Source organism: Bacillus sp. ISL-57 (assembly GCF_018613135.1).
Lineage (GTDB): Bacteria > Bacillota > Bacilli > Bacillales > DSM-1321 > Peribacillus > Peribacillus frigoritolerans.
This window is the reverse complement of record NZ_JAGGQV010000003.1, coordinates 1-83,185: the sequence shown is the minus strand read 5'-3', so window position 1 is coordinate 83,185 and position 83,185 is coordinate 1. Positions and strand designations below refer to the sequence as shown.

The window sequence follows — 83,185 nt, the reverse complement described above, 5'->3', positions numbered from 1 at the left end:
ACGACGACGAAATATGTAAACATAAGCTCTGGAACGCTCAATATGAGAAAAAGCGGGTCGGAAAGCGCAAGCATAGTCGCAAAGCTGTCAAAAGGAACGGAAGTGACGGTTTATTCGGAATCCAAAGGTTGGGCGAAAATCAAGGCAAATGGGCAGGATGGGTATGTCAGTACTGACTATCTCTCGACGACAAAGCCTGGAACGGACTCCAAACCATCCATACCTGAAAAAACGACAACCAAATATGTAAACGTCAGCTCGGGTTCACTGAATATGCGGAATAAGCCGTCGGATAGTGCTTCCGTCATCGTGAAATTGGCAAGGGGTGTAGAGGTAGAAGTCATCTCGGAATCAAATGGCTGGTCAAAAGTTAAAGCGTATGGCGGAGAAGGTTATGTCAGCACGAAATATCTATCAGCAACGAAGCCAGGTTCTGTACCGGGGCTGAATCCAGATGGAGAAGCAAACACATTAGTTAAATATGTAAATGTAAGTGATGGCTCGAGTCTGAATATGCGGTCTGCAGCATCGGCTTCCGCTTCAATTATAGCCAAGCTTGTAAATAATACGGCCGTAACGGTGTATTCAGAGTCTAATGGCTGGTCAAGGGTCACAGCCAATGGAAAAACCGGATATGTCAGTACGCAATATTTAACGGCCAAAGCACCGGAAGGTCCGGGAAGTTCGAATGGATCGATAATCAGGATCGATAAGGAATATAATCTTACGATGGAAAAGATGGTTGAAATTCAAATGGCCGTTAATGGTCAAACGGATAAAAAGTATAAAACCTACATACGTGAAGATGGAGTAACTTTGATCAATTCAACAAAAGGTACCGTTAATGGAACCGGATGGCGTATCAGGGGCGGAGCGGGTTCTAATTATTGGGCAGTCGGTCCTGTTAGCAATAATCAATCATTGACTATTAAATCAAAAGTAAAGGGCTCTGACGGATACTATTGGTATGAGGTGGACTATAACAAGACATGGGTAAATGCCAGCCCGGAAGATATAGAATATAATCTTAACCCAAATAATTTCGTGAATGATCCAGTCCATTCATTCCAGTTCGTCAAGCTTTCCCAAGTCACCAACATGAACGTTTCAGAAGTGAATAATAGAATCCTTTCTGGCAAAGGGATATTACAAGGCCAAGCAGCAACGTTCACTGCGGCAGGGGAAAAATACGGAGTCAATGAAATCTACCTGATTTCACATGCTTTGCTGGAGACCGGGAATGGCACTTCACCATTAGCGACTGGCGTAAAGGTGAACGGGAAAACGGTCTATAATATGTATGGAGTCGGGGCGTTTGACGGAACGGCGCTAAGCAGCGGCGCTCAATACGCCTATAATGCGGGCTGGTTCACACCGGAAGCGGCCATCATAGGCGGTGCTGAATTCATCGCCAAAGGATATATCTCTGCTGGACAGGACACGCTTTATAAAATGAGATGGAATCCTACAGCTGCAGAGAAATATGGATATGCATCACACCAGTATGCGACTGATATTGGCTGGGCAACAAAACAAGTGAAACAGATTTATAATTTATATAGTTTATTAGATTCGTATAAATTGACGATTGAGGTTCCTAAGTATAAATAAGGAAACAAAAAAACACATGAGTCCGGCTCATGTGTTTTTTTTTGGCTACTCAGTTTTATCCTTTTCCAGTATCCCCTTGACGACATCCTCGATCGTCACCACTCCCAACGCCTTTTCCAAGGCAAGTTCAGCAACGGAAAAGATGGGTTCTATTGTATCTTGTATATTTCTTCCAACAGTGCATGCTGGATTAGGATTTTCATGAATTCCAAATAATTCTTTATCGGAGACAACATTGACAGCGTGATAAACATCGAGCAAAGTGATATCCGACAATTCCTTGGCCAATGTCGCTCCGGCGATACCCGGCCGAACATTCACTAAACCTGCATTCTTCAGCATGCCAGTGATTTTTCTGATTAAAGCTGGGTTGGTGTTTACACTTTTTGCAATAAAATCGGAAGTGTTAACGCCTTCCTTGTTTATTTCTAAAAGAGATAATATATGGATTCCTACGGAAAAGCGGGTACTGATGGACATCTCTTTTTTCTCTCCTTTAAAATCTCTATTCCTTTATAGTATAAATTATTTAACATGTAATTCAAGTGGTTACAAGTTATAATGGCCTGCAAGAATAATATTTATCCAATAACCGTTTCCTTGTCAAGTCACGCCGTTGCCGCAAAGGCAAAAATAAAAGGTATGTGTAATTGACAAACAAGCATGGTGAAACTTATATTATAACGTGTAAATGAATTAGTTACAGGTGAAAGGTTACAGGAAAGGGGGAACTGAAATCGGCCGCCATGGCTGGATAAGGAATATGACACAATTACAAGTGATGGAGGTATATGATGGCTAATAAAAAAAAGGGTAATCAAAAACAATCTTCTGCATTCACGTTTTGGATCATCGGGTTAATCGCTGTAATCATTATTGGCTTTATATTTTTAGCAAATGGGAAAAAAGACGAAGATACAGCCGTTAATGAAATCGATTATAAATCACAACCTTATTTGGGAGAAAAAGCGGCTCCTGTCCAAATAGTGGAATTTGGGGACTATAAATGTCCAGTCTGTAAGACATTCGAGAAACAATTCTTTCCTTCTATACAAAGTGAATTGATTGATACAGGAAAAGCGCAATTTTATTTCATGAATTATTCGTTCATTAACGTCGATTCAACCAGATCCGCTAAATTCGCGGAAAGTGTTTATCAGGAATTAGGCAATAAGACCTTTTGGGAATTTCATGAGCTTTTGTTCGATAAGCAGCCAGCTGACCTGAAATATGAAAAGGAAGATGTCTTTACGGATAAATTCTTAGAAGAAACATTGAAAGAAATCGCAAATGACAAAGATGTGAAAAAAGTCGTTACCTCTTTTAAAGCCAAAAAGTCCGAGGACCAATGGAACAAGGATATGGAGTTGGCCGACGAATTGGGCGTTACTGGAACACCTTCCTTATTTGTCAATGGCAAGAAGTTTGAAGGAAATACAATCGATGATTTAGTGAAAATGGTTGATGATGCAGCGAAGGAGAAATAGTGATGAACAAGCCATTATTACTTTCTTGGATCCTGTCCATCATCGCCACTGCCGGAAGTCTCTACTTTAGTGAGATTCTCCATTATGTACCCTGCACCTTTTGTTGGTACCAAAGGATCCTGATGTACCCGCTCGTCATCTTATTGGGACGGGCCTTTTATGAACAGGACCTGAAAATCTATCGATACATCCTCCCATTATCGATTTTGGGCATGGCGGTGTCAGGATATCACTATAGTCTGCAAAAAATTCCAGCACTACAGCATTTCGAAATGTGCCAAAGCGGTGTCCCCTGCTCAGGTGAGTATATAAATTGGCTAGGATTCATCACGATTCCGTTTTTGTCCTTCATCGCCTTTACGCTCATCACAATCTGCATGGCACTGCTAATGAAAAAGAAAATCAGCATATAATGAAGCGCACCATTCTAAAAGGAATGGTGCGTTTTTATTTATCGACGAAACTGCGGGTATATCAGCGAAAATCGGATTATATCGACGAAAAACAGCAATATATTAGCGAAAACTGGATTATATCAAAGAAACTCCTGATATATCAACGAAATTTGGATTATATCGACGAAACTGCGGATATATCAGTGAAATCTGCAATATATCTCCGAAACACCTCTTGACAAAATGTTAACCTGTAACTTATATTATTACATGTAAGTAATTTGGTTACAATTAATATTTCAAAAACAATATATAGGAGGAATGTAAAATGAAAATTGGTATTATTGGTGCGAGCGGAAAAGCTGGAAGTCTGATTTTAAAGGAAGCATTGACTAGGGGACATGAAGTTACGGCCATTGTCAGGGATGAAGCTAGAGTCCAAATTCAAGGAGCTTCCGTATTGGAAAAAGACGTATTTGATATGAAAGCAGAAGATATTAAAGAATTCGATGTTGTAGTGAATGCATTTGGCGCTGCTCCGGGGAAAGAACATCTGCATGTAGACGCAGGAAAAATCTTGATTAAAGCAATGAAAGGCGCTCCACAAACGAAACTGATTGTTGTTGGCGGAGCTGGAAGCCTTTTTGTTGACGAAGCAAAAACGATCCGTGTCCTGGATACTCCTGAGTTTCCTAAAGAATACTTTGCAACAGCGTTTAATCAATCCAAGAACCTTGGAGATCTGCAAAACGCCACTGACATACAATGGACGTTCATCAGTCCTTCCGCCTTCTTTGATCCGCAAGGAAATAGAACAGGCGGATATAAACTAGGTAAAGACAATCTGCTTGTAAACTCAAAGGGCGAAAGCTATGTAAGTTATGCCGATTTTGCCCTTGCAGTACTTGATGAAATTGAAAATCCGCAGCATATCAACCAGCGCTTTACCGTTGTTGCCGAAGCTGAATAATTTAGTGGCGTCTCCCCTCTGGGGTGACGTCTTTTTTTACGAAAGAAACTTCTGAATCTGCGCAGGTTCGCCAAGGAAGCCGTTGATGTATTTTTCATCGCTAATGAGGATCAAAGAGCTGACGGTGGGAACCGATAGGGAAGAAGCCGAGCGGAAATTGAAGAAGGTGAGATGGTCAATAAATGATAAGTCTTTAGATCTATGAGCTGTAAGTAAGAGAAATAAGTCCTTTTCCTTAAAAATTGGGAAAGACCTTAAATATTTTGGTTGCGTTTACAAATGAAGGAATTTTTTTGTTAATATATTTACAAAAAACGAGTCTATGTTACTATGTAAAGGATGATTCAGAAAAATTTGGGGTATTTTGTTGATTTATCCTATTATGAAGGAGTTACAAAGAATGAAAAAAGTTAAAAAGGCCATTATACCTGCAGCGGGATTGGGAACCAGATTCTTGCCCGCAACGAAGGCTATGCCTAAAGAAATGCTGCCAATAGTCGATAAACCAACTATACAATATATTATAGAAGAAGCCGTGAAAGCCGGAATTGAAGATATAATCATTGTCACAGGAAAGAATAAACGAGCGATAGAGGATCATTTTGATAATGCGTACGAACTGGAGAATAACCTGATTGAAAAAGGGAAGTTCGATTTATTGGAGAAGGTGAGATACCCATCCAATTTGGCTAATATCCATTACATTAGGCAAAAAGAACCGAGAGGCCTCGGACATGCTGTTTGGTGTGCACGTAACTTTATTGGTGATGAGCCATTTGCCGTCCTTTTAGGCGATGATATCGTAGAAAGCGATGTGCCCTCCCTTCGTCAATTGATCAACGAATATGATGCGACAGGTTCGTCCATCATTGGTGTACAGCCGGTGAATGAGAGCGAAACACATAGATATGGCATCATCGACCCGCTTACGCAAGAGGGCAGGAGATACGAAGTGAACCGTTTCGTCGAAAAACCAAAACAAGGAACGGCCCCATCCAACTTAGCCATCATGGGAAGATACATACTGACTCCGGAAATATTCGATTTCCTGGCCAAGCAGGAAACGGGGGCTGGCGGTGAAATCCAGTTAACGGATGCCATTCAAAAACTGAATGAAATCCAAAGTGTCTTCGCTTACGATTTTGAAGGAAAACGCTATGATGTCGGAGTTGTCGATGGCTTTGTGAAAACGACAATTGAATTTGCCCTGCAACGTCCCGATTTAAGAGACGACATTTTAAAAGTAATGGAAAATATCCTCGAAATGCACAAGGCAGTGGATAAGTGATCTTTTAAATTAATAGAGTAATTAGTTTAGAAAAAATCTCCAACTATTGATCATTCATAGTTGTTATTTTTGGTTACTGAAATGCAAACATAATTTTGAATGGTGAATATAAATCCATAAAAGGGGATGCCTATTTAGTGAATAAGAAGGTAATAAAGTAAATAATGAATGTCAGCAATGATTTGAAGAGGATCATTATCCACCTTGGCCAGGTTCGCCCCCTTCCAAGTCGGGGCATATAAAAATATTTTCCTTAGCATCACTGATTTTCAAACCCAGGGTCCTTAAGTAATCCTTATACTCCCCCGGATTCGTATTCAGCGTCAAATCGATCCTCGGATATCCTTCTTCTATTATTTCACCTTTATACAATCCACTTAACTTATAGCTATGTGTAAATATGTTGGTAGTGTGGGCATTAGGGCTAAAAGTGAAATCTGCACTCAAGAAGTTCCTGACAACGTTTTGAGAGACCGAAGGGTTACCGGATATATCAAAGCCCATATTCTTAAGGGGCGTTCCATGCCAGGTATTGATGTAAATCTGATCGCTTTTAGGGATGAAGAAAGACTGGCATGTGGAATTATTGATTAAATACTCACTTGTCGCCAGCCACTTAAGTCAAATCGGTGAAAAATGTAACTTATTAATTAAGGTGCACCATTTTCTGTATACAATCGATTTGATAAACTGGTAAGCGTGTCTGAGGGAACAATGGAATTAAACCGAAAGAATCTATTGGAGTATGCAGACTTCGATAAATTTGATTATGTAATGAATTCCATCAACCCTGATAAAATCCTTCAAATCGAGTCAAATGAGCCCGAAGGTAGCGAAAATGATGAAAAGGCGATGATCACAGAAAACTTCAAAGCGAGGGCGATTTTAAGGGATGTCAAGGATAATCCTGTTTGGAATACCCTTCCGGGAATTTCGAATGCCGCTCAATTTCCATTGGAAGAACGATTTGAAGGTGCTGAAATCGTGATTTCGAGGAAAACCTATGCTGATCAAAAGACTTTTTATAAATTCAGTCATGACAATCAAATAATTGGCTGGATTAGTGAAGAAGCTGTGGAGCTGCTGCCAGACAGCATCATTTATGAAAAAGAAGTGGATAAAATAGCAAGGTTAGTAAGACCTCGATCGAACTATATTTGGTCCTTGCCGTATAAGGTTGAAGAAACGTACAAAGTTTCCGGCAGTCATGATTTTAAAGGGATCATTGTAAAAGTCGATAGGGAAGCAAAAACCCAGCATTCGATTTATAGCAGAATATCAGTAAAAGACAAGATCATAGGCTGGATAGATAAATTCTGCTTTATCCGTGCTTGAACATTGTACAATCAATGAAGACATGGGCTATAATGACAAGAAAATATATAATATCGAGAAACTATAAAAACAATAAAAAGTTCATCGATAAAATTGAGAATAGAACGCTGAAGGAAATAAACACTGGTAATCAGAAGTACGGTAAAATAACTAACCCGGAAGATCATACAATCTGGACGAAGGCATATCCGAACTACAAGGCTAAAAGAGTGAGCAAGGCAATCGATTTTGAAGGACAAATCGTCAGAATCATCAAGTATAATAGAACCAACAAAGGCGGCTATTACCTTTTCGAAATCGATAATAAGAAAATAGGCTGGTTAAATACGGGGGCATTCGAAATCATAGAAGAGCCAATCCTGTTAAAAGAACGGGAAGTGCGCGGCACTGCCGAAATTAACTTAGGCGATTATCATATATGGGATAAGCCTTATGGGCTGCAAGATGCCATGGTCTTGGAAAATGGGCCAACCTTTAATGGCCGGATCGTGGAATTTGATAAAGAAGCGGTCACTCAACTTGGTACGTATGCCCATATATCATTGGACGGGATATCTATTGGCTGGATCGATAAACAGGCGTTAATCGTACAAGAGGTCCATGGGTTGGAAGTGAATGATCAATTCGTTCCATATCCTGATAAAAGTGATTTTAACTTTGTCAATATGGGAAGGTTATCTCCTGAAAAAGGGCAAGATAACTTGATTCGTGCATTCGCAGGCTTTCATGAGAAAAACAAAAATAGCAAACTGTATATTTTAGGACAAGGACCTTTAAAGGAAGATTTGCAGGCAATCATTGATGAGCTGGACTTAAATCATTCCATTCATCTTTTGGGGCAGCTTGAAAATCCATTTTCGTTCATGGAAAAATGTGACTGCTTCGTTCTTTCCTCACATTATGAAGGCCAGCCTATGGTATTATTGGAGGCAATGACCTTAGGAATGAAAATCATGGCTACTGATATAGTGGCTAACCGGACCGTTTTGGAAAACGGTAAATATGGTTTACTTGTCGAAAATAGCATAGATGGACTGGAAAAGGGCTTATCTACCATGGTTAGTGAAGATAATCCTAAACTAGCGAAGTTTGATTACACCCAATATAATGGATTGGCCATGGAAACCTTCAATAAATGCTTATAAAACGAGGGAGGTTCTTATAATTGGACCTCCCACTAATGACATGTATGGGTTGCGAGATTTAATGATTCATTCAAGCTTAAAGTAAAAGGGGTAATACTATATGATTTTGGTCGTTGGCGGTGCAGGATATATTGGAAGTCATCTTGTAAAAGAGTTAGTGAAAACTGAAGAGGTTGTCATCCTGGATAATCTCTCAACTGGATTTCGTTCGCTGGTTGATTCAAACGCCACCTTGGTGGAAGGGAATTTAGGGGACGAAGCGGTCTTGAATGAAATTTTCCTTAAGTATCCGATTAAAGCGGTCATGCACTTTGCCGCTAATAGCTTGGTCGGGGAGTCTGTTCAAGATCCTTATAAATACTATGATAATAATGTAGGTGCAACCCTTACATTATTGAATACCATGCTCAAGCATGATGTTAAGAATTTCATTTTTTCATCAACGGCAGCTACGTACGGGATACCAAATGTGGATATGATTGATGAAGATCAGCCAACCAATCCGATTAACCCATATGGCCGCTCGAAATTGATGGTGGAACAGATCTTGGGGGACTTTGCAAAGGCATATGGACTTCATTATGTCGTCTTGCGTTACTTCAATGCGGCCGGAGCACATGCGTCAGCAGAAATCGGTGAAAGCCATGATCCGGAAACACACCTGATTCCAATCATTTTACAGCATTTATTAGGTCAACGTGAGAAGATTTCCGTGTTTGGTACGGACTATGACACAGAAGATGGCACATGCATTCGCGATTATATCCATGTAACGGATTTAGCCCAAGCACATATAATCGCGCTTCAAGCCCTATTATCCGGGAAGAAGGATACGGCCACCTACAACCTTGGGAATGGAAAAGGATTTTCGGTTAAGGATGTAATCGACACTTGCGAAAAAGTCACGGGAGTGAAACCGACCATAGAGTATGCAGACCGTCGCCCTGGAGATCCAGCCCGCCTGGTTGCTTCAGCCAATAAGATATATGAAGAACTCGGTTGGAAAGCATCGATAGATTTGGAAGAAATCATTGAAAGTGCGTGGAAATGGCATAAATCTCAAATGAATTAATGCTCCCATGATTTCAAACTGCAGGCAAACTCGAAGAAAACGGGTTTGCCTGCAGTTTTTTTATTAAAAAAACGTTCCAGTTGATTGGAACGTAATGTACGAGACTCCTGCGGAAAGCTCGTTCTGGAGTGGAAATCAACGATCAAGTTTACTCCCCCCAAAAAAAAATCCAGCTGTTTTCAGAAACCAGCTCCCTTTTCCGCCGACTGTCCGCAAAGCCCCAAGCGCCTGCTGTGACGGGTCGTGGCTAGCGAGTCATTTGGCAGTTTTCATTCTAAGCTTGAAGAGCTTTCCGGATTGATTTTTTCAGGGCTTTTACAAAATTTTGACGTGTTTCTTCGGGTATTTCCAACAGGGAAAGGTACGGATTTAAATCTTCCAGCTCTACTAATAAAAGTTCACCTTGCTCCTTCCGACAGGCATCTACTCGTTGGATGCCCCAATCAAGATTGTTCCAATCAATAAATCGTTTCGCAAAAACCAGGTCTGCTTCAGTAGGGACATATTCTTTTAATTCCCATCTTTTCTCTTTATCAGGCGCATAAAGGGCGTACTGAAATTCTTTATCGATAAAATAAAAAGAGACTTCATACTCAAAGTTGATAAATGGCTGTACCAATGTGTTCTTTGATTTTGCATCCATTTTATCTCCCAATTCTTCTTTCGCGGCAAATTCCAAACCGATGGAATCCGCGCCATCTTTCGGCTTCACTATATACGTTTCCACATTGGGAAGTTTATGTAAAGATTCAAGTGCATCGATGGTCGGAATGACAGGGAATTGGGCATTCGTCAGTTCAATTAAGTACTCCTTCCCGTTCATATCAGCCTTTCCAACAAATGAGTTGTATGTTTTCAAATGACCAGCAGCCACTCTATTACGGAATGCTAGATACTTATCTTTAAAATTGGCTACTGGACCGGCATTTCGAAAGACGATCAAGTCAAAATCCTTTTCAAACGTTTCAATGTCTTCAGGATGGCAAAGTACTAACTGAAAATCCTCCCTAAGCTTCGAGGTAAGGTACAAATCCTCCTCATAATAATTTCTTCCTTTTGCTTCATAGTATAAATCCGTTACGAATAATAGTGTCTGCATGACTCCTGCACCCGCTTTCCCGATATTTTCATTGTTTGGTTTACATACAAAAAATCCCGTCTCATTAAGAGACGAGATTTGAACTCGCGGTACCACTCTTGTTTAATGACAAACGCACATGAATGCGTTGTCCCATTTAACGGGGGGAACCGGTAAAGCTTACTGAAGCTTCGGCTTTACTTCTCGGGGATGATCTTCGGTCAGATTCTGGACACTGGCTTTCAGCAAAGCACCAGTTCTCTTTGGAACAGAATGATAACGTACTCCTTCCCTTCAAGGAATTTTACATTTGATGAATTTGAGTAATTGTATAATAGTCAGAAAATAAAATCAATGGTTGTTTCACTTACTATAGGACGAAAAAGGAATATGGATAGAGATATAGAATTACTATTCAAGAGAAGCACCATTCATTAATAGGAGATGTTAGATTTGAAAACGGTAAGGGTTTTTCATTACGATGCGTTCAGCAGTAAACCGAATAAAGGAAATCCGGCAGGTGTGGTTTTAGATGCAGATGGACTGACCGAAATGGAAATGCAGGAGATAGCGATGAAGGTGGGTTTCAATGAAACCTCTTTTCCGATGGAATCCGATATTGCCGATCTTAGAATCCGTTATTTTACACCAAGAAACGAAATGAATCTTTGCGGACATGCGACAATGGCTACCATCCATGCACTGAAGACCAGGGGATTATTGGATAAAGATGAGTTGATGATTGAAACAGGAGCGGGAATATTGCCAATCAACATCCATACGTCGGCGGGGCCTGATATATATATTACGATGAAGCAGGCCGCGCCGCAGTTTGAAGCGTTTAACGGAGATGAAGGTGGCTTAGCCAGTTCCCTCGGCCTTGATATAGAAGAACTGGAAAGTGAATTACCTATTGTTTATGGAAGTACAGGTTTATGGACTTTACTGGTTCCGGTAAAAGAAAGAAGTTCATTTAAAAGGATGAAGGCCAACAATAGCCTGTTTCCGCAATTATTAAAGGAAATGCCAAGAGCTTCCGTTCATCCCTTTTGCCTGGAGACGTACGATAGTGATGCCCATATGCATGCTCGGCATTTTTCCTCGCCCTATTCAGGTACGCTTGAAGACCCGGTTACAGGAACGGCATCAGGTGTGATGGGCGCTTATTATGCAAAATACATAAAGGGTGATCTTGAAGATGAGGTGCATCTGTTAATCGAACAGGGGCATGAAATCGGAAAGGATGGCAGAGTTCGCGTTACAGCTACCAAGAACGATGGCACATACGATATTGAAATCACCGGGAATGCTGTCTACGTTAAAGAATTTGAAGTGGAAGTCTAAAGGTTCATACTGTGAAAAAGTATATGGAAAAAACCCTGTGCTAAGACGTTACGTGTCTTGGCACAGGGTTCTTGTAAATCAGTAACACGTTCATGCAAATGATTGAGGTGGTTGCGACAATCGCTGTCCTTTAGATGAGGGTCACGCCGCTAAGATCAACCTTTGCTCCATGTAAAAAGTTGTAAGTGAGTTTATCCATTGAAGCTCCAGTAAAGTCAATTTTCTTTAAATCGGACATCCGAAATTGAACATTGATGAGGGTGGTATCGCGGAATGATGCCTTTCTCAATGAAGAGCCTTCGAAAATGGTTTGTTTGAAAGTTTCCCCATCGAATATAAGACCAGATAAATTACAGCTTTTAAAATGGGTTTTATTATAAATGCTGTTCTTGAAAGTTACGCCTTTTAAATTGGCATTTTTAAATAAGGTGCCAGTTAAATTGGCATTTTCGAAGATGCAATGATCTAAGTTACTGTTTTTAAATGTGCTGTTCGTCAGGTCGGAATGGCTGAAGTCAGAACGGCTTAAATCGCAGGAATTGAACTTCCCATCATGGACCGAAACCGAGCGGAAGTCGGAATCCAATAAGCGATGCCTGGAATAGTCCATGCTTATCGCCTGCTCAAGCACATTGTATTGTAGGTTGAGGGATTCCATGAGCTCTGATACCTCCCCAATCGAATCAACAGTCAGCTTAAATGCTTCCTGTTCACTGGCACCATTCCTTCTATGGTCATCGTATTTTTCCAGTAAGTTTTGCAGCAGTTCTTCTTCCAATTCCTTTGCTGTTTTTGCACTTTTGTACGGGGCAAAAATGCTATGAACATGTGCATTCAGTTTTTCAATCACATTTCATCTTCCCTTCTTAGAGAAGGCACTCAAGTATTCGCTTGGCCTGCTCCCAGTCATTTTTATTTTGGATATATGTGTTTTCCCCGATTGGGGTGATTTTGTAATATTTCCTTCTTCCGCCTTGTGTGGCGTCTCCCCAATAAGAGATGATGCATCCATCCTTTTCCAGCCGTTTTAGGCTGGAGTACATCGTCGCTTCCTTGATTTCATATTGCTCGTTGGAATTCGTATATATTAATTTGCTGATTTCATAACCATATTTATCGCCACTTTGCAGGAGTTTCAGAATCATCGTATCTACATGTCCGCGAAGCAAGTCAGAGGATAGTTGTCGTTGAACCAAATCCTCACCTCCTTTGGTATATCTTATAGCATATTACTATGACAGTCAAGGTAGTTTGGTTACTATGGATCATGCAGGTTTGGAGGGTTTATGATAAGAAACATGCCAATTTTCGCGAATCACTGCATCACATACTTTTTAATTGTACTAATTTGCCACATATAATATCCGCTTGGAAGGGATTTACCATGTTTCATGGAAGAAGTATATAAGGGGGTAAGGATGTTGAATAATTCGTGGAATAAAGTGATTTATAAATTTTGGTCGCCGGTTTATGACAAAATCTTCAACGCTCATCTCTTTTTAGATGCCAGGAAAAGAATGTTTGAAGAGCTGGATTTTCATGATCATGCAAAGGTCCTGTTTGTGGGCGTAGGTACGGGGGCCGATTTGGAGCTGATCAAAAACCTTGACCTTGAGATAACGGCAATAGACCTGTCGGCGGATATGCTAAAAAAAGCGATGGGGAAATTTGATGATGCATCGATCAGTTTCCTCGAGATGGATGCACAGCATATGGAATTCGCTAATGAATCGTTTGACTATGTAGTGGGAAGTTTGGTTCTTTCCGTCGTACCTGATGCCAATGAATGTCTTCGGGAAATGATCAGGGTTGTAAAAGGCGAGGGGAAAATAATACTATTCGATAAGTTTATCTCTAAAGATGAACGGCTTTCAGTTCCCAAAAGGCTGCTGAGGCCGATCATTCGAATTTTAGGAACGGATATTGGCTTGAGGTTTGAAGACCTGTTCAGTGGACATGGGGGTATTATGGAAATTAAAGAAGATCGACCGATCATGCTGAATGGAATGTATAGAAGGATAATCATCAGTAAACAGTTGTGAGGACATCAGGATACCACATAGAGCTGAGTGTTGTTTTTTGGAAGCTAAACCCTGTAAGGAGGCATGTAATATTTGACATGCATGTATAAACCCATGTCTTCCCTAACATGGTTAATGAGCTGATGCGGCTGTTACAGAGGCACCGGGCGAAATCAGTATAATTAAATGGTGGTATACAATGAAAGAGGTGATGGTTTTGTCGGAGACGATTACAACCTATGAAGATCTGTTGAACATGCTGGACTCATTATTGCGTGAACCAACTGGATTCTGGGATGGCTTTTATGAAGACCGCTCAAAAGGGGTTCCCTTTTTCGAAAATTTCCCTGATGAAAATTTGGTTTCATATTTTGATGGTGGGCTAATTGGGCCAGGAAAGGTTCTTGAGCTTGGATGCGGACCTGGCAGAAATGCCATTTACCTTGCTCAAAAGGGCTGTTCCGTTGATGCGGTGGACCTTTCGAAGGAAGCCCTTGAATGGGGAAAAGAACGGGCAGCAGACAAAAATGTCCAAGTGAACTTCATTCAAAGGAATATATTTGATTTGGATATTGCAAAAGGGCAATATGACTTCGTATATGATTCAGGTTGTTTTCACCATATTGCTCCACATCGAAGGATCAATTATTTGGAGATGGTGAAAAAGGCGTTAAGGCCTAAGGGGTTGTATTCGATCACTTGTTTTGTCGAAGGCGGCATATTGGGTGGTGCCGATATTTCAGATTGGGAAGTATATAGGCAAAGAAGCCTTAATGGCGGTTTAGGTTTTACTGAAGAAAAACTCAGAATGATCTTCAAGGCATTCGAAGTGGTGGAAATACGGAAAATGAGGAAAATGGAACAATCGGATGAAACTTTTGGGGTGCAAGGTTTATGGACGGCTTTATTTATGAAATGAGAAGGCGAAATGGTTTTAAACCGAAGGATTTGGGGTTAGGTCCTTTTTTGCGTGGAAGTTGTTAACAAAAATAATAAAATGGTAAACCATAACAACGCTATAAAGTTTTGGGAATGGGGATTTGACAGAATGATAGATGAAGGCTTTTGCTGATCTTTTTTTAAAAAACATGGTTTCAAAAACAGCTGGGAAGGTATATGGGAAGAGGGGGCCATCAGGAATCAGAGAGCCTAAGGTTTTAAGTATGGAAGAGGTTGTCTTCGATGCTTGCTTTGTTGATAAATTGGATTTATCGATTGCTTTTGATAAAAACTAAATAGGAGGAGTTTATGCACGTAAATAAAGAATTATATTCCTTTTTATTGGGTGTGGCAGCACAATTGACTGAGGATTGGTACGCATCATTGAATAAAAGTGATAGTTCGGGTGTATATTGCTCAAACGATCCCAAAGTGGTTAAAAAACTTAAGCAGCAAAATAATGAATTCCATTTACGTTTCTTTCAGGTCTTTGATACAGAGGAGAGGGAATTCTTTAAGCAGCTTGGTGATTGGATTGAAGAGATCGGTCAGGATGAGCATCATTTAAACACACCCATCTATTTTATATTGAGGGAGTTTTTCCGAACGCAAGAGCAATACCTGGATTATATTGACCGGTTTGTGAAATTGCATGGAGATCAATATACACAGGAGGAAATAAACTCCTGGTATCGGATAGTGGTGAAGGTGTTCAGTGAAGTGATGGAGAGGTTTACGGAAGCGAATCATAGGTATGCCAATAAAATCATGAAAGCCCAACAGGCAACGATTGATGAATTGAGCACACCCATCATTTCCCTTAAAGATAACACGGCATTGCTTCCCCTGATAGGCGATATTGACACGACGAGGGGCATGTCCTTGCTTGAAAACACCTTACAAAAGTGCGCTGAAAAAAATGTCACCAGACTTTTCATTGACCTATCTGGCGTTCATGCAATAGATAGCGGATCCGCACACCAGCTGTCTCAATTGATTGAATCCTTGCATTTGATCGGAATTCAAACAACCCTTTCAGGATTTCGGCCGGAAATAGCCATGACTGCCGTTAAGCTTCAACTGCCTTTTGATAAAGTGACGATAAAGTCCACTCTTGCCCAAGCGATCAGTACGATAAAATAATACATACATATCCAGGGCACGGGCATGTTCGTTATAAATTTCATCGAGAAGACCTCCATATGGTGGTCTTCTCGTATGTATTAGCATTCAAAATAGCAAAAGCCGGAACGACTATTCAATATTGGCAAAGATGGCCAGATCTTCTTTATTGCCAACCACTAAAAGCATATCTTTTTCATGGATATCCTGATCCGGTGACGGTGCTATGATGATTTCCCCATTACTCACGATGGCAATGACGCTGATATTATATTTTGCCCGTAAATCAAGCTCCCTGAGGCTTTTTCCCTTCATGCTCATGGGGAGGATGATTTCCTCGATATTGTATTCTTTAGAAAGCTCTATGTAGTTCAGCATGTTAGGGGAAAGGAGCTGGTTCGCGACCCGTTCCCCCATATCCCTCTCAGGATAGATGACCCAGTCGGCACCGACTTTTGTGAGCACCTGACCGTGATTTTTATTAAGTGCTTTGGCAATGACCTTTTTGATCCCAAGCTCTTTTAAAAGCAAGGTAGTCAAAATGCTCGATTGCATGTCATTTCCGATGGCTACGATGACACAATCGAAATTACGGATTCCGATTGCTTTCAATGTCTCTTCTTCGGTCGTATCCGCCATGACTGCATGGGTGACGTTCAGTTCCGCATTCTCGACTCTTTCCTCGTTCACATCAATACCCAAAACCTCTTGGCCTGCCGTATATAATCTATGGGCCACACTTGTTCCAAATCTGCCTAAACCTATCACGGCGTATTGTCGTTTTCCCATCTATTACACTCCTTCATTCATTATTAACCAATCATGATTTTCCCTTTTGGACGTCGGAACGGATCTGGCTTGCGCCTCATGGCGATAGCAAAGGCAAAAGTCAAAGGACCAACACGGCCTGCAAACATCGTGAAAATGATGAGCATCCGGCCGACCGGTGATAATTCCGGGGTCAAACCCATTGAAAGTCCCACGGTGGCGAAAGCTGAAGTGGCTTCGAACAAAATCATCAAAAAGTCAGTTCCGCTTTCAGTGATGGTCAGCAGAATGGAGATGATGGAAACCACGAATACACCAATGAATGTGACGGATAATGCCTTGAAAATCGTTTCACTCACGATGCGGTGGCGGAACAAGACCACATCACCTTTACCTTTGATCTGTGACCAAACCGTTCCGACAATCGTCGCAAATGTCGTCGTTTTAATCCCGCCGCCGGTCGATCCGGGTGATGCCCCAACGAACATCAAGAAAATGATGAGCAGTAATGCAGGCTGAGTTAAATCAGGGATATTCAGCGTGTTGGAGCCTGCCGTCCGTGGTGATACCGATTGAAATAAGGACGACAGCATTTTACCCATGAAAGATAAAGGCTGCAATGTCTTGGCATTGCCGGACTCGAATAAAAAGATTAAAATCGCGCCGGCAATCGTAAGGGTCAAGCTAGTCGTCAGAACGATCTTCGTATGTACGGACAAACGATTTGTATTCCGATATTCGTATAGTTCATTCATCACGATAAAGCCTATCCCGCCAAACGTGATGAGGAAGGCAACGGTAAGGGTTACGAATGGATCCGAAACATAAGGGGTCAAACTCCTGAATTCCCCCATTAAATCAAAGCCGGCATTATTGAAATTGGAGATGGAATGAAAAGCACCGTAATAGATCGCCTTGCCGGTTGGCATATCAAAAGAAAAGCGAATCGATAAGATAAGGGTACCCATGCCCTCAATAATGGCCGTAAAAATTAAAAGCCGTTTCACTAATCTGACTACACCCGCCATGGATAGATTATTTAACGACTCCTGCAGAACTAACCTGCCTTTTAAAGAAATCTTTTTGCCTATTAATAAAAAGAAAAACGTCGCAAATGTCATGAACCCTAAGCCGCCTACCTGAATCAGTGTTAAGATGACCAACTCACCAAAAGTGGTGAAGGTCGATCCCGTATCCACTACGACCAGCCCTGTTACACATGTAGCGGAAGTCGAGGTGAATAAAGCATCCAGAAAAGAAAGACCATGGCCATTTTCTGTGGAAACCGGCAGGGTCAATAAATAGGCCCCCAAAAGTATCAGGATGGCAAAGCCGAGTACAAGTATTTTTGGCGGATCCAATTTTGTCATTCTCAAATGATCATCCCTACTGTATGACTTTTAATCATCAATCTGCTTTTCGAATCTTTTTAAAAGCATAATAAAAAGACCTGCGAAAACATCGAATAGCTGTATTGCCACAAAAAGCGTGCAAAAAAGGCTCCCGAAATAGGCGGTCTTATGACCTCCTTCGCTTTAGCCGACGAAGTTAGCTGACGGGTAGGATGGCGAAAGAGCTGATCTCATCCCTTCTGCAAGGCAGAATTAACCCCAAATGATTGGGTCCTCCGTACTCATTTCCCATGAGTTTTGGCCGAATTGCATTAAATTGATAAGCGTATTCTACTCCCATCATTTAGCAGTTGTAAACCCCTAAATCGTAAAAAAATATTTCTTTAACAAAACTGAAAATTTACGTTTTATTTACATTTAGAAAACGTATTGACAAATATTAGTTAGCACATTATGATAGGTTCGATTAATCCAATTATGATAACCGGCATCGATGTACTTTATTCAATAATTTCAAGCAGAACAGGCTATTGCCAATCAAAATTTGTAATAGATATATTATGTTTCTTTTGTAAAAGATAAAGGAAAAAGCAGTACATTATTAGTTAAATTCAATACATTTTATTAAAAAGGCGGGCAATTATGGAGAAGACGTTCAATAGATATGTTATTAATGCTACAGGCAAGGGTGGCCAAACATATTTAACACAATGCCAGGATAAAGATGCACTAAGGAAATGGATAGCCGATCATGAGGATCAAATCATCATGAATGAATTAAGGATAACGGATAAGAAAAAGAATCCGTTTTTAAAATTGTTTTCCCCAAGGTAAATCAACTGATTCCAACATTCATAGCGGTATTCAATTATTGTAATTCCCTGTGTTCTATCCAGGAACGCTGAGCGAAAATCCATATCTTGTTTTGCTTTTAAACTCATTTATTTTGAATGAGTTTTTTTGTGTTATTTACATAATTCAACCATTAATGTTAAAATTTAGTAATGTTGAAGGTGGACGTAAAGAAGAGAAAAATAAAATGAAATGACCACTTTCCGAGAGCAGCCGAGGATAGTTGGGGATGTATGGTGGCATATTGGGGGCATCGCAAATTGGTCTCGTTCCTTGGGGACGGGGTTTTTTATTGTAAAGTCAAAGGGAGAAGCGATGACATTAAAAAATGCATTAGTATCCTGGAAATACCCTTCCATTCTTTTGTGCGGAATAGGTATCTCCAACTTTGGTTCCTGGGTGTATTTCATTGCCCTTAATTTAATCGATCTGGATATGACTGGTTCAGCCTTGGCGGTATCTGGACTTTATATCGTTAAACCGCTGGCTGCCATATTTACGAATGTGTGGGCAGGGAGCGTGATCGACCGGATAAATAAGCGGAACCTGATGGCGGCACTTGACCTATTTCGCACGGTATTCATAGTCTTGCTGCCATTCACTTCTTCTATTTGGGTCATGTATTTCCTTGTCTTCGTGATCAATATGGCAGGGGCCATGTTCGGAACGACATCTAGGTCCTATATAACAAAATTAATACCAATTGAACAGAGGAAACGATTTAATTCATTACGAAGCTTAATGGATTCTGGAGCTTTTTTGATTGGACCGGCGCTAGCGGGTATCCTTTTCTTGATCGGTACGCCCGTTTTAGCGATTTATATTAATGCGGCTGCCTTATTGTTATCCGGCATCATCACTCTATTCATGCCTAATCTTGAAAAGGGTCAGCGCCTTGAACAATCCAATCATTACCTGTCTTGGACCCTCATGAAAAAGGATTGGGGCATCGTCCTGGACTTCAGCAGGAAATCTTCCTATATCATGCTCATTTATTTCCTATTCAGCTGCATGGTTGTGATGGAAACAGCCATCGATTCCCAAGAAGCTGCGTTTGCCAAGGCCGTGCTCCTTTTGTCGGACAGCGATTACGGATTCCTTGTAAGCGTCGCCGGGGCAGGCATCATTGCTGGTGCCATAGTCAATGCCGTATTCATCAGTAAAGTGAAAATCTCGCACATGATTGGTCTTGGATCTTTATTTGTCTCGATAGGTTATATGATCTTTGCCCTTTCGAATGCCTTTTCACTGGCCGCCATCGGATTTTTCATCATTGCCTTTTCATTGGCTTTTGCCAACACCGGCTTTCAAACCTTTTATCAAAATAATATTCCGGTGGAAATTATGGGCAGGGTCGGAAGTATTTTTGGCTTGTTAGAATCTTTATTGATCATCATTACTACCGCAATCGTTGGTGTTTCAGCCCATTTCATTTCGATTCGGTTCGTGGTGATTTCAGGTTCCTTGATCATGTTCGCTTTATCCTTATGGTTGTCGATGCTTAGTATGAAGACCTCCAAGAGCAGGTATTATTCAGTTGGTGATGTAGAGATAGAAGCGAAGGAAAAGATGTAATCGGATTTAAAGGCATGTTGATGGTACATGCCTTTAATGAATCGTTCATTGGATGAATGTGCGCAAATGGCTGATGAAGTTCAAGATTTGAAAATGGATTTTCGCCATTTCTTCCGCCGTTTGTTCTTCACAGTTCTCCAGCCACTCAGTAATCACTCCTAAAATCGCCGATGTCAGGAAGGCGTGCATATACATGCGGAATGCTTCATCTTTAGCTGCTGGATGCAGGCTGATCAAACGCTCCAACAGTACTTCACCGAAAACCCTTTTTATTTTTTTCGCAAAAGAAGGGTCGCCCTGATCACCAAGAATGGCCCTTAATGCGTGAGCATGTTCACTGATGAATTGAAAAATCGCTATGAAAGGCGGGTAAAGTTGCTGTTGATGAAGGGCCAAAAAAGCCTCTTTCGGCAAAATGGCAGTAATGCGTGTTTGAAGTTCATGTAACAATTCCTGCTGTAAGTGATCCATCAATTCATATTTATCTGTGTAGTGCAAATAGAATGTGCCCCGATTAATATTGGCGCGCTCTGCAATTTTCTTAACTGATACATGTGAGAACCCCTCTGCTTCAATGAGTGCAATAAAATGATGTTGTATCTGCTTTTTCGTCTTTTGTACCATATCCTCATGAATCGATGCCATGGAATGTCTCCTTCACTGAACATTTTTCCAAATGTGTTGATTGTATTAGACCGAATGCTACCTTAGAATGATGATACACTCAACACCGTGTTAATTAAAGAGGGAGGATGTGTGTGCAATGAAATTTGCGATTTCCATTGATGGAATTGCTAAGGGTTTTCAGCAGAAGAAGGTCATTCAGCCAATGAGCCTGAATATTGAAAAAAGCGGAATTTTTGGCTTGTTAGGTCCATCCGGATGCGGAAAGACGACCTTGATTAAAATGATTGTCGGATTGATTAAGCCCGATGCGGGTAAAGTCACGGTTCTGGATCATGAAGTGCCAAATGAAGCACTGTTAATGGATGTTGGCTATATGGCACAGTCCGATGCTTTATATACAGAACTGACGGGAGCTGAAAACCTCGAATTTTTTGCGAAGCTATACCGTTTTTCGAAAAAGGAACGAAGGGAACGCATCCAATATGCAGCTGAAATCGTACAGCTGACGAATGATTTGAACGTTCGGGTTGCCCATTATTCAGGGGGGATGAAACGCCGTCTTTCACTTGCGGTTGCACTCATCCAAAATCCGGATATTCTCATATTGGATGAACCGACAGTAGGAATAGACCCTTTGCTGAAACAATCGATTTGGGAGGAACTTGAGCGTTTAAGGAATGAAGATGATAAGACGATCATCATCACGACGCATGTGATGGATGAAGCGGAGCGATGCGATAAACTGGCGATGCTGCGTGAAGGTGAAATCATCGCGGCAGGAACCCCTGCAGCTTTAAAAACTCAATTTGCCGCGGAAACGCTTGATGATGTTTTTTTAAGGATTGGAGGCGGCCTAAAATGAGAATTGCCTCTCTTGTAACTCGCATTACCCAGCAGATGCGCCGGGATCGAAGGACGCTCGCTTTATTTTTCCTGGCTCCATTGCTCATCTTAACGCTCATGTATTTTATTTTCGATACAGAGGCGAGTGCTTTGAAAATCGTTGTTACAGGCAGTGATGAAACGATCGTTAAAGCATTGAAAAAAGCGGATTTTCAAGTGACGGATGCTGAGGAATTCTCACAGGAAAAGATGATTGAAAAGGATACGGATGGCTGGCTGCATGTTGAAAATGGCAAAATGGAACTCACACTTTTGAACGACGAACCGACCCGGGCAAAGGCCGTTCAAATGCAGATGATGCAGGGCTTGCAAGGGAATGAAAAAATCACTCCTTCAATTGAGGAGCAATATGTTTACGGAGATGCCAACACAAAGGGGTTTGATACCTTCAGTCCGATGCTCGTCAGCTTTTTCGTATTCTTCTTTGTATTTTTAATAGCGGGAATTGCACTTTTGAAGGAGCGTACAAGTGGTACGTTGGAACGGCTGCTTGCCACCCCGATTAAAAGATACGAAATCGTAGCGGGCTATGTGATCGGATATGGCTTATTTGCTCTAATTCAAACCATAATTGTCGTACTATATGCGGTCAATGTATTGGATATCGTCCTTGTTGGCTCCATTTGGCTCGTTTTACTGACGAATATACTGGTCGCGCTCGTTGCATTATCGCTTGGTACATTACTATCGAGTTTCGCGACATCCGAATTCCAAATGGTGCAATTCATTCCGTTGGTCATCGTGCCGCAAGTCTTCTTTACAGGGATTTTCCCATTGGATGGCATGTCAGACTGGCTCCAAAAAATCGGCAAGGTCATGCCTCTCTATTACGCATCGGATGCCATGAATGGCATTATGTACAAAGGTTTCACGTTCAATGAGGTCTTACTGGATCTGCTCATTCTCCTGGCCTTTGCCATCGTTTTTATCACCATCAATATCATTAGCTTAAAAAAATACCGTGCACTATGAAATTAATAACTTACAAAAGAAGCCGGATTCCCGTACATGGGGAACCGGCTTTTTGTTTACTGTAAGAATGCCGAATTATCCTTCCCATCGGTTGATTTATTCGAAAAGGCGTCCCCTCGACGGTTTTCTACCGACAGGTTTATGCAGTTTGTTGACGGACTGTTAAAGTTGTCCTAGGATATAAGGATATGCAATGATTTGGAAATAAATAGAAGGGGGGGAGTTATATGTCTCTAAAATCGGTCATGCTTTCCCTTTTGCTGTCGCAAGCATTGTTTTTGTGCGGTTTGCCTTTATTCCTTCAGCTTCTACTCTATTTGAATCCTTTAGTGATCATGGTTGTCTGGTTTTGTATCCTTCTTTTCGTTTCGTTTGCGGTTCTTTATTTTCGAGGTGAAACGGTCAGGGTTCCGCGTCTTTTGTGGCAGGCAGTATTGTTTGGCTACAGTTTATCATTAATGGTTTTGCTGTTCTTTCGGCCAGAAGGGCAGGTATATTCATATAATTTGATTCCTTTTTCTACGATTCTTTCCTATTTATCGAACGAAACGAACGGGTTTGTGTCATTTTATAACCTTAGCGCCAATGTGGGACTGTTCATTCCATTCGGTCTGTATTTGTTGTCCAGGGAAGGGCAAGAGCTCTCCGCTAAAAGGAAATTCATTTATCCATTACTTTCGATTTCGGGCATCGAAATCTGTCAGTTTGTTTTTCGGCGTGGAAGTTTGGATGTCGATGACCTCACCTTGAATATGATTGGTGTTTACATAGGGTACCTTCTGTATCCTTTGTTCAAGAAAGTCGTGGTGCTCTCTGGAAAAGTTAAAGGATGAAAGGCAGTATCAATATATTTAAAGAAAGGGTGTATTTCCATGTATAGCACGTTAGAAGAATTATCGAGCCATCCGGTGTTTCATTATTTTGCAGCGATTTCCAAAATCCCGAGAGGATCGGCGAATGAAAAAGCGATCAGTGACTATCTGGTTCGCTTCGCTAAGGATAGGAACCTGGAGGTGATCCAGGATGAGGCGCTGAATGTGGTGATCAAAAAGCCTGCCACAATTGGATATGAGAGTGCACCTACAGTCATTATCCAGGGGCATATGGATATGGTTTGCGAAAAGAACAAGGGAACGCTTCATGATTTTGAGAAAGATCGGCTTCAATTAAGGATTGTGGGAGATATGTTATATGCAACGGATACAACATTGGGGGCGGATAATGGAATTGCCGTTGCTTATGCATTGGCATTATTGGATGCCAATGATATTCCGCATCCCGCTCTTGAAATAGTCATAACGACTGAAGAAGAAACGACAATGAACGGTGCACTTGCCGTGGATCCTGCTCACTTCAAGGGGAAAATGATGATCAATATCGATTCTGAGGAAGATGGGAAGCTGCTGGTTAGCTCTGCTGGAGGAATACGCGTGCGACAGGTCCTGCCAATCGGATGGGAATCGGCATCCATTGTTGATGCTGTATCTTATAACATCAGGATTAAAGGGTTGAAGGGCGGACACTCCGGTATGTCCATACATAAGGAAAGAGGGAACTCCAATAAACTTTTGGGAAGAGTATTACATGAATTGACGACAGAATTTCCTTGCTGCATTCAGCAAATGAACGGGGGCCTGAAGGGGAATGCAATCCCTCGTGAAGCGGAAGCGACTGTATTGATTTCTGTAGAAGATGTTCAAAAGATACAGGAGAGACTCCAGAAATGGGAGGATACTTTTAAAAATGAACTGCAATCTTCCGACCCTGAGATATCGATTAAGTTTGAAAAAATCGAAACGATGTCTTCAAACGTTTTTTCCAAAGAGACGGTGACTAAAGCCATTACCTCATTACTGATAATCCCGCATGGTGTTCAAGGAATGAGCATGGGAATAGAAGGGTTAGTCGAAAGTTCGACGAATCTAGGGGTCGTTACAACAAATGAAGCGGAAATGATATTCGAAAGTGAAATCAGGAGTTCGGTCAAAAGCATCAAATATAATATGGTCATACAGGCAAAGGCCATTGCCGGCATGCTTGGGTGCGAACTATTGGTTGACGCGGATTATCCGGAATGGCCCTATAATCCTGATTCGAAACTCAAGAAATTATTTGAAGAGACATACAAAGAAAAATATCATGAAGAAATTGAAATCATCGCTGTGCATGCAGGGATCGAATGTGGGGTATTCATAGATAAGATACCAGGTTTGGATACAGTCTCGATCGGACCGGATATGTTTGCCGTACATACACCTGAAGAACACTTAAGCATCCCTTCGACCATAAACAACTGGGAATATTTTGTTTATACATTAAAGCGGATGAAGGACCTATAAACAATGTTTGGGGCAACGGCAAAATGATATTCAATAGATTTGGAGACATCCTATAATTGATTGGATGTCTCTTTTTTGAGTGTAGTAAATCTAACCGTTGATTTCCACTCCAGGCGCTAGCTTTCCGCGAGCGGGCGGGAGCCTCCTCGGCGCGCCTGCGGGGTTCCCATGCTACGCTATTCCTGCAGGAGTCTCGTACCTTACGTTCCAATCAACTTTGTTTTATTTAGATAGAACCCTATTGTCCACAAACTAGATAATATTTGTTTGCCGACAGTCTTTTTTTTGTGGGTTTGTAAAATGGGAACGTTGATTTCCACTTCAGGCACTCGCTTTGATGCGGCTTGGCAGACAGTCGGTGGAAAGGGAGCTGATTTCTGAAATCAGCTGGAATGTTAATAAAAAACTGCAGGCTGCTATTCGGAACCAAGTTTTAGACTGTTTATCCTTTAAGTTTTTCACCTGTAATCCTTCTTGGATGGAAGAAATATGCGACACTCCTGCCGAAAAACTGGCTAGCCGAGACCCCGCAGGCGCTCGTGCCGAGGAGGCTTGGCAGACAGTCGGCGGAAAGGGAGTGGATTTCTGGAATCAGCTGGAATGTTAATAAAAAACTGCAGGCTGATCTATTCGGAACCAAGTTTTAGACTGTTTATCCTTTAAGTTTTTCACCTGTAATCTTTCTTGGATGGAAGAAATATGAGACACTCCTGCCGAAAAACTGGCTAGCCGAGACCCCGCAGGCGCTCGTGCCGAGGAGGCTTGGCAGACAGTCGGCGGAAAGGGAGCGGATTTCTGGAATCAGCTGGAATGTTTTCTAGAAAAAACTGCAGACCAATTCGGATTTCTCTGCAGTCTGAAAGAAACAGAGGATTCTTTACAATTGTTATAAAATAAACTATTGTAAAGAAAACCTAGCATTCAGTGTAAATTATTGTTCTAAATCATTATGTATAGAGGAAGGTATATGGAAATATGGTTGTAAAGTATAGAATGGTCGTAGAACAAATGGAGAAGGAAATATTAGATGGAAAATATACATTAAATACTAAGTTGCCAACTGAAGAAGAGTTGATGAAGAAGTTCGATGTGAGCAGGAACACCATTAGAAAAGCAATCAACATATTGGTTGAGCAGGGGTATATCTATCAAGTTCAAGGCAGCGGCATATTCCTTAGGGAATTTACCAGACCGGGCTGCATTTCGATGAGGGATATGGGTGGCTTAACCAAAGTTTTTCCTAATGATGAAATGAAAAGTAAAGTGTTGAAGTTAGAATTAATAGAAGCCGATGAAAAATTGGCCAAACGAATGAAATGCCAGGTAAAAACCAAAATCTATAACCTGAAAAGGGTTAGATATTTAAATGGTCAACCCATTGTAATAGAAGAGTCCTTTTTCAATAAAGACATCATTCCCATCATAAATAAAGAAATTGCAAATGGTTCCATTTATGAATATATCGTCGAGGATTTGAAGTTGAATATCGGTTTTGCGGATAAAATCATTTCGTGTGAAAAACTTAACGACGATGATGCCAGGCTTTTGGACTTGCAGCCAGGGGATCCGACATTAATAGTTGAAAGTACGGTCTTTTTAAAAGCGGGAGCCGTTTTTGATTTATCAATCGAGAAATATAATTACACTTCAGCCAAATTATTAACATTGACTTAAAAAGTGCAGGAAATTCTTGAATAAGATTATACGGTGTGAATGGGAGATATCGATTCACACCGTGTTTTCTTAAATTCATTTCTCTTTTTCCCCAACAATCCCATAAAACAAAATCTTCATAATATCCTCAGTCAAAGGCAGGATGCTTTGATAAACCTCTTCCCGTTGGATATATTCATTCATTGCCTTTATATAAAATAAAATCGCTTCATTAGATAAGTTCGGATCAACATATCCTTGTTCCTTCCCCTGGTTAAACAGATCGATAAAGCGGGGCAGGGCCTTTTCTGTATATATTTTTTCCATATAATTGATTCCGGAAGTATATTCCTTCATTAAATATTGATAAAAATCTTCATGAATTTGTTTGGCTGTTTCATTCTTCGTGAACATGAGCTGTTTTATTTTTTCAGGGAAGGCGATGTTGCTGGCCAGTATTTGTTCAAATTCATCCAAGGCCTTATCTGTATAATAAACAAAAACCTCATGAATTAGATTATGTTTGCTTTCGAAGTAATTATATATCGTTACTTGAGATACATTTGCTTTTTTTGCTATTTCCCCAATCGAAATCTTTTGGACACCATACTCCATGAATAAAGCTAAGGCAGCCTCTAATATATTCAATTTTTTTTGTTCCCTGCGTCGTTGAAATCCGTCCATTTGTTTCACCTCAACCTAAGTTTAATTAAAAATATGTAATAGAACAATAAAATTAGTTCATAAACTATTGTCAGGAATTCTTCTTATGTATATTATGAACTAAATCAGTTAAGATATTTCATATTTTTTTCAATGAGGAAGAGGTGGATAAGGAATGTCAGTATTGAAAACAACTAATCTAACGAAAAAGTTTGGAAAGTTCACTGCTTTAAATGGTGTGAACATTGAAGTGAATAAAGGGGAGGTATTTGGGTTCATCGGTCCCAATGGTGCTGGAAAATCAACAACGATCCGTGTGCTGCTCGGGATTTTAAAGGCCACGGATGGGGAAGCGAAGATTTTTGGCAGGGATGCATGGAAAGATGCGGTTGAAATTCACAAGCGAATCGCGTATGTACCGGGAGATGTGAACCTATGGCCCAACTTAACAGGCGGGGAAGTTATTGATCTATTTGTTGAATTGCGCGGGACGAACAATAAAAGCAGACGCGAAGAACTAATAAAAAAATTCGATCTGGATCCCTCCAAGAAATGTGGAACATATTCAAAGGGTAACAGGCAAAAGGTTGCTTTGATTGCTGCTTTCTCATCTGATGCCGACCTTTATATATTGGATGAACCAACATCAGGTCTAGATCCATTGATGGAAAGGGTTTTCCAGGAATGTGTGATGGACGCGAAAAATGAAGGAAAAAGTATATTGCTTTCCAGCCACATTCTTTCTGAAGTGGAAAGGTTATGCGATAGAGTGGGCATCATTCGGCAAGGGCAAATCATTGAAACGGGAACATTGGATGAGTTACGTCATTTAACGAGAACAAGCTTGCTTGTCGAAACGAAGCAGCCTATCCCTGCTTTAGGGAATGTAAACGGTGTTCGGGATATCGTGATGAAAGACCAGGCACTTTCATTTCAAGTGGATACAGGTGAATTGGATAATGTCATGAAGTATATAAGCCAGTTTGGCATTGTGAAATTGGAAAGCGCGCCGCCTACATTGGAAGATTTATTCATGAGCCATTATGAAGGTGTAAGGAATACTTGTGATTCTGGTGCGGGAGGTGCGTTATAATGGCGAACCAGTCCTATCATAATACTGGAAGACTCTCCCGATTCATCGTACGGCAGGATCGGATTCGGATACCTGTTTGGATCATTTCCTTATCCGTGCTTTCCTTTATGGTTGCGATGGCATTCACCGATCTGTACCCGACTGGGCTAGAAAGGCAAACCATTGCAGAAACGATGAAGAACCCTGCAATGACAGCGATGGTGGGGAAAGGTTATGGCCTGGATGACTATACAAACGGAGCGATGATGGCGCATCAAATGTTACTGTTAACCGCTATGGCCGTGGGAATAATGAGTATTTTACTCGTTACACGCCATACACGCGCAGATGAAGAGGACGGCCGTATCGAAATGATCCGTTCTTTGCCGGCTGGACGATTGGCTAATTTATATGCAACCATTTCCGTATCGTTTGGAACGAATGCATTGATTGCGTTAATAATGGGTTTCGGATTGTATGCTCTGGGGATAGAAAGCATGGATTTGGAAGGTTCCCTTATGTATGGAGCTGCTTTAGGGGCAACCGGTATTTTCTTCTCGGCAATAACGGCATTATTTGCCCAGCTTACCGAGAGTGCTCGAGGTACGATCGGTTACTCCATCACTATATTGCTTCTCTCCTATCTTATTCGGGCGATAGGGGATGTCAGCAATGAAACACTTTCCTTGTTTTCACCATTGGGTTGGGTGTTAAGTTCAGAAGTATATGTGAATAATTATTGGTGGCCAATCATCCTTACGATCGGTGCGGCAATCATTTTGGTTGCCTTATCCCTATATTTGAATGCCATCCGTGATTTGGAAGCTGGATTCATTCCGGCTAGGCCCGGCCGGAAATATGCTTCATCGTTTTTAAAAAGTCCGCTGGGGCTCGCGCTAAGGCTGCAGCGTACAGGATTGATCGCCTGGGCAGCCGGGATGTTCATTTTGGGTGCATCTTACGGTTCCGTTTTAGGTGATTTGGAATCCTTTTTTACAAAAAATGAAATGATGGCCGAACTATTGACGCCAGTGAAAGGCTATTCGCTGACAGAACAATTCTTGACAATGTTGATGTCAGTCATCGCCATGATATGCACCATCCCGCCTCTAATGGCGATGTTAAAGCTTAAAGGGGAAGAAAAAAAGAACCATACTGAACATTTATTGAGCCGTGCTGTATCCCGTACAAGGCTTATGGGCAGCTATCTTATCATCTCCGTCATTGGCGGTTTTCTAATGCTTGCGCTTGCTGACATCGGCCTTTGGGTCGTCGGGAATTCAGTGATGGATGAAGGGGTTGCTTTCGGCACTATATTCAGTGCAGCGATGGTCTACCTGCCTGCGATGTGGATCATGATTGGTATTGCCGTGCTGTTTATTGGATATGCACCAAAATTATCCGGCTTGACTTGGCTTTACTTGACCTACTCAATCTTAGTCGTTTATTTAGGCGGAATGCTTCAATTCCCGGAATGGATGGGAAAACTAACGCCATTTGGCCATATTCCGAAGCTTCCTGTTGAAGATATGGACTTCATGAAAGTATCCATGCTTACAATCATAGCTATCTTATTATTGGCTGCAGGCTTTTTCGGATATAACAAACGGGATATCCGCGGTTGATGGTTCGACTATGATTCTATTATTATTGCCAAATTGTCTTCTGACTAAAGCATGATTCCTTTGTTTCAAAGGGAAATCAGGCTTTTATTGGTTATCAGTCATGGGGAATCAATAATAGTACACCTAGTGCAATGATGATGAAGAATAAATAACTTTCGAATTTCTTCGCGGGAATTCGCTTATTCATGAAGATTCCGAGACCTGTCGCAAGTAATATGGCTGGAATGGAATAAGCGTAAAGAATAAGTGAATCGGCTGTCCAAAGTCCGCCTAGCGCATGACCTGTCACGACCAGGATTCCGGATATCAGGAAATGGGCTTGCAATGTTCCGCGGAATCGCTCTGGGTCCCATCTTCGCAAAGTTCCATAGACGACGACCGGCACCCCGTTAAGGTTATAGGCGCTGCCAAGGGCACCAGAGGCAAAACCGAACGGCCATACCCAGCCCTTCGAGTTAAGTAATGGTTTATCCACAGTCTGAAAAAGTTTTTGCTTTAGAAGAGAATATCCTCCATATGCAATCAAAAAAACACCGAGTGCAGAAGTGATGATCAAAGAAGGTGCGTAATGGAGCAAAGCCAGGCCGGCTGGTATGCCAATGACCGTTGAAGCTGCCAGTCTGATTAATGCGGAGCGTTCGATATGCCGCCATCCGCTAACGACGGTTAGTGAAGCGACGGTAAGACCAGCCAATCCAATCAGGGAAACCGAAGTATTAAGCGGAATGTGAAGTAAGGCAAGCAGAGGCATGCTGACAATCGCTTCACCGAACCCGAACATCGTCCGCATCAAGGCGCCGATAAAGACTGCCGCCACCACCAATATGATGCTGCTGATCGTCATTCTTTCACCTCCTAAAAGCACAATAAATCTTCTATAATTATATCATATCAAAATTTCATTTGGTCGAGGTAACTATGATTTAAAACAGGTGATTCAAGGCCTTTATTACTCTTTGTAATGCGTTTAGCTCACCTTTTGAGAGGTACGAGGATTAATTTCCGTCGCTTAGGAGTCTGAAATGAGGTAAAATGTGGGTGTGCACCTTGTGGTGTTGTGTGGTGATAAAGATAGAAAAACATTCTCTTTAATTGAATTTGATGTGAAGGTTGTTTTGCAGATTAATAAAGATAACCAAGGGTGGTTTGTGGAAAATATGTTACGGGCAATACTTTTTAGGGAGGCTTTTTCCATACAAGCAGATTTAAAGAAAGAGTCATAGCCTTTCATTGGATTTCTCACCAGGAAAGGCTATGAATGCGTTCACCTTTTATCAAGCTTAGCAGAAAGGTAATTTCCGGCGAATTGGACGGATTGAACAATGATGATGAGAAGGAATACGGTTGTTATCATGATGTCAGTCTGAAAACGGTAGTATCCATAACGAATGGCCAAGTCGCCAATTCCCCCGCCGCCCACGACCCCGGCAATAGCCGAGTAGGATATGAAAGAAACGGCAGTAACAGTTAGTCCTAACAGGAGACCGGAACGCGCTTCTAATAATAATACTTTGAAAATGATCTGGAAGGGGGATCCACCCATAGCAACAGCTGCCTCAATTGTTCCCTTTGGCACCTCACGTAAAGATTGTTCAACAAGCCGAGCTAAAAAAGGAATTGCAGCTATCGATAATGGGATGGAGGCGGCCAGCGGTCCTACAGAAGTTCCCAATATCGTTCTTGTAAATGGAATAAGAGCAATGAGTAAAATGATGAATGGGAAGGAACGGACCGTGTTGATCATTGCGTTTAAAACGTTATTTAAGATAGTCTGTTCGAGTAATTGCTCCTTTGAAGTTAAAAATGTAATGAAACCAAGTGGGAGGCCCAATAAGATAGCTGCCAATATCGCTATTCCCACCATTAAAAATGTTTGGCCTGCACCTAAATAAATTTCAGGAAGTAAGGAAATGATATTATCAAACACTTACCTTCACCTCTTCAGATTCATGTTTTAATAGAATTTTACCGATTTTCGTTGTAGGTATGGTTCTATTATCCGCTAAGTTCAATTCCTCCATGATTCTCCCCTTTTCCATGACCGCCACCCTATTTGCTAACCTTCGAATTACATCCATTTCATGAGTCACGATCAGGATGGTCACACCATAGGTTTCGTTTATTTTTTTTAGATAGGCCAGGATGGATTGAGTGGTTTGCGGATCAAGTGAAGAGGTGGGCTCATCACATAGCAATACATTAGGTCTTGTGCTTATGGCACGGGCGATAGCGACTCTTTGCTTTTGTCCGCCAGAGAGCTGCGCGGGATAATGATTGGCTTTATCAGATAAATCAACGATTTGCAGGGATTCAGCTATAATTTTGGCTCGCTCATGTTTTGGTACATTGGCAAGTTCCAATGCGAGGCTAACATTTCCTTGTACCGTTCGATTTGCCAAGAGGTTGAAATGTTGAAATATCATCCCGATTTTGTTGCGTGCTTCTCGAAGCCGTTTGCCAGATAAATCACTAAGGATAGAATCATTTATTGCTATCGTACCTTCCGTAGGCTTTTCTAATAGGTTACCCATGCGCAGTAAAGTCGATTTACCTGCACCGCTAAAACCGATGATCCCATATATTTCATTCTCCTTAATATCCAGATTTACATTGGAAACGGCAGTGAATAATTCGTTTTTTACAGTAAATGTTTTACCTGCATTTTTAAATGTTATCATTCTCGAACCTCCCAATCTTAAAGCGTTTATATCCATTCATTTAAAATAATCAGGTCGGTGAAATCCTTCAAATTCTGTATTGCTTTCAATCGCTTTTTGAAATTCAGGGGAGTGGTAGGCGTTAATGATTTCCTTCACGAATCGTTTGTTCTTATCTTCGGTTCTTACTGCCACAAAATTTTGATATTCAAATGGGGGATCCTCTAAATAAAGGGCAGAAGATAGTTTCCGGTCGGATACCAAGATGGTATACCCATTGGCTACCGCATAATCTACATCAGGTAAGATTCGGGGAACTTGAGCCTGTTCCACCTCAACAAATGAAAAGTTCACTTTTTGATCGATGATATCTTTTTTGGAGACAGTCAAGGGATCGTATCCTTTTTTAAATTGAAGCCACCCTATTTGTTCAAGCATTCTTAATGCTCTTGCCACGTTAGCTGGATCATTCGGGATTGCCACCTTTTGCCCATCCTTCAATTCATCCTTGCTGTCATGCTTATCGGAATATAAGCCCATAGGTGCTGTGGGGACTTTAATGGTTTCGGTAAGCTCCAGTTTATTTTCATTGATGAAATTCTTGAAAAAAGCAGTATGCTGAAATACATTTACATCGATGGAGCCTTCGGCCAAAGCAAAGTTTGGTTGGTTTGGGTCACTGATTTCCACGTATTTAACGGCATATCCTTTATTTTTCAAATAAGGTTCTATGCCTTTTTTCACTTGGTCACTATAAGGACCTGGAGTGAAGCCGAAAATAATTTCTTTCTTAGCTTCACCCTCACTCGCTGCTTTTTCACTGCCGTTGCTGTTGCAAGCTGAAAGCAACATGACGAATAATAGAGACATGATGATGAACAGAAATGAATTTCTCATGGAATTCCTCTTTTCTTTTTTTGTATAGGGTTCATTCTTTTTTTAGGAATAAAAAAAAGCATGAACAAGTTTTGTTCATGCCGCCGGTTATCCGGTAGGCTTGCATAGTATAGTTTTCCAATTGGAATAATTAAACTATAACAAGAGTATGGATAATTTATCAAGTGTTAATTTTTATGGATATTTATGGGTGGGAACCAAAAAACACACTTGACCAATTGAATTTATCGGATTATGATAGTGAACATAAAAAAATAGCTTATCGGACAACCGAGAGCCCTTGTTAGGAGTCAGTTTCATACTCCTTCAAGGGCTTTTGTGTTTTCCAGGGAGGAGTTGGGAACTTAATGAATAAGAGAAGCCGGCTTGCCGAAAGTTTGAAAGATGGAAGAAATGTTTGGCTTGATGGAAAGAAAATAGACGATCTATATGCCCATCAGGCTTTCACAGGCACTTTGAAAACTTTAACAAATTTGTTGGAAATGCTGGATTCACCTGAAGAACAAAAGATTGTCGGGTATGAAAGTCCAAAAACAAAGGAATATGTTCATAAATCTTTTCTCATTCCTAAAGATTTGGAAGAACTGATTTCAAGAAGAAAGGCTTTTGAGTTATGGTCGCGGAAAACCTACGGAGTGATGAGCCGATTATCCGACTATGCGAATTCGATGGTCACAGCATATTTCATTGATAGGGATTTCTTTAACCAGTATGATTCAGGATTTTCCGAAAAAATCACTGCATACTATGAACAGGCTAGGGATGAACGGCGTATTGTGATCCAGGCCATTCTTGATCCTCAGATCGATCGGTCCAAGCCAAGTGATGAACAGGAAGATGCTTTATTGAAAGTCATAAGGGAAACGGAAGAAGGAATCGTTGTTAGAGGGGCTAAAATGATAGCTACCGCTTCCCCGTATGCACATGATGTCATCATCATGCCGCATCAAAAGCTGACTCCTGATAAAACGGAGCATGCCAATATGTGCATTATCCCTTTGAATCTTCCTGGCCTGCAAATTGTCTGTCGTGAATCATTCGCTTCAAAAGACCAAAAGAAACATCCATTAAGTGCACAATTTGATGAAATGGACGCTGTTTTAATTTTTGATGATGTGTTGATTCCGTGGGAACGCGTAATGATTAGGGGATCCGTAGAAGGAGTGTTTGAAGCTCAGCGGCACCAGCAATTAAACTGTCTCGCCCATCATCAGACGGTCGTTCGCTTGCTTACGAAGCTTCAATTCGTAACGGGGGTGGCTACGGCTATCGCTCAATCGATTGGTGTTGATCAGTTCTTACAAGTGAAGGAAAAGCTTGGTGAACTATATACCCAAATCGATAGTATAGAAGCGTTGCTTATTGCTTCAGAGGTTCAAGGTTCACATAACGAAAAGGGCGTTTATCTGCCTGCTCTCGTACCTTTGCAAACGGCACGAAATCTTGGAACCCGCCATTATCCAAGAGCGATTGAGATTTTAAAACAAATCGGGGCGGGCGGTTTTATCCAGCTCCCTTCAACAACGATAGAGGACAGCAACGATCTCATTCCATTATTAGAAAAGTATTTTAGAGGAGCGAATGTTGATGCCGTCACTAAAACTTCTTTATTTCAAATAGGATGGGAACTGATTGGAAGCACACTGGGATCGAGGCATGATCTGTATGAAAGGCTGTATACCGGCGATCCCATTCGAACCTTCGCTTTGCAGTATGAAACCTATGATAAAGAGCCATTAAAACGAAAACTCCACCATTTTTTGGAGGGGGTAAATGGAAAGGGGAATCGTGATGATCGAAAACAATCGCTATCTTCAACGACTTAATGATGGCAGAAATATTTGGCTAGATGGGGATATTGTCAAAAACTTAGACGAACACCCTGCATTTAAGGGAACGGTCCATACGATACAATCATTGTTGGATTTACAAACAAAAGCAGACAGTAAATCCTTGCTGACATACCAAACGGAGGAAGGACTTGATGCGAACCTATCATTTCTCGTTCCCAGGACACATAAGGATCTGGAAAAAAAACGTTTGGCGTACCAGCATTGGGCCGATCAGACTTTTGGAGTCATGAGCCGTCTATCTGAATATTCCCGTTCCATATTTACTGGTTGGTTTGCAAACCGTTCAGAGTATGAAGATGTACATCCAGGTTTTTCTGAAAAAATAGAAAGCTATTACTATCAATCCCGTAATCTTGATTTATTGTCAACAGTAGCAGGGCATGATCCACAAAAGGATCGTTCAAAAACAGCAGGGGAAAAGAAACCGGGGATTTTACATATCAGCCGTAAAGATAGTGAAGGGATCTATGTTCGCGGTGCGAAAATGATTGCGACAGCAGCTCCATATGTTGATGAAATTTTAATCTTTTCCTATCACAAGAAAGGAGAAAATGAACGTGAATTCGCCAATGTTTTCTTTGTGCCTGTCAATGCCAAAGGCTTGCATATTGTTTGCAGGGAGTCATTTGCCGATAAACGGGAGGAGGATCACCCGTTAAGTGCACGTTTTGACGAAATGGATGCAGTCCTGATTTTTGATGATGTATTCATCCCTTGGGAGCGAGTGCTGGTTCATGAGGATCCGGAATTTGCATGGAAGCTTCGTTGTGATGCCCCTTCATCACTGCTTAGCCAGCATCAAACAGTAGTGAGACTGGTCAGCAAACTGGAAAGTGTCGTAGCAATCGGGAACGAATTAGCGGAAACGGCTGGGGCAACACAATTTCTGCATGTGAAAGAGAAGCTTGCAGAATTGATCATACAGCTAGAAACCATTAAAGCATTACTGCTCGCTTCAGAATATAAAGCAAAAATGTATAACGGCATCCTGCTTCCTAATCAAGATTTCTTAGCGACAGCAAGGAATCTGGGAACTCGATTCTACCCAAGAGCGTTGGAAATCCTCCAGCAGATTGGGGCAGGGGGGCTATTGCAGGTCCCATCCAGCATAAAAGAATTGGAAGGTCCCATAGGTCCTTTGTTAAAAGAATATTACCAGGGTACAGAGACATCTGCAGAAGATAGGACACGATTAATTAAATTAACGTGGGATCTATTGGGGAGCCCGCTTGCATCAAGACATGAATTATATGAGAGATTTTATTCCGGCGATCCTGTCAGAACGTATGCAGCCCAGTACAATAATTATAAAAATAAGCAAGAACTCGTTGATTATGCTTATGAGGTTTTAAAATAAGGGGGTCCTATAATGTCTGTGCATTTTTACTGGTATGTACCTACAAATGGTGATGGTGAATACTTAGGCCTAAACGAGCCGCAGAGGAAGCCTACTTTGGATTATATAATAAGCGTTGCGAAAGCAGCTGAAAAGGCCGGTTTTGAAGGGATATTAATTCCTACGGGCATACCTTATCTAGACTCATGGATAGTGGGTTCGGCCATCATTCATCATACGAGAATAATTAAGCCGTTAATCGCTTTTCGCCCAGGATTCATCGCTCCGACGGTTGCGGCTAAAATGGCCGCGACCCTTGATCAATTCTCGGAAGGGAGAATGCTTGTCAATGTAGTGACTGGAGGTTCGGCAAAAGAATTGGGGCAGGATGGTGACTTCGTTGAGCATAATGAGCGATATGCCAGAACAGGTGAATTCCTTGAAGTCATACAAAAATCATGGACGGAAGAGAAGGTTAATCATATAGGAGAATATTTTACGATCAGTGATGGAGTATTGAATCCAAGCATTCACCAAAGTCCAAATATTCCGATTTATTTTGGAGGTTCATCTGATGCAGCAAAGGAAATTGCAGCGAAATCTGCCGATGTTTATTTGCAATGGGGAGAACCAGCCCAGCAAATTGAACAACAAATCAATGATGTCAAACAAAGGGCGAAGAAGTATGGAAGGCAATTGGAATATGGTGTCAGGATTCATGTGGTCGTTCGGGATGAGGAAAGTGAAGCATGGGAGGCAGCCGCAAAAATAATAAGTAAGGCTGACAGGGAAACTCTGAGTAATATGAATCATTACTATGAAACGACGGATTCAGTGGCCCAAAAACGGATGAATGAATTAACAAGGAACAATGAGCGTTTTGGAAGATATGGTTGGTCGGGAATCGGGAAAATCAGGAAAGGAGCAGGTACAGCCATTGTAGGCACCCCTGAACAAGTAAGGGAAGGCCTGCAAGAATATATCGATATTGGCGTCAAGCATTTTATCCTATCCGGTTTTCCTCATTTAGAGGAGGCAGAAAGATTTGGGCAAGCAGTACGGCCATTATTTGGAGAAAAGGTTTTATGAGCAGGAAGTTACTGAAAACTAAGGAGGGAAGGATATGAAATTTTCAATCTGGGGGGCTAATTTATCAGGTGGTTTCTTGCGGGCAAACGTAGAACAAAATACGGATGGAAGTATGGAATATAATCGTAAACTCGCAAAAATGGCAGACCAGCTACAAGTGGATTCCATCCTTTATGCCATTCGCTATGTTGGCAGTATTGGAGGTAGCTCGACGGATAGAGGTCAACTTGATCCCTTATCAGTAATTACCGCTTTGGCAGGGGATACCGAAAACGTTCATTTTATTGCTGCGGTTTTACCGGGCTTCATTCACCCTGCAACCCTCGCAAAAGTAAGTTCAAGCATCGACATTATATCAAACGGGAGATTCCACATAAATTTGGTCAGCGGTTGGTTTAAAGAAGAGCAAGAAATGTTTGGGATAGAATGGATTAAGCATGAAGAGCGGTATAAACGTTCAAGGGAATACCTAGAGGTTTTAAAAGGATTGTGGACGACTGATAATTTTTCTTTTCAAGGGGATTATTATCAAATAAAGAATGCAATATTGGCACCGAAACCGATTCAAAAACCATATCCAGCAATCTATCAAGGCGGTAATTCCCAAGATTCCCAAGAGATGGCCGGGGAATTATCCGATTATTACTTTATGAATGGAGCTTCCATAGAAGAGTTGAAAGAACAAATGAATTATGTAAATGCTGTAGCACAAAATCATGGTCGTGAAGTGAAATTTGCTGTTAATGCTTTTGTCATTGCCAGAAAAACGGATGAGGAGGCAAGAAGCGAATATCGGTATATTATCGAACATGCAGATGATACTGCGATAGCACAGTTCAAAAACCGTAAAGATACGAAAGGAATGTGGAAAAATGCATCCTCTATTAGTGATTTTGTTGCTAATAATGAAGGATTCAGGACAGGGTTGATTGGCAGTTACGAATCAGTTGTAAATAAAATTCAGGAACTTCAAGCAATTGGAATTGATAAGATCCTATTAACTTTTCGAAATGCACTTGAGGAATTACCGGATTTTTATAACAACGTTAACAATCGTTTGGAATCAGAGTTCATAAAGAAATAAATATGTACAAGGAATTCAGAAGTTTAATCGAGGATGCCATATTGAAACCTGGATGAATGGGGAAATATAGAAATCAAAAAGACCGCTATAAGGTGGTCTTTTTCATTGGATTGAAGAAATTTGCGATACTCCTGCCGAATAACTGGCTAGCCGAGACACCGCAGGCACTTATTTTGATGAGGCTTTGCAGACAGTCGGCGGAAAGGGAGCGGTTTTCCGAAATCAAATCATTATTATATAGCCAAAAATTATTCATTTATTTTTCCTCATTGTAATAGGTCTAAGCAGATTCCAAAATAAATTAAGCATCCCCGGTATTTCGCATGGTTTGCAGCGCCTACCTCTCAATTACCCAATTAATGATCACCAATTTTGCATGTAACAGCTCTTTGTCGTACTAATAGAATGGACCCAGCTTCTACTTGGTCACCGTTATAGGTACGGTTTTGGCAATGCCCCTGTCTTTGGGGGATTTGTTTACCAAAAACTAAGAATACTGGAATGTTGAACGCAAAAAAACATATTAGGGCTATCCAGGGAATAAAATGAAGGGAATATTTTGAAGGAAAGCGGGGCAGTGCATGTGAAAATCCATGTGGTGAATAGGGGGGATTCTTTGTGGGGAATTTCCCAGCAATATGGTGTCAGTACCAACCGAATTGTTCGGGTCAATGGCCTTGAAAATCCAGATAAGCTGGTGATTGGCCTAGCTCTTTTGATTCCTGAACCTTATCTTCAGTACAGGGTTCAGCAAGGGGATACTCTAAATAATATCGCAAATCAGTTTGGAATTACGGTACAGGAAATCATGCAATCGAATACCATCACAAATCCTTCCGCTATCTATCCAGGGCAGAGACTAACCATCCCGGTTATTTATCATACCGTAAGGGAACGAGATACCCTTTATGATATAGCGAGACGTTATGGAACGACAGTTCAGGCCATTATGCAGATGAACAGGATTACAGATCCGTCCACTATCCATATCGGAAGGATAATAAGGATTCCACAGAAACCAAAACCCATCATTGAAGTAAATGGTTTTACAAACGTTTACGGGCAAGCCGGTGCGGAGCAGGTACGTGAAGTAGCCCACGATTTGACCTACGTAAGTCCATTTGGTTATAGAATGAGGCAAGATGGCAGCTTAGAAGTCATAGATGACATCCCGACGATCCGGGCGGCACAGTCGACTGGCGTCATACCCATGATGTGCATAACGAATTTTTCCGCGACGGAAGCTGGAACTCAGCTTGCCCATACGATACTTTCTGATTTGAATTTAGTGGAAACATTATTGACCAACGTCATAAAAACGATGAAAGATAAAGGGTACCGTGGATTGAATATCGATTTTGAAAGTGTAGCACCAGAGGATCGTGATTTCTATAATCGCTTTCTCCAAAGAGCAGTGGATCGGTTGCATCCTGAAGGCTACTTTGTGTCATCCTCCCTAGCCCCAAAAACTAGCGCCAATCAAAAGGGTCCATTAGTTGAGGCACATGATTATCCAGTTCACGGACGGCTGCTCGACTTCGTGGTGCTGATGACATATGAATGGGGTTACCGAAAGGGGCCGCCGCAGGCAATCTCCCCCATTAATGAAATAAAACGTGTCCTTGACTATGCCGTAACGGTGATACCAACAAATAAAATCTTCATAGGATTTCAAATTTATGCACGGGACTGGCTTTTTCCCCATGAAGAGGGGCAGGAAGCAGAGACTTTCGACATGCAGGAAGCCATCAGGCGCGCCGTACAATATAATGCAGAAATAAAATATGACGAGACAGCCCAAACACCTTATTATAGGTACAAAGATGATCAGGGACGCTCACATGAAGTTTGGTTTGAGGATGCACGCAGTGCTAAAGCTAAATTCGACCTGGTGAAGATTTACAGGTCAAGGGGTCTCAGTTATTGGGTACTTGGTTATCCGTTCCCCCAGAATTGGGAACTGCTTGGGGATACATTTATTGTAAGGAAACTGTAGGGGGTTTTGTCACATAATTGATATAGTGATGGGCAGCTTTTTTTATAAAGCTGTCTATTTTAGTGATTTCGAAATGCTCTACAAGAATTACAGGGTTTTTTATAACAACGTTTAAAATCGAGGAACCTGAGTCGATAAAGGGACTTAATCGAGGACGCCATAAGGTGGTCCTTTTCACTTTAATGAGAACTCTTTAAAAAACAAGGGAATGGTTCTTCAAAAAAGGAAAAGGGCTCCTCATTGTGGAATTAGGAGACTAGAATATTACTTACCGGAGGAACATTTAATGGAATTAACCATCATTAATACGTTTACAGATCAACCTTTTAAAGGAAACCCTGCTGCAGTCTGCCTTCTTACCGGGGAAAGTGACAGCGAGTGGATGCAGAGAATAGCTAAAGAGATTAATATGCCTGTTACCGCTTTTATTCAACCTCATAATGGTGAATGGAAGCTGCGATGGTTCACACCTTTCATTGAAATCCCGATTTGTGGACATGGGACGCTGGCAAGCTCTTTCTTTTTATGGGATAAGGGATACGTGCCAAGGAATCAGCCGGTTGCCTATCAGACGAAAAGCGGGCTTCTCACTGCAAAATTCGTTGATGGAATGGCTCAGTTGGAATTTCCGTCATTAAGGGAGAAGGAGACCACTGCCCCTGATTAACTGATAAAAGCTTTAGGAGTTGTGCCTGCGTATGTTGGGCAAAACAAATGGGATCTTCTAGTCGAAGTTCAATCAGAGGAAATCGTAAGGAATTTAAAGCCGGATATAGACTCCGTTGCCCAATTGCCGGTTCGGGGCGTCATTGTAACGAGTCAATCGGATAGCAGTGAATATGATTTCGTTTCACGTTTCTTTTCCCCTGCCCAAGGCCTTGACGAAGATCAAGTAACGGGCTCGGCCCACTGCTGTCTGGGACCCTATTGGAATAGCAAGCTGGACAAAAGTATTTTTATAGCCCATCAGGCATCGGAAAGAGGAGGACTATTGAAGGTTGAAGTAACGGAAGACACAGTTAAACTTTCCGGGCATGCAGTCACAATATTCGAAGGGAACTTAACCATCTAGATAATAAAGGAAGGTTTCATCCCGAACCATAATTTTAAAAGAAGACTAGAATATCCTTAATGTTTTTTTACAGTACCCCATAATGGATTGAAGAAATTTGCGGCACTCCTGCTGGCTTGCCGAGACCCCGGAGACGCTTGCTTTGATGTGGTTTGGCAGCCAGTCGGCAGAAAAGGAGCGGTTTGCTGAAACAACTAAAAGTTTTTTTTGAAAAACTGCAGGCAATCTCGCTTTTCTCCGGGTTTGTTTACAGTCGGAGAGAGAGTTAAATCTCTCTCCTTTTTTATTTTAGGTTAATTTAGGTATAAAGACCAAGGGTGGTCGCGGAATGGTGTGGTGCTATTTTACCATTGAATCATTTTATTGATATATCATCTATCTTCTACTAGGTATTTTAGGGTGATTATAATGATAATATTCTGTTAATATTCGATGTTGTATTGTAAATTTGTTTTAAAATTGGATTATTTTGTTGTAATATAAGAGATACACGGATCTTTAGAGGAAAAAAGTAGGGTGGATTTGTGTATGGGTAAGTAAATTTGTCGGAATTCAATTTTTGGAAAAGCGTGTCAATTATATGGATAAGTTAGCAGAATGTTATTCCAGTATAGAACTAATGGGGGGGATTACGATAATGGGGAAAAAGAAAATCGTAAAAATTGCATCAGCTACCATCATGGCTGCGACAACGATCGTAGCAGTAGCGCCGGCACCATCGGATGCTGCCACTAGCCTGAATGGTAAAATCAAAACGGCCAAGGCCGCCATCAAGAAACCATTCGATACCTATTTCTACACTTCTAAACTCGCTTCAGTGTCCACGGTTGAAAAACAAATCAAGTCTGCAAAACAAGCAAAAAAAGACATCAACTCTACCATTAAAAAATCAATGTTAAGCAAAAAAGAAAAAGATACCAAATACAAAGAAATCGAAGCTTATGATAAGTACATCACTCGTTCGGAAGGTTATGTAAAAGGATATAAAGCGGCTGAGAAAGCTAAAGCTGCTCATGGCAAATCGATTGGCGCCCTTACGGATTCAATACTTGCCAAGAAATCCATTGATATCAGGAATCAATACGAGGCACTGGATAAAGCCGTGAAAAAGGCAGATAAAGATATTAAAGATACGGTTTACGGAGCGAAAATCGAAAAGCTCCTATACGATAAATTCACTAAAGCGACCAAAACAGTTTTGAACGGTGACCTGAAAGTTCCATACTACTATGAAAAAGCTGCTTACTGGGTGAAGAAAGGTGATTTAAAGACCGCGGACAAGCGGATGCAAACCGTTTCTTCGCAATTGAAGAAGGTCAGCAAAACATCCAAGCTCGGAAAAGGCATACACGCCTATGTTAAAGAAGTGAAAGGTAAGTATGATGATGCGGTATATGCAGAAAAGAAAAAAGAAGTGGCAAAGCAGGTCAATGCCTATGTAGCTCTTGCCAATGGGGAACTTAATACGAAAGAACAGATAAACGCGGCTAAAAAGGCGAGAGCCGACATCCATTTAAATGGGATCAAGGAGTCGGACCGAAAGGTATTCGAAACGAAAATAGCATTGGCGGATAAGAAAGTCGCTGCTGCTGAAGAAGCGTTGAAAAATCCTCCGAAGGCGATCACGCTTTCCTTGATGCATACGAATGATACCCATGCCCACTTGGACAATGTGGCCAAAAGGGTGACAGCTGTTAAGGAAGTGCGTAAGAGTAAACCGCAAGCCCTTTTGGTTGATGCTGGTGACGTATTCTCGGGAACCCTCTATTTTAATGAATTCAAAGGGCAAGCGGATCTGCGCTTCATGAATTTAATGAAATATGATGTCATGACATTCGGGAATCATGAGTTTGATTTGGGTTCAAGCGCCGAAGGGCATCAAGCTTTGGCTGACTTCATTAAAGGGGCAAAGTTCCCGTTTGTCAGTTCGAATGTGGACTTCTCCAAAGATGATAAATTCAAGGGACTATTCTCGGATTTGATTTCAAGTAAGCCAGAGCAAGGAAAGATATACAATGGCATCGTAAAACAAGTGGATGGCCAGAAGGTAGGGTTCTTCGGGCTTACGACTGAAGAGACGAAAGATATTTCAAGTCCAGGAAGTATAGAATTTGAAAACTACCTTGAAGAAGCCGAAAAAGCGGTCAAGGCGTTCAAAGGCATGGGTGTTAATAAGATCGTTGCCGTATCCCATATCGGTTACGACGACAATGCAGCCTATGACAATGATTTAACATTGGCTGCCAAGGTCAAGGGCATCGACGTGATTGTGGGCGGACATAGCCATACGCAGTTAGACGCCCCCATTGTTGTCGACCAAGATGATAAAGGGAAAAAGAAAGAGCCAACTGTCATCGTTCAAGGGTATCAATATAGCGACTATTTAGGCACGATCGATGTGGAATTCGATAAGCAAGGCAAGATTGTCGGACAAGCAGGCAAGCTGATTAAGCTTTCTGAAAAACAGGATGATGTGGAAGCGGCAAAAGTGCTCGAAACATATTCCTCGAAGATTAAGGAACTGAAGGAAACGAAGACGGGTGCAACAGCTGTGAAGGCCTTGGAAACACCTCGTGATGCAGGAGATGCAACAAAGCCGAGCGTTCGAAAAAATGAAACGGAGCTGGGTAATTTAATTACGGATGGAATGCTCAGTAAAGCGAAGGAATTCAATAAGGATACGGTAATGGCATTCCAAAATGGCGGGGGCATCCGCGCCGGCATCGATCAAGGCGAGATCACTTTAGGGGAAATCCTCACCGTTTTACCGTTTGGGAATACGTTAGCGACGATGAAGCTTACGGGTGCAGAAATCAATGAAGCATTAGAGCATAGTGTAAGCCTGGCTCCTAAGGAAAATGGCGGCTTCCTGCATGTTTCGGGAATGAAATTCAGCTACGACAGTTCGAAGGAAGCAGGCAATCGTGTCACAAAGGTTGAAGTCCTGGGACAAGATGGAACATATTCCGAATTGGATGCAGCGAAGGAATACGTCGTGGCGACCAATGCTTTTACAGCCAAGGGCGGAGATGGTTTCACCGTTTTCAAGAAGGCTTATGAAGAAGGAAGAGTGACGGATATCGGCCTCGCCGATTGGGAGAATTTACGTGATTATGTCAGCGGGCTGAAAACTGTCGATCCGAGCATCGAAGGACGCATCAAGGATGTGGCCGGAAACTCTACAGACCCGACTGTGGTATTGGCTAAAGACTTTGGCGGAACGGCTGATGCGCCAAAAACACATGAGGGCAATGTAGTTGTGGATATCACGGATATTGCTTCATTGGAACATGCAGTGGTTAAAGGGAATCTTACATTAACGGGAACTCCTCCGGATGATTTTACTTTTTCACAGGTTACAGTGGAGGGTGATTTGGATTTATCGGGACTTAACGGTAAGACCATGAGCCTGAGCGGTGTCACGGTGAATGGCGAAACCATTCTGTAAGCGGTATTCAAATGATTGCTGAGCCTATGAAAAAAGTTGGAGGGGTTGAGATCTTGAAGAAGAACGGGATAAGCAAGCTTTTCTTTGCCATACTGATTGTACTGTCAACGGTTCTGCCAAATGCAGCCGCTGCAAATGCCGAAGGGACAATATCGGTGATGGAAGCGATTAATAATAACAGTGGAACGGCAACGGTGAAGGGATATATCGTCGGTACAGCTAAAAGCGGTACAAGCTATCAACAAACATCGCCTTTTACTGAAAGTACGAACATAGGCATTGCGGATAGTCCGGATGAAACGGATGTCAAGAAAATCATGCCTGTTCAGCTTCCAGCCGGAAATATCCGAACGGCCTTGAATTTGGTCGAACATCCGGAATTACTTAAAGCGCAGGTGACGATTACGGGGAAGCTCGAAAAGTACTTTTCAGTACCCGGCCTGAAATCCGCAACGGATTTCACGATCATCACCGATGGGGGAACAACACCTGAACAGCCTGATGTGAAGGTTCTGGACTCCATTGCCGAGGCGCGCACGAATACCGAAGATGTCGTGCAGGTCGATGGGGTGGTCACGACGGGACTTGGTTATTGGGGAGGAAAAGGTTTTTATATCCAAGATGAAACGGCAGGGCTATATGTTTATGGTTCTTCGTGGCCTGCGGAAGTAAAGCAAGGGGATAAGGTTAGATTAATCGGACAAGTATCCGCTTATAATAAGGAATTACAAATCCAACCAACCTCCCTTGAAGTCGTATCTTCTGATAATGAACTTCCTGTAATCCAAAAGATTGATGCCTCAGGGGTCAACGAGGATACACAAGGTGAGCTGGTCACCATCGATAAGGCGACCATTACAGAATTGGCGGCATCGGGCACCTACGGAACATTCGAATTCAAAGCGGAAGATACTGAAGGGAAATCCGTCATCGTTCGCCATGATAACCGGACCGGTTCGAGCTATGAAGATTTCGTGAAAAGCTTTAAAGCAGGGGATGTCATTTCCGTTACCGGAATCGGATCGAGGTTCAATGACACCTACCAGTTGAAGCCGCGTGGTATTGAAGATTATGAACTGGTGAACAAACCGGCCGTTTACACGGATATTTTCCCTGGTACGGTTAGTGAAAATACAAAGGTATCACTTGAATCTGGTTGGGAAGGAGCGAAAATCCATTATACGCTGGATGGATCTGCACCAACGTCTTCAAGTGCTGTGTACACAGAACCTATCATTTTAACGAAAGATACGGTCATCAAGGCAATCGCTGTCAACGACAAGACATCGGAAGTTTTCACATTTGCCTATACCGTTAACAAAACCACTGAAGTGAAGATTCGTGACATTCAGGGGATGAATCATTTTTCATCTTATGAAACTCAACTCGTCTCAGGTGTGGAAGGTGTCGTCACTTATGTAAAAGATGCGAATAACTTTTACATGCAAGATCCCAACCCGGATAAGGACTTAACGACTTCCGAGGGAATCCTTGTGTACAACAAAGCACATGGCCTAAAAGCGGGAGATCATATCAAAGTCGCAGGTAAAGTCGCCGAATGGTATATCGAAGGATACGCTGAAATGAAAACGACAGATCTGCCAACGACTGAATTGACGAATACGACGATTGAAAAGCTTGGCACTGCATCGATTCCAGAACCGATCGTCATCGGAAAAGATGTCATTCCGCCGTCTGGGAACATCGATGATGATAGGTTGACAGATTTTAATCCAGGTGAAGACGGCATTGATTTCTACGAAAGTCTGGAAGGAATGCTTGTGCAGGTATATAACCCGAAAGTGGTTGCTCCTCAAGACTATGGTGAATTGGTCGTGATTCCAGGGAATATGGAAACGACGACTGCAGTCGGCGGGGTCAAAATAACGGAAACGGATTTCAATCCTGAAAGAATTACCCTGGATATAAATGATGAATCATTTGCAGCGAAAACGGGTGATTTCTTTGAAAGCTCGGTTACCGGTGTAATTAGCTATGGATATAGCAACTATAAGGTAGTGACGGATAAAGCTCAGCTGCCGGCGTTAAAGGATGGCGGTACGGCTCGGGAAGTGACATCTTTAGAGAAGGATGCTGATAAGCTATCGATCGCTTCCTATAATATAGAAAATTTCTCCACTCAAACCGCTAATTCGAAAGTTGAAACGATTGCAACATCCATCATTACCAATCTTAAACAACCCGATATCATCGGGGTAACGGAAATGCAGGATAACGATGGAGAAACAGATAGCGGGACAACGGATTCTGCTCAAAGCGCCAAGAAGTTAACCGACAAAATAAAAGAGCTGGGCGGACCGCAATATCAATACATCGATATCGCTCCAGAAGATAAACTTGATGGCGGTGCACCTGGCGGGAATATCCGTGTAGGCTTTTTATATAATGTCGACCGTGTCAAATTGACTGAAGGAACGAAAGGGACGGCAACACAGTCCGTGGCTTTCAAAGATGGAAAACTTACCTTGAACCCTGGACGAATCGAGCCTGCCGATCCCGCCTTCAAATCAAGCAGGAAGCCTTTAGCGGCTCAATTCGAATTTAAAGGCGAAAGCGTAGTGGTGGTGGCCAATCATTTCAATTCGAAGGGCGGCGATCAGCCGTTATTTGGAAAAAACCAGCCACCGGTCCTTTCAAGTGAAACGCAAAGGCTTCAAATTGCCTCGATCGTCAATCGGTTTGTCAGTGATATCAAGTCACAGGATGCCAAAGCGAATATCGTCTTGCTTGGAGACTTTAATGACTTTGAATTTTCGGCTCCGCTTAAAACATTGAAGGGCAAAGATTTAACAAATATGATCGAGAAAGTCCCTTTTGAAAAACGTTATTCTTACACATATCAAGGGAATTCACAAGTACTGGACCATATCCTGGTATCGAATAATATGGCCGCGGCCACAAAAGTCGATATTGTCCATATTAATTCATCCTTCATGGAAGTTCACGGAAGGGCTAGCGATCATGACCCTGTACTGATTTCAACCACTTTATCTGAATCAGGCGGAGTTGAAACCCCTGCTCCAGAAAAAACGTATAATCTGACAAACGTTAAAACAAAAAAACTTACGATTGCTTCACCTAGTGCTTTGATCGATCTTGACGAAACATCCAGCATCGAAGAAGGTATCTGGTTAAAAGGTTCATATGCTGTACTCAAAGGCCATGGGCTGAAGAATGCTGCTGTGACGATAAAACCGGATAAGGATGGCGCAATCATTGATTTTAGCGGCATGGCGGTGAAGGAAGTCATCATTGATAATGCCAATGTAAAAGAAATCAGGGGCGCTGAAAATGTTCAGAAATGGTCGGTAACAGAAGGTGTCGACACATCGAATATCAAATTTGTCGATTCCAAGGGGGAAGCAATTGCTTCCCCTTTCGACCCTAAAGAAAATCATGCGCCCGTCTTAACGAAAACACTGGAAAACCTTGAAGTGAAAGCCGGTTCAAAGGTAACCATCGATTTAAGTGAGCACTTCTCAGATCCTGATGGGGATAAGCTGACCTTTTCATCCACTATCGGTACAGTCACTGGCCAGACATTAACGCTTCCTGCAAATGAAGCTGGAACATACCTTGTCGCAGTCAAGGCCGAGGACCAGCAATCGGAAGCGGTTGCCCGTTTCACGTTGACCGTATTGAATGATAAGCCGCTTGAAGCTTATTATGAAACGGCGGCAGGCAAAACGGGAACGGAATTGAAATCGGTTCTGCACTCGATAATCAAGGGCCATACGATGTTATCTTATGATCAAGTGTGGAATGCCCTTAAAGAAACGGATGAAGATCCGGTGAACAAACAGAATGTCATCTTGCTTTACTCTGGAAAATCGATCTCGGAGGACGCGAATGGGGGCAATACCGGACAATGGAACCGCGAACATGTTTGGGCAAAGTCCCACGGTGATTTTGGGACAAGCAAAGGTCCCGGGACAGACCTTCATCATCTCCGTCCCGCTGATGTGACAGTCAATGGAAAACGGGGCCACCTTGATTTCGACGAGGGGGGGCAAACATATAGTGGATGTGAATGTAAGTTTGATTCAGATTCATGGGAGCCGCCAGACCATGTTAAAGGCGATATAGCACGGATGCTATTTTACATGGCCGTCCGATATGAAGGAAACGGCGAGTTGGATCTTGAATTATCCGATACAGTCAATACGTATCCGAAGCCGCTTCATGGAAAACTATCGACACTTTTGAAATGGAATGAGCTCGATCCAGTCGACGATTTCGAGAGCCATCGCAATGATGTCATTCAGGGCTGGCAAAATAACCGCAATCCATTCATCGACCATCCAGAATGGGCATCCGAAATTTGGGGTGCCGCTGAATCCAAAGATGAAAAAAAGGCGAGTTAAATCGGAGATCGAAGGGAAAGCAGACTGATGGCTGCTTTCGGATAGTAGACAAACTTGATGAAAATCGAGTTTGTCTATTTTTATGGCTTATACAAGTTGAACGTTGATTTCCACTCCAGGCACTCGCTTTCCGCGGGCGGTCCGGGAAGCCTCCTCGGCGCCTTGCGCCTGCGGGGTCTCCCCTGGCCACGTTTCCCCGCAGGAGTCTCGTACCTTACGCTCCAATCAACTTTGTTTTACTTTTTAGAAAGAAATCAATTTGTCTCCAAACTCGATAAAACTTGATTTTTCCTACAGTATTTTTGAGTGTTATAGATTTGAAACGTTGATTTCCACTCCAGGCACTCGCTTTCCGCGGGCGGTCCGGGAAGCCTCCTCGGCGCCTTGCGCCTGCGGGGTCTCCCCTGGCCACGTTTCCCCGCAGGAGTCTCGTACCTTACGCTCCAATCAACTTTGTTTTACCTTTTAGAAAGAAACCAATTTGTCTACAAACTCGATAAAACTTGATTTTTCCTACAGTACTTTTGAGTGTTTATAGAATTGAAACGTTGATTTCCACTCTAGAAAATGGTTTTGCTTAACAAAAAAAGTCGTGACTATGCATATGCTCACGACTTTTTTGTATTAATGTTGAAGTATTTAACTGTAAGACATAGCTTTCTTGATGTAGTTGGAAAGTTGTTCATCTAACCTGAATCTTTCTTGTATTTCAGGATTTTCTATATAATAACGTTCAGCTGCTTTGGATATCTCGGGATTCCTGATGGTCAACTTGTCGAGTAATTCATTCCATTGTTTTGCCAATTGTTTAACGTTCAGGTTTTCAGGCGGTATGCCCTTTTCATATTCCCCACGTATCTTTGAGGTGATTTCAATCCATTCACTTACATGCTGCTTTCTTTTCTCTAATCCGACCTGTTTTAGTTGTTTGAACAGCTTTTCCTGTTGTTCTTGGGTAAAATAGTTATCTTTACTCAAATTAATCACCTCGATTAAATTTATAAATTGTTCTGCCTTTACTTCTTGTTGACTGTTAAGCAATTCATATATCCTTTCCAAACGACTGCACAATTGTTCTTGTATCTGGATGGTCTTTTTTACACTTTCTAGCTGCACTTTTATTAATTCGACAGGATTTAAATTTGGATTTTCCATCATTTCTTTAATCTCATCCAAAGCAAAACCTAACTGCTTAAGTGAAATAATTTGTTGCAGCTTAGTAATATCTATTTCAGTATAGATCCTATGTCCCTTATGAGATGATTGCGAAGGTGAAAATAGACCAATTTTGTCATAATGGTGGAGCATCCGTACCGTAAGTCCGGTTTGCTTAGCTAATTCCCCAACTTTCCAAGTTTTTTTATTCAGAATCAACCCCTCATTTCGTACGAATTTTTTTCTTTTTGCCGGCAACATTACTATACAACCTCACATAGTGTTAGGTTCAAGTACCTCATTAAAACTTTTTTGTTTTTTTGTTTGTCCGATTTGGACGTTAATTTCGGATCCAGCCACTGGCGGTCCGCTACCCACCCGGCTTATGCCTGCGGGGTCTTTCTAGACCCGCTTTTTCCGCGGGAGTCTCGAACACCCGCTCCGATCAGCTTTGTTATAAAATTCAGATGCAAACCAAGTGGCCACAAGGCTGCCTTTTTATGCTTTAAAAATTTAGTGGTTGAAAGTTAATTATCTTAAAATACTGAAAAATCAAATATCATTTCCGGGTTAAATAATAAAAAATTTTGGTAGGTATGTTATGTAATATATGTTAATATGGGATATGCAATGAAAGGGTTTTCATTGCAGAAATGATAAAAATATTTTAATATAGTAATAATGCCGCTTTTTGATCTTCATTTACTTTAAAAGACGGTTAAAAAATTTATTGCCAGAAATGGGGCATTACACGATGAAATACAGATCTGCATTCGATATAATCGGTCCCGTCATGATTGGACCTTCAAGTTCACATACAGCAGGAGCTGCCAGAATTGGCAGAGTAGCAAGGACATTATTCGGAAAGCAACCGAAGAAAGCGATTATTTCTTTATATGGTTCTTTTGCAAAAACATACAGGGGACACGGTACGGATGTTGCTGTCGTAGGCGGGATCTTGGATTTCGATACGGATGATGAACGAATCCCTGCCTCTTTAACGATAGCGGAAGAAGCCGGTATGGACGTTTCCTTTACAATCGAGGATACGGTGATGGATCATCCTAATACAGTCAAAATCAGATTGTTCGACGAGGATAAGGAATTGGAACTTGTCGGGATCTCGATTGGCGGCGGAACGATAGAAATAACGGAGCTGAATACATTCAAGCTCAAATTGTCAGGGGAAAACCCAGCCATTTTAGTCGTGCATAACGATGTGTTTGGAATCATATCTTCCGTTTCGACCGTATTGGCGAATCATGAAATTAACATTGGTCATATGGAAGTTTCACGAAAAGAAAAAGGTCAAATGGCCCTCATGGTGATTGAAGTCGATCAGAAAATCCAGAGCGATGTCATGAAGGAAATTGAAGGATTGGAAAACGTGTCGCAAGTCATAAGGATGGTTGAATGATCATCATTAAAAGTGCTGGCATAGATATGGAGGTAAAAACATGTTCCGAAATGTAGCAGAGTTGGTTGAACTTGCTGAAAGTAAAAATGTGAAAATCGCGGAAATCATGATTTTACAAGAAATGGAGTTCTCAGGCCTGTCGAGAGAACAGATCATCGAAAAGATGGACAGGAATTTGACAGTGATGGAACAAGCGGTGGAAAGAGGTCTGAAAGGTGTGCAATCCGTGACAGGCCTAACGGGCGGAGATGCCGTTCTTTTGCAAAATTATATCAAGTCGGGCAAGGCACTGGCAGGTAATTTATTATTGGATGCCGTCAGTAAAGCTGTTGCGACGAACGAAGTGAATGCAGCAATGGGAATGATCTGTGCCACTCCGACTGCAGGTTCTGCGGGAGTTGTGCCTGGTACATTATTTGCCGTGAAAGAAAAATTAAACCCGACCCGGGCAGAGATGATTGAATTTCTTTTCACTTCCGCTGCCTTCGGATTCGTGGTTGCAAACAACGCTTCCATTTCTGGAGCGGCTGGTGGCTGCCAAGCAGAAGTGGGCTCGGCAAGTGGAATGGCCGCGGCTGCGATAGTAGAACTGGCCGGCGGTACGCCAAGCCAAGCTGCAGAAGCGATGGCGATCACATTGAAAAATATGCTTGGACTGGTTTGTGATCCAGTGGCTGGATTGGTCGAAGTTCCTTGCGTGAAACGTAACGCAATGGGTGCCTCCAACGCAATAACGGCAGCTGATATGGCGCTTGCAGGCATTACGAGCCGCATTCCATGTGACGAAGTGATCGATGCCATGTATAAAATAGGATTGACCATGCCGGTTGCACTTCGCGAAACGGCAGAGGGCGGCCTGGCTGCGACTCCTACTGGGCGTAGATTGGCAAAGGAAATTTTCGGTTCATATAAATAAACATTCAATCCCATTAACAAGAGGTTTGTTAATGGGATTTTTATTTTGTCTTAAAAAGAAATGAGGCTATTTTTGTGAATGAAAAAAGGAAATTAGAGGAAGACCGAGGGATTTGGCGTTTTTGGACACGGAGATGGAATCAGTCGTTGAAAAAACTGAATTATCAGTGAATATGGAACCATAGCAACTTTGTGAGTTATCCCTTTCAATGATAAGATGAGTACGAAATTCACAATGGGAAGGATTGATTCTTCATTAATTTTCTCGAACTAACGTACACGTCGGCAATGGAAAAAGCGATGTTTCAGGCTCATGGAATCGGCTATGCACAATATGCTCAAAAACTGGAGCAACGCATGATGGTTGAACAGGAACGGGAACAGGATTATCTACAGGGCAGGCGTATATCGGAGGAGATGAGAGCCAATCTTTTTTTGGGGAGCTAATTTTGATCTGCGATATCGATAACATAAACGAAGACAAAAGGAGCAATCGAAAAGATTGCTCTTTTTGTCCGGCCATAAAGGGTATTTTTCCATTAAAAAGAAGGAAACAACACTTTTAAAGAGAATGTACGTTCATGAAGAGGAGGATGATCTTGTTGGAGAGAAGAGCATTGCTTGTATCCGCAATACCGGGATATGAAAAGGAAATTGGGCGGTGGCTATGGTGTTTAGAAGATGTTCGCCGTACACTTATATCGGAATTGTCTGGAATCAGCCAAAATATACTCGATTCGAAAATCGATGAAAGGCAAACGATTGGCTCGATGTTATATCACATCGCGCTGATAGAGGCAGATTGGTTATACGAAGAGGTCCTTGTTACTGAATGGGATTCGGAAATATCCGCTTTGTTTCCAGTAGGGTGCCGTGCTGAAGATGGCTCCCTAAATCATATTGAAGGACAAACATTGGACGAACATTTCTACCGACTCAATAAGGTGCGTGAGGCATTTCTTTCCAACTTTCGCACGATGGACCTGACGGATTGGCGTAAACCGAGGATACTTGAAAAATATGACGTCACACCTGAATGGGTCGTTTACCATTTGATTGAACATGAATCACATCATCGAGGTCAGATTTTCCAATTGCTGAAGAAATTACGGAATGAATGTGAAATTAAAGAAATGTGATGTTTTTATCCCTACTATCAACATGGTCTCACCCCGAACCATGATTTTAAAACAGGACTAGATTATCCTTAGTGTTTTTAACCGTTATCCACAGGAATGTTTAATAAATAAAGAACCCGAAGACAAACTTGCCTTTCTTTCATTCTGGAGCTGCCTTTATGGCAGCTTTTTGTATGTTGAGTTACGGGTGTTTGGATATTTATGGTGTATTACCCATAATGAGTAACGGTTTATGGTATATTGGTTAATGTCAATACGTCAACATGGTCCGGTGTGCTTAGATGTGTGCTTGCGTTGTTATTTAAATTAAAGAATAGATCCAAGCCTTCACGGATGAAAGCAGTGAGGTTTCCAATCTTTATAAGGTTTTAGCGGTCAGTGCTAAAAAAGACGGTGACGCCATCGTAAATTGAAATTATGAAAACAAGACTTGGTTATGGTTTATGGGATGAAACCAACTGAGATGTTTTTTAATAAAAAAACTGTAGGCAAACTCGCTTATATCTTCGAGTTCGTCTACAGTTTATATGTCTGGACTTTTATATCATTTAATCTATTTGGTGATTATGACCGAATTTCGACTTTAAGACGCTGCTTGCATACCCAATGAATCCTCCAACAATGGCAGGGACGATCCACCCAAGCCCAGCTTCATACATAGGAAGTATTGCAGTGAAGAAATCATTGATGAATGTAATGTGTACACCTGCTCCATTTAATCCATCAAATAGACTGACGATGAATGTTAAAAGTAAGCTGCCTTGATAAACTTCAGGTCTTCCCTTAAATAAGGAATGAAGAAATGTTAGGAAGATCAAAACAATGGCTAATGGATAAATGGCTGTCATAACCGGTACTGAAATGGCAATTAACTCAGTTAGTCCGATATTGGCAATGATTGCACTGAAAATGGATAAACTTATGGCAATCGTTTTGTAAGGCAGACTTGGAAATAGTTTATGGAAGTACGTCGAGCAAGAGGTAATGAGTCCTACGCTCGTCGTTATACAAGCTACGGTGATCATTAATCCCAATAATATTCCACCATATGATCCAAAGTAGTAATCCGAGACTTTCGCCAAGATAATGCCTCCATTATCCAAGCGTCCAAGTTCCCCAACGCTTGAAGCACCCATATAAGAGAGAGCTGTATAAATGGTAGCAAGGATAACGGCCGCAATGGCAGTCGCTTTTCCACAAACGATCATGATTTGTTTTTTTGTTTTGGCACCTTTTTCTTTGATGGCATTAATGATGATGATGCCAAAAACAAAAGATGCAAGAGTATCCATGGTTAAATATCCTTCTCTGAACCCATTGAAAAATGGTTGAACCATATAGTGCTCGGCAGGTGCTTCAAAATCTCCAATTGGATTAACGAAAGCGACTACCACCAGGATTCCAATGAACGTCAACTTGATGGGTGTCAAAACTTTCCCCACAATTTCGACAATTTTCGCAGGATTGAGCGAAAGAAGGCATGAAATTGTAAAAAAGATGATGGTGAAAATGAGTAAAGGCAATGGACCTGGATCTTCAGGCAAAAAAGGTTTTACACCGATCTCAAAAGAAACGTTTCCTGTTCTAGGCATGGCGAATAATGGACCAATGGCTAAATAAAGAACGGTTGTGAATACAATACCAAAGACTGGATGGACACGGCTCGCTAATGATTGTAAGTCATCTTTTCCAGAAAAACCGAGTGCCAGCACACCAAGTAAAGGTAATCCCACTCCTGTGACCAAAAACCCTGCATTAGCCGACCAGATATTCATACCTGCCGATTGACCAAGCATTGGCGGGAAAATTAAATTCCCTGCACCGAAGAAAAGGGCAAATAACATGAACCCAATCACTACTATAAATGAAGATGGAACCTTATTAGACAAAATAAACCCTCCAAAATTTGCTATTTTAGAAAATTATTAAATTTTCTAAAAATTATATAAACAGTAATACTAAGACCGTACAGTATTATAACTAAATTAAATTGATATTTCAATATATTTTTTGTTTTTTATTATTTACTTTGATGACCAGTGATCCGCCCTTATCTTATTTTGAACATCTAAAGGCTGCTCATACTCATGAAATTTGAAATATAAAGGAAATGAGGATGCGGAAAAAAACTGCTTTGCGTCGCGAACCAGTTAGAGCTCACGTGACGGTTTGGATGCGGTATTAATTGTGGAAAAATAAGGAGGTGTTTAGAATGGTTGAAAAAATACTGGGATTGTTCTTTGAAAAACGGAAACAAAGCAAAAAGGATGTTTTATTACTAATTTTCTTATTCGCACTTTCTATATTAAATATGGTTAAATATATCACGGATATGGACTTATCTTGGTTAGCTGGCATTGTATCTATTGCAATCATTGCTCTTGCGGCATCGATATACTTTGAAGGAAAAAGAAGCAGGGAAAATGATAGATAATACTTCGGTTTTTGTTTGTGCGGGCGTTAGGCTAATTGTATTGTTTAATCAATAAAATAAAATGACGTTAAAATACAATTATTCCTTTTAGTAGGGACTGATACTTCAATAAGGAAGCTGCTTGGGCAGCGCTTTAGTTTGTAGACAAAAGGGGTTTATCTATATCCAAAACAAAGTTGATTGGAGCGGGTGTGCGAGACTTCTGCGGGAAAAACGCGTCGAGGAGACTCCTGGACCGCCCGCGGAAAGCGAGTGCCTGAAGTGAAAATCGACATTCGAGGTTTTATAAATCCAAATAAAAACTGAGGAAAACTTAATTTTCAAAGGGTTTGTCTGCATTTGGGCTGCTTATGCAGCTCTTTTTTCATGGAGCGATACTCCTTAAATTATTAGAAATTGAATCGGAGCTCTAAGGTATCCTATCAACAGGGGTAAAAAAAATTACTTGTACTCAAAAGGGTTTGTATAGTCTTCTTCTGTCAATAATGGTTATGGAATCAGAACTACTGCGTTTTGTCTATAACTTACCGTTTTTTCGTGAAAGGAACTTAAGAAAATGCTCGAGAAGGGTAAAATTGGAAGCCGTCAACTGATGATATTGGTGATTCTATATACGCTTGGAGATTCTATTTTAGTCATTCCCTCCGTTGTCGCTTCCAAAGCTGAACAAGATGCTTGGATTTCGGGCATGATAAGCGTGGCAATAGCACCGTTATTGATTGTTTTGATATATGAGGCCTTAAGGAAATGCTATCCTGATTTAACATTAGTGGAATACAGCCAAAAAATTCTGGGGAAGTGGCTGGGAATGGCAATTTCTCTTCTGTTTATAAGCTACTTCTTTATAACTACAGCGACTTATCTGAGTGAAATTGGTGATTTTATGATAAGTCATATTATGCCTGATACTCCAATTCAAGTGATCATGATTCTTTTTATGAGTGTCGTCCTCTTGGCCGCGCGTCTTGGTTTGGAACCTTTGGCCCGAAGCGCGGAAATATTTTTCCCCTATGTTTTATTACTTATATCAACCTTGATAATTCTTCTGCTTCCCGAGATTAAATTTCAAAACCTGCAACCCGTATGGGAGGGGGGAGTGAAACAGGTTATAAGGGGTTCTATACCTTTTATTGTTTTTCCGTTTATTGAACCGGTTGCGATTCTAATGATCCTCCCGTTCGTAAGTCAAAAAGACAGAATAAGAAAAAGCCTTTTTGTCGGTCAATTGTTGGCTGGAAGCGTTTTGATCATTATAACCATGTTAGCCATTCTTGTACTTGGTTCCGAGTCAACAATAAGACAAAATTATCCAATTTATATGTTGGCAAAGAAAATAAATATCGCTGATTTCCTGACGCGGCTGGAAGCAATAATAGCCATAATATGGTTCATCACAATTTTTATTAGATTTAGTTTGTTTTTTTATGTGACCGTTTTAGGTACGGCACAAACGTTAAAATTGCAAGATTATCGCCCTCTGGTTTTTCCGTTTGGTATCCTCTTGATTGCCTTTACTCTGATGATGTCACCGAGTATTGTCCATTATAATAAATTCATTACAGAAATCTGGCCGTTTTATGCCATGACATTCGGGTTTCTGCTGCCATTGATATTACTAATAATCGCCAAAGTTCAGAAAAGTGCTCGACGTAACTAAGGCAGGTTCTATCTGTTAAGAAATCAGTGTAAAATTCCATTGGAAGCACAGGTGTCCTTTTTTACTTTTTCTCAGTTTATAGAACTCTTCGACCGTCGATTTCCACTCCAGGCACTTGCTTTCCGCGGGCGGTCCGGGAGCCTCCTCGGCGCTTTAGCGCCTGTGGGGTCTCCCCTCGACTCGCTATTCCCGCAGGAGTCTCGCACCTTTCGTTCCAATCAACTTTGTTTAAGGTTTGTTAATCTCGACCGTCGATTTCCACTCCAGGCACTCGCTTTCCGCGGGCGGTCCGGGAGCCTCCTCGGCGCTTTAGCGCCTGCGGGGTCTCCCCTCGACTCGCTTTTCCCGCAGGAGTCTCGTACCTTCCGTTCCAATCAATTTTGTTTAAGGTTTGTCAATCTCGACCGTTGAATTCCACCCCAGGCACTCGCTTTCCGCGGGCGGTCGGAAAGGGAGCGTATTTCTGAAATCACTGGAACGTTTTTTAGTATCATGAAATAAATAAATCGACTATAAAAAATAGTTTGACTTTTTTTACAACTAAGTTTATATTTGGTTTAATACTAACTACCGTTAGTTAATGCAATTCAAAAAGGTAGGTGTTAGACATAAAAAGTAATTCAATGAATCATGGTTTGTAAGCGATTACACTATGTGTTTGTAAATCATATCAGAAGACTTTTAAGACCAGGAGATGATTATTATGAAATATCCACTTACACCAGATGTAAAGCCAGAGTTTTGTACAACAGGAACTTTTATGCGTTTACCTTCTCAAAAGCATGATGCAAAGCTGGCAATTGTAGGTATGCCTTTTGATACAGCAGCTTCTTTTCGGGTAGGAGCCAGGTTTGCTCCTCAAGCCATTCGTCAATCATCCATGACCCTGTTTCCCTATCACCCGATTCATAATGTATATCCTTTTGAACAAATGAACGCCATTGATATTGGCGATATCCCTGTTATTCCCCATAATATTCATCGAAGCTATGAGCTAATGAAGGAATCCATTCATGACTTGATGTCCAAAGGGATCATACCGATTGGATTAGGGGGAGACCATTCTGTTACTTTAGCTAGTTTACGAGCTGCGGCAAAGGTATATGGACCAATAGCCATGATTCATTTTGATTCCCATACAGATACCTGGGATACATATTATGAGGAAAAATATTGGCATGGATCTCCTTTCATTCGTGCCCACGAAGAAGGTTTACTGCAGGAAGATAAAGTGTTTCAAATAGGCATCCGCGGCACGCTAAACCACTCTGGGGATTTACAGGCAAGCCTCGATTTAGGTTATCGCCTGATTACAACTGGTGAACTTTCCAATCGTGGATTTGAAGATGTTTTGAAAGAGATTAGAAAAACGATTGGTAATACCCCTTGTTTCTTGACATTTGATATAGATTTCGTTGATCCTTCTTTTGCCCCAGGAACAGGAACACCTGAAATAGGTGGTTTTAGCAGCTATGATACATTAAAAATGATACGTTCCCTAACTGAATTTAACTTTATAGGATATGACGTGGTTGAAGTGCTGCCTTCATATGATCCAAGTCAAATCACTTCACTTTTAGCGGCAACCCTTGTACATGAATTTGCCAGCCTGGCAGCATTAGGTGCGAAAGAAGATATTAAAATCACTTTAACTTAAAAATGGCCCATTTATTTAATAAAGGAGGCAGCTCTTTGCGATGAAAGAATTACCCGAGCTTAAGCGTTCACTGAATACAAGATATGTAATTGTATTTGGACTTTCCTTTATGGCGCCTGTGACAGTCTTTAGCACATATGGCATCGCTATTGATCGTACCCATGGAATGATTCCGACAGCATACATAATCGCGTTAATTGTCATGCTATTCACTTCATATAGTTACGCAAAAATGGTTCAGGTATATCCCACTACCGGGTCAGCTTATACCTTTGTGCAGAAAGGAATTAATTCACACCTTGGTTTTCTGGTAGGATGGGTGATTTTATTGGATTATCTTTTCAGTCCTATGATCAGCGCTTTACTGTTTGGAATTATGGTGAATGCTTACCTCCCTGGTATTCCTATCGTTGCCGTCATCATTTCTTTCATCATTGCTGTGACAACGATTAATATTTTTGGGATTAAGGTCGCGGCAAATGTGAATACCTTTTTGGTGATATTTCAATTTCTTTTTATCATGATCTTCAGCCTGCTTTGCATAAAAGGACTTTTAGCAGGAAAAGGCACCGGAGAGTTGTTTTCTAAAGACCCTTTTTTTAGCCCGGACGTGAATATGAATAATCTGCTTTCTATTGTACCTTTATTATGTTTTAGTTTTCTTGGGTTTGATGCGGTTACTACACTTGCAGAAGAGACCAAAAATCCGAAAAAAACACTTCCTAAAGCTATTTATGCTACGACATTGATTGGAGGTTTATTATTTGTTGCAGCTACCTATTTTGCACAATCGATTTTCCCGAATTTCAATGCTTTTAAGAACCCTGATACAGCTATAGTCGATATCATGATTTATACCGGGGGTAATTTTCTGAATAGTTTGTTCGTTTCTGTCGTAGTGACATCCGCTACTGCTTCTGCGATAGCTTCAGGAGGCAGCGGAGCCCGGATTTTGTACGCAATGGGGAGAGATAATGTTCTGCCTAAGCGGATTTTCGGATATGTTTCTCCAAAATTTCAAACGCCCATATTCAATATCTTGCTCATTGCTTGTATTGCAATGAGCGCCGTATTTTTGGATATTGCAACGGCCACTTCTTTCATTAATTTTGGAGCACTGTTTGCTTTTACCTTCGTTAATCTTGCTGTGCTTTTCCATTATTTTGTGAGACAGAAGCAGAGAGCTCCTAAAAGTATCATTTTATATGTTCTTCTTCCCTTAATAGGCACCGGCATAACTATATGGTTTATGACAAAGTTGGATATCCATTCATTAGCATTAGGAATCACTTGGATGACAGTAGGTTTCATTTACTTATTGTACCTAACAAAAATGTTTAAGGAACGTCCTCCTGAACTGAATTTTGCAGAGCAAAAAGAAGAATTCGATGTAAAACTAGTGCAATGATCAGTTACTGTTTGATTATTTCGAATGAAAAGAGGTAAACTCCATGACTATTAAAAAAGCGGATATTGTCCTTTCCAGTGATGCTATTTTCACAGGGCTTACACATGAGCCAATGTCTGGGGCAATAGCTATCTTAGGTGACAAAATTCTGAGTGTAGGATCAAAAGCAGAGATTGAACCTTTTATAGGAAGCGGGACAAAAGTGTTTAACTATGGAAATCAATTGATTATGCCTGGATTTCATGATTTTCATCTCCACATTATGTTCAGTGCACTAAGTTTAACTAGTATTAATTTATTTGAAGCCAGGTCAGCTCAAGAAGTGGCTGAAAAAGTACTGGAATTTTCTAAAGAATGTCCTGGGGAAGAATGGATTATTGGCATGCAATGGGACGCAGGTTATTGGCATGAAAAACAAGAGCCCCATTATAGAATTCTTGACGCTGTCATTCCAGATCGTCCTGTCGTTCTTTTTCATGCTGAAGGTCATTATACATGGGTGAACAGTAAGGCCATGGAATTAGCAGGAGTTACTGAGGAAATACGTGATCCGGATTTTGGTCGCTATGAAAGAGATAAGAATGGTTTACTTACTGGAATTTTATATGAAGAAGCCCAGCAAATCGTTTTAAAAGAGGCATTACGGTTAACACAAAATAAAAAAGAAACGATATTAAAAGAGTTTTTACGATTGTTATCGCAATATGGAGTTACTTCCGTGAACGATTTGTTTGCGCCAATAGATGACTTCCTTCAAGACTATGACCTTTTTGATAAATTGGATAAGCAAGGAGAATTAACGACTAGATTTCATATCACTCCTGAATTGGATGGCAATTTGGACAAAGCTCAAATACTGAGAAATAAATATGAATCAAAGAAACTACAATTCTCAGGATTAAAACAATTCGTTGATGGAACAGTAACGGGTCATACCGCTTACTTCCTGAAACCTTATTCCGATCAATTGGATATTTGCGGTCATCCAGCTCTAGATCCAGAAGTATTGATAGATCGAGTTGTTAAAGCGGATGAACTCGGATTTAGAATCAGGTTTCACGCTATTGGAGATGCGGCAATTCGTTTAGCTTTAGACGCTTTTGAAGAAGCTGTACGCAAGAATGGAATAAGAGACTCAAGGCATACGGTCGAGCATATTGAAGTAATCGATTCGGATGACATTGAACGTTTTTCAAAACTGGGGGTCATTGCCTCGATGCAACCTGATCACATGGCAGCTTCATCAAGAGAGGTATATTCTTCAATAATAGGTCCTCAAAGGGAAAAAAATGTTTTCCTGACGAAGTCGCTATTAAATACAGGTGCATCTTTAGCTTTAGGAACAGACTTTCCGGTTTCCATCTCATTAAATCCAATGCGGCAAATATATACTGCGATTACTAGAGTGGATAGTAGCGGAGATCCACAAAACACATGGCATCCTGAACAAAAACTCACTTTGGCAGAGGCATTGCAAGCATATACATATGGCTCGGCCTATGGATGTTTCAGGGAGCATGAGCTAGGTACAATAGAAGAGGGGAAACTTGCCGACCTTGTGGTTTTAGATAGAAATCTTTTTGATATTCCAGAAAGTGAAGTGCTCAAAACTAAAGTGGAACTAACAATAAACGATGGGAAAGTTGTGTATAAAAGCGAAGAAACTTCTTTATCAAGCATATTCTAATTCTTATCTTTTAAAGAAAGAACCATGTTCCAAGGTGTTAAATATTTAGTTTAAAAAAGGAAATGAGTTTATAATGAAATTAACTGACGTTGGATAGTTTGGAGGCTCATTATGACAAAAAATGAAATAAAAAACATTTCCTTATCACTTTTTACCAAGTACGGATACGAGGGAACGGCTTTATCGGAAATTGCCAAGAGGGTAGGTATACAAAAACCCTCAATCTATAACCATTTCAAAAATAAGGATGACCTTTTCTTGTGTCTGTTTGAAGAAATCCTGGAAGAGCATATACACCAGGTCGAACAATTTGTCGAAGAGATAAATACACTCTCTTCTGAAGAAAAGCTAAAGCACATCCTTCTAGATACTTGTAACTATTATAAAAACCATGAAGATAAAGCAACATTTTTAAAGAGGGCAATGATTTTCCCGCCGGAGCATTTGAAGCACATCTTAAATGAAAGTTTCCTTAGATCTGAAGAATCATTTTCCGCTATCTTACATGATATCTTTGTCGAAGGAATCGACAAAAAAGAAATACGCCAAGGGAAAATCGAGAACCTAATCATGTCCTATTTCTGTTTGATTGATGGGATATTCATGGAATTTTCTTATTATGGCAAAGAGAATATGGAACCTAGAATTCAAAATATATGGGAAAACTTTTGGTATGGACTGAGTGGATGATACGTTCATCAGTTCATGCCCTAAAAACGTACAATAATTGTCATTGATTGGAACGTAGGGCACTTCTCTTCCAATACCCCTGAAATTGGTGAAGCACCATCAAACATATAAAAGATCACTATACGATAACCAAAATGGTTATCGTATAGTTGTTCTTTCTCCGTTTACACAAATTATGATAAAATGTAGTTATCGGAATTTTCAAAATAAAAGAACATTCATTGTTCCGTTAAAGGGCCAGTGTATAGCTATCCACAACAAGCCGCAAATGAATGTTGACCAAAAGGATCACTATTAAAGGGATTAAATTGGAGGGAATGGGAAATGGATGTAAAAACCCTTTTGTTACAGCAATGGGCAAGCTGCTTAGATGAAGAAGACTGGTTTCCGCCACTTGAAAAAGTGCTAGAGGATATCACTCTTGAACAGGCAATTTGGAAACCAGCTGATGGGGCAATGAATTCCATTTGGGAATTAGTTTGTCATTTACTTTTCTATGAAAAGAGATTTCTGATGCGATTTCTTGGTGAAACAGCGAATGAACCACAGGCAGAAAATAATGATTCCACATTTCGATTACCAGCTGAGACGTTAGAGAATTGGAAGGAAACAAAACAAGAATACTTTTATGTTCATCGTGAACTTGGAAAAATACTAGCAAAATCAGAACATGAAGATTTATATAGACAGGTCCCAGGAGAAGATAATTCATTAGTGCTTGAACTGAAGAGTTTAGCCATGCACGACGCATATCATATTGGGCAAATTGTATTCCTAAGTAAAATGCAAGGAGCTTGGGCCGCGAAACGCAGCTTTTAAAAATGCTTCATTAGCTTTACAGTTATTCGATTATAGGGAGCTTTAATGAATAAGAACGGGAACGTCCAAATCGGACGTTCCCGTATTTTATACCTAAAAAACAATAATCCTGCTTTTTATAGAGAAGAAGCCCTTATTGGATGGAGGAAATATGCGAAACTCCTGCCGAAAAACGAGCTAGCCAAGACCCCACAGGCGCTTGCTTTGATGCGGCTTGGCAGACAGTCGGCGGAAAGGGAGCGGATTTCTGAAAACAGCTCGAATTTGCCTACAAGTCTACTCACAATTCCTGTGTCTTAATCCTTTTGATTAACTCTTCATACCAAGATATTGTGTGATCTGTTCGGGTCGAAAAATAACCAGCCAAAAATTCACGAATATCCTCGTTGCCTTTAGGTTCTGGCTCGAAATTCCCAAGCTGCTCCCAAATAGCCTTGATGGACTTTACTTTTCTTTCTAATATATCTACTACTTTATCCCGGTCCACATACTTGATGTTGGCTAAACCAACAATCATATCCTTGATTTCATCCGCATTTTCAAATAATTTATAGATTTTTTTTGGTAGTTCTTCGCGACCCTTATCCGTAATCGCAAATACCTGTTTATCAGGGCGATGTTCTTCTTTTATCACTTCAACCGGTTCGACTAAACCTTGTTTCACCAATGACTCAAAATGGTAGTACAGTTTACTTTCCGTTAATCCGCCCAGGCGATCCAATGGAATGGGTTCTGAAAGCTGTTTTTTTAATTTATAAGGATAATTTTTATCCTCCATCAGCTTGCTCAATATAAAAATTTGAATAGACATTTTCTACGCTCCTTTAAGAAGTATTATCTCCTTATTGTAGCAAAACCTAAGCTGTGATTTCTGCCGCTTTCTTTTCAACTTCTGTTTCAGGAACCTGTACTGGCATCGGTTTGTGTAAAAACGCGACAATAGCGATATTAATTAACATCGCAACGGAACCTACCGCAGCCATTGACCAAATATACGGACTTGGACTGATGCTGCCAAATAGGTTTGCAAAGTAAGCTTGAACTGAGTAATACATCGGTGAAATGTGGCTCATCCATTCATATGGTGCGTGCATCATATCACGTGTGATGGTGGCACCATTCGCTATTGTTTGCATTAATAAAATCGGTAAGTTCAAAATCATGCCGCCTTCACCAAATAAGAAGATTAAAATCGCGGTGAAATTAAAACATACCATATAGTTCAGTATTTGTTGACCTACTATACCGAAAAATAGGTCACCGCTCGGCTTGTCAATTAAATAGGCTACACCTACAGCGATGAGTGATGAAACCACGGCAATCAATAATGCAGCCATTTGCACATACGTGAATAACCGTGTTTTGCTTGCTTTTCCCCGGCTGGCTCTAAATGCACCCACTAATTGCATTGCCCCGATCATCGCCCCTACATAACCGGCCATTGTTAAGAACATAGGGAGCATATTATGATTCATGCCATCGGGTATTTCATTGATTGTAACGACATTTCCTACATAGGATTTCTCAATCTTTTCGGCTAAGTCAGCGGCTTGCTTTTCTGGTACCTTAAAGTTCATCAATACGCCCTGAGCTGTTTGTTGCGAGAATTGTGTGCTTAACTGACTGTTAATTTCAGTTACGACAGAATTCATGGTAGAAGAAACGACTGTCGCCCCTGCCTCATTGATTGTAAAGTCGATGCTTGATGACGCTTCACCTTTTTGAATATTTTCAGAGAAGGTTTTTGGGATGTGTACGACTAATGCTAAATCATTGTGCTCCAAATCTTTTAAGGCTTGTTTATTGGTTATATCCGTCTCGATTTCTTTAAAGGGTAAATTTTCTTGTAAATTTTCGGCGATCATTGCCCCATTTTTACCAGCATCATCATTGATGATGGCGATCGGTAATTTATCGATATTTCCTGGTATGGCTGTATACCCAGGCAAGAAGATGCCTAGCATGGCAACTGCATAGAAAATCCCCATAAAGATTGCCGCTGTTGCCCCTCTTGTTTTTAAGAATGCTGAAAATTTCATATGTTGAATCCATCCTTTTGATTTAAAGTATATACTCTGTTCAGAGTACTCAAGTTAGAGTAGTTTGAAAGAAGTACTTAGAATTTTATTTTATTTTTTTCATAAAGTCAATCGAAAAAGTATATCTTTTTTATCCATAGGAAAAAACCCCAACAAAGCAGGAGTTGGGGGAGCATTTGTTATTTAGGTTCTTTTGGCAACACTGCCTCTGACTAGCAAATATGATCTTGATTTCATTCCATTAAGACACCCATTTTCTCGTTGTTACTAAACGAGTTTAATACAGCCTCAACAAAAGCCTCTACCGCAGGAGACTGCCATTTTTTCTTTTTTATCAGCATGTGTGAATAAAGGGGATCGAGGTTTTCAGAATGATTCAGGATTTTAAGCTTGCCGCTCTCGATTTCTTCTTTCACTGTAATATAAGGCAAAACAGAAAAACCAAGTCCGCTCATGACAATCTGTTTGATTGCTTCTATACTCCATAACTCCATGGTTTGAAAGTAATCCATTTCATGCTTTAAAAGATATCTTTCAAACATGATCCGATAACTGCAGCCTTCTTCATTTGTGATGAAAAAATGATTGGTGTTGGTGCCGCCTTTTTTATATTCATCAAAGTGATCAGGACCGTCAGGACTGCTCACAAGGACGATCTGCTCCTCAATCAAAGAATGATGAATGCATTTTTCCGGGTTTATTTCCGGATAGACCATTAAAGCGACATCCACCCGCCCGCTTAATAAGTCGACTTGGTTTTGGCCGCATGGACCATTGGTTAATATGATTTTGACATTGGGATATTTCAAGGAAAAATCCTTTATTATTGGACCTAACCTGGAGATTGTTAAAGATTCCGGTGCCGCCACTTTTAAAACACCTTTAACTTCATTCGTGCAACGCATGCTCTTAATCTGTTCGTGAGTGGAAAGCAAATCTTCAGCTAACGGTATTAAGTCTCTGCCTAGTGCAGTAAGCTGCAAATTCCGATTAGTATAAGTGAAAAGTTCCCCGCCAATCTCATGTTCAAGTGCCTGTATATGTGAAGTTATCGTGGATTGAGTATAGCCCAACTTCGAAGCAGCCCTTGTATAACTTCCTATTTCGACAATAGTCTGAAACGTTTTAAGGTGTCTAATTTCCATATCGTTCTCCTTAAGTTGGATGATGTATCGAAAAAAATGATAATGAATTTTTTGTTTTCAATTTTATTTATACTTATAGTCATCTTACAATAAAGACTGTTCGTTAGGAAATAGTGAATGAAGGTGGGATTATGAGTATTATAGCGTTTCTTTCGTATGTGATGATTACATCGATTACGCCTGGCCCAAGTAACATATTATTGATGAATGAAGCAAGGAGATTTGGTTTTTTTGGTTCATGGAAGTTCACTAGCGGCATCCTGACAGGATTTGCAGTATTAGGGATCTTGAGCGGAGTATTTACAACAAGCCTCTATAATTGGATTCCTATTGTAGAGCCATATTTTAAAATAGCCGGTGCCGCATATCTTCTTTACCTAGCATGGCAGATTCGTATGGCCAAAGGTTCAAAGAAGGATACGGGAGATGTGCAATCTTCCTTTTTATCAGGTTTCATTCTTCAAATCATCAATGTCAAAAGCATTTTGTTCTATTTAACCGTGTTGAGTGCGTTTATTTTACCGTTTAATGAGTCGCTTAAATTCGTTGCGATCTATTTAGCGATAACTATTTTTCTGGGGTGGATGGCATTGCTTCTGTGGTCAGGATTCGGCTCGCTGTTCAAAGATTTTTTTGCTAAACATGACAAGTCATTTCGGTTAATCATGTGTTTGTTATTGATTTACTCTGCCGGTACAATTTTTCTGTGATTACAAAAAAGAAGCAACAGCAACTCTCATGCAAAACGTGTGCTTCAACGGAAGATATAAGACTCTCATTTTCACAAACACTGACATTAGTGCAAGCTGTTTTTCATACGATATATTTGGGGTGAAAAAATGCCAAGAGTAAGTTATCGAAGTTCAGACGTTGATTTAATGGCAAGGATGATGAGAGCAGAAGCCGAAGGTGAAGGACTGCAAGGAATGTTGTATGTCGGAAATGTAATTGTTAATCGTCTTAAAGCAAATTGTTTGGACTTTAAAGATTTAAGAACCATTCCACAAGTCATTTTTCATGTACAAGGAGGAAATTATTCTTTTGAAGCTGTTCAAAAAGGTAATGTATTTTATCAAAGAGCGAGAACTGCTGAAAAAAGATTAGCCAAACAGAATTTGGATTATTGGAGGCAGCACCCAGGGAAATATGCGCTTTGGTATTTTAATCCATATGCTCCATGCCCACCGACATGGTACGATCAACCTTTTGCGGGTCAATTTAAAAATCATTGTTATTATGAACCAAAACCTGGAACATGTGAAAGTGTTTATACAGGAGGTTAGGCTGTTATTTCTTTTCAAGGAGCAGATCAGCAGCTCCTTTTTTTTATGCAACAATCGGGCACTGCAACAAGGTTTTTTGGTAAAATAAAGGAAAAAATGGATTGTTGTTTGGGAGGATTTTTAGTGAAGGCTATTATATTTTTTATTGTGGGGTTATTCATGCTCTATATAGTTATTGAAACAGCAGTGAGAAGAGGAATTAACCATTCAATTATTGGTCAATTTCTTGAAAAAAAGTATGGAATGAAAGAAGATGAAAGGTCTTTTCTTGATGATGACTTGGATAATGAAAAAAATAAGACGGATTATTAAAACAAGGGAGGTTGCTGCGGCAACCTTTTTTTAGAGGGGAAGTTGATGTACGAACTCTTTTAAAAAAACAAATTCAACAAGACAACAATGAATTTCCTAAAACAGGCTCCAGTTTGTGGAATAGCACACTTATTCAGCATCTTTCCGAGGGCGCCGAAATTCGGTGTAGTAGACCTTTCTTTTTTCAGGTTCGGATTCAATATTTTCGATGAATGCCGTTTTGGCTTTCTCCAGTAACAACCCCTTTAATTCCCGAAGCTTTATTGGACCCACTCCTGGCACCTTATCAGGTATATGTACTTCGAAATCCCCCTGGCGTTTATAAAAACGGATACTAGCAAGCCCCGTTCTTTCGGCTTTCCCCAAGGTATATGCAAATTCAAACCGCTGCTGAATGAATGAAGATAACTCAGGCAGCCCTAGACCTTCATAGAGGGGAGGGAATTCATGATAAACGGGAGGTTCTATGAACGATATTGAAGAAATCTTCAAATGGATACTCCTCCTTTTGGCGGAATAAAGAAAGACATACGTTGCCTATATTATTGTGCTATGGGCCAATTTTTTAAACATCCTTACAGCGGTCTTGCTTCCTGTAACCAGGAATAGTACAGCTTTTTTAGGTCAGCATCAGCACTTTCCTTATACTGCAATATCAAGATATCCAATCTTTACTTATTATCAAGTTAATGTTTTGTACTTAAACTAAAGCGTACTTTATTTTGAACACCTGGAACTGATCAGCAGTTCCGGGAGCCTTTCTAAATGATAAGCCGTATGAGTTTTTTTAAAAAGATATGCCTGTACGGGTTTAATTTAATAATGATTATATAAAACATAACAAAAAATCACGGTCCCTTTATACGGATATAAAATTCTAGAGTTATTCTGAATTTACATCTAGAGGGAGGGATCCGAAGTTGTCAAAATTTCAGGCCATAACTTCTTTGTTCATCTTGGTATTCATCATCATTTTCGTAACTTATAAAGCATTCTCATCCAATCATTCCACAACGAATCATTCCACATCCAACCGCTACATTCAACTGCAATTATTAGGCGTTAATGATTTTCACGGCCAACTAAACAAATATCAAATGGTTTCAGGAACCATGGCAGGCGGTGCTGAATACTTGGCTGCCTATTTAAAAAAATATAAACAAGAAAACCCAAATACACTACTCGTTCATGCTGGTGATATGGTAGGAGGAAGCCCTCCAATCTCTTCTCAATTTCAAGACGAACCCACGATCGAATTTTTAAACCTCCTGCATTTTGATGTCGGGACACCTGGAAATCATGAATTGGACGAAGGCGTAATTGAAATGAAACGTCTTATTCATGGAGGATTCAATAAAAAAACAGGGTATTTTCAAGGTGCCAAGACTGCTTACAGTTCTGCAAATATCATCGACAAAAAGTCGGGCATTCCCTTGTTGCCACCGTATGTTATTAAACAAATGGACGGAATTGATATTGGATTTATCGGTGCGGTCACAAAAGAGACCAACATGTATGTGTCCCCTGAAAATCGAAAAGGAGTAGAAATTACGGATGAAGTTTCAGCTATTAACCGAACCGTAAAGATTTTAAAGGATAAAGGGATCAAAGTGATTGTTGTACTGGCACATGATTCAGCTAAATCAGAAAAGGCAGGAGCAAATTCCACTGGAGCTCTAGTGGAGATGGCTCCAAAAATCGATGATGAGGTCGATGTCATTTTTGCAGGGCACAGCCATGAATATGCCAATACCGTTGCGGCCGGTAAACTGATCGTTCAAGCTTATTCTAATGGGAAAGCTTTTTCGCAAGTAAACCTTGAAATTGACCCGCATACTAAAATAATTGTTAAGAAACGAGCAAAGATCATTGCCACTTCACATCATCATATAAAACCGGATGAAGAAACGGTCGCTCTTCTAAATAAATATAGAAAAAGATTGGGGAGCAACTTTAATCAGGTAATAGGGGAAATGCCGGAAGAAATCAGAAGAAATCAAGATGCAAACGGTGAATCCCCATTAGCGAAAATGATTGCAGAATCTGAGCGCGAAGCCATGGGGGTAGATATTGCTTTTGTCCATCAAGGCGAAATGCGGAAAAGTTTAAAAAAAGGGAAGATCACTGTAGAAGACCTTTATACAAACGTGCCTATGGGTCATAGTGTCAGTAAGTTAATTTTAACAGGAGCGCAGATAAAACTTGCTTTAGAACAGCAGTGGACGAAAGATTATGAAAATAGGTTACAAATGGTTGGCTTAACGTATGATTGGGAAGCCAAAGCCCCAATTGGCAGCCGCGTTGTCGTGCTGAAAGACAAGAAGGGTCAAGAGATTCAGCCAAACAAAGAATATGAAGTAGCGGTCAGTAATTATTTAGCTTCAGGCGGTGATAACTTCACTGCATTTGAACAAGGCAGACTCGTAGAATCCGGTCCGCAAGTTGTCACTGCACTTATACGCCATATCCAAAGGAAGTATCCTCCCCATTCATTGAAAGAGTGAAGGGGAAACATGACGGGTGCGTTTCTGTAATAAGCAGGAACGCCTTTCCCTAATGTAAGCAGGTTAGTCCAACAACAAGGCATTTGCATCCTAGGGAAATATAGTAATGAACTAGAGGGGCAGTATAGATGAAGAAGGAACTTGAAATGTAAATCTCGAATATCTAATGTAATCGATAGATGAAAATTGGATGTCAGACAGGAGTTAGATACGATGATAAAAGGTTTTGGAGGAATATTTTGGAGAACTAAGAATCTTGAGGTTGTAAAAAAGTGGTACAGTGAAGTGTTGAAGATTGAAATGGAAAATTGGAATGGGACTGTGATAAAACCGCAATTAGGAAATGAGACGATCTTTTCTTTCTTTACCGAGAATGACAGTTATTTTCCAACAGAACAACAAGTGATGTTAAATTTCGAAGTACATAATCTAAACGAGACGATTAAGCATCTTGAACATATTGGTGTACCTCTTGCAAAGAAAAAAGAGATTAGTGAATTTGGAAAGTTTATTTGGATTGAAGATCCCGAAGGTCGACTGATCGAGCTTTGGGAGAAATAACGAGTTGTCATTCATTTGAAAGGAGTTCCACTAAATGACCGAACCGCTAATTGTAAGAGATGAGATACTCATTGAAGCGAATTCCCAGAAAGTCTGGGAAGTGCTTACTAAACCCAAATTCGTTGCAGAATGGGATGAACTACCAGAAAATTATCCTAATGAAGATATGACCGAGGGAAGTAAGGTGATTTGGGAGCTTCCGAATGGTGGTCAGTCAATCACTAAAATCATTAGAGCAGTTGTACAGAAAGAATTAAAAATCGCTTTGAACGTTTCAAATTGGGAAGTAAAGCCGGATGAAGGTGATGTCGCATATAATTATCAATTAAAAGAAAAAGGCGATAGTACTCTGCTAAGAATCGAGATTGGTGATTTCTCCCTGATTAAAGACGGAAAAATGCATTATGATGCATCTGTGGAATTTGCATCTGATTCTAAACAAATAATTAAGAAGTTATCCGAAAATCTTGGCTGATTATTGAATATTATGATTGGCTCTTACCTTGGAATTCCTTCGGGTGTGTTAGCTGAAGATCGGAGCTGTCTATAAGGCAGCTTTTTCTAATGGAACTCTAGGGGCAGGTTAGTTGAGTACTGTTTGATCTTTATTCAACAATTGGGCCACTTTGTTTGAAATTTAGGAGTGAAGAAATGAATAATTTTTTTACAGCATTAACTTATGTAAATAAAATGATTTATGAGTCGAATCACTTAATTGTAAAGTCAGTTCAAGAAGAGAAGCAAAATTCTATGTATGGTGCTGGTACATTTCAATTATCTTCTAAAACAGTTCGATTCAGAGTTGCGAATATAACCCCTACCAAAGTAGGGCAGTTTGTTGCATTTTGGGAAAAAGACGAAAATAATAAAAATCAACCCTACTTATATGAGTCAGCCCCTGATTTATTAGTTATAACTACCTTTAAAAATGAAAATGAGTTTGGTCAATTTATTTTCCCAAAAGAAATTCTATTAGAAAAGAACATTCTTAGGTCCACTTCAACAAAGGGCAAAATGGCAATAAGAGTTTATCCTAGCTGGGATAGTCCGAGTAGTAATCAAGCAATGAAAACTCAAAAATGGCAGTTACCCTATTTTGTTGACATGTGTAATCCGAATAAATTAGCCTTAGAAAAAATATTAGAACTCTATTCTTTTTAATCCTCTGCAATCGGGAGCGATTCTTGAAGAATTTTCGCTTTTCTTAATGAACTACCGGGTGTGTTAGCTAGGATCATAGCTGTCTATAAGGCTGCTTTTTCTTATGGCACTAACGGGGCAGTTAGTTGAATATGGAACTACCCATTTTTTAGCAATTCACTTAAATTCGATGGCCAACCGGGATACCGAAGACGGCGGGTGTAAACCAATTAGAACGTGATCTTATCCGTATTCGGCAGCGTGAAGGGATTGAACTGGCTAAGAAAGAAGGAAAGTTTAAAGGTCGGTTAAAGAAGTACCATAAAAATCATGTAGGAATGAATTATGCAGTAAAGCTTTATAAAGAGGGGGATATGACTGTAAATCAAATTTGTGAAATTACAAATGTGTCTAGGGCCTCATTATATAGAAAGCTATCGGAAAGGAACAGTTGATGAGTTATACCGAAAATCGGAAATATATAATAGAAAATAAATTCCATATAGAGGTGGAGTTATATGCCTAAAATTGACAATATGTTAGCAATTCTATGGATGCTTCGTTCAGGTGAAAAAATTACTGCAAAACAAATTTCAGAAAAGTTAGAGATGAATATAAGGACTGTGTATCGTTATATTGATACAATTTCAACAAGTGGCGTACCTATAATTTCAGAACCAGGACATAACGGTGGATACACTTTATTGAACAATTTTATTGAGGCTCCTCTTTTTTTTGATTTTGAGGAGCAAACTTCACTATTCCACGCTGCTGTGTTTGCAGAAGAAGCCGGATATTATGGAAGTGAAGCACTAAATAGGGCCATTTCAAAACTAAGTAAATACTCAAATCAAGAGCAGGAAACAAAGATAAACCAACATTTAACTAGTCTTGAAGTAATAAGTCGATTAAGTTCAATCTCTATGGAACCTTTTTTGAAGGAGTTGGAGCAGGCCGTAGCTGACGGGTACTCAGTAAAAATTATTTACCATAAAAGTAGCGAAAAGCAATTAAATTATAGATTGGTCGATCCGTACAGAATTATCTATTGGAATAATAAGTGGTATGTGATTGGATTTTGTCATCTTAGGGATGATATCCGTAGTTTTAGAGTAGATCGAATTGAAAGTCTAATGCTAACCGAAAATAAGTTTAACCGGCCAGAAAATTTTTCAGCACGTGACTTTTTTATGAAAAACCTCCTTCCAACTATAGAAGATAAGGGAGGGAATACTTCTTTAGTTATTAATGGGAATACAAGGACGTTGGAAGATATTTGCCAACATTGGTTTTTAGGACATTATTTACAAGAACGGACTTCAAATCAAGCTGTATTTCTTCTTGAAAAGGATATGATACATACATATGTACCTTATTTACTTTTACCGTACGGTAAATCTATTCAAGTTATTGAGCCAATAAGTCTAAAGAAAAGACTTATTGAAGTTCTGTCGGAATTAATAAAATTTCATCAAGTATGATAACTTCCCTGACGTTAGCTGTCAGGGAAGTTATATTATAATTGGCTATATCAATTGTGATTGGGAGTGTTATTGGATGCAAATAAAAAAAGTTTATCTATATGTATTTAATACAATGTCAGACTGGGAATATGGATATTTAATTGCCGAACTAAACACAGGAAGATATTTCAAAAAAGATATAGCACCTTTAAAAGTAGTTACAGTAGGAGCTAATAAAGAAATTATTACTACGATGGGGGGACTGAGCATAAAACCAGATATTCCCCTTGATGAGTGTACTCTTGAGAGTAAAGATCTTTTAGTTTTGCCTGGTGGGAATACTTGGGGAGAAGTTATTCATCAACCAATCATGAAAAAAATTGGCGAAGCTTTAAAGCTTGGCACTATTGTTGCTGCAATTTGTGGTGCAACTGAGGCCCTTGCGAATATGGGATACCTAGATTCTAGAAAGCATACAAGTAATAACTTAGAGTATATTAAAATGGTTTGTCCTAATTATAAAGGAGAAAAATTTTATGAGATGGGACCTGCGGTATCTGGTGAGAATTTGGTTACTGCATCAGGAGTAGCTCCACTGGAATTTGCGATGGAAGTACTGAAAAAATTAGATGTATTTGCACCAGATACATTACATTCATGGTATAACCTAAATAAGACTCACAAACCTGAATACTTCTTCCAGTTAATGAATTCAATAAATAGATGAGCTAAAAAAATCAACTTAGCAGATTTATATTAGTTTAAATAATTACCATGCTTTAGACAATGTCAAAGCATGGTTTTTGAATAAAACTTAAAAATGCTTATGGAGTAATGAAAAAGCCCAATTTCTCTTAATTAACGGTGAAGTTGGGCTTTTTAGTATTGAAAATTCCTTAACGTTGTAAATCCGCATTTTCCTGACGGTACCCCTATGTATTCCTTATGGAACTATAGGGGCAGATTAGTTGATTAAGAAATGAAAGTAAAAGAGACTTATAATAAAAGGAGCTATATCAATGATAAAAGGTTTATACGAAGCACATTTACCAGTAAGTAATTTAAATCGTTCAATTGAATTCTATGAAGGACTTGGTTTGCAATTTGATCACAAGGTTGAAGACAGATTGGCTTTTCTATGGATTGAAAAAGATAAAAGTTGTTTGGGGTTATGGGAAACAGATAAGGTAGAAGTTGAGTATCATCCATCAATAAGACATATTGCATTTCAAGTAACATTAGAAGACTTAAAAAACTCAGTTGTTTGGCTAAAAAGTAAAGGTTATAAGCCAAGAGAGGCTTTTGGCTTTGATCCTATTGAGCCTTTTGTAATGCCTCATGAAGAATATGCACACGCTAAAATTCATTTTAATGACCTAGACGGAAACAGTTTAGAATTAATTTGTAAACTAGATAACCCGAAAAAAATTAAGCACCGTATGTATTTAAGTGAATGGGAACAAATAAATGAAATATAATTTGTATCTTAAATAATATTCGCAAAATACTTTAACTAACGGGTGCTTTACTTCAATAAGGAAGGTTGCTGAGACAGCCTTTTTCTTATGGCACTAACGGGGCCGGTTAGTTCAATTAGGATATTGTAGACGGATTGTGCAGTAAAACCTTATGCTATAATTAACCAAAAAAAGGAGAATTGTTTTGACCGCACTAATTATCTCTGTATATATAACTATTACACTTGTATCGCTCTTTACTTTCGCCGGACCATATTCTCCATTGGTGGGACTAGCAATTGGGATTCCTATCCACATCCTAATATTACTTACAAAAATATATAAAGAGATCAATAAGATATCTAAGAAACTTTACGAATAGTTTGTGTCAAATCTACAATGATCCATAATGAAATAACGGGTCGTTAGCGCCATAAGAAGGCCGCCAATTGGCGGCCTTTTGAACGTATGGTTTTTAGACAAATCATACATTCGGATTCAAGTGAAAAACAACCGCAAAATACAGGGCAGCTTGAAGATCTAGCTGACGAACCGACGGCTTTTTCTTATTGAAGTAATGAAACAGATTAATTGAATAAAAAGTAAAGAATAAGACAAAAAAGGACACAGCTAGTGCTAGTGTCTTTTTTGAGACGTTATTACACCATCGTCTATACTTCATACGGTTGTTAAACATAATATATTGCGGACAACCTGTATTTACTTTTTTGTATCAAATTTTGAAAAAGACGGGAGAACGAACATTAATGGACAAAGAAAAAGGAATTAAAGAAAAGAAAACAAAAGGGGATAGAAGTTTTGGGAGATAAACAAGAAATACAAACTCAAATGTTGGAACTACAGAAAGAATCAACAGAAACATTGAATAAAGTCTTAAATGAAATAACACTATTAAATAGTAATCTGGAAAAAATGGGGACTGCAATTTCTTCGATGCAACAAAATGTACCTACTACAAATTCTTCAAACATACTTGCTAATCTTGATGCTGACACACTGTTAACCCTCTTACCGGTTGCAAGTAGCCTTTTTAAAGGTACAGGAACTGGACATGCTATGGATCCGATGCCTCAAGTTCCACAACCCAATCCTTTAAGCTTCCTTAATAATTTGGATATTGATAAAGTATTAGAAATCTTGCCGGTTGTACGTAGATTTTTTAAAGGTACAGAAAATTTGGATAAAATCTTACCGGTTGCACTTAGCTTTTATAAAGGTACAGAAACGGGACCTGCTATGTATTCGATGTCTCAAGTCCCGCAACCTAATCCTTTAAGCTTCCTTAATAATTTGGATATTGATAAAGTATTAGAAATCTTACCGGTTGTACGTAGCCTTTATAAAACTGTAGGCGAAACTGAAGGCAAGAATGAAAATAAAGAATAGTAATGTAAAAGGGCAAAGAGCTGACTCAAAAAAAAAGTCAGCTCCTTGCCCTTCGTTTATTTATTAATTACAGTCCTACTAAGATAATCACTAGTAGGATGAAAAGCACAAGGATCAAACCAGTGTTTACACCATTTTCACCATTGCCCATATCTATCCCTCCTTTAAAAATTGTAAAGGACTGGAAAAGAATGAACAATAGTGGAAAAAGAACTGCCCATACTACTCCCCCTTGTCCTCTTTAACAAGATATGTCTGTAAAATTATCTTGTATAGGACAAGCTATTAGGGGATATGTGGATTTTTCAAGAATGCACATTTTACAAAAAGTAAGAGAGTATGCTATTTATCAAAAAAGAGCAGAAATGGAGCGTAAATCGTATCTGCGAAGATAGCTATTGAAAACACAAAATAATCTACATACTATGCAGGATAGTTCTATAACGAGTATGGAATATATGGTAAAACAAGGATGTGTATTTATGAATGGGGGAGGTTAAATGCAATACTTTGTACTTGCATTAATTATCGGGGTGATTATTTTTTCTCTTTTTAGGATGTTTAAGAAGAAAAAAACTATACCGAGTAATCAATATACACCTATTGATGACATCAATAATTGATTGGTTCGAAATTACTCAAGCGAACCTCAAGAAATTGAGTCAAGTAAAGAAATACCTTATGAAGAAGTTGATAAAAAAGAGTGATTGAAATAAAGCCCTATAGAACTACGGGTGCGTTAGCTAAAGATCAGAGCTGTCTTTAAGGCAGTTCTTTCTTTATGGAACTAACGGGGCAGGATAGTTTAAGTATATTTCTTCACAAAGTTAAAAAAGCTGATCTTCCAATAAGGATCACTCAATTGAATATGTACTATTTCTGAAGAAAGGACTGTCTAATTTAGTCAGTCCTTCCTTTAAGTTTTTATATTAATCTTGAACTTTACCAAATTTAATAAAGTGCATAACTTCCGAAACTGTTACATATCCAATTTTATTTTTTCAGCTTCTGCAAGAGTATTTTTAATTAATATTTCAACGGTTTGACTTTTAGCTAATCTTGGACTCTGTCCAACCCAGAGGGACATGAAATCTTGATTATTTTGTCCACTGCACGTTTTTCTTATTACTTGAGTTAATAGGTTTTGAATAGGAAAATCGGGTACTACCATTTCATGCTCAAGCATATCTGCAATAAATTTGTTTTTAATACCTCTTGCCCATTTACCAGAAAAGGCACGAGTAAAGGTTGTCTGGTCTTCACCAGCATTAAAAATGGCTTCTTTATGTACCTTATGTGCCCCACTTTCGATACAAGTCAAGAAAGCTGTACCCATTTGTACACCTTGTGCTCCTAAGAAGAGTGAAGCCATTAATCCTCTTCCATCCATAATTCCTCCTGCAGCTATAACAGGTATGCTTACATTGTCAACAACCTGTGGTATAAGTGACATTAAACCTACTAGGCTCTCCTGATGACCATCAATAAAGTTCCCGCGGTGCCCACCAGCTTCACTGCCCTGTATAACAACCATATCCATTCCTGCTTTTTCATTTTCAACGGCTTCCCTCACAGTTGTAGCTGTCCCTATAAGAGTAATGTTGTGCTGTTTTAATTTATCTATCACTTCCTTAGGAGGAATACCAAATGTAAAGGAACAAATAGATACATTCTCTTCAATGACAACGTTAACTTGTTGAATAAAGCTTTCAAAAATTTTGTTATATTCAGGAATATCAAAGCTGTCTGTTTGTTCTAAGTTTAATTGCTTACGGATAGTGTGTAATAGCTGGTTAGCTGATTGGACTGCTTCAGGCGTTACGTTAAACTCGTTTGGCACGAAAAGATTGATGCCAAAAGGGTTTGATGTTAACTGCTTAATTTCTCTAATCTGCTCTCTTGATTGTATTGGTGTCTGGTAGCCTGCTCCAATCATTCCAAGGCCCCCATTATTGGATACCTCGGCTACTAAATTCGAAGTGGTGATCCCGCCAGCCATAGGAGCTTGTATAATAGGATTCTTAATCTTCAAATGCTTCATCATTTCATTATTTAACATCAATTAATCCCCCGATTTTGTATTTTAACCCCAATTAATTCTCTTCTATTTTTTGTATTGGACGGTTGAATTTCTTATGTTAGGGTTGTTCTCGAAATGAATCCCACTTAAAAGCAAAATTGCCCCAAAGAAGACAACACATGCTGCGCCAATAAAAGCAGCATTAAAATCATGTGTGAATGATGATAAGACTCCAGCAAGAGTTGGTCCTATCAACTGTCCTAAAGCATAAATAGCAGAAAGAATACCAATAGTCCGACTGCTATCAGATGGATTCATTTCTCGTCCCACTGTTGTAGCAAGAGTGGTGATACCCATAAAAGTGGCTCCAAATAATAAAGCACTTATGACAAAACTAGTTTTTGACATCCAAAAGACTGGCATCGCAATACCCAAGGATTGCAGAGCCATTGCAAGCACTAAAGATTTAATGTATCCCCACTTTTTAGCTAGTAAAGACCAAATGAGACAGGATGGAATCGCAGCCAATCCCACCATCATCCAAACTAAGGTGGCACCATTATGAAAGTATGAGGTCTTTTCAGCGATAGATACGATAAACGTTCCTGTAACAATGTAACCCAATCCTTCTAAACCATACGCAATAATCAACCATATAAGCCATTTAGTGGGGGGCACTTTTACAATAATATCTTGTTTATTTTTCTCCTTAACAACGTTGGGAGTTTCATCGAGCCAGATCCATACAAAGATAGCAAGGATTCCACTCACAACAGCTAGTCCTATCCATGTTCCTTCCCACCGAAATAAATGGTTTAAACTCGGAATCATTAGACTGGATAAAAAGATTCCCAGACCTACTCCCCCATAAAACAACCCCGACCAACTGGTTTTTCTTATAGCCGCAAGTTTATCTAACACGATACCAGAGGCTAAGACCAAAACAAACGCACTGGCAAACCCTGATAGAAAGCGAAGTACATTCCATAGTAAATTAGAGTATGTGAGACCCATTAGGGCAGTGGTTAAGATACTGATGATAAGACTTACTCTTAATAAATTGGTTCTATACTTCTTAAACGGAATGGCACCAGCTAAAATTGCTCCAAGTAAATATCCTGCGTAATTACTAGATGCTATATAACCAGCTGTTGTATTTGATAAAGAAAGGTCTTTTTGCATAAGTGGAAGAATGGGAGTATATGCAAATCTTCCAATCCCCATTGCAATGATTAAAGAAAATATTCCCCCTATTAAAAAAAGATAAGTTTGCTTCTTCATAGATGCACCTCAATAAAATTGTATATTATAACCATATCTTATTTAGTTATAATGAACCTGTTAGAAACTGTGCTTCTCCTTGCCCAAAACTCCAATCAGCATCGCTGTTTTCTGTTATAGAAACCATCAAGTCTTGTGGAGAAATCCCACATTCTGATTCAAGTTTAAGTGCAAGGAGTGTGTATAATGTTTCTTTCTGTTTTTCAGTTCTTTTTTTACTAACAATACTAATAATTACTAAGTCTCTGCTCCTTTTAAACCCCAGTCCAGTATCCTCGATTATTAGCTCATGCGGTGGGTGCTGATGAACTATTTGATAACGATCACTTTCAGGCACTTGGAAAGCTTCCACCATCGCACGATGAGCTGAATCCAATAATTTTTTAAGAGTTTCCTCGTTTCTTCCTTCTACTAAGTCAAAACGTAATAATGGCATTTTTGTGTGTCTCCCCTCAAAAAGTAATGATGTCTTTAGAGTATCCAGTTAAATGTAGGATATTATAAGCATATCTTTTCTTTGCTATATGGTATAATACATAAAAATGATATTTGGTATCACTTTTAACGATGGCTAAAAGGTATATCAACTAAGGAGAGATCATTTTGGATTTGCATACATTAAAAATTTTCCAGAGTGTTGCTAAGATGGGGAGTATTTCTCAAGCAGCAAGGGAACTTCAATATGCACAGTCAAATATCACGATGAAAATACAGCAGTTGGAATCGGATCTTCAAACAACTCTTTTTTATAGACATAATCGTGGCACTGCATTAACTGACAAAGGAATCATGTTGCTAACATATACAGAAAAAATATTCGATCTTATAGAAGAAACCAAAAGTATGATGAATGATGACCAAACACCTAGAGGTCCGTTAATTATTGGTTCAATGGAAACAACCGCAGCAATTCGCTTACCAGTCTTATTTTCAAAGTATCATAAAGACTTTCCAGAGGTTGATTTAACTTTAAAAACAGGTTCTACAGAACAAAATATTCAAGCAGTTCTTCAGAATGAACTTGATGGAGCATTTGTATCTGGCCCTATTAATCATCCTGATCTCATTCAGAAAGAAGTATTCGAAGAGGAACTAATGCTTATCACAGATACAGTTCATTCTCCAATATCTTCTTCTATCAAAGAAATTCAAACAAGGACGTTGCTTGTATTTCATTCAGGATGTGCATATCGTGAAAAGTTTGAACAATGGTTATACCAAGAGAAGATGATACCCAATAAGATAATGGAATTTGGCACTATAGATGGAATCATCGGTTGTGTAGCAGCTGGTCTAGGTATAAGTATGCTTCCACAAAGTGTGATTACAAAGCATGTACAAGACGGAATCATTCGACAACACTCAATTCCGAATCTATACGGAAAAGTCAAAACAGTATTCATTTATCGAAAAGATAAGTATGTACCTGCGTCTTTAATTAAATTTATCAATATGTTAAGTGCTGAGGAGGAATTGTTAGATATTAAAATTTAATTTAAGTGGGTAGATATTTTCTTCAATTTACAAAGATTGTGAAGAAATGTACTTAAACTCCCATGAAAATTAAAAA

At 40.2% G+C, this 83,185-nt stretch carries 80 protein-coding genes, 2 pseudogenes, 1 riboswitch and 1 other annotated feature; of the genes and pseudogenes, 59 read left to right on the top strand and 23 right to left on the bottom strand.

What is annotated here, in order from left to right; genetic code table 11:
- A partial coding sequence (locus J7I90_RS27285) for an SH3 domain-containing protein (protein ID WP_251025173.1) occupies positions 1-1,611 on the top strand: 1,611 nt, incomplete at its 5' end.
- Positions 1,612-1,656: 45 nt separating this feature from the next.
- Here J7I90_RS27285 and J7I90_RS08155 read toward each other — a convergent pair.
- Entirely contained in the window at positions 1,657-2,091 is a 435-nt protein-coding gene (locus J7I90_RS08155) for an Rrf2 family transcriptional regulator (RefSeq protein ID WP_048690112.1), read from the bottom strand.
- Between the two features lie 314 nt (positions 2,092-2,405).
- Between J7I90_RS08155 and J7I90_RS08150 the strand changes: the two genes are divergently transcribed.
- The 4 genes from J7I90_RS08150 (at position 2,406) to galU (ending at position 5,751) form a co-directional block, all read left to right on the top strand.
- A complete protein-coding gene (locus J7I90_RS08150) occupies positions 2,406-3,098 on the top strand; it encodes a DsbA family protein (protein ID WP_214770386.1) in 693 nt (230 codons plus the stop codon).
- A gap of 2 nt (positions 3,099-3,100) precedes the next feature.
- A complete protein-coding gene (locus J7I90_RS08145; protein WP_214770385.1) occupies positions 3,101-3,511 on the top strand; it encodes a disulfide oxidoreductase in 411 nt (136 codons plus the stop codon).
- 310 nt (positions 3,512-3,821) lie between these two features.
- A complete protein-coding gene (locus tag J7I90_RS08140; RefSeq protein ID WP_214770383.1) occupies positions 3,822-4,463 on the top strand; it encodes an NAD(P)-dependent oxidoreductase in 642 nt (213 codons plus the stop codon).
- Between the two features lie 400 nt (positions 4,464-4,863).
- The gene (gene galU / locus J7I90_RS08135) at positions 4,864-5,751 is read left to right on the top strand and encodes a UTP--glucose-1-phosphate uridylyltransferase GalU (RefSeq protein ID WP_048690103.1); all 888 of its coding nucleotides are present in this window, start codon (positions 4,864-4,866) and stop codon (positions 5,749-5,751) included.
- A gap of 195 nt (positions 5,752-5,946) precedes the next feature.
- On the opposite strand, the gene J7I90_RS08130 is transcribed toward galU, so the two are convergent.
- On the bottom strand, positions 5,947-6,312 hold the full coding sequence (locus tag J7I90_RS08130; RefSeq protein WP_311315246.1) for a CDP-glycerol glycerophosphotransferase family protein: 366 nt from the start codon (positions 6,310-6,312) through the stop codon (positions 5,947-5,949).
- 153 nt (positions 6,313-6,465) lie between these two features.
- Between J7I90_RS08130 and J7I90_RS08125 the strand changes: the two genes are divergently transcribed.
- The 3 genes from J7I90_RS08125 to galE all read left to right on the top strand — a co-directional run bounded on the left by J7I90_RS08125 (position 6,466) and on the right by galE (position 9,303).
- The gene (locus J7I90_RS08125) at positions 6,466-7,086 is read left to right on the top strand and encodes a GW domain-containing glycosaminoglycan-binding protein (RefSeq protein ID WP_214770381.1); all 621 of its coding nucleotides are present in this window, start codon (positions 6,466-6,468) and stop codon (positions 7,084-7,086) included.
- 32 nt (positions 7,087-7,118) lie between these two features.
- A complete protein-coding gene (locus tag J7I90_RS08120) occupies positions 7,119-8,231 on the top strand; it encodes a glycosyltransferase (protein ID WP_214770379.1) in 1,113 nt (370 codons plus the stop codon).
- A gap of 100 nt (positions 8,232-8,331) precedes the next feature.
- Positions 8,332-9,303, top strand: coding sequence for a UDP-glucose 4-epimerase GalE (gene galE, locus J7I90_RS08115; protein WP_214770378.1), 972 nt, complete (start codon positions 8,332-8,334; stop codon positions 9,301-9,303).
- Here galE and J7I90_RS08110 read toward each other — a convergent pair.
- Complete coding sequence (locus tag J7I90_RS08110) at positions 9,300-9,449, bottom strand: hypothetical protein (RefSeq protein ID WP_214770375.1); 150 nt, start codon at positions 9,447-9,449, stop codon at positions 9,300-9,302. The two genes, galE and J7I90_RS08110, sit on opposite strands and share 4 nt — an antisense overlap.
- A gap of 128 nt (positions 9,450-9,577) precedes the next feature.
- Positions 9,578-10,402, bottom strand: coding sequence for an ATP-grasp domain-containing protein (locus J7I90_RS08105; RefSeq protein WP_214770484.1), 825 nt, complete (start codon positions 10,400-10,402; stop codon positions 9,578-9,580).
- A gap of 64 nt (positions 10,403-10,466) precedes the next feature.
- Positions 10,467-10,688 (bottom strand) — a binding site (T-box leader).
- Between the two features lie 146 nt (positions 10,689-10,834).
- Between J7I90_RS08105 and J7I90_RS08100 the strand changes: the two genes are divergently transcribed.
- Positions 10,835-11,725: a PhzF family phenazine biosynthesis protein gene (locus tag J7I90_RS08100; RefSeq protein WP_214770372.1), complete on the top strand. Its 891-nt coding sequence runs from the start codon at positions 10,835-10,837 to the stop codon at positions 11,723-11,725.
- A 130-nt stretch (positions 11,726-11,855) separates the two neighbouring features.
- Here the strand turns inward: J7I90_RS08100 and J7I90_RS08095 are convergent, their stop codons facing one another.
- Positions 11,856-12,575: a pentapeptide repeat-containing protein gene (locus tag J7I90_RS08095; RefSeq protein WP_214770369.1), complete on the bottom strand. Its 720-nt coding sequence runs from the start codon at positions 12,573-12,575 to the stop codon at positions 11,856-11,858.
- A 16-nt stretch (positions 12,576-12,591) separates the two neighbouring features.
- Entirely contained in the window at positions 12,592-12,870 is a 279-nt protein-coding gene (locus J7I90_RS08090) for a PadR family transcriptional regulator (RefSeq protein ID WP_396020121.1), read from the bottom strand.
- A gap of 276 nt (positions 12,871-13,146) precedes the next feature.
- Between J7I90_RS08090 and J7I90_RS08085 the strand changes: the two genes are divergently transcribed.
- The 4 genes from J7I90_RS08085 (at position 13,147) to J7I90_RS08070 (ending at position 15,828) form a co-directional block, all read left to right on the top strand.
- Positions 13,147-13,767: a class I SAM-dependent methyltransferase gene (locus J7I90_RS08085; protein WP_214770366.1), complete on the top strand. Its 621-nt coding sequence runs from the start codon at positions 13,147-13,149 to the stop codon at positions 13,765-13,767.
- A gap of 196 nt (positions 13,768-13,963) precedes the next feature.
- The gene (locus J7I90_RS08080; protein ID WP_214770481.1) at positions 13,964-14,665 is read left to right on the top strand and encodes a class I SAM-dependent methyltransferase; all 702 of its coding nucleotides are present in this window, start codon (positions 13,964-13,966) and stop codon (positions 14,663-14,665) included.
- A gap of 136 nt (positions 14,666-14,801) precedes the next feature.
- The gene (locus J7I90_RS08075; protein ID WP_214770364.1) at positions 14,802-14,981 is read left to right on the top strand and encodes a hypothetical protein; all 180 of its coding nucleotides are present in this window, start codon (positions 14,802-14,804) and stop codon (positions 14,979-14,981) included.
- Positions 14,982-14,994: 13 nt separating this feature from the next.
- Complete coding sequence (locus J7I90_RS08070) at positions 14,995-15,828, top strand: STAS domain-containing protein (RefSeq protein ID WP_214770362.1); 834 nt, start codon at positions 14,995-14,997, stop codon at positions 15,826-15,828.
- Between the two features lie 111 nt (positions 15,829-15,939).
- Here the strand turns inward: J7I90_RS08070 and J7I90_RS08065 are convergent, their stop codons facing one another.
- On the bottom strand, positions 15,940-16,596 hold the full coding sequence (locus tag J7I90_RS08065) for a potassium channel family protein (protein WP_214770360.1): 657 nt from the start codon (positions 16,594-16,596) through the stop codon (positions 15,940-15,942).
- A 23-nt stretch (positions 16,597-16,619) separates the two neighbouring features.
- Positions 16,620-17,945 (bottom strand): TrkH family potassium uptake protein, encoded by a 1,326-nt coding sequence (locus J7I90_RS08060; RefSeq protein WP_214770358.1) that lies wholly within the window; start codon positions 17,943-17,945, stop codon positions 16,620-16,622.
- Positions 17,946-18,097: 152 nt separating this feature from the next.
- A riboswitch (cyclic di-AMP (ydaO/yuaA leader) is annotated at positions 18,098-18,240 on the bottom strand.
- 329 nt (positions 18,241-18,569) lie between these two features.
- On the opposite strand from J7I90_RS08060, the gene J7I90_RS08055 reads away from it, so the two are divergent.
- Both J7I90_RS08055 and J7I90_RS08050 read left to right on the top strand, forming a co-directional pair.
- The gene (locus tag J7I90_RS08055; protein WP_034310797.1) at positions 18,570-18,761 is read left to right on the top strand and encodes a hypothetical protein; all 192 of its coding nucleotides are present in this window, start codon (positions 18,570-18,572) and stop codon (positions 18,759-18,761) included.
- 333 nt (positions 18,762-19,094) lie between these two features.
- On the top strand, positions 19,095-20,354 hold the full coding sequence (locus J7I90_RS08050) for an MFS transporter (RefSeq protein ID WP_214770478.1): 1,260 nt from the start codon (positions 19,095-19,097) through the stop codon (positions 20,352-20,354).
- Between the two features lie 45 nt (positions 20,355-20,399).
- Here the strand turns inward: J7I90_RS08050 and J7I90_RS08045 are convergent, their stop codons facing one another.
- Positions 20,400-20,999 carry a TetR/AcrR family transcriptional regulator gene (locus J7I90_RS08045; RefSeq protein WP_214770356.1) on the bottom strand — a complete coding sequence of 200 codons (600 nt, stop codon included), beginning with the start codon at positions 20,997-20,999 and terminating at the stop codon, positions 20,400-20,402.
- Positions 21,000-21,117: 118 nt separating this feature from the next.
- On the opposite strand from J7I90_RS08045, the gene J7I90_RS08040 reads away from it, so the two are divergent.
- The 6 genes from J7I90_RS08040 (at position 21,118) to J7I90_RS08015 (ending at position 26,869) form a co-directional block, all read left to right on the top strand.
- Entirely contained in the window at positions 21,118-21,843 is a 726-nt protein-coding gene (locus J7I90_RS08040) for an ABC transporter ATP-binding protein (RefSeq protein ID WP_214770354.1), read from the top strand.
- The gene (locus J7I90_RS08035) at positions 21,840-22,856 is read left to right on the top strand and encodes an ABC transporter permease (RefSeq protein WP_214770352.1); all 1,017 of its coding nucleotides are present in this window, start codon (positions 21,840-21,842) and stop codon (positions 22,854-22,856) included. The genes J7I90_RS08040 and J7I90_RS08035 overlap by 4 nt, the downstream gene beginning before the upstream one ends.
- A 227-nt stretch (positions 22,857-23,083) precedes the next feature.
- Entirely contained in the window at positions 23,084-23,689 is a 606-nt protein-coding gene (locus J7I90_RS08030) for a VanZ family protein (RefSeq protein ID WP_214770350.1), read from the top strand.
- A gap of 39 nt (positions 23,690-23,728) precedes the next feature.
- Positions 23,729-25,195 (top strand): aminoacyl-histidine dipeptidase, encoded by a 1,467-nt coding sequence (locus tag J7I90_RS08025; RefSeq protein ID WP_214770346.1) that lies wholly within the window; start codon positions 23,729-23,731, stop codon positions 25,193-25,195.
- Between the two features lie 337 nt (positions 25,196-25,532).
- Positions 25,533-25,802: a hypothetical protein gene (locus J7I90_RS08020; RefSeq protein WP_214770342.1), complete on the top strand. Its 270-nt coding sequence runs from the start codon at positions 25,533-25,535 to the stop codon at positions 25,800-25,802.
- A 368-nt stretch (positions 25,803-26,170) separates the two neighbouring features.
- Complete coding sequence (locus J7I90_RS08015) at positions 26,171-26,869, top strand: GntR family transcriptional regulator (protein WP_214770339.1); 699 nt, start codon at positions 26,171-26,173, stop codon at positions 26,867-26,869.
- Positions 26,870-26,944: 75 nt separating this feature from the next.
- On the opposite strand, the gene J7I90_RS08010 is transcribed toward J7I90_RS08015, so the two are convergent.
- Complete coding sequence (locus J7I90_RS08010) at positions 26,945-27,532, bottom strand: TetR/AcrR family transcriptional regulator (protein ID WP_095395155.1); 588 nt, start codon at positions 27,530-27,532, stop codon at positions 26,945-26,947.
- Between the two features lie 154 nt (positions 27,533-27,686).
- Between J7I90_RS08010 and J7I90_RS08005 the strand changes: the two genes are divergently transcribed.
- On the top strand, positions 27,687-28,604 hold the full coding sequence (locus tag J7I90_RS08005) for an ABC transporter ATP-binding protein (protein ID WP_214770336.1): 918 nt from the start codon (positions 27,687-27,689) through the stop codon (positions 28,602-28,604).
- Complete coding sequence (locus J7I90_RS08000; RefSeq protein WP_214770333.1) at positions 28,604-30,208, top strand: ABC transporter permease; 1,605 nt, start codon at positions 28,604-28,606, stop codon at positions 30,206-30,208. Before J7I90_RS08005 ends, J7I90_RS08000 begins: the two co-directional genes overlap by 1 nt.
- A 94-nt stretch (positions 30,209-30,302) precedes the next feature.
- On the opposite strand, the gene J7I90_RS07995 is transcribed toward J7I90_RS08000, so the two are convergent.
- Positions 30,303-31,052 (bottom strand): sulfite exporter TauE/SafE family protein, encoded by a 750-nt coding sequence (locus tag J7I90_RS07995; protein ID WP_214770331.1) that lies wholly within the window; start codon positions 31,050-31,052, stop codon positions 30,303-30,305.
- A gap of 190 nt (positions 31,053-31,242) precedes the next feature.
- On the opposite strand from J7I90_RS07995, the gene J7I90_RS07990 reads away from it, so the two are divergent.
- Entirely contained in the window at positions 31,243-31,431 is a 189-nt protein-coding gene (locus J7I90_RS07990; RefSeq protein ID WP_214770329.1) for a hypothetical protein, read from the top strand.
- Between the two features lie 41 nt (positions 31,432-31,472).
- On the opposite strand, the gene J7I90_RS07985 is transcribed toward J7I90_RS07990, so the two are convergent.
- The 3 genes from J7I90_RS07985 to J7I90_RS07975 are packed head-to-tail and all read right to left on the bottom strand — an operon-like array spanning position 31,473 to position 33,762.
- Positions 31,473-32,135, bottom strand: coding sequence for a methionine ABC transporter permease (locus J7I90_RS07985; RefSeq protein ID WP_214770326.1), 663 nt, complete (start codon positions 32,133-32,135; stop codon positions 31,473-31,475).
- Entirely contained in the window at positions 32,128-32,886 is a 759-nt protein-coding gene (locus J7I90_RS07980; RefSeq protein WP_214770323.1) for a methionine ABC transporter ATP-binding protein, read from the bottom strand. Before J7I90_RS07980 ends, J7I90_RS07985 begins: the two co-directional genes overlap by 8 nt.
- 36 nt (positions 32,887-32,922) lie before the next feature.
- Positions 32,923-33,762 carry a MetQ/NlpA family ABC transporter substrate-binding protein gene (locus J7I90_RS07975; RefSeq protein WP_214770320.1) on the bottom strand — a complete coding sequence of 280 codons (840 nt, stop codon included), beginning with the start codon at positions 33,760-33,762 and terminating at the stop codon, positions 32,923-32,925.
- A 347-nt stretch (positions 33,763-34,109) separates the two neighbouring features.
- On the opposite strand from J7I90_RS07975, the gene J7I90_RS07970 reads away from it, so the two are divergent.
- From J7I90_RS07970 to J7I90_RS07930, 9 genes and pseudogenes are all read left to right on the top strand, one after another.
- A complete protein-coding gene (locus J7I90_RS07970; protein WP_214770318.1) occupies positions 34,110-35,588 on the top strand; it encodes a 4-hydroxyphenylacetate 3-hydroxylase family protein in 1,479 nt (492 codons plus the stop codon).
- Entirely contained in the window at positions 35,536-36,972 is a 1,437-nt protein-coding gene (locus J7I90_RS07965) for a 4-hydroxyphenylacetate 3-hydroxylase family protein (RefSeq protein WP_251025172.1), read from the top strand. Before J7I90_RS07970 ends, J7I90_RS07965 begins: the two co-directional genes overlap by 53 nt.
- 12 nt (positions 36,973-36,984) lie before the next feature.
- On the top strand, positions 36,985-38,040 hold the full coding sequence (locus J7I90_RS07960; protein WP_214770315.1) for an LLM class flavin-dependent oxidoreductase: 1,056 nt from the start codon (positions 36,985-36,987) through the stop codon (positions 38,038-38,040).
- A 34-nt stretch (positions 38,041-38,074) separates the two neighbouring features.
- Positions 38,075-39,124 (top strand): LLM class flavin-dependent oxidoreductase, encoded by a 1,050-nt coding sequence (locus J7I90_RS07955; RefSeq protein WP_214770312.1) that lies wholly within the window; start codon positions 38,075-38,077, stop codon positions 39,122-39,124.
- A 56-nt stretch (positions 39,125-39,180) separates the two neighbouring features.
- The gene (locus J7I90_RS07950) at positions 39,181-39,399 is read left to right on the top strand and encodes a hypothetical protein (RefSeq protein WP_214770309.1); all 219 of its coding nucleotides are present in this window, start codon (positions 39,181-39,183) and stop codon (positions 39,397-39,399) included.
- A gap of 308 nt (positions 39,400-39,707) precedes the next feature.
- Positions 39,708-41,120: a glycoside hydrolase family 18 protein gene (locus J7I90_RS07945; RefSeq protein WP_214770472.1), complete on the top strand. Its 1,413-nt coding sequence runs from the start codon at positions 39,708-39,710 to the stop codon at positions 41,118-41,120.
- Between the two features lie 208 nt (positions 41,121-41,328).
- Positions 41,329-42,192, top strand: a pseudogene (locus tag J7I90_RS07940) (PhzF family phenazine biosynthesis protein).
- 637 nt (positions 42,193-42,829) lie between these two features.
- A complete protein-coding gene (locus J7I90_RS27280; protein ID WP_251025170.1) occupies positions 42,830-45,640 on the top strand; it encodes a bifunctional metallophosphatase/5'-nucleotidase in 2,811 nt (936 codons plus the stop codon).
- A 53-nt stretch (positions 45,641-45,693) separates the two neighbouring features.
- A complete protein-coding gene (locus tag J7I90_RS07930; RefSeq protein ID WP_214770306.1) occupies positions 45,694-50,025 on the top strand; it encodes an endonuclease in 4,332 nt (1,443 codons plus the stop codon).
- A 639-nt stretch (positions 50,026-50,664) separates the two neighbouring features.
- Here the strand turns inward: J7I90_RS07930 and J7I90_RS07925 are convergent.
- Positions 50,665-51,441: a MerR family transcriptional regulator gene (locus J7I90_RS07925; protein WP_251025169.1), complete on the bottom strand. Its 777-nt coding sequence runs from the start codon at positions 51,439-51,441 to the stop codon at positions 50,665-50,667.
- A 493-nt stretch (positions 51,442-51,934) separates the two neighbouring features.
- On the opposite strand from J7I90_RS07925, the gene sdaAB reads away from it, so the two are divergent.
- The 4 genes from sdaAB (at position 51,935) to J7I90_RS07905 (ending at position 54,651) form a co-directional block, all read left to right on the top strand.
- Positions 51,935-52,597, top strand: a complete 663-nt coding sequence (sdaAB, locus tag J7I90_RS07920) for an L-serine ammonia-lyase, iron-sulfur-dependent subunit beta (RefSeq protein ID WP_054399153.1) — start codon at positions 51,935-51,937, stop codon at positions 52,595-52,597.
- A gap of 40 nt (positions 52,598-52,637) precedes the next feature.
- Positions 52,638-53,513, top strand: coding sequence for an L-serine ammonia-lyase, iron-sulfur-dependent, subunit alpha (sdaAA, locus tag J7I90_RS07915; RefSeq protein WP_096340651.1), 876 nt, complete (start codon positions 52,638-52,640; stop codon positions 53,511-53,513).
- A gap of 287 nt (positions 53,514-53,800) precedes the next feature.
- Positions 53,801-53,959 (top strand): YuzK family famiily protein, encoded by a 159-nt coding sequence (locus J7I90_RS07910; protein WP_164468812.1) that lies wholly within the window; start codon positions 53,801-53,803, stop codon positions 53,957-53,959.
- A 146-nt stretch (positions 53,960-54,105) separates the two neighbouring features.
- Positions 54,106-54,651, top strand: a complete 546-nt coding sequence (locus tag J7I90_RS07905; RefSeq protein WP_396020416.1) for a DinB family protein — start codon at positions 54,106-54,108, stop codon at positions 54,649-54,651.
- Between the two features lie 548 nt (positions 54,652-55,199).
- On the opposite strand, the gene brnQ is transcribed toward J7I90_RS07905, so the two are convergent.
- Positions 55,200-56,540, bottom strand: coding sequence for a branched-chain amino acid transport system II carrier protein (brnQ, locus tag J7I90_RS07900; protein WP_214770300.1), 1,341 nt, complete (start codon positions 56,538-56,540; stop codon positions 55,200-55,202).
- Between the two features lie 323 nt (positions 56,541-56,863).
- Here brnQ and J7I90_RS07895 point away from each other — a divergent pair, with 323 nt between their 5' ends.
- From J7I90_RS07895 to J7I90_RS07860, 8 genes are all read left to right on the top strand, one after another.
- Positions 56,864-57,085 (top strand): hypothetical protein, encoded by a 222-nt coding sequence (locus J7I90_RS07895; RefSeq protein ID WP_214770297.1) that lies wholly within the window; start codon positions 56,864-56,866, stop codon positions 57,083-57,085.
- Between the two features lie 556 nt (positions 57,086-57,641).
- Positions 57,642-58,742 carry a GerAB/ArcD/ProY family transporter gene (locus J7I90_RS07890; protein WP_285289416.1) on the top strand — a complete coding sequence of 367 codons (1,101 nt, stop codon included), beginning with the start codon at positions 57,642-57,644 and terminating at the stop codon, positions 58,740-58,742.
- A 703-nt stretch (positions 58,743-59,445) separates the two neighbouring features.
- Positions 59,446-60,399, top strand: coding sequence for an agmatinase (speB, locus tag J7I90_RS07885; RefSeq protein WP_214770291.1), 954 nt, complete (start codon positions 59,446-59,448; stop codon positions 60,397-60,399).
- Positions 60,400-60,439: 40 nt separating this feature from the next.
- Complete coding sequence (locus J7I90_RS07880; RefSeq protein WP_214770287.1) at positions 60,440-61,807, top strand: APC family permease; 1,368 nt, start codon at positions 60,440-60,442, stop codon at positions 61,805-61,807.
- Between the two features lie 43 nt (positions 61,808-61,850).
- Positions 61,851-63,494 carry an amidohydrolase gene (locus J7I90_RS07875; protein WP_214770284.1) on the top strand — a complete coding sequence of 548 codons (1,644 nt, stop codon included), beginning with the start codon at positions 61,851-61,853 and terminating at the stop codon, positions 63,492-63,494.
- A gap of 111 nt (positions 63,495-63,605) precedes the next feature.
- On the top strand, positions 63,606-64,184 hold the full coding sequence (locus J7I90_RS07870; protein WP_214770281.1) for a TetR/AcrR family transcriptional regulator: 579 nt from the start codon (positions 63,606-63,608) through the stop codon (positions 64,182-64,184).
- A 324-nt stretch (positions 64,185-64,508) separates the two neighbouring features.
- Positions 64,509-65,003, top strand: a complete 495-nt coding sequence (locus tag J7I90_RS07865; RefSeq protein ID WP_214770278.1) for a DinB family protein — start codon at positions 64,509-64,511, stop codon at positions 65,001-65,003.
- Positions 65,004-65,048: 45 nt separating this feature from the next.
- Positions 65,049-65,303 carry a hypothetical protein gene (locus J7I90_RS07860; RefSeq protein WP_214770275.1) on the top strand — a complete coding sequence of 85 codons (255 nt, stop codon included), beginning with the start codon at positions 65,049-65,051 and terminating at the stop codon, positions 65,301-65,303.
- Here the strand turns inward: J7I90_RS07860 and J7I90_RS07855 are convergent.
- From J7I90_RS07855 to J7I90_RS07845, 3 genes are all read right to left on the bottom strand, one after another.
- Entirely contained in the window at positions 65,284-65,814 is a 531-nt protein-coding gene (locus tag J7I90_RS07855; protein WP_214770272.1) for a PadR family transcriptional regulator, read from the bottom strand. The genes J7I90_RS07860 and J7I90_RS07855 overlap by 20 nt on opposite strands.
- 46 nt (positions 65,815-65,860) lie before the next feature.
- On the bottom strand, positions 65,861-67,042 hold the full coding sequence (locus J7I90_RS07850) for a YhgE/Pip domain-containing protein (protein WP_214770268.1): 1,182 nt from the start codon (positions 67,040-67,042) through the stop codon (positions 65,861-65,863).
- Between the two features lie 233 nt (positions 67,043-67,275).
- A complete protein-coding gene (locus J7I90_RS07845; protein WP_214770264.1) occupies positions 67,276-68,187 on the bottom strand; it encodes a LysR family transcriptional regulator in 912 nt (303 codons plus the stop codon).
- A gap of 131 nt (positions 68,188-68,318) precedes the next feature.
- Between J7I90_RS07845 and J7I90_RS07840 the strand changes: the two genes are divergently transcribed.
- The 3 genes from J7I90_RS07840 to J7I90_RS07830 all read left to right on the top strand — a co-directional run bounded on the left by J7I90_RS07840 (position 68,319) and on the right by J7I90_RS07830 (position 69,782).
- Positions 68,319-68,897, top strand: a complete 579-nt coding sequence (locus tag J7I90_RS07840; RefSeq protein ID WP_214770261.1) for a LysE family translocator — start codon at positions 68,319-68,321, stop codon at positions 68,895-68,897.
- Positions 68,898-69,026: 129 nt separating this feature from the next.
- Positions 69,027-69,470 (top strand): cell wall hydrolase, encoded by a 444-nt coding sequence (locus J7I90_RS07835; protein ID WP_214770258.1) that lies wholly within the window; start codon positions 69,027-69,029, stop codon positions 69,468-69,470.
- Between the two features lie 123 nt (positions 69,471-69,593).
- Complete coding sequence (locus J7I90_RS07830; protein WP_311315243.1) at positions 69,594-69,782, top strand: hypothetical protein; 189 nt, start codon at positions 69,594-69,596, stop codon at positions 69,780-69,782.
- A 129-nt stretch (positions 69,783-69,911) separates the two neighbouring features.
- On the opposite strand, the gene J7I90_RS07825 is transcribed toward J7I90_RS07830, so the two are convergent.
- Positions 69,912-70,274, bottom strand: a complete 363-nt coding sequence (locus J7I90_RS07825) for a hypothetical protein (RefSeq protein WP_214770257.1) — start codon at positions 70,272-70,274, stop codon at positions 69,912-69,914.
- A gap of 428 nt (positions 70,275-70,702) precedes the next feature.
- Here J7I90_RS07825 and J7I90_RS07820 point away from each other — a divergent pair, with 428 nt between their 5' ends.
- The 10 genes and pseudogenes from J7I90_RS07820 to J7I90_RS28095 all read left to right on the top strand — a co-directional run bounded on the left by J7I90_RS07820 (position 70,703) and on the right by J7I90_RS28095 (position 78,937).
- On the top strand, positions 70,703-72,286 hold the full coding sequence (locus J7I90_RS07820) for a bifunctional metallophosphatase/5'-nucleotidase (RefSeq protein WP_214770254.1): 1,584 nt from the start codon (positions 70,703-70,705) through the stop codon (positions 72,284-72,286).
- A gap of 213 nt (positions 72,287-72,499) precedes the next feature.
- Positions 72,500-72,847 carry a VOC family protein gene (locus tag J7I90_RS07815; RefSeq protein WP_214770252.1) on the top strand — a complete coding sequence of 116 codons (348 nt, stop codon included), beginning with the start codon at positions 72,500-72,502 and terminating at the stop codon, positions 72,845-72,847.
- Between the two features lie 34 nt (positions 72,848-72,881).
- Entirely contained in the window at positions 72,882-73,322 is a 441-nt protein-coding gene (locus tag J7I90_RS07810) for an SRPBCC family protein (protein WP_214770250.1), read from the top strand.
- A gap of 176 nt (positions 73,323-73,498) precedes the next feature.
- Positions 73,499-74,008 (top strand): MepB family protein, encoded by a 510-nt coding sequence (locus tag J7I90_RS07805; protein WP_214770248.1) that lies wholly within the window; start codon positions 73,499-73,501, stop codon positions 74,006-74,008.
- Between the two features lie 194 nt (positions 74,009-74,202).
- A pseudogene (locus J7I90_RS07800) lies at positions 74,203-74,442 on the top strand (helix-turn-helix domain-containing protein); the annotation flags it as partial.
- 63 nt (positions 74,443-74,505) lie between these two features.
- Positions 74,506-75,468 carry a helix-turn-helix transcriptional regulator gene (locus J7I90_RS07795; RefSeq protein WP_214770246.1) on the top strand — a complete coding sequence of 321 codons (963 nt, stop codon included), beginning with the start codon at positions 74,506-74,508 and terminating at the stop codon, positions 75,466-75,468.
- A 76-nt stretch (positions 75,469-75,544) separates the two neighbouring features.
- Positions 75,545-76,177 carry a type 1 glutamine amidotransferase family protein gene (locus tag J7I90_RS07790; protein WP_214770242.1) on the top strand — a complete coding sequence of 211 codons (633 nt, stop codon included), beginning with the start codon at positions 75,545-75,547 and terminating at the stop codon, positions 76,175-76,177.
- Between the two features lie 292 nt (positions 76,178-76,469).
- Positions 76,470-76,928 carry a VOC family protein gene (locus J7I90_RS07785; RefSeq protein ID WP_214770239.1) on the top strand — a complete coding sequence of 153 codons (459 nt, stop codon included), beginning with the start codon at positions 76,470-76,472 and terminating at the stop codon, positions 76,926-76,928.
- A gap of 798 nt (positions 76,929-77,726) precedes the next feature.
- Positions 77,727-78,314 (top strand): hypothetical protein, encoded by a 588-nt coding sequence (locus J7I90_RS07780; RefSeq protein ID WP_214770236.1) that lies wholly within the window; start codon positions 77,727-77,729, stop codon positions 78,312-78,314.
- Positions 78,315-78,814: 500 nt separating this feature from the next.
- Positions 78,815-78,937 (top strand): FeoB-associated Cys-rich membrane protein, encoded by a 123-nt coding sequence (locus J7I90_RS28095; protein ID WP_214770234.1) that lies wholly within the window; start codon positions 78,815-78,817, stop codon positions 78,935-78,937.
- Between the two features lie 356 nt (positions 78,938-79,293).
- On the opposite strand, the gene J7I90_RS07770 is transcribed toward J7I90_RS28095, so the two are convergent.
- Genes J7I90_RS07770 through J7I90_RS07760 form a run of 3 tightly spaced genes read right to left on the bottom strand, consistent with a single transcriptional unit; the run spans position 79,294 to position 82,051 of the window.
- Positions 79,294-80,373 carry an NAD(P)H-dependent flavin oxidoreductase gene (locus J7I90_RS07770; protein ID WP_214770231.1) on the bottom strand — a complete coding sequence of 360 codons (1,080 nt, stop codon included), beginning with the start codon at positions 80,371-80,373 and terminating at the stop codon, positions 79,294-79,296.
- A 45-nt stretch (positions 80,374-80,418) separates the two neighbouring features.
- A complete protein-coding gene (locus J7I90_RS07765) occupies positions 80,419-81,615 on the bottom strand; it encodes a YbfB/YjiJ family MFS transporter (protein WP_214770228.1) in 1,197 nt (398 codons plus the stop codon).
- Positions 81,616-81,661: 46 nt separating this feature from the next.
- Positions 81,662-82,051 (bottom strand): tautomerase family protein, encoded by a 390-nt coding sequence (locus J7I90_RS07760; RefSeq protein ID WP_034304408.1) that lies wholly within the window; start codon positions 82,049-82,051, stop codon positions 81,662-81,664.
- 167 nt (positions 82,052-82,218) lie between these two features.
- Between J7I90_RS07760 and J7I90_RS07755 the strand changes: the two genes are divergently transcribed.
- Complete coding sequence (locus J7I90_RS07755; protein WP_034304405.1) at positions 82,219-83,109, top strand: LysR family transcriptional regulator; 891 nt, start codon at positions 82,219-82,221, stop codon at positions 83,107-83,109.
- Positions 83,110-83,185 lie beyond the last annotated feature (76 nt).

Excerpts from the sequence above, each read along its gene's own strand:
- galE (WP_214770378.1), top strand. The coding sequence starts at position 8,332 with ATGATTTTGGTCGTTGGCGGTGCAGGATATATTGGAAGTCATCTTGTA.
- J7I90_RS07955 (WP_214770312.1), top strand. The coding sequence starts at position 38,075 with ATGAAATTTTCAATCTGGGGGGCTAATTTATCAGGTGGTTTCTTGCGG.
- galU (WP_048690103.1), top strand. The coding sequence starts at position 4,864 with ATGAAAAAAGTTAAAAAGGCCATTATACCTGCAGCGGGATTGGGAACC.
- J7I90_RS08055 (WP_034310797.1), top strand. The coding sequence starts at position 18,570 with ATGGAGAAGACGTTCAATAGATATGTTATTAATGCTACAGGCAAGGGT.
- J7I90_RS07845 (WP_214770264.1), bottom strand. The coding sequence starts at position 68,187 with ATGGAAATTAGACACCTTAAAACGTTTCAGACTATTGTCGAAATAGGA.
- J7I90_RS08065 (WP_214770360.1), bottom strand. The coding sequence starts at position 16,596 with ATGGGAAAACGACAATACGCCGTGATAGGTTTAGGCAGATTTGGAACA.
- J7I90_RS08050 (WP_214770478.1), top strand. The coding sequence starts at position 19,095 with ATGACATTAAAAAATGCATTAGTATCCTGGAAATACCCTTCCATTCTT.
- J7I90_RS07995 (WP_214770331.1), bottom strand. The coding sequence starts at position 31,052 with ATGACGATCAGCAGCATCATATTGGTGGTGGCGGCAGTCTTTATCGGC.
- J7I90_RS07810 (WP_214770250.1), top strand. The coding sequence starts at position 72,882 with ATGACCGAACCGCTAATTGTAAGAGATGAGATACTCATTGAAGCGAAT.
- J7I90_RS08060 (WP_214770358.1), bottom strand. The coding sequence starts at position 17,945 with ATGACAAAATTGGATCCGCCAAAAATACTTGTACTCGGCTTTGCCATC.
- J7I90_RS08075 (WP_214770364.1), top strand. The coding sequence starts at position 14,802 with ATGAAGGCTTTTGCTGATCTTTTTTTAAAAAACATGGTTTCAAAAACA.
- J7I90_RS07795 (WP_214770246.1), top strand. The coding sequence starts at position 74,506 with ATGCCTAAAATTGACAATATGTTAGCAATTCTATGGATGCTTCGTTCA.
- J7I90_RS07975 (WP_214770320.1), bottom strand. The coding sequence starts at position 33,762 with ATGAGAAATTCATTTCTGTTCATCATCATGTCTCTATTATTCGTCATG.
- J7I90_RS07870 (WP_214770281.1), top strand. The coding sequence starts at position 63,606 with ATGACAAAAAATGAAATAAAAAACATTTCCTTATCACTTTTTACCAAG.
- J7I90_RS07815 (WP_214770252.1), top strand. The coding sequence starts at position 72,500 with ATGATAAAAGGTTTTGGAGGAATATTTTGGAGAACTAAGAATCTTGAG.
- J7I90_RS07760 (WP_034304408.1), bottom strand. The coding sequence starts at position 82,051 with ATGCCATTATTACGTTTTGACTTAGTAGAAGGAAGAAACGAGGAAACT.
- J7I90_RS08040 (WP_214770354.1), top strand. The coding sequence starts at position 21,118 with ATGAAATTTGCGATTTCCATTGATGGAATTGCTAAGGGTTTTCAGCAG.
- J7I90_RS08030 (WP_214770350.1), top strand. The coding sequence starts at position 23,084 with ATGTCTCTAAAATCGGTCATGCTTTCCCTTTTGCTGTCGCAAGCATTG.
- sdaAA (WP_096340651.1), top strand. The coding sequence starts at position 52,638 with ATGTTCCGAAATGTAGCAGAGTTGGTTGAACTTGCTGAAAGTAAAAAT.
- J7I90_RS07970 (WP_214770318.1), top strand. The coding sequence starts at position 34,110 with ATGAATAAGAGAAGCCGGCTTGCCGAAAGTTTGAAAGATGGAAGAAAT.
- J7I90_RS08070 (WP_214770362.1), top strand. The coding sequence starts at position 14,995 with ATGCACGTAAATAAAGAATTATATTCCTTTTTATTGGGTGTGGCAGCA.
- J7I90_RS08140 (WP_214770383.1), top strand. The coding sequence starts at position 3,822 with ATGAAAATTGGTATTATTGGTGCGAGCGGAAAAGCTGGAAGTCTGATT.
- J7I90_RS07855 (WP_214770272.1), bottom strand. The coding sequence starts at position 65,814 with ATGTCTATTCAAATTTTTATATTGAGCAAGCTGATGGAGGATAAAAAT.
- J7I90_RS08010 (WP_095395155.1), bottom strand. The coding sequence starts at position 27,532 with ATGGACGGATTTCAACGACGCAGGGAACAAAAAAAATTGAATATATTA.
- J7I90_RS07835 (WP_214770258.1), top strand. The coding sequence starts at position 69,027 with ATGCCAAGAGTAAGTTATCGAAGTTCAGACGTTGATTTAATGGCAAGG.
- J7I90_RS07865 (WP_214770278.1), top strand. The coding sequence starts at position 64,509 with ATGGATGTAAAAACCCTTTTGTTACAGCAATGGGCAAGCTGCTTAGAT.
- J7I90_RS08120 (WP_214770379.1), top strand. The coding sequence starts at position 7,119 with ATGACAAGAAAATATATAATATCGAGAAACTATAAAAACAATAAAAAG.
- J7I90_RS07980 (WP_214770323.1), bottom strand. The coding sequence starts at position 32,886 with ATGATAACATTTAAAAATGCAGGTAAAACATTTACTGTAAAAAACGAA.
- J7I90_RS07905 (WP_396020416.1), top strand. The coding sequence starts at position 54,106 with ATGATCTTGTTGGAGAGAAGAGCATTGCTTGTATCCGCAATACCGGGA.
- J7I90_RS07890 (WP_285289416.1), top strand. The coding sequence starts at position 57,642 with ATGCTCGAGAAGGGTAAAATTGGAAGCCGTCAACTGATGATATTGGTG.
- J7I90_RS08000 (WP_214770333.1), top strand. The coding sequence starts at position 28,604 with ATGGCGAACCAGTCCTATCATAATACTGGAAGACTCTCCCGATTCATC.
- J7I90_RS07895 (WP_214770297.1), top strand. The coding sequence starts at position 56,864 with ATGGTTGAAAAAATACTGGGATTGTTCTTTGAAAAACGGAAACAAAGC.
- J7I90_RS07925 (WP_251025169.1), bottom strand. The coding sequence starts at position 51,441 with ATGTTGCCGGCAAAAAGAAAAAAATTCGTACGAAATGAGGGGTTGATT.
- J7I90_RS08005 (WP_214770336.1), top strand. The coding sequence starts at position 27,687 with ATGTCAGTATTGAAAACAACTAATCTAACGAAAAAGTTTGGAAAGTTC.
- J7I90_RS08015 (WP_214770339.1), top strand. The coding sequence starts at position 26,171 with ATGGTTGTAAAGTATAGAATGGTCGTAGAACAAATGGAGAAGGAAATA.
- J7I90_RS07875 (WP_214770284.1), top strand. The coding sequence starts at position 61,851 with ATGACTATTAAAAAAGCGGATATTGTCCTTTCCAGTGATGCTATTTTC.
- J7I90_RS07785 (WP_214770239.1), top strand. The coding sequence starts at position 76,470 with ATGATAAAAGGTTTATACGAAGCACATTTACCAGTAAGTAATTTAAAT.
- J7I90_RS07790 (WP_214770242.1), top strand. The coding sequence starts at position 75,545 with ATGCAAATAAAAAAAGTTTATCTATATGTATTTAATACAATGTCAGAC.
- J7I90_RS28095 (WP_214770234.1), top strand. The coding sequence starts at position 78,815 with ATGCAATACTTTGTACTTGCATTAATTATCGGGGTGATTATTTTTTCT.
- J7I90_RS08145 (WP_214770385.1), top strand. The coding sequence starts at position 3,101 with ATGAACAAGCCATTATTACTTTCTTGGATCCTGTCCATCATCGCCACT.
- J7I90_RS07805 (WP_214770248.1), top strand. The coding sequence starts at position 73,499 with ATGAATAATTTTTTTACAGCATTAACTTATGTAAATAAAATGATTTAT.
- J7I90_RS08105 (WP_214770484.1), bottom strand. The coding sequence starts at position 10,402 with ATGCAGACACTATTATTCGTAACGGATTTATACTATGAAGCAAAAGGA.
- J7I90_RS07765 (WP_214770228.1), bottom strand. The coding sequence starts at position 81,615 with ATGAAGAAGCAAACTTATCTTTTTTTAATAGGGGGAATATTTTCTTTA.
- J7I90_RS27280 (WP_251025170.1), top strand. The coding sequence starts at position 42,830 with ATGGGGAAAAAGAAAATCGTAAAAATTGCATCAGCTACCATCATGGCT.
- J7I90_RS07880 (WP_214770287.1), top strand. The coding sequence starts at position 60,440 with ATGAAAGAATTACCCGAGCTTAAGCGTTCACTGAATACAAGATATGTA.
- J7I90_RS08035 (WP_214770352.1), top strand. The coding sequence starts at position 21,840 with ATGAGAATTGCCTCTCTTGTAACTCGCATTACCCAGCAGATGCGCCGG.
- J7I90_RS08125 (WP_214770381.1), top strand. The coding sequence starts at position 6,466 with ATGGAATTAAACCGAAAGAATCTATTGGAGTATGCAGACTTCGATAAA.
- J7I90_RS08150 (WP_214770386.1), top strand. The coding sequence starts at position 2,406 with ATGGCTAATAAAAAAAAGGGTAATCAAAAACAATCTTCTGCATTCACG.
- J7I90_RS08020 (WP_214770342.1), top strand. The coding sequence starts at position 25,533 with ATGCGGCTTGGCAGACAGTCGGTGGAAAGGGAGCTGATTTCTGAAATC.
- J7I90_RS08090 (WP_396020121.1), bottom strand. The coding sequence starts at position 12,870 with ATGATTCTGAAACTCCTGCAAAGTGGCGATAAATATGGTTATGAAATC.
- J7I90_RS08045 (WP_214770356.1), bottom strand. The coding sequence starts at position 20,999 with ATGGCATCGATTCATGAGGATATGGTACAAAAGACGAAAAAGCAGATA.
- sdaAB (WP_054399153.1), top strand. The coding sequence starts at position 51,935 with ATGAAATACAGATCTGCATTCGATATAATCGGTCCCGTCATGATTGGA.
- J7I90_RS07950 (WP_214770309.1), top strand. The coding sequence starts at position 39,181 with ATGGGGAAATATAGAAATCAAAAAGACCGCTATAAGGTGGTCTTTTTC.
- J7I90_RS07860 (WP_214770275.1), top strand. The coding sequence starts at position 65,049 with ATGAATAAGAACGGGAACGTCCAAATCGGACGTTCCCGTATTTTATAC.
- J7I90_RS07850 (WP_214770268.1), bottom strand. The coding sequence starts at position 67,042 with ATGAAATTTTCAGCATTCTTAAAAACAAGAGGGGCAACAGCGGCAATC.
- J7I90_RS07840 (WP_214770261.1), top strand. The coding sequence starts at position 68,319 with ATGAGTATTATAGCGTTTCTTTCGTATGTGATGATTACATCGATTACG.
- J7I90_RS07965 (WP_251025172.1), top strand. The coding sequence starts at position 35,536 with ATGGAAAGGGGAATCGTGATGATCGAAAACAATCGCTATCTTCAACGA.
- J7I90_RS08155 (WP_048690112.1), bottom strand. The coding sequence starts at position 2,091 with ATGTCCATCAGTACCCGCTTTTCCGTAGGAATCCATATATTATCTCTT.
- J7I90_RS08025 (WP_214770346.1), top strand. The coding sequence starts at position 23,729 with ATGTATAGCACGTTAGAAGAATTATCGAGCCATCCGGTGTTTCATTAT.
- speB (WP_214770291.1), top strand. The coding sequence starts at position 59,446 with ATGAAATATCCACTTACACCAGATGTAAAGCCAGAGTTTTGTACAACA.
- J7I90_RS07960 (WP_214770315.1), top strand. The coding sequence starts at position 36,985 with ATGTCTGTGCATTTTTACTGGTATGTACCTACAAATGGTGATGGTGAA.
- J7I90_RS07770 (WP_214770231.1), bottom strand. The coding sequence starts at position 80,373 with ATGTTAAATAATGAAATGATGAAGCATTTGAAGATTAAGAATCCTATT.
- J7I90_RS07910 (WP_164468812.1), top strand. The coding sequence starts at position 53,801 with ATGGAAAAAGCGATGTTTCAGGCTCATGGAATCGGCTATGCACAATAT.